At 72.2% G+C, this 90,238-nt stretch carries 94 protein-coding genes, 4 pseudogenes and 2 riboswitches (1 of these 100 running past the window's edge); of the genes and pseudogenes, 49 read left to right on the plus strand and 49 right to left on the minus strand.

Features of this window, described 5'->3' with window-relative positions:
- Positions 1–24, plus strand: partial view of an NAD(P)H-binding protein gene (locus tag FVS66_RS18285; RefSeq protein WP_149182236.1) — the end only. 696 nt of this gene lie to the left of the window's left edge; 24 of the gene's 720 nt are visible here — the last part of the coding sequence; its start codon lies off the left edge, out of view; it ends in the stop codon at positions 22–24.
- A 97-nt stretch (positions 25–121) separates the two neighbouring features.
- On the opposite strand, the gene FVS66_RS18290 is transcribed toward FVS66_RS18285, so the two are convergent.
- From FVS66_RS18290 to FVS66_RS18305, 4 genes are all read right to left on the minus strand, one after another.
- Positions 122–688 carry a hypothetical protein gene (locus FVS66_RS18290; protein ID WP_262387062.1) on the minus strand — a complete coding sequence of 189 codons (567 nt, stop codon included), beginning with the start codon at positions 686–688 and terminating at the stop codon, positions 122–124.
- Positions 689–693: 5 nt separating this feature from the next.
- Positions 694–1,902 carry an MAB_1171c family putative transporter gene (locus FVS66_RS35510; RefSeq protein ID WP_149182238.1) on the minus strand — a complete coding sequence of 403 codons (1,209 nt, stop codon included), beginning with the start codon at positions 1,900–1,902 and terminating at the stop codon, positions 694–696.
- Between the two features lie 46 nt (positions 1,903–1,948).
- Positions 1,949–2,503, minus strand: coding sequence for a toxin (locus tag FVS66_RS18300; RefSeq protein WP_149182239.1), 555 nt, complete (start codon positions 2,501–2,503; stop codon positions 1,949–1,951).
- 79 nt (positions 2,504–2,582) lie between these two features.
- Positions 2,583–3,053 carry a hypothetical protein gene (locus FVS66_RS18305; RefSeq protein WP_149182322.1) on the minus strand — a complete coding sequence of 157 codons (471 nt, stop codon included), beginning with the start codon at positions 3,051–3,053 and terminating at the stop codon, positions 2,583–2,585.
- A gap of 326 nt (positions 3,054–3,379) precedes the next feature.
- Here FVS66_RS18305 and FVS66_RS18310 point away from each other — a divergent pair, with 326 nt between their 5' ends.
- Together FVS66_RS18310 and FVS66_RS18315 are read left to right on the plus strand one after the other, a co-directional pair.
- A complete protein-coding gene (locus FVS66_RS18310) occupies positions 3,380–3,799 on the plus strand; it encodes a BlaI/MecI/CopY family transcriptional regulator (RefSeq protein WP_149182240.1) in 420 nt (139 codons plus the stop codon).
- Positions 3,800–3,803: 4 nt separating this feature from the next.
- Positions 3,804–4,772, plus strand: coding sequence for a M56 family metallopeptidase (locus FVS66_RS18315; RefSeq protein WP_149182241.1), 969 nt, complete (start codon positions 3,804–3,806; stop codon positions 4,770–4,772).
- A gap of 68 nt (positions 4,773–4,840) precedes the next feature.
- On the opposite strand, the gene FVS66_RS18320 is transcribed toward FVS66_RS18315, so the two are convergent.
- Entirely contained in the window at positions 4,841–5,296 is a 456-nt protein-coding gene (locus tag FVS66_RS18320; RefSeq protein ID WP_149182242.1) for a TerB family tellurite resistance protein, read from the minus strand.
- 211 nt (positions 5,297–5,507) lie between these two features.
- Entirely contained in the window at positions 5,508–5,729 is a 222-nt protein-coding gene (locus FVS66_RS18325; protein ID WP_149182243.1) for a hypothetical protein, read from the minus strand.
- A 192-nt stretch (positions 5,730–5,921) separates the two neighbouring features.
- Between FVS66_RS18325 and htpX the strand changes: the two genes are divergently transcribed.
- The 8 genes from htpX to FVS66_RS18365 all read left to right on the plus strand — a co-directional run bounded on the left by htpX (position 5,922) and on the right by FVS66_RS18365 (position 12,963).
- Positions 5,922–6,839: a zinc metalloprotease HtpX gene (gene htpX / locus FVS66_RS18330; protein WP_149182244.1), complete on the plus strand. Its 918-nt coding sequence runs from the start codon at positions 5,922–5,924 to the stop codon at positions 6,837–6,839.
- Positions 6,840–6,859: 20 nt separating this feature from the next.
- Complete coding sequence (locus FVS66_RS18335) at positions 6,860–7,444, plus strand: PspA-associated protein PspAB (protein ID WP_149182245.1); 585 nt, start codon at positions 6,860–6,862, stop codon at positions 7,442–7,444.
- A gap of 182 nt (positions 7,445–7,626) precedes the next feature.
- Positions 7,627–9,000, plus strand: coding sequence for a potassium transporter TrkG (locus tag FVS66_RS18340; protein ID WP_149182246.1), 1,374 nt, complete (start codon positions 7,627–7,629; stop codon positions 8,998–9,000).
- Complete coding sequence (locus tag FVS66_RS18345) at positions 8,993–9,706, plus strand: TrkA family potassium uptake protein (protein WP_149182247.1); 714 nt, start codon at positions 8,993–8,995, stop codon at positions 9,704–9,706. Before FVS66_RS18340 ends, FVS66_RS18345 begins: the two co-directional genes overlap by 8 nt.
- 128 nt (positions 9,707–9,834) lie before the next feature.
- On the plus strand, positions 9,835–10,641 hold the full coding sequence (locus FVS66_RS18350; RefSeq protein ID WP_149182248.1) for a VOC family protein: 807 nt from the start codon (positions 9,835–9,837) through the stop codon (positions 10,639–10,641).
- A 69-nt stretch (positions 10,642–10,710) separates the two neighbouring features.
- Positions 10,711–11,406, plus strand: a complete 696-nt coding sequence (locus tag FVS66_RS18355) for an ester cyclase (RefSeq protein WP_149182249.1) — start codon at positions 10,711–10,713, stop codon at positions 11,404–11,406.
- Between the two features lie 274 nt (positions 11,407–11,680).
- Positions 11,681–12,208, plus strand: coding sequence for a flavodoxin domain-containing protein (locus FVS66_RS18360; RefSeq protein ID WP_262387063.1), 528 nt, complete (start codon positions 11,681–11,683; stop codon positions 12,206–12,208).
- Positions 12,209–12,360: 152 nt separating this feature from the next.
- On the plus strand, positions 12,361–12,963 hold the full coding sequence (locus tag FVS66_RS18365) for a hypothetical protein (RefSeq protein WP_149182250.1): 603 nt from the start codon (positions 12,361–12,363) through the stop codon (positions 12,961–12,963).
- Between the two features lie 29 nt (positions 12,964–12,992).
- Here FVS66_RS18365 and FVS66_RS18370 read toward each other — a convergent pair whose 3' ends face one another.
- The 5 genes from FVS66_RS18370 to FVS66_RS18390 form a co-directional block, all read right to left on the minus strand.
- Positions 12,993–13,439, minus strand: coding sequence for a MerR family transcriptional regulator (locus FVS66_RS18370; RefSeq protein ID WP_149182251.1), 447 nt, complete (start codon positions 13,437–13,439; stop codon positions 12,993–12,995).
- 170 nt (positions 13,440–13,609) lie between these two features.
- Entirely contained in the window at positions 13,610–14,053 is a 444-nt protein-coding gene (locus tag FVS66_RS18375; protein ID WP_149182252.1) for an archease, read from the minus strand.
- Positions 14,054–14,064: 11 nt separating this feature from the next.
- Positions 14,065–14,517, minus strand: coding sequence for a YbhB/YbcL family Raf kinase inhibitor-like protein (locus FVS66_RS18380; protein WP_149182253.1), 453 nt, complete (start codon positions 14,515–14,517; stop codon positions 14,065–14,067).
- Between the two features lie 110 nt (positions 14,518–14,627).
- Positions 14,628–14,804: riboswitch (TPP riboswitch) on the plus strand.
- A 111-nt stretch (positions 14,805–14,915) separates the two neighbouring features.
- Positions 14,916–15,638, minus strand: coding sequence for a CmcI family methyltransferase (locus FVS66_RS18385; RefSeq protein ID WP_149182254.1), 723 nt, complete (start codon positions 15,636–15,638; stop codon positions 14,916–14,918).
- 33 nt (positions 15,639–15,671) lie between these two features.
- Positions 15,672–16,496 (minus strand): RICIN domain-containing protein, encoded by an 825-nt coding sequence (locus tag FVS66_RS18390; protein WP_149182255.1) that lies wholly within the window; start codon positions 16,494–16,496, stop codon positions 15,672–15,674.
- 88 nt (positions 16,497–16,584) lie between these two features.
- Between FVS66_RS18390 and FVS66_RS18395 the strand changes: the two genes are divergently transcribed.
- Entirely contained in the window at positions 16,585–16,950 is a 366-nt protein-coding gene (locus FVS66_RS18395) for a PH domain-containing protein (RefSeq protein WP_149182256.1), read from the plus strand.
- A gap of 103 nt (positions 16,951–17,053) precedes the next feature.
- Here FVS66_RS18395 and FVS66_RS18400 read toward each other — a convergent pair whose 3' ends face one another.
- The 4 genes and pseudogenes from FVS66_RS18400 to FVS66_RS18415 all read right to left on the minus strand — a co-directional run bounded on the left by FVS66_RS18400 (position 17,054) and on the right by FVS66_RS18415 (position 21,817).
- The gene (locus FVS66_RS18400; RefSeq protein ID WP_399225803.1) at positions 17,054–18,481 is read right to left on the minus strand and encodes an RtcB family protein; all 1,428 of its coding nucleotides are present in this window, start codon (positions 18,479–18,481) and stop codon (positions 17,054–17,056) included.
- Positions 18,482–18,540: 59 nt separating this feature from the next.
- On the minus strand, positions 18,541–19,665 hold the full coding sequence (locus FVS66_RS18405; RefSeq protein ID WP_262387064.1) for a polyprenyl synthetase family protein: 1,125 nt from the start codon (positions 19,663–19,665) through the stop codon (positions 18,541–18,543).
- Positions 19,662–20,774 (minus strand): tetratricopeptide repeat protein, encoded by a 1,113-nt coding sequence (locus tag FVS66_RS18410; RefSeq protein WP_149182326.1) that lies wholly within the window; start codon positions 20,772–20,774, stop codon positions 19,662–19,664. The genes FVS66_RS18405 and FVS66_RS18410 overlap by 4 nt, the downstream gene beginning before the upstream one ends.
- 190 nt (positions 20,775–20,964) lie before the next feature.
- Positions 20,965–21,817 (minus strand): annotated as a pseudogene (locus tag FVS66_RS18415) ((2Fe-2S)-binding protein).
- 200 nt (positions 21,818–22,017) lie between these two features.
- Here FVS66_RS18415 and FVS66_RS18420 point away from each other — a divergent pair.
- From FVS66_RS18420 to FVS66_RS18435, 4 genes are all read left to right on the plus strand, one after another.
- Complete coding sequence (locus FVS66_RS18420; RefSeq protein WP_149182257.1) at positions 22,018–23,247, plus strand: ATP-grasp domain-containing protein; 1,230 nt, start codon at positions 22,018–22,020, stop codon at positions 23,245–23,247.
- The gene (locus tag FVS66_RS18425) at positions 23,247–25,130 is read left to right on the plus strand and encodes an IucA/IucC family protein (RefSeq protein ID WP_149182258.1); all 1,884 of its coding nucleotides are present in this window, start codon (positions 23,247–23,249) and stop codon (positions 25,128–25,130) included. Before FVS66_RS18420 ends, FVS66_RS18425 begins: the two co-directional genes overlap by 1 nt.
- 187 nt (positions 25,131–25,317) lie before the next feature.
- Positions 25,318–27,138 carry an IucA/IucC family protein gene (locus FVS66_RS18430; RefSeq protein WP_149182259.1) on the plus strand — a complete coding sequence of 607 codons (1,821 nt, stop codon included), beginning with the start codon at positions 25,318–25,320 and terminating at the stop codon, positions 27,136–27,138.
- Complete coding sequence (locus tag FVS66_RS18435) at positions 27,135–28,352, plus strand: type III PLP-dependent enzyme (protein ID WP_262387065.1); 1,218 nt, start codon at positions 27,135–27,137, stop codon at positions 28,350–28,352. The genes FVS66_RS18430 and FVS66_RS18435 overlap by 4 nt, the downstream gene beginning before the upstream one ends.
- 104 nt (positions 28,353–28,456) lie before the next feature.
- Here FVS66_RS18435 and FVS66_RS18440 read toward each other — a convergent pair whose 3' ends face one another.
- Positions 28,457–29,200 carry a response regulator gene (locus FVS66_RS18440; RefSeq protein WP_149182261.1) on the minus strand — a complete coding sequence of 248 codons (744 nt, stop codon included), beginning with the start codon at positions 29,198–29,200 and terminating at the stop codon, positions 28,457–28,459.
- Positions 29,201–29,448: 248 nt separating this feature from the next.
- On the opposite strand from FVS66_RS18440, the gene FVS66_RS18445 reads away from it, so the two are divergent.
- Genes FVS66_RS18445 through FVS66_RS18455 form a run of 3 tightly spaced genes read left to right on the plus strand, consistent with a single transcriptional unit; the run spans position 29,449 to position 32,611 of the window.
- Entirely contained in the window at positions 29,449–30,468 is a 1,020-nt protein-coding gene (locus FVS66_RS18445; protein WP_222946950.1) for a tripartite tricarboxylate transporter substrate binding protein, read from the plus strand.
- A 19-nt stretch (positions 30,469–30,487) separates the two neighbouring features.
- Positions 30,488–31,048 (plus strand): tripartite tricarboxylate transporter TctB family protein, encoded by a 561-nt coding sequence (locus FVS66_RS18450; RefSeq protein ID WP_149182262.1) that lies wholly within the window; start codon positions 30,488–30,490, stop codon positions 31,046–31,048.
- A 12-nt stretch (positions 31,049–31,060) separates the two neighbouring features.
- Complete coding sequence (locus FVS66_RS18455; protein WP_149182263.1) at positions 31,061–32,611, plus strand: tripartite tricarboxylate transporter permease; 1,551 nt, start codon at positions 31,061–31,063, stop codon at positions 32,609–32,611.
- A 138-nt stretch (positions 32,612–32,749) separates the two neighbouring features.
- On the opposite strand, the gene FVS66_RS18460 is transcribed toward FVS66_RS18455, so the two are convergent.
- On the minus strand, positions 32,750–34,255 hold the full coding sequence (locus tag FVS66_RS18460) for a SulP family inorganic anion transporter (RefSeq protein WP_149182264.1): 1,506 nt from the start codon (positions 34,253–34,255) through the stop codon (positions 32,750–32,752).
- A gap of 319 nt (positions 34,256–34,574) precedes the next feature.
- On the opposite strand from FVS66_RS18460, the gene FVS66_RS18465 reads away from it, so the two are divergent.
- Positions 34,575–34,982 (plus strand): MerR family transcriptional regulator, encoded by a 408-nt coding sequence (locus FVS66_RS18465; protein WP_149182265.1) that lies wholly within the window; start codon positions 34,575–34,577, stop codon positions 34,980–34,982.
- Positions 34,983–35,128: 146 nt separating this feature from the next.
- Here the strand turns inward: FVS66_RS18465 and FVS66_RS18470 are convergent, their stop codons facing one another.
- Positions 35,129–35,443: a hypothetical protein gene (locus FVS66_RS18470; RefSeq protein ID WP_149182266.1), complete on the minus strand. Its 315-nt coding sequence runs from the start codon at positions 35,441–35,443 to the stop codon at positions 35,129–35,131.
- A gap of 181 nt (positions 35,444–35,624) precedes the next feature.
- On the opposite strand from FVS66_RS18470, the gene FVS66_RS18475 reads away from it, so the two are divergent.
- Positions 35,625–35,999, plus strand: a complete 375-nt coding sequence (locus FVS66_RS18475; RefSeq protein WP_149182267.1) for a hypothetical protein — start codon at positions 35,625–35,627, stop codon at positions 35,997–35,999.
- Between the two features lie 59 nt (positions 36,000–36,058).
- On the opposite strand, the gene FVS66_RS18480 is transcribed toward FVS66_RS18475, so the two are convergent.
- Positions 36,059–36,409 (minus strand): MerR family transcriptional regulator, encoded by a 351-nt coding sequence (locus FVS66_RS18480; RefSeq protein ID WP_149182268.1) that lies wholly within the window; start codon positions 36,407–36,409, stop codon positions 36,059–36,061.
- Positions 36,410–36,843: 434 nt separating this feature from the next.
- On the opposite strand from FVS66_RS18480, the gene FVS66_RS18485 reads away from it, so the two are divergent.
- From FVS66_RS18485 to FVS66_RS18495, 3 genes are all read left to right on the plus strand, one after another.
- Positions 36,844–37,047 (plus strand): cold-shock protein, encoded by a 204-nt coding sequence (locus tag FVS66_RS18485; protein ID WP_010468045.1) that lies wholly within the window; start codon positions 36,844–36,846, stop codon positions 37,045–37,047.
- A 183-nt stretch (positions 37,048–37,230) separates the two neighbouring features.
- Positions 37,231–38,709: a DEAD/DEAH box helicase gene (locus FVS66_RS18490; RefSeq protein ID WP_149182269.1), complete on the plus strand. Its 1,479-nt coding sequence runs from the start codon at positions 37,231–37,233 to the stop codon at positions 38,707–38,709.
- Positions 38,710–38,769: 60 nt separating this feature from the next.
- Positions 38,770–39,033, plus strand: coding sequence for an SCO5918 family protein (locus FVS66_RS18495; protein ID WP_149182270.1), 264 nt, complete (start codon positions 38,770–38,772; stop codon positions 39,031–39,033).
- Between the two features lie 127 nt (positions 39,034–39,160).
- Here the strand turns inward: FVS66_RS18495 and FVS66_RS18500 are convergent, their stop codons facing one another.
- From FVS66_RS18500 to FVS66_RS18520, 5 genes are all read right to left on the minus strand, one after another.
- Entirely contained in the window at positions 39,161–39,535 is a 375-nt protein-coding gene (locus tag FVS66_RS18500; protein ID WP_149182271.1) for a hypothetical protein, read from the minus strand.
- Positions 39,536–39,625: 90 nt separating this feature from the next.
- Positions 39,626–41,800, minus strand: a complete 2,175-nt coding sequence (locus tag FVS66_RS18505; protein WP_149182272.1) for a serine/threonine-protein kinase — start codon at positions 41,798–41,800, stop codon at positions 39,626–39,628.
- A 62-nt stretch (positions 41,801–41,862) separates the two neighbouring features.
- Complete coding sequence (locus FVS66_RS18510; RefSeq protein ID WP_149182273.1) at positions 41,863–44,139, minus strand: protein kinase domain-containing protein; 2,277 nt, start codon at positions 44,137–44,139, stop codon at positions 41,863–41,865.
- A 4-nt stretch (positions 44,140–44,143) separates the two neighbouring features.
- Complete coding sequence (locus FVS66_RS18515) at positions 44,144–45,133, minus strand: serine/threonine protein kinase (RefSeq protein ID WP_149182274.1); 990 nt, start codon at positions 45,131–45,133, stop codon at positions 44,144–44,146.
- A gap of 260 nt (positions 45,134–45,393) precedes the next feature.
- On the minus strand, positions 45,394–45,801 hold the full coding sequence (locus tag FVS66_RS18520) for a RidA family protein (RefSeq protein WP_149182275.1): 408 nt from the start codon (positions 45,799–45,801) through the stop codon (positions 45,394–45,396).
- Positions 45,802–45,937: 136 nt separating this feature from the next.
- Between FVS66_RS18520 and FVS66_RS18525 the strand changes: the two genes are divergently transcribed.
- A complete protein-coding gene (locus tag FVS66_RS18525) occupies positions 45,938–46,318 on the plus strand; it encodes a helix-turn-helix domain-containing protein (RefSeq protein WP_149182276.1) in 381 nt (126 codons plus the stop codon).
- A 64-nt stretch (positions 46,319–46,382) separates the two neighbouring features.
- Here FVS66_RS18525 and FVS66_RS18530 read toward each other — a convergent pair whose 3' ends face one another.
- Positions 46,383–46,586 carry a cold-shock protein gene (locus tag FVS66_RS18530; protein ID WP_149182277.1) on the minus strand — a complete coding sequence of 68 codons (204 nt, stop codon included), beginning with the start codon at positions 46,584–46,586 and terminating at the stop codon, positions 46,383–46,385.
- Between the two features lie 210 nt (positions 46,587–46,796).
- Positions 46,797–49,619 (minus strand): LuxR family transcriptional regulator, encoded by a 2,823-nt coding sequence (locus FVS66_RS18535; protein WP_149182278.1) that lies wholly within the window; start codon positions 49,617–49,619, stop codon positions 46,797–46,799.
- A gap of 177 nt (positions 49,620–49,796) precedes the next feature.
- Between FVS66_RS18535 and FVS66_RS18540 the strand changes: the two genes are divergently transcribed.
- On the plus strand, positions 49,797–50,492 hold the full coding sequence (locus tag FVS66_RS18540) for a response regulator transcription factor (protein ID WP_149182279.1): 696 nt from the start codon (positions 49,797–49,799) through the stop codon (positions 50,490–50,492).
- Between the two features lie 172 nt (positions 50,493–50,664).
- On the opposite strand, the gene FVS66_RS18545 is transcribed toward FVS66_RS18540, so the two are convergent.
- Positions 50,665–51,111, minus strand: coding sequence for an alpha/beta fold hydrolase (locus FVS66_RS18545; protein WP_399225811.1), 447 nt, complete (start codon positions 51,109–51,111; stop codon positions 50,665–50,667).
- A gap of 32 nt (positions 51,112–51,143) precedes the next feature.
- Here FVS66_RS18545 and FVS66_RS18550 point away from each other — a divergent pair.
- Positions 51,144–51,323: pseudogene (locus tag FVS66_RS18550) on the plus strand (sigma factor-like helix-turn-helix DNA-binding protein); the annotation flags it as partial.
- The gene (locus FVS66_RS18555) at positions 51,320–52,060 is read left to right on the plus strand and encodes an anti-sigma factor (RefSeq protein WP_149182281.1); all 741 of its coding nucleotides are present in this window, start codon (positions 51,320–51,322) and stop codon (positions 52,058–52,060) included. The pseudogene FVS66_RS18550 and the gene FVS66_RS18555, both read left to right, overlap by 4 nt.
- A gap of 181 nt (positions 52,061–52,241) precedes the next feature.
- Here FVS66_RS18555 and FVS66_RS18560 read toward each other — a convergent pair whose 3' ends face one another.
- A complete protein-coding gene (locus tag FVS66_RS18560) occupies positions 52,242–52,955 on the minus strand; it encodes a DUF4389 domain-containing protein (RefSeq protein WP_399225814.1) in 714 nt (237 codons plus the stop codon).
- A gap of 322 nt (positions 52,956–53,277) precedes the next feature.
- Between FVS66_RS18560 and FVS66_RS18565 the strand changes: the two genes are divergently transcribed.
- The 5 genes from FVS66_RS18565 (at position 53,278) to FVS66_RS18585 (ending at position 58,171) form a co-directional block, all read left to right on the plus strand.
- Complete coding sequence (locus FVS66_RS18565) at positions 53,278–54,222, plus strand: F510_1955 family glycosylhydrolase (RefSeq protein WP_262387066.1); 945 nt, start codon at positions 53,278–53,280, stop codon at positions 54,220–54,222.
- 207 nt (positions 54,223–54,429) lie between these two features.
- Entirely contained in the window at positions 54,430–55,794 is a 1,365-nt protein-coding gene (locus FVS66_RS18570) for an NAD(P)-binding domain-containing protein (RefSeq protein ID WP_149182282.1), read from the plus strand.
- 5 nt (positions 55,795–55,799) lie between these two features.
- Positions 55,800–57,092 (plus strand): MFS transporter, encoded by a 1,293-nt coding sequence (locus FVS66_RS18575; protein ID WP_149182283.1) that lies wholly within the window; start codon positions 55,800–55,802, stop codon positions 57,090–57,092.
- Between the two features lie 28 nt (positions 57,093–57,120).
- Complete coding sequence (locus tag FVS66_RS18580; RefSeq protein ID WP_149182284.1) at positions 57,121–57,456, plus strand: metalloregulator ArsR/SmtB family transcription factor; 336 nt, start codon at positions 57,121–57,123, stop codon at positions 57,454–57,456.
- A 1-nt stretch (position 57,457) separates the two neighbouring features.
- A complete protein-coding gene (locus FVS66_RS18585; protein WP_149182285.1) occupies positions 57,458–58,171 on the plus strand; it encodes a cation transporter in 714 nt (237 codons plus the stop codon).
- A gap of 46 nt (positions 58,172–58,217) precedes the next feature.
- Here the strand turns inward: FVS66_RS18585 and FVS66_RS18590 are convergent, their stop codons facing one another.
- Together FVS66_RS18590 and FVS66_RS18595 are read right to left on the minus strand one after the other, a co-directional pair.
- Complete coding sequence (locus FVS66_RS18590; RefSeq protein WP_262387067.1) at positions 58,218–58,844, minus strand: TetR family transcriptional regulator; 627 nt, start codon at positions 58,842–58,844, stop codon at positions 58,218–58,220.
- Positions 58,841–59,164, minus strand: a complete 324-nt coding sequence (locus FVS66_RS18595; protein WP_149182287.1) for a multidrug efflux SMR transporter — start codon at positions 59,162–59,164, stop codon at positions 58,841–58,843. Before FVS66_RS18595 ends, FVS66_RS18590 begins: the two co-directional genes overlap by 4 nt.
- 432 nt (positions 59,165–59,596) lie before the next feature.
- Between FVS66_RS18595 and FVS66_RS18605 the strand changes: the two genes are divergently transcribed.
- The gene (locus FVS66_RS18605) at positions 59,597–60,712 is read left to right on the plus strand and encodes an SMI1/KNR4 family protein (RefSeq protein WP_262387068.1); all 1,116 of its coding nucleotides are present in this window, start codon (positions 59,597–59,599) and stop codon (positions 60,710–60,712) included.
- A 234-nt stretch (positions 60,713–60,946) separates the two neighbouring features.
- On the plus strand, positions 60,947–62,149 hold the full coding sequence (locus tag FVS66_RS18610) for a glycosyltransferase family 2 protein (RefSeq protein WP_149182288.1): 1,203 nt from the start codon (positions 60,947–60,949) through the stop codon (positions 62,147–62,149).
- Between the two features lie 69 nt (positions 62,150–62,218).
- Here the strand turns inward: FVS66_RS18610 and pstS are convergent, their stop codons facing one another.
- Together pstS and FVS66_RS18620 are read right to left on the minus strand one after the other, a co-directional pair.
- Complete coding sequence (pstS, locus tag FVS66_RS18615) at positions 62,219–63,364, minus strand: phosphate ABC transporter substrate-binding protein PstS (RefSeq protein ID WP_149182289.1); 1,146 nt, start codon at positions 63,362–63,364, stop codon at positions 62,219–62,221.
- 220 nt (positions 63,365–63,584) lie between these two features.
- Positions 63,585–63,959 carry a metalloregulator ArsR/SmtB family transcription factor gene (locus FVS66_RS18620; RefSeq protein WP_149182290.1) on the minus strand — a complete coding sequence of 125 codons (375 nt, stop codon included), beginning with the start codon at positions 63,957–63,959 and terminating at the stop codon, positions 63,585–63,587.
- Between the two features lie 224 nt (positions 63,960–64,183).
- Between FVS66_RS18620 and FVS66_RS18625 the strand changes: the two genes are divergently transcribed.
- From FVS66_RS18625 to mgtE, 4 genes are all read left to right on the plus strand, one after another.
- Positions 64,184–64,747 carry a sigma-70 family RNA polymerase sigma factor gene (locus tag FVS66_RS18625; protein ID WP_262387069.1) on the plus strand — a complete coding sequence of 188 codons (564 nt, stop codon included), beginning with the start codon at positions 64,184–64,186 and terminating at the stop codon, positions 64,745–64,747.
- Positions 64,744–65,241: a transmembrane transport protein gene (locus FVS66_RS18630; protein WP_149182292.1), complete on the plus strand. Its 498-nt coding sequence runs from the start codon at positions 64,744–64,746 to the stop codon at positions 65,239–65,241. Before FVS66_RS18625 ends, FVS66_RS18630 begins: the two co-directional genes overlap by 4 nt.
- Before the next feature lie 53 nt (positions 65,242–65,294).
- A complete protein-coding gene (locus FVS66_RS35095; protein ID WP_187645582.1) occupies positions 65,295–65,432 on the plus strand; it encodes a hypothetical protein in 138 nt (45 codons plus the stop codon).
- 98 nt (positions 65,433–65,530) lie between these two features.
- Positions 65,531–66,868 (plus strand): magnesium transporter, encoded by a 1,338-nt coding sequence (gene mgtE / locus FVS66_RS18635; protein ID WP_262387070.1) that lies wholly within the window; start codon positions 65,531–65,533, stop codon positions 66,866–66,868.
- A gap of 162 nt (positions 66,869–67,030) precedes the next feature.
- Here mgtE and FVS66_RS18640 read toward each other — a convergent pair whose 3' ends face one another.
- The 3 genes from FVS66_RS18640 to FVS66_RS18650 all read right to left on the minus strand — a co-directional run bounded on the left by FVS66_RS18640 (position 67,031) and on the right by FVS66_RS18650 (position 69,008).
- Complete coding sequence (locus tag FVS66_RS18640; protein ID WP_149182332.1) at positions 67,031–67,294, minus strand: hypothetical protein; 264 nt, start codon at positions 67,292–67,294, stop codon at positions 67,031–67,033.
- Between the two features lie 122 nt (positions 67,295–67,416).
- Complete coding sequence (locus FVS66_RS18645) at positions 67,417–68,370, minus strand: PaaX family transcriptional regulator C-terminal domain-containing protein (RefSeq protein WP_149182293.1); 954 nt, start codon at positions 68,368–68,370, stop codon at positions 67,417–67,419.
- On the minus strand, positions 68,367–69,008 hold the full coding sequence (locus FVS66_RS18650; protein ID WP_149182294.1) for a GNAT family N-acetyltransferase: 642 nt from the start codon (positions 69,006–69,008) through the stop codon (positions 68,367–68,369). Before FVS66_RS18650 ends, FVS66_RS18645 begins: the two co-directional genes overlap by 4 nt.
- A gap of 155 nt (positions 69,009–69,163) precedes the next feature.
- On the opposite strand from FVS66_RS18650, the gene FVS66_RS18655 reads away from it, so the two are divergent.
- Both FVS66_RS18655 and FVS66_RS18660 read left to right on the plus strand, forming a co-directional pair.
- On the plus strand, positions 69,164–70,180 hold the full coding sequence (locus FVS66_RS18655) for a CocE/NonD family hydrolase (protein WP_149182295.1): 1,017 nt from the start codon (positions 69,164–69,166) through the stop codon (positions 70,178–70,180).
- A complete protein-coding gene (locus FVS66_RS18660; protein ID WP_149182296.1) occupies positions 70,177–71,451 on the plus strand; it encodes a DUF418 domain-containing protein in 1,275 nt (424 codons plus the stop codon). The genes FVS66_RS18655 and FVS66_RS18660 overlap by 4 nt, the downstream gene beginning before the upstream one ends.
- 242 nt (positions 71,452–71,693) lie before the next feature.
- On the opposite strand, the gene FVS66_RS18665 is transcribed toward FVS66_RS18660, so the two are convergent.
- The 12 genes and pseudogenes from FVS66_RS18665 to FVS66_RS18715 all read right to left on the minus strand — a co-directional run bounded on the left by FVS66_RS18665 (position 71,694) and on the right by FVS66_RS18715 (position 80,729).
- Positions 71,694–72,923, minus strand: coding sequence for a SpoIIE family protein phosphatase (locus tag FVS66_RS18665; protein ID WP_149182297.1), 1,230 nt, complete (start codon positions 72,921–72,923; stop codon positions 71,694–71,696).
- Positions 72,924–73,084: 161 nt separating this feature from the next.
- Positions 73,085–73,165: pseudogene (locus FVS66_RS36075) on the minus strand (glyoxalase); the annotation flags it as partial.
- 134 nt (positions 73,166–73,299) lie between these two features.
- Positions 73,300–73,584, minus strand: coding sequence for a DUF1540 domain-containing protein (locus FVS66_RS18675; RefSeq protein ID WP_149182298.1), 285 nt, complete (start codon positions 73,582–73,584; stop codon positions 73,300–73,302).
- A 244-nt stretch (positions 73,585–73,828) separates the two neighbouring features.
- A pseudogene (locus tag FVS66_RS18680) lies at positions 73,829–73,951 on the minus strand (universal stress protein); the annotation flags it as partial.
- Between the two features lie 21 nt (positions 73,952–73,972).
- The gene (locus tag FVS66_RS18685) at positions 73,973–74,533 is read right to left on the minus strand and encodes a hypothetical protein (RefSeq protein WP_149182299.1); all 561 of its coding nucleotides are present in this window, start codon (positions 74,531–74,533) and stop codon (positions 73,973–73,975) included.
- Positions 74,530–75,279 carry a (2Fe-2S)-binding protein gene (locus FVS66_RS18690; RefSeq protein WP_149182300.1) on the minus strand — a complete coding sequence of 250 codons (750 nt, stop codon included), beginning with the start codon at positions 75,277–75,279 and terminating at the stop codon, positions 74,530–74,532. Before FVS66_RS18690 ends, FVS66_RS18685 begins: the two co-directional genes overlap by 4 nt.
- Positions 75,273–76,379 carry an ABC transporter ATP-binding protein gene (locus FVS66_RS18695; RefSeq protein ID WP_222946952.1) on the minus strand — a complete coding sequence of 369 codons (1,107 nt, stop codon included), beginning with the start codon at positions 76,377–76,379 and terminating at the stop codon, positions 75,273–75,275. The genes FVS66_RS18690 and FVS66_RS18695 overlap by 7 nt, the downstream gene beginning before the upstream one ends.
- Positions 76,376–77,467, minus strand: a complete 1,092-nt coding sequence (locus FVS66_RS18700) for an iron ABC transporter permease (protein WP_149182301.1) — start codon at positions 77,465–77,467, stop codon at positions 76,376–76,378. Before FVS66_RS18700 ends, FVS66_RS18695 begins: the two co-directional genes overlap by 4 nt.
- A gap of 8 nt (positions 77,468–77,475) precedes the next feature.
- On the minus strand, positions 77,476–78,711 hold the full coding sequence (locus tag FVS66_RS18705; protein ID WP_262387071.1) for an ABC transporter substrate-binding protein: 1,236 nt from the start codon (positions 78,709–78,711) through the stop codon (positions 77,476–77,478).
- 226 nt (positions 78,712–78,937) lie between these two features.
- Positions 78,938–79,152, minus strand: a riboswitch (cobalamin riboswitch).
- Positions 79,153–79,556: 404 nt separating this feature from the next.
- Positions 79,557–79,727 (minus strand): hypothetical protein, encoded by a 171-nt coding sequence (locus tag FVS66_RS35100; protein WP_187645583.1) that lies wholly within the window; start codon positions 79,725–79,727, stop codon positions 79,557–79,559.
- A gap of 33 nt (positions 79,728–79,760) precedes the next feature.
- Positions 79,761–80,117 (minus strand): PRC-barrel domain-containing protein, encoded by a 357-nt coding sequence (locus tag FVS66_RS18710; protein ID WP_149182302.1) that lies wholly within the window; start codon positions 80,115–80,117, stop codon positions 79,761–79,763.
- A gap of 333 nt (positions 80,118–80,450) precedes the next feature.
- Positions 80,451–80,729 carry a hypothetical protein gene (locus FVS66_RS18715; RefSeq protein ID WP_149182303.1) on the minus strand — a complete coding sequence of 93 codons (279 nt, stop codon included), beginning with the start codon at positions 80,727–80,729 and terminating at the stop codon, positions 80,451–80,453.
- A gap of 606 nt (positions 80,730–81,335) precedes the next feature.
- Between FVS66_RS18715 and FVS66_RS18720 the strand changes: the two genes are divergently transcribed.
- The 8 genes from FVS66_RS18720 to FVS66_RS18745 all read left to right on the plus strand — a co-directional run bounded on the left by FVS66_RS18720 (position 81,336) and on the right by FVS66_RS18745 (position 88,094).
- Entirely contained in the window at positions 81,336–81,821 is a 486-nt protein-coding gene (locus tag FVS66_RS18720; RefSeq protein WP_149182304.1) for a DUF5994 family protein, read from the plus strand.
- Between the two features lie 194 nt (positions 81,822–82,015).
- Positions 82,016–82,150, plus strand: a complete 135-nt coding sequence (locus tag FVS66_RS36080) for a hypothetical protein (RefSeq protein WP_262387072.1) — start codon at positions 82,016–82,018, stop codon at positions 82,148–82,150.
- Positions 82,151–82,452: 302 nt separating this feature from the next.
- The gene (locus FVS66_RS18725) at positions 82,453–82,668 is read left to right on the plus strand and encodes a hypothetical protein (protein ID WP_149182305.1); all 216 of its coding nucleotides are present in this window, start codon (positions 82,453–82,455) and stop codon (positions 82,666–82,668) included.
- Positions 82,669–83,070: 402 nt separating this feature from the next.
- Positions 83,071–83,796 (plus strand): DUF6333 family protein, encoded by a 726-nt coding sequence (locus tag FVS66_RS18730; protein ID WP_149182306.1) that lies wholly within the window; start codon positions 83,071–83,073, stop codon positions 83,794–83,796.
- A 66-nt stretch (positions 83,797–83,862) separates the two neighbouring features.
- Positions 83,863–84,900 (plus strand): LAETG motif-containing sortase-dependent surface protein, encoded by a 1,038-nt coding sequence (locus tag FVS66_RS18735; protein ID WP_149182307.1) that lies wholly within the window; start codon positions 83,863–83,865, stop codon positions 84,898–84,900.
- A gap of 198 nt (positions 84,901–85,098) precedes the next feature.
- Positions 85,099–85,275 carry a hypothetical protein gene (locus tag FVS66_RS35105; protein WP_187645586.1) on the plus strand — a complete coding sequence of 59 codons (177 nt, stop codon included), beginning with the start codon at positions 85,099–85,101 and terminating at the stop codon, positions 85,273–85,275.
- Between the two features lie 868 nt (positions 85,276–86,143).
- The gene (locus tag FVS66_RS18740; RefSeq protein ID WP_149182308.1) at positions 86,144–86,938 is read left to right on the plus strand and encodes a hypothetical protein; all 795 of its coding nucleotides are present in this window, start codon (positions 86,144–86,146) and stop codon (positions 86,936–86,938) included.
- Positions 86,928–88,094 (plus strand): XRE family transcriptional regulator, encoded by a 1,167-nt coding sequence (locus FVS66_RS18745; protein ID WP_149182309.1) that lies wholly within the window; start codon positions 86,928–86,930, stop codon positions 88,092–88,094. Before FVS66_RS18740 ends, FVS66_RS18745 begins: the two co-directional genes overlap by 11 nt.
- A gap of 173 nt (positions 88,095–88,267) precedes the next feature.
- Here FVS66_RS18745 and FVS66_RS18750 read toward each other — a convergent pair whose 3' ends face one another.
- Entirely contained in the window at positions 88,268–88,813 is a 546-nt protein-coding gene (locus FVS66_RS18750; RefSeq protein WP_149182310.1) for a hypothetical protein, read from the minus strand.
- 93 nt (positions 88,814–88,906) lie between these two features.
- Positions 88,907–90,130: an ISAs1 family transposase gene (locus FVS66_RS18755; protein WP_149181103.1), complete on the minus strand. Its 1,224-nt coding sequence runs from the start codon at positions 90,128–90,130 to the stop codon at positions 88,907–88,909.
- Positions 90,131–90,238: the final 108 nt, after the last annotated feature.

A 90,238-nucleotide genomic window follows, 5' to 3' on the forward strand; every position in this document is an offset into this window, starting at 1 on the left:
GGCGCCGCCGGCTCGGATCACTGACGCTCGGTCCGCCGGAGGAGCTTCGGGAGGCCGAGGTTGTTGATCAGTGGCCCCTCGACGGTGACGCCCTCGGCGTGCGAGGGGCGCTGCCCGGTCCTCAGACGAACAGGTACGCCGTCGCCGTCGCCGCCCCCAGGCACGCGCCCGCGACCGTCTGGGCCGTCGTGTGGTAGCGGAGTGCCACGCGGGACCAGCAGACGGCGAGGGTCATCGCGTACGCCAGGAGCCACCACGCCGAGTGGACGCAGGCGAGGAGGGCCACGACCGAGGACGCCACCGCCGAGTCGACCGAGATCTTCCACACCGTGTTGACGGCCAGCAGGCCGACCGTCATCACCCACAGCGCCAGCATCGCGGCCAGGATGCCCCCAGGGGCATCCCCCAGGACCATCAGCAGCGAGCCCGTACCGATCGAGCCCAGGATCACGAAGAAGATCGGTGCGCGTTTCGTGCGGTCCACGACATGGCGGTCGCCCCACTTGCCGCGGCCGCGCTCCCACTCGATGTACGCCGCCGGGACGATGCCCGCGCACAGGGCGCCCAGGAGGCCCCACAGCAGGCCCGTCCAGTGGCCCGACGCCGCCAGGCCGATGGACAGCATGCCGACCAGGAGGACGTTGCGGGGCTGGAGGGTGTCGGTGACCCTGCGGGCGGTCGCGGCCATGTCCGTCATGACAGGAGCTGCCTCGCGTTCTCCTGACGGATCGATCTGTACGCCGCCGCCACCCGCACGAGCCACGCCACCTCGTCGTCCTGGTCCGTCGCCTGACGGGTCTCGAAGGTCGCCGCGTCGCCCGCCTCCGCGCCCGCCGCCTTCGCCGCCAGCGCGGCCTTGATCCAGTACGCGTCCGCCAGCGGGCCCGCAGAACCCGCCACGTCCCGCGCCGCCGGCAGCAGCGCGTCCGGTACGTAGTGGCGGAGTTTCTCCACCGCGTCCGCTATGTCCGCCGCCCACCGGTCCACCCGCAGGTCCGCGGGGGTGTCGAACCGGGTCAGCTCACGTGCCAGCGACGCCGGCGGGGCGAACGGCTGGTCCGGGAACGCCGTCATCAGCTCCCGCCACATCGGGTGCAGCGCCACCTGGGCCCGCCACAGCCGCACCCGCCGCCAGCCCTTGCTGAACGCCGGGATCGACGCCCCGAGCGCGAAGAAGGCGAAGAGGATGATCTGGGCTGTCTCGGTCGTCTTGTCGAAGGTCTTCGCGAACTGCGCCGACGGCTGTTCCACCACGCTGATCCACAGGAACAGCGTCCGGCTCACCGTGTACCCCACCCCGATGAACATCGCGAACGTCATCATCCCGAGGCCCACCCGCAGATGGCGCAGCCGCGCGTTCGCCGTCGCCAGCGCCCACTGGTACGCGCACACCGCCGACGCCGCGCCCAAGTACAGGTAGAACACGGTCATGTAGAGCGACGCGCCCCACTGGCCCGCGTGGTCCGACACGAAGCGGTCCGACGGGACCGAGCGGTCCACCACCGTGAAGAACAGGACCGTGAGGAGGATCAGGGTGGCCGCCGAGGCCTTCGCCGCCACCTGCTGGATCAGGCGCGCGAAGCGCACATGGCGCGGCACCGCCCCGTCCGCCGGGTACGAGCCGTAGATGGCCACGATGTAGCTGAGGATCGCCAGGATCGCGATGGTCGCCGTGTAGTGCTTGATGAGCACCGCCAGGTCGACGACCGGGCTGTTGTTGAGGCTTGTCCGTACGAACCGGGTCTTCGTCCACAGGGCGGCGGCGAAGCCCGCGTAACAGCCCCACAGGGCCCGGCGGCGTCTGTCCTCCTCGTCGCCCCACAGCGCCGCCGGCATCCGCCACAGCGCCACGGCCGTCATCAGGGCGGCTATGAGGTAGCCGGCCAGGTCCAGGGGGGTCAATGGAATCCGTCCTCGGGGGGTGGGGGTGAGGGAGGGGAGATCCGGGTCAGCGGGGGCGGAAGATGCCCTTGCGTCTGTGTGCCACAGGTCTCGACAGCGAGTTGGCCAGTCGCCCCACCATGTCGTCGCTCGACACGTCCCGCGCCAGCCTCGGGATCAGCGACGCGCCGAACTCCGCCACCCGCTCGTCGTGCGTCTCGTACTGCGCGCGCGCCTGGATCGTCGTACCCGACTCCATCACGCGGTTGATCAGCGATGTGTCGAAGACCGGGAGGAGGCGGCGGAGTTGCTCCGCGTCGAGGGACGTGCCGTGGTCGAACCACTCGTGGCACAGCTCGTGCAGGATGACGTGCTGAGTCTGGTACGTGGTCGGGCGCCGGCGGTACAGGACGAAGCTGGTGTCGCCGGACTTGAGGCGCAGGCCGCAGGCGGCGTTGACGCGGGCCAGCCGGTCCGGGAGCTCCTGGAGGACGATCCTGCGTCCCCGGGCGGCCTCCATGTTGGCGACCAGCTCCGGGATGCTGAACGGTGCGGGGATGGGGAGGTCGGCAAGCCCGGCCTCGCACTCTTTCCGCAGTTCGCGCATGGACCGCTTGGACATGGAGACCTCTTGATCGGAGTCACGCGTGTGAGTGACTTGCGATCGGCGAGTTTAGCCAACCGGTGCGGACGCGTGTTCGTCAGTGGTTCTTGCCTTCGGGGGCCGGGTGTTCGTCCTGGGGCGGTCTGTCGCCTTTGGTCTGCTCCAGGAGCGACATCGCGAACTCCAGGAGTTCCGGGGGCAGTCCCGCCTCGTCGACGCCCCGGCCGGCCAGTCCGCTGATCTCGCCCGTACGGCGCTTCGCGAGGAACTGCAGGCCCGCGACGACGTCGTCGACGACCTCCGACTCCTCCTTGAAGAACCGCCAGTCCACGCCGAAGCCCAGGCCCAGCGCCTTGAGGATCTCCTCCGACGGCTGGGTGACCTTGCCCGCGAGGATGTTGGAGAAGTAGCTGTGCGAGAGGGAGCCGCCGCGCTCCCTGACCAGTTCGGCGAAGGCCCGGCCCGAGACCTTCTGGCCCGGGAAGGTCTTCTCCACCATGTACTCGACCTTCTGCTGCAGCGTTCTCAGCTCGGATGCGGTGCGCTCGCCGCCGTTGCCGTCGTCCATCCCGGTCCCCACGTTCGCGTCCGCCGCTTCTGCGCGGTACAAGTCAACGGGCCCGTACTGTACCGACTCCGTCCCGGGCGGTTCCGGGTCGGAGCGGGCTTGCGTAAACACTCTACGCCACTGTTAACTCGAAAAAACACGGACAGGGGGCCACGAGGGGAGTCCCTTGTCCGTGCGGGAATTCCGTGTGCCCAGTGGCGCCCGGAACGGGGTGTAGCCCTTCGCGACGGGGGATGCGCGAAGGGCTACCTCGGCAGTATGGCACCTTGGCGGTACGGGGGTGCGGCAGTGGCTCCGTGCGGGTCGAGGGCGGAAGGACGAGCGGGATGACCGACCGGGCAGGCTCCTCGGGTGGCCGCAGGCGCGCCCAGGGCCAGTTGGAGGCGCAGGTGCTGGCCGCGCTGCGGGAGGCACCGGGGCCGGTGAACGCGGCGTGGGTGCAGGAGCGGCTCGGCGGCGGGCTCGCGTACACCACCGTGATCACGATCCTGACCAGGCTGCACGGCAAGGGCGCCGTCGCCCGGGAGCGCGCCGGGCGGTCCTTCCAGTGGATCCCGACGGCGGACGAGGCCGGGCTCGCGGCGCTGCGCATGCGGCGCGTCCTGGACGCCGAGGCCGACCGGGAGGCCGTGCTGGCGAGCTTCGTGACCGTCCTGTCGCCCGGCGACGAGCGGCTGTTGCGCGAACTCCTCGGGGAGGACGCCGACAGAGCGGAGGACCGGGGAGGGGACGACGGGGAAGGGTGACGTCGTGGGGTTCTTCGTCTTCCTGCCGCTCGTACTGCCCCTGACCGCGTGGCCGATCGCCCGCCTCGCCGAACAGCATCTGCACCCGCGTACCGCGACGCGGCTGCTGTCGGGCGTCGCCGGGGTGTTCGCGCTGTGCAGCACACTGTGCCTGGGTCTGCTGATGGTCGTCGGCACCGCGCAACTGCCCGGCAATCCGCTGCCGGACGGCTGGTCGGACCCCGAGGTGCGGGCGGCGCTGCCCTACGACGAGGTCGCCGGCCGACTGGCCATACCGGCGCTGTTCGCCGTCGTGGTGGCCTGCACACGCACGCTGTGGCGCCACGCCGCCCGGCACCGGCACGCCCATCAGGCGCTGTCCGGCCTCCGCCCGACCCTCGTCGCCGTACTCCCGGACCCGGACCCGTACGCCTACGCCCTGCCGGGACGGCGCGGCGGCCGCCTGCGGCGCACGGGCCGGCGGCCGGCCTGGCCCGGGCGGGTCGTCGTGTCGGCCGGGATGCTCGACCGGCTCGCCTCCAGGGAGCGGCGGGCTCTGTTCGCACACGAGCGGGCGCATCTCGACGGCGCCCATCACCGGTACCTGCTGGCCGTACGGCTCGCCGCGCGGGCCAACCCGTTCCTGCGGCCGCTGTGCACCGCCGTCGCCTACACCGCCGAGCGATGGGCCGACGAGGACGCCGCCGACGCGCTGGGTGACCGGCGGGTGGTCGCGCGGGCGATCGGGAGGGCGGCGCTCGTGTCGCGGGGAACGCGCGTGGGGCTGCCGGGGTTCGCGGTGGGCGGGCCCGTGCCGCGCAGGGTCGCCGCGCTGCTCGGGCCCGCTCCGGCCGCTCGGGTGTGGCCGCCCGCGTTCACGTCGGTCGGGCTCGCCGTGTGGAGCGCGGCGGCCGGTACGGCGGTCTCCGCGCTCTCCTCCGCCAACTCGGCCGTCGCCCTCTTCACCGTCCTGCGGGCCGCCACCGCCGTATAGGCGCCCGTCGCCCTGTACGGGCCGTCGCCCTGTACGGGCCGCCCCCAGGGACCGGCGAGGGCGTGTGTCTACAGGTCGAACTCGTGCGGCGGCAGGTCCAGCGTGAAGCACGCCTCCCGTACGACCGCCTGCTCCGTCTTGTCGAAGTCGCCGTCGGCGCCGCCGATGACGATGCCGATCTGGATGACAGCCCGCGCCTCCGCCGCGTTCTTCCTCGCCTTGGCGATCTCCTGCAGCACGCTCACCTTGCCGAACGCGAAGTCGGCCGTCAGCTTGTCGAGGTTCTCCTCGAAGCGGCGGCGCAGATCGTCCGCCGGGAAGTTCCGCAGGACGTCGTTGGTGGCGATCAGCTGGGCGACGCGCTGCCGCTCGGACGGGTCGATGGTGCCGTCGGCGGCGGCGACCAGCGCGCACATCGCCATGCTCGCGTCCCTGAACGCACCGCTCTTCAGGTCGTTCTTCTTCGCCGTGAGCTGCGTCTGCATCGTCGACGCGGACTCCTTGATGCGGTCCCACAGGGCCATTCGAGCGCTCCATCCGTGCGGTGGGGGTGTCTGCCGGGGGACGGTCGGGCCGAAGGGGGGCCCGATCGTCCCGGCAACTTCTACAGGTATGTAGAAGTTATCAGGGTGCCTGTCTCACCCCTCCTTCTCCGAGCCCTCCTCGCCTCGGAGAAGTCGCCGATCTCGGCCACGGCCTCGGCGGCGACCGGGTGTGCGAAAGGCCCTCGGACCCCTACTTGGCGGACGTGTCCAGCGCCGCCAGAGCCTGGGCCCGACGTACGTACTTGAGATCGGCCAGGTCGGCGACCGTCTTGACCCCGAACGCCTCCTGGAGCAGCTCGCCGTCCCGGTCCGAGACGCCCTTCAGGGCGGAGACGGGGGCGGCGAGTATCTCGGACAGGGTCTTGTCCGCGAACGCCTTGTCCAGCACCTTGTCCAGGTCGATCGAAGCCATGGCGGCCCTCCTGCGGGTCAGTGGTCATCTACATGCGTGTAGAAGCCTAGGGTGGCGGCCTGCTCCATGGGGGAAGTCGGCGGGAACCTGTGGAAAACCGGCCGGAAACGTATGTGTGAACGCCCAATGGTGGACAATCGGGGCATAAGACCCTCCATGGTGGAAGGTGTCGGCGTAGGAGAAAGGCGTGTCATGTCAGCGTCGCGGACCCACTCGCGCTACGTCCCCGACAGGGGTCTCACCACCCGCATGGTGACGACCATGTTCCTGATCGGGCTGCTGTACGTCGTCTTCGTCGGCGTCCTCATGGCCTTCCTGCGGGGCTCGTGGCCCCTGATCCTGCTGATCGCCGGCGCGCTGTTCATCGCGCAGTTCTGGTTCAGCGACCGGATCGCGGCGTACAGCATGGGCGCACGGGAGGTCACCCCGGAGCAGGCGCCCGAGCTGCACGGCGCCGTCGACCGGATCTGCGCCCTCGCCGACATGCCGAAGCCCCGCGTGGCGATCGCCGACACCGACGTACCCAACGCCTTCGCGACCGGGCGCAGCCAGAACACCGCGCTCGTCTGCGCCACGACAGGGCTGCTGCGGCGGCTGGAGCCCGACGAACTGGAGGGCGTGCTGGCCCACGAGCTGTCGCACGTCGCGCACCGGGACGTCGTCGTGATGACCATCGCGGCGTTTCTGGGCGTCCTGGCGGGCGCCATGGCGCGCGTGGCGCTGTGGGGCGGCTTCGGGCGGGCCGGGCACAGCCGGGACGGGGGCGCGGCGGTGGCGGTGCTGCTGATCCCGGTGATCAGCGCGGTCGTGTACATCATCGGCTTCCTGCTGACCAGGCTGCTGGCCCGGTACCGCGAGCTGTCCGCCGACCGCGCGGCAGCCCTGCTGACCGGGCGCCCCTCGTCGCTGGCCTCCGCCCTGACGAAGGTCACCGGGCAGATGGGGCAGATCCCCACGCGGGACCTGCGGAAGGCGGAGCCGTACAACGCCTTCTGGTTCGCGCCGGCGTTCTCCTCCAAGGAGAGCCTGGGGCGGCTGCTCTCCTCGCACCCGCCGCTCGAGCGGCGGCTCGACCAGCTGGCGCGGATCTCGTCCCAGCTGGGGCGGTAGGAAGGGGCGGGTGGTCGGCCGTGGGGTTCCTCGATGTGCTGCTGGGGCGCAGCAAGCCGGTACGTCCCGACCTGGACCAGCTGTTCGGCGTGCCGGGTGCGGCGCTGACTCTGGAGGCGGCGACGGGGTTCATGCCGACGGGAGCCGGGTCGGTGTGTTTCGCGGGGGTCGAGGGCGGGGCCTTCGCGCGCGTACGGGACGAGGTGCGGGACCTGCTGGACGCGGACACCGGGCGGGGCGGGGTGCCGGTGGAGTTCAGCCGTGACGCGTACGGGTACAGCTGGCTGCTGGCGCGGCACGCGGGGGACGACGTGGTGTCGGTCGTCAATGACCTGCACGCGGTCAACACGCTGCTGCAGGACGGGGGGTTCGGGCCGCATCTGCTGTGCTCGCTGACCGGCTTCCGGCACCCGGACGATCAGCGGGTGCTGGCGCTCGTGTACCTCTACAAGCGGGGCTCCTTCTATCCGTTCGCGCCGGTCACGGGGGTGGAGCGGCGGGACAACGCCCTGGAGTTGCAGGTGCGGGCGCTGCTGGCGGACGAACTGCGGATGGAGCCGGACCTGAGCCGGTGGTTCCCGGTGTGGGGCGCACCGGGGCTCTGACGGCCGGCCCGGCGGCGCTTCGGCCGCCGCGCCCCGAGCCGACCGGGGATCCGTGCAGCTGTACCGGCGGGGCGTGGGGAGGCCGGCGGGGGTAGGGTGACCACCCGCCGGGCCGTTGACCTGCTGTCGACGCGGACAGGACCGGACAGACCGAGACACGTACGGGAAGGCCCGGAGCAGCAGTGGCAGGACGCGCGACATGGGTGTGGCAGAAGCTGTTCACCACACACCCGGCCCGCACGGTCGTCATGGCCTTCGCCGCCGTGATCCTCGGCGGTACGGCCGTGCTGACGCTGCCCCTCGCCTCCGAGGACGGCGGCGCCACCGGCTTCGTCACCGCGCTCTTCACCGCCACGTCCGCCGTGTGCGTCACCGGCCTGGTCGTCGTCGACACCGGTACGTACTGGAGCGGCTTCGGCGAGGGCGTCATCCTGGCGCTCATCCAGGTCGGCGGCTTCGGCATCATGACCCTGGCCTCGCTGCTCGGCATCCTCGTCTCCGGCAAGCTGCGGCTCCGCATGCAGCTCACCGCGCAGGCCGAGACCAAGAGCCTCGGCATCGGCGACGTACGCAGGGTGCTGATCGGCGTCGGCAAGACGACCGCCGCCGTCGAGCTCGCCGTGGGCGCGTGGCTCGCGCTGCGCTTCCGCCTCGGCTACGGCATGCCGATCGGCGAATCCGTCTACCACGGGGCCTTCCACGCCGTCTCGGCCTTCAACAACGCCGGGTTCGGACTGCGCCCCGACAGCCTCACCATGTTCGCCTCCGACCCGTTGGTGACGCTGCCCGTGTCGGTCGCCGTGATCCTGGGCGGTCTCGGCTTCCCCGTCCTGCTGGAGCTGCTCCGGCACCGCGACCGGCGGCGTACGACCGGTCGGCGCGGCTGGTCGCTGCACACCAAGCTGACCCTGGTCACGACGGCCGGGCTGCTGCTCACCGGCACCGTGCTGACCTGCCTGCTCGAATGGGGCAACCCGGGCACGCTCGGCCCGCTCCACTGGGGCGAGAAGCTGCTGAACGGCTTCTTCCACTCCACGATGAGCCGTACCGCCGGCTTCAACGCCATCGACATCGGCGCCATGGAGGCGTCGACGCTGCTGATGACCTGCACGCTGATGTTCGTCGGCGGCGGCAGCGCCGGTACGGCGGGCGGCATCAAGGTGACCACGTTCGCGGTGCTGGCCGCCGCGATGGTCGCCGAGGCGCGCGGCGAACCGCACTCGATGGTCATGGGTCGCCGCATCGCCCCGCACGCCCTGCGCCAGGCCCTGACCGTCGCCCTGCTCGGCGTGGGCTTCGTGACAGCCGCCACGCTCGCGCTCCTCACGGTGGTCGAGGCACCCTTGCAGGCGGTGCTGTTCGAAGCCGTGTCGGCGTTCGGCACGGTCGGTCTGTCCACCGGTATCACCGGTGACCTCCCGGTCTCCGGAGAGCTCATCGTGATTCTGCTGATGTTCGTCGGCCGGCTCGGACCGGTCACACTCGTCTCGGCGCTCGCACTCCGCGAGCGGACCCGCCGGTACGAGCTACCCGAGGAGCGACCTGTCATTGGGTAACTACCTGCACAACCTGCGCCGCAGGCGCCGTAAGCGCCTCGCCGAACTCGAACCGAGCGACCAGCGCGTCGCCGTCATCGGCCTCGGCCGCTTCGGCAGCTCGCTGGCCTACGAGCTGACCCGGCGCGGCTGGGACGTCCTCGGCATCGACACCAGCCACCAGCTGGTCCAGCGGGTCAGCGACGTCCTCACCCACTCGGCCGTCGCCGACTGCACCGACCCCGAGGTCCTGCAGCAACTCGGCGTGCACGAGTTCACCAGCGCGGTCGTCGGCATCGGTTCGGACATCGAGGCGAGCATCCTCATCGCGTCGAATCTGCTGGAGGCCGGCGTGCCCAACATCTGGGCGAAGGCCATCAGCCGCCAGCACGGCCAGATCCTGGAGCGGCTCGGCGTCCACCACGTGGTGCTGCCCGAGCACGAGATGGGCGAGCGCGTCGCACACCTGGTGACGGGCCGGATGCTCGACTTCATCGAGTTCGACGACGACTACGCCCTGGTGAAGACCGTCGCCCCGGAGATCGCTACCGGCGTCCCACTGGGGGAGAGCGCGGTGCGCAGCAAGTACGGCGTGACGGTCGTCGGCATCAAGCGGCCGGGGCAGGACTTCACGTACGCGACGGCCGAGACGGTGATCGAGAAGGGTGACGTCGTCATCGTCACCGGCAAGACGCACGCGGTGGAGTCGTTCGCCGAGCTGAGCTGAGCCGAGCTTAGACGAGCTGAGCCGGGCCGGGCCCGGCCTGGCGGACTCCTGGCGCGCGTGGTGCCCGTCGGGTGGATAGCGTGGCAAACCGGACAGGAAATCACTCATGAACCATTGAGGGGATCGTCATGGCCGGACAACCCGAGGGCATGCCCTGCTGGGTGGACGCGATGTTCACCGACATCGAGGGCGCCAAGAGTTTCTACGGGGACGTGCTGGGCTGGACCTTCGGCGAGGCGCAGACGGAGTACGGCAACTACACGCAGGCGTACGCGGACGGCAAGGCGGTCGCCGCCGTCGTACCGCCGATGCCGGGCCAGGAGGGCCAGGCGCCGCAGTCCGCCTGGTGCCTGTACTTCGCGTCGCCCGACGTGGAGGCCACCGCGCGCAAGATCCGCGACAACGGCGGCCAGGTGCTGATGGAGCCCATGCAGGTGGGCGACTTCGGATCGATGCTGCTCGCCCGCGAGCCCGGCGGCACGACCTTCGGCGTCTGGCAGGCCGGCGTCCACGAGGGCTTCGAGGTGCGGGCCGTGCCGGGGGCGTACTGCTGGGCCGAGGTCTACACGCGGGAGCCGGGGAAGGCGGACGCGTTCTTCCGCGCGGTCTTCCCTTACAGGGCGCAGCGCATGGAGGACGCGAACATCGACTTCAAGGTCTTCAACCTCGGCGACGCGCCGGTCCTCGGCCGGATGACGATGGACGAGAACTTCCCGCCCGACGTGCCGCCGTACATCAACGTCTACTTCACCGTCGACGACGTCGACGCGGCGATGGGGCGGGCGACGGCCCGCGGCGCGAAGGTGCTCTTCGGACCCATGGACAGCCCCTTCGGCCGGTTCGCGGCGCTCCTGGACCCGCAGGGCGCGCCGTTCTCGCTGATCGACGTCAACAGGACCGAGGGCGAGATGCCCGCCATGACGGAAGAGCCCTGAGCGGCGGTCCCGGCGAACCCGGCCTACCGTGAAAGTATCCGAAGGCTCCGACCACAGGAGGCGGACGTCATGACGTTTGTGCAGGTCATCGACTGCCGGACACAGCAGGCCGATGCGCTCAACAAGCTGATGGACAACTGGGTCGAGGCGACCCGGGGCAAGAGGACCGCGACTCACTCGATCGTCGCGAAGGACCGCTCGGACTCCGCGCACGTCGTCGAGATCGTGGAGTTCCCGTCGTACGAGGAGGCGATGCGGAACTCGAATCTGCCCGAGACCGACCGGATCTACCAGCAGATGGTCGAGCTCTGCGACGGAGAGCCGTCGTTCACCGACCTCGACGTCATCCGCGACGAGCAGCTCAACAAGGCACTGGCCCGGGACTTCCTGGAGACCATGGTCAACCGGGGCGACCTGGAAGCGGCGTACCAGTTGTGTACCGCGGACTACCGGGAGCACGATCCGTCGCTGTCCTCGTACGACCTGAGCGTCGACGAGGTCAAGCCGGAGAACAAGGAGATCCTGGACGCGTTCCAGCCGCAGATGACGCTGCACAGCCTGATCGCCGAGGGTGACGAGGTGTGTGTGCGCTTCTCCTTCCGCGGCCGGCACGTCGCGGCGTACCAGGGACTCGAGGCCACCGGCCGGGATGTCGCCGGCACGGGCCACGCGACCTTCCGCTGCTCGGGCGGCAGGCTCGCGGAGAGCTGGTGGAACGTCGACGACCTCGGCCTCATGAAGCAGCTGGGCGCCGTCGAGGCGTGAGGGCGGGCACCGGCCCCAGGGGGTGTACGCCACACGGCGGCGCCCCCTTCGCCGTGCCCGCCCGGGTGGCGGCCCGGCGCGCGTCGTCGTGGGGGCCGATCGGCATGCTCCAGGGGCCCGAAGGGCCTGTCCGCGACCCACGGCACGGGCTTCGCTGGAGGTGCGGGCCCGTACACCTGGGCGCGCGAGCTGCGGAAGCGGAACGCGAGGAGATGAGCCCCATGCGCACACCCAGGACAGTCTGCCGCGACGTCGGCGAGGGCGGTGCGTCGCGATGATCCGCGTGCTCGTCGGATACGCGACGGCACACGGCTCCACACTCAGCGTCGCCGAGCGCGTCGCCACCCGTCTGGCGGAGGCCGGGGCGGAGGTGGAGACCAAGGAGCTGACCGCCGTGTCGGCCGGGGACCTGGCCGCCAACGACGCGTATGTGATCGGCAGCGCAGTGCACGACATGGCCTGGCTGCCCGAGGCACGGGACTTCGTCGACGCCCACACGGACGCGCTCACCGGCCGTGCCCTGTGGATCTTCAGCGTCGGCATGCCGGACGCCCTGCCGGGCCCGCGCAGGACCCTCGCCGGAATGGAGGAGAAGAAGATCGTCGGGGCCCTGCGGGAGCGGCTGCGCCCGCGCGGTCACCGTCTGTTCTCCGGTGTCATCCGCCCGGAACACCTCTCCGGGCCGGCCCGCCTGAAGATGAGGGCCATGGGCGTGCGGTACGGCGACTACCGTGACTGGGCCGCCGTCGACGGTTTCGCCCACGAGATCGCCGAGGCCCTCCACACGGTGGACTCGTCCTAGGCTAGGCCGGGGCCCGCGGCGGGGTGCCGCTCGGCGGACTCACCGCGTCCGACGCTTCGGTGAGCGCGTCATGTGCGATGACGCCGCACCGACCGGGGCGCTGGCGTGTGCGCGCCGGAGTGCGCGATCGGGCGATCAGGGGGAGGGCGGCGATGCGGACGGTGCGGAGTGTGCGGAGGGTGCGGGACGTGGCGGGCGGGTGGCTGGTCACGGCGGTGATGATCACGGTGGCGCTGCCCCTCGCCGGTGCGTCGTGGGGGCAGGCCGTCGTCGTCGCGCTGCCCGTGGCCACCGGCATGGCGGTGGTGTGGGCGGTGGTGGACGCGCTCCGCGAGCGGCGACGCCCGGCGGACCCGGACGGCGCCGCCGAGGCGGTGCCCGCGCCATGGGCCCGGGACCTGCCGCCCGCCGGGCCCCCGCCGCCCCTCGACGTGACCGGCAGCCTCGGCGGGACCGGCTTCCGCGTCCGCAGGGCGGACGGGCGGACGGTGCTGGACATCGGAGGGCGGGAGTTCGCCGTCGGACCGGACATCCGGCTGCGGTACCGGCAGCGGGTGCTGCGGAGGTCGGTGCTGACCGTCGAGCGGCCCGGGGAGCCACCGTTCGTCCACCGCTACCGGCTGCCCCGGGCCGCCCGCACGGGCCTGTTGTTCGACTTGACGTACGACGTGTTCACGGCCGAGGAAGACGACGACGGCCTGTGGCTGGTCCACACCCTCGGCGGTACGTCGAACTGGTGCGACACCGAGGACTGACCCGCAGCCGCAGGACCGCCGCGCCCCGGTCAGACCGCCGGGCCGAGGCCGCGCCGCAGGGCCGTGGCGAAGTCCTCGGCCGTCTCCAGGTGGACGCGCAGCGTCTCGCAGCGGGCCTCGACGACCTTCCGGTACGTGTCCAGGCGCTCGCGCAGCCGCCGCCGCTCCTCGTCCTCCGGCGGGTCTTCGGTCGCGGCGAGCCGGTCGGTGATCGCCAGCAGGTCCCGCATCTCGTCCAGCGAGAAGTCGAGCGGCCTCATACGTCGGATGACCATGAGCCGCTCGACGTCGGCGGCGGTGTACAGCCGGAAGCCGCCCTTGCTGCGGGCGGACGGCGCGGCGAGGCCCATGACCTCGTAATGGCGGATGGTGCGCAGCGAGAGACCGGTCCGCGCGGCCACCTCGCCGATCCGCATGTGCCGCCACCGGTCGTCCGCCGTCGCCCGGTCCTCCGCCGTCGCCTGGTCGTCCGCCATCGCCGCGCCCGCCTGCTCTCTCCGCCGTTCACGCGTCCGTGCTGAGGCTCCTCACCTTACGTACGCACATGGCCTGCTTCGCGGCGTTCACCGCCCGCGTGCCGTCCGCGCCGCTCAGCGGTGCGTCCGGCATCCGGTTGCGAACGTAGTTCGAAGAGCGGCAGCGCTCGTCATACGTCCACGGTCACGGCGCACGACCATCCGTAGGGGTCCGGCGCCATGTGCAGCTCGTTCCAGGAGACGGCCTTCGGTACGGACCCGGTGATCCGCACCCGCGCGAGCCGGGCGACCGCGAGGCGTACGTCGAGGTCCCCGTCGGTGGTCTCGACCTCGACGTCCACGGGCACCTCGCCGTGGACGTCGAGCCGGAACACGACCTCCTCCAGGAGATCGGCGAGGAGGTCGTCGTCGCTGACCTCGGCGAGGCGAAGCCGCCATACGGCGTCCGCGTGCGCGGCCGACACGTCGGCGAAGCACTCCACGAGCCCGAGCACCGCCTCGCCGAGACACTGCTCCCGGCTGCCGCCCCACGCCTCGATGCGCACGTCGGCGGTGTGCGGCACCGACCGGTGTCCGCCCTCGCCCGGGAGCCGTACGGGAGTCTCACCGCCCATGGCGACGCACGTCAGCGCTGGTACATGCCCACGAGGGTGCCGCTGGCGAGCTCCCGCCGCTCGACGGCCTCGTGCACCTGGTCCGCGGTGGGCGCGTCGGGCAGTACGACGGGCTCCCGGAGGGCGTAGAGCCGGAAGAAGTACCGGTGTGCCTCGTCCCCGGGCGGCGGGTGCGGCCCGCCCCAGCCGCGCTGGTGGAACCCGTTGACCAGCTCGGTCCCGCCCTCCGGGACATGCCCCTGGTCCATGCCGTCGGTGTGCGGGTCGATGCCGACCATCACCCAGTGGACGAAGGTGCCCGACGGGGCGTCGGGGTCCTCGCAGAGAAGCACCAGCTCGCTGGCGTCGTCCGGCACTCCGGACCAGGTCAGCGGAGGGTGCTCGTTCTCGCCCTCGAACGCGTAACGGCGCGGGATGGGCGTGTGGTCGCCGAACGCGGAACTCATCAGATCGATACCGGCCATGTCGCCCGCAGTACCCGCCACATGGACCGGTATGCGCGGAGATTCTCCAAAAAATCATGATTCGACATGGTTCGTATCACTCTGACGGAGGTAGCCTACTTATAGACCTACGGGATGAGCGAGGGAGTTCAACCGGAGTAGCCGACTTTGGCAGGAAGCCTCGGTTTCCGCTGGGGCCGACGTCGACGGTTGGGCTGAGAGGCCCGAAGGCCGGGAGACCGGCTGGAAGGCGACCCCCAGAACCTGATCCGGACAATACCGGCGCAGGGAGCCCGTCTCGTAGGTCGCCTCATGCCTTATGGCTCATCACTCGCGCCACCGCCGTGCCCTCCTGGCCGACGGTGGCGTTGTCGTCGGCGACGTATCGCAAACGCGGGCCGCACTGCCGCTGCCCGCAGTTACTGCCGCACCCGCTCCAGCCATCCGCCCGGGTGGCACGTCAGCCCGTACCGCTCCAGATCGCGCCGCTGCCGGAAACCGGCCCCCTCGGGCGTGCCGAGCCAGTTCCGTACGGCGGGCTGGACACCGCCCGGCATGTCCGGCGGCCGCAGCTCCGGTACGTCCACGATGCCGTCCTCGACCACGAAGAACCCGCCGACCGGCACCAGAGGCGCGAAGTGCCGCAGTGCCGCCGTCGTCGTGTCGTACGTGTGCAGGGTGTCCTCCACGACCAGGCACCGCGCCCCGGCCGGGACCGCCGCACCCGCGCGCCGGGCCGTGCCCGGGTCCGTGATGTCGCCCTCCAGCAGTGTGATGTCCCGCTCGTACGCCGGGTCGGCGCCGGCCAGGGCCTCGCGCGCCTTGTCCTGGCGCAGGTCGAGCGTGACGACCCGGACGTCCTCCGGGACCCGGCCGTACCCGGCGAGGGCGCGCAGCCGGTCGCGGAACCACAGGGCGGACCCGCCGAAGTGCGTACCCAGCTCCACGACCACCTGGCTGCGCGACAGCCACATCAGGTGCTCCATGAGGCGCAGGTCCTCGGGGAACTTCTTGATCCGCACCCCGGCGTAGACGTCGCGGACGTGTTGCCGCTCCCTCGCCCTCCAGTACGCGCCGACGCTGTCGTCCAACGCCGCCGCCACGCGTGGCGGCAGCGCTTCACTCTCATGGGCGTCCTCCACGCAGACGAGCGAACCACGCTCCGGAAGAGGTGTCTACGGGACCGGCTGGAGGGTCCACCCCCGTGGGTTCGCCGGGTCCGGCGCCTGGAGCTGCAGGGGCGCGCCGTTCTCCGGCCCTGCCGTACCGAGGACCAGCCCGTGGTCCTTCAGCGCGAAAGTGTGGCCGGCGGCGTCGGCGGAGGCGGTGGGCTGCCAGCGCTGCGCGTCGGTGCCTGTGCAGGGCCGCTGGACCACCACGGCGCCCGGGCCCAGCGGGTCGGTGCCCTGGAGACACAGGCCCGAGTGGGCGGCCTTGATCTGCACGTGGCCGTCGCCGAGGTCGTCCAGAAACCACTGCTGGTTGGGCTGACCGTGGCGCTCCCAGGCGATGACGGGCGCTGCGTCGTTCACCGAGGCGGCCTCCACGTCGGCGGCCCTGCCGGTGGCGGGGTCGAGGAGGACGTACTGCCCGGTGGGGACGGGCGGCGGCTCGGTCGCGCCGGTGGACGGCGTGGGGCTCGGGGGCGGCTCCGCCGGGGCCGGGGTGGCGACGGCGGTGCTCTGCCGGGCGGCCACCACGTCGCCCCTACGGTCGCCGTCGCCACCCCGGTCGCCGTCACCGCCGCCCAGGAGGGCGCCGATCCCCAGGCCCGCCGCGGCGCACGCGGCGATGGCCACCGCGACGAGCACCCCCTTGGGCGGCCCGCCCCGCTTCTGCCCGCGCGTGGCGGGACGCCCGGGCGGCGGCGCGTCCTCGATCCGCGGCAGCGTCCTGGTCGGCTCCAGTGGCGGCGGGTACGCGTCCGGGGTGGGCGGGAGGACCTCCGTCGCATCCGGGTCCCACATCCGCGGGTCGCCGCTGTGCCCTTGGTGATTCACCCCTGCTGCTCCTCACGACCATGCCGTCACGCCGTCCGGCGACGGTACAGTGCGACGATCGTAGGAATCGATGCACGGGGGGACTCTCATGGCACTGTTCGGCAACGCGCACACCGTCGACCCGGCGAGCGCGCAGCAGGAGTACGCACGGCTCCTCGGCCCCGGTGAGCGGGTGCACGCCGCGTATCTGCTGATCCGCGACACGATCCTGTTCACCGACCGCCGCCTGATCCTCGTCGACAAGCAGGGGATCACCGGCAAGAAGACCGAGTACCACTCCATCCCGTACCGCAGCATCACGCACTTCGCGGTCGAGACGGCGGGCACGTTCGACCTCGACGCCGAGCTGAAGATCTGGATCTCCGGCAACCCCGCCCCGGTCCAGAAGACCTTCACGAAGGGCGTCGACATCTACGAAGTGCAGGCGATCCTCACGCAGTTCGTGGCGCGCTAGACGGCGGGAACCGGGAACCCCGGGCGGAAGCCCGGAGCGGGAGCCCGCCGGGAGCCCGCCGGGAGCCCGCCGGGTGCAGACGCGGAAGCCCGGCGGGGCACTACTAGCCCTTCACCACGCCCAGCGGCTCCAGCCGTGCCACCTTCCGGCACAGCCCCGCGCCCTCGCTCGCCGCCACCACCTCCGCGACGTCCTTGTACGCCTCGGGGGTCTCCTCCGCCAGGCTCCGCAGCGACAGCGGGCGTACGGCGATGCCCGCCGCCTCCAGCCGCGCCCGCAGCTCCCCGCCGGTGACCGTGCGGGCGGCCTGGTGGCGGCTCATGACGCGGCCGGCGCCGTGGCAGGTGGAGTGGAAGGCGTCACCGCCCGGGACGCCGGTCAGCACATAGGAGGCCGTGCCCATCGTGCCGGGGATGAGCACCGGCTGGCCCGCGTCCCGCAGGTCCGGCGGCAGCTCCGGATGGCCGGGCGGGAACGCGCGCGTGGCGCCCTTGCGGTGGACGCACAGACGGCGCGGCCCGCCGCCGTCCACCGGGTGCGTCTCGATCTTGGCGAGGTTGTGCGACACGTCGTACACGAGACTCAGCCGTACGCCCGCCCGCCGGCGGAAGATCCCGCGGGTCGCCTGAGAGAGCAGCTGGCGGTTGGCGCGGCCGTAGTTCGCGGCGGCGGCCATCGCGCCCAGGTAGTCGCGGCCCTCCGGCGAGTCGACCGGGGTACAGGCCAGTTGCCGGTCCGGGACCTCGATGCCGTACCGGGCCATCGCGCGGTCCATCGCCCGTACGTGGTCCGAGCAGATCTGGTGCCCCAGCCCCCGCGAACCGCAGTGGATCATCACGCACACCTGCCCTACGGCGATCCCGAACGCGGCGGCGACCGCACCGTCGTAGACCTCCTTGACCTCCTGAACCTCCAGGAAGTGGTTGGCCGAGCCGAGGCTCCCCACCTGGCCCAGCCCGCGCTGCCGGGCCCGATCGCCGACCTGCTCCACGTCCGCGTCGTCGACCGCGCCGCCGTCCTCGCAGCGCCACAGGTCGCGCTCCTCGCCCTGCCCCTGCTCGACCGCGTACCGGGAACCGCCCCGCAGCACCCGCTCCAGCTGCCCGACGCCGCTCAGCCGCCACACGCCCCCCGGCCCGGCGCCGCGCGGAATCACCCGTCCCAGGCCGTCCATCACCGCGCGCAGTGTCTCCGGGTGCAGCGCGCGGCGGTCGCAGTCGGCGGCCAGCAGCCGCACCCCGCAGGAGATGTCGAAGCCGACGCCGCCGGGTGAGATCACCCCGCCCGCTGCGATGTCGGTCGCGGCGACGCCGCCGATGGGGAAGCCGTACCCCCAGTGGATGTCCGGCATGGCGTACGAGGCGCCGACGATGCCCGGCAGCGTCGCGACGTTCCCGACCTGCTGGAGCGACTGTTCCGCGTCCCGCAGCAGCGCGCGGGACGCGAAGACCACGCCGGGGACGCGCATGCCGGGACCCGGCTCGATACGGAACCGGTACCGGCCTTCCTCCACGACGTCCATGACCACCATGGCTGCCTCCCGTTCCCGCCCCGCTCCGTCCCGTCGCCCGGTACCCGCGGGGCGGCGGGTCACACCGCCCGGTGCAGGAGGAACACGGCCAGCGCGTCGAGGTCGCGGGCCGCGACCTGGGCGAGCGGTACGGAGCGGAGGCGGGCGCGGGCGGTGGCGAGCTGTCGGCGGGCCTCCTCCAGGGTCGCGGCGCGCCCGCCGGCCCGGTCGACGAGCGCGGCGGCGCGGGCGGCCGTGCGGCCGTCGGTCCCGCCGGGTGCCTCCAGGAGCGCGGCCAGCTCGCGCGCCGCGGGTCCTTCGGAGGCCAGGGCGGCGAGCACCGGGTACGTCTTCTTCCGCTGCCGCAGGTCGCCGTGGACGGGCTTGCCGGTCACCGCGGGGTCGCCCCAGATGCCCAGCAGGTCGTCGACCGCCTGGAACGCCACGCCCAGGTGCCGTCCCGCCAGGTCGAGCGCGGTGACCGTTCCGTCGGGCGCCCCGCCCAGCAGCCCGCCGAGCGCGGCCGCGCAGCCGAGGAGGGCGCCGGTCTTGTGCTCGGCCATGGCCCGGTACTCGTCGGGCCGCACCGCGCCGGGTCCCGTCCAGGGCCGGTCCTCGAAGCACAGGTCCTCCGCCTGGCCCCGCACCAGGGCGCTGAGCGCGTCGCACAGGCGCCGTACGGCGGGCCCGGTGTGGACGTCCGGCGCCTCGGCGAGCGTCTGCACGGCCAGCGCGAACAGGGCGTCGCCGGCCAGGACGGCGGGCCCGGTGCCGTACGCCTTCCACACCGTCTCGCGCTGCCTGCGCATGGCGTCGCCGTCCATGATGTCGTCGTGCAGCAGGGAGAACGCGTGCACCAGCTCCACGGCGACCGCCCCCGCCACGGCCACCCTGCCCTCCGCCCCGGCGGCCTCGGCCCCCAGCACGGCGAGTGCCTGCCGCACCCCCTTCCCCTCGGACGCACCCGGGTCGGGCGTACCGCCCGCGTCCCGCCAGCCGAGCGAGAACGCCGCCATCTCGCCCGTCCAGGGGTGGAGCTGCCCGACGGCTTCCGCGAGCGCGGGCCGTACGAGCGTCCGGCAGCGGAGGAGGACCCCGGAGGCGTCCGGACCGGCCACCGTCGCGGGGTCCGGGGCGGGGGCCGTCGGGGCGGCGGCAACGGGGTCGGACGTCAGGGAGCCGGAGGCCATCGGGGCGGAGGTCATCGCCGTACCCCCTCCTCGCCCGTCGGCAGTGGTCCGACGCCCAGCTCCGCGGCGGCCTTCTCGGTCATGTCGCGCGCGTGCCGCAGCCCGATGCGGTCGAGGGTGTCGCGCAGCTCGCCCAGTTCGGCCGCGGTCTCCTCGGGGTCCCGCCCGAGCCGGGCGAGGGCCTTGGCGAGGCCCAGCCGGGACAGGGCCGTACCCCGGGGCTCGTCCATGGCGCGGAACTCCTCCAGCGCCCCCGCGTACGTGTCCCGGGCCTCCTCGTACCGGCCCGCCCGGTACAGGACGTTGCCGCGCATCTTGTGGTTGTACGCCAGCGCGCTGGACAGCTCCATCTCCCGGCAGGCCACCTCGGCCTCGGACAGCAGGGCCAGCGCCCGCTCCACGTCCCCGTCCCGTACGGACAGGACATCGGCTATCCCGCGCAGCGCCCACGCCCGCCCGCGCCGGTCCTCGGCCCGTGCGGCGGTCTCGGCGGCCTCCTCGAAGAGCGCGAGGGCCTTGTCGTACGAGCCGGTGTTCCGGTGCATCTGGGCGATGCCCTCCAGCGCCCACACCGTGTGCCGCGCCTCACCGCGCCGACGGGCCTCGGCCAGCAGCTGTTCGTGGAGCTCGCCGACGGCCTGGTAGTCGCCCTGAATCCGCCCGGTCTCGGCGAGTCCCGCGAGCGAGTACCCGCGTACGACGATGTCCCCGCCCCGCTTGCCGAGCTCGGCGGCCAGCCCCAGCAGCCGGTACGCGAGCGCCAGCGCGCCGCGCTGCCGGGCGAGCGTCCCCCCGCTCCACATGGCCCACGCCATCGCCCCGACGTCCCCGGCGTCACGCGCCGCCCGGTAGCTCGCCTTCCACGCCCGGTCGGCCTCGTCGATCCGCCCCAGCCGCCGGCACGCCTCCGCCACCGCGAGCCCGCACCGCGCCACCTCCCGCCGCTCCCCGGCCGCTTCGGCGGCGCGCAGCTCCTCTACGCCTCTCTCCAGGACATCGGTCAGCGACGAGTTCACCGACAGCGAGCCGAGAGGCCCCTGGTACTCGGGAGCGAACGCCTTCCCGCGCGGCCCGCCCCCGCCCCCGTCCTCGACGTGGCCGGGTTCCTGCCGCACCTCCGACATCGTCCGTGCCGCCGCGCGCATCGCCGTCTGACTCACTGTCACACCCGTTTCCGTATCCGTTCGTTACCGATCAAGACGGTATGAGCGGAAGGAGGTTCCACGAGTCCCTCTGCGTGCTGGTCGTGTGTCCTACCTGAGTGCTACGGAGACGGCCGGCGGTCGTCGGCTGGACGTACGGGGAGCCGGCCGGCTACTCGGCGTCCAGCCGCCGTACGCGTTCCGCGTCGGGGGTGCGGGGGCAGGTGACGCAGGCCGCGTCGGGCCGCAGGGTGTAGTACAGGCAGCAGGACACCCGGGTGCGCGTCGGGTACCGGCGGCCCTCGTGGCCGACGAGGCGGCGGAAGTCCGCGCCGCCGGGGAACGGCGGGACGGCCGTCGGCAGCAGGTCCTCCGCCGCGCGTACCGCCCGTTCCTCCTGGCCGAGGACGCGGCCGAGGTACCAGATACCGGAGACCAGGTCGTCGCCCACCATCCCCCACAGCGCGCGCGGCCCGCGCCGCAGCCGCGGGCCGATCGCCGTCAGCAGGGGGCGTACATGGTCGGCGACGGCTGCCCGCAGCTCCGCGCGGAGCGCCTCCTCGTGGCCCAGGGCCCGTACGCCGGGGGCGTCGGCCGCCGCGGCGGGGTCGTGCGGGAGGCATGCGAAGCCCGTGCCCGGGACGACCTCGAAGGTGCCCGTCGCCAGGTCGACGCGGATGTCGCGCGGCCGGATGCGCGGTACGCGGCGCTCCAGGTACCAGGAGCCGCTCATCAGGAGGCTGACGGACCAGAGATAGTCGTGCAGGGCGCGGGAGGCGGCGACGTCCGGGCGCGGGGTCGTGCCGTGGCGTTCCCGCGCGGGCGGACTCGGCCTCCACGAAGGCGTCGAGGGCGTCCTGGTCCTCCGTCAGCTCGGCGCCGTCGACGTGGTGTGCCGTCGGGGAGGGCGTGACCCGCACGTTCAGCGCCTCGCAGGAGGCCACGACCCGGCGGTACGTGTCGGCGAGCGCCGGCGCCCTACGCAGGCCGGCGCGGGCCCGCGCGGTGTCCGGGGCCAGGGTCATGGCGCTCCTTCGGCGAGATCGAAAAAGGTTAGGCTTACCTTAATCACATCTGGTCGGGGTGTGCGGTGCGGGGCCATGGGCGTGTCATAAGGCGGCAGTTGAGAAGTAAGGATTGCCTAACTTAGGCTTCGACGCGCTGGTGTGGCCAAAAGCGTTCGGCGGCACTCACCTGCCGTCTCCTCGACTCGGAAGGCAGCCCCATGCGGTTGTACCTGCTCGCACTCAACCCCACGGACTCGGTCACCGAAGGCTTCCTCCCCGCCGCGGCCCGGCTCGGCCTCGACGTCACCGTGCTGACCGACCAGCCGGACGCGCACCGGGGCGCATACGCCCCGGACGTCGAGATACTGAAGTGCGACGTACGTGACTTCCGCGCCGTCATCAGCCGTGTCGCCGCCCACCACACCCCCGACGCGATCTTCACCAACAGCGACCACCTCCAGACCCAGGCCGCCCTCGCCGCCGACTACTTCGGCCTCCCCGGCAAGGACTGGCGGGCCGCCCTGCGCACCAAGGACAAGGCCCAGCTGCGGCGCCACCTCGCCGCGACCGGCGTCGACACGGTCTGGGCCGCCGAGCTTCCGAGCGGCCACGACCCGGCCACGCTCATCGGTCCCGAGCCGGGGGCCGGGTCCGGTCCCGGCGCCGGCCGCGGTGTGCCGTACCCCTGCGTCGTGAAGCCCCGCGAGGGCGTGGCCAGCGAGGACGTGGTCCTGGTGGACGGACCCGAGCAACTCCTGCTGCGCTGCGCGGAGATCCAGGCGCGGCGGCCCGAGGCCGCACTGGTCGTCGAGGAGTTCCTCGCCGGCGAGCTGTACACGCTGGAGACGCTCGGCGACGGGCGGGTCCGGCACGTCCTCGGCGGCTTCCACACCGAGATCTCCCCGCCGCCGTACTTCATCGAGGAGCGGCTCACCTTCGTCCCCGCCCACCCGGAGCCGGTCGTCGCGCGGATACTCGCCCAGCTCGACGCGCTCGGCGTCGGGTTCGGGGCCTGCCACACCGAGTTCGTCGTCCACGAGGGCCGCGCCCGCATCATCGAGGTCAACTACCGGGCCGTCGGGGACCAGTGCGACCTGCTCCTGGCGCAGCTCCTCGACGTGCCGCTCTTCGAGCACATCCTGCGCACGCACCTGGGCGAGCCGCTGCCCGCCGACCTCGGCGCCCGTACGGACGGCGCGGCCCGCCTGGAGTACCCGTGCGCCGACCGCGCCGGTACGCTCACGGCCGCACCCGAGGCCGCCGACCTCACCGTGGACGGCGTCCGGCTCACGTACCGGCCGCTGCGTGCCGTGGGCGAGCGGCACGAGCTGCACCACACCAACCGCGACTTCCTCGGAGTGCTGCGCGCCACGGGAACCGGCCAGGAGACCGTCGACCGTGTCGTCGCGGACTTCCTCGCCGCCCAGCGCTGGGAGATCATCCCGTGATGAGCGCGACGGACACGGGCACGGATGCGGGCACGGGCACGGATGCGGGCACGGCCGAGGGCGAGTTGCTGCTGCGGGTCCTCGGGGCCCTGCTGCGCGAGGACGTCGTCGGGCTGCGGACCCGTTCCACAGCTGTGGACAAGGAGGACGGCCGCTGGCTGCGGCTCTCCACCGGCGACGGTGACGCGCTGCTGCTGCCGGTCGCCGACGACGGGTTCCAGGGCGCGTACGCCGCCCGTGAGCCCTTCCTCGTACGGGAGTCGGACGGCACCCGGCTCGCCACGTACGAGGCGGTCGTCGGCACCCTCGCCGCGCTCGCGGACCCGGTCGACCGGGACGGCTTCGACGCGTTCGCCGAGGAGTGCCGGCAGACCCTCGCCACCATACGGCTGCACGACGCCACACGCGCGGAGACCGTCGGTCGGCTCACCGAGCGGTACGGTCCCGACCCCGCCTACTGGACCGGACCGGCCGCCGGCCTCGCCCACGACACGCTCGCCGCCCGCCACGACCACCCGGTCTACCCGACCGCACGCGGCCGCGCCGGGCTCGATGAGGCGGAACTGCGCGCGTACGCACCCGAGTTCCATCCGCGGCTCGCGCTCCGCTGGCTGGCCGTGCCCAGGGAGGCCGTCACCCTCGCGGGCGGCCCCGACCGGCTGCCCACCCGCTGGCCGACCCCCGCCGTCCTGGGCCTGCCCGAGCGGTTCCACGGCCACCTCGCCCTGCCCGTCCACCCCCTGACCGTCGGTGCCCCGCTGCGGGCCGCCCTGCGCGCGACCGGCCTGGAAGGCGAGGCGGTACTCGCCGAGCGCGCACACCTCCGAGCCGTACCGACCCTGTCCATGCGTACGGTCGCCCTCGCCGCCGAGCCGGACCTCCATCTGAAACTGCCGCTCGCCACCGCGACGCTCGGGCTCCGCAACCGCCGCACCATCAAACCCGGCACCCTCGTGGACGGCGCCGCGGGGCAGCGGCTGCTCGAGACCGTGATCGCCCGCGAGCCGCGCTTCCGGGACACCGTCCTGCACGCCGACGAGACCGTGTACGCCCACGTCGGCCACGAACTGCTCGCCGTACTGTGCCGCCGCCTCCCCGCCGGGCTCGACGGCGCCGTCGTCGTCCCCATGGCCGCGCTCCTGAGCGAGGCGCCCGGCGGCGGCCTGGTCGTCGACCGACTCGCCGACCGCTTCTACGGCGGCGACCCGGTCGCGCTGCTCGACGCCTGCCTGACACTCCTCCTCGACTGGCAGACCACGCTCTTCGGCTACGGCATCGCCCTGGAGTCCCACCAGCAGAACGTCTCGCTGGTCCTCGACCGGCGGGTGGCGTCCGGCGGCGGCGGCGGCGGCGGCGGTGGCGACGGCGGTGGCGGCGGCGCGACGCGGCTGCGGCTGCTGCTCAAGGACAACGACGCGCCGCGTATCAACACCGCGCGCCTGCGGGAGACCCTGGGGACCGACGCGCCGGACCCGTCCGCGTTCGAGGACACCCGGATCTTCGGCGTGGGCGTGGGCGTGGGCGACGGCTGCGGCGACGGTGACAGCGACGGCGACCGGCCGTTGACGGACCTGTTCACCACCATCACCGTCCACCTCTGCGCGGGCGCCTACGCGTTCGGCCTCGCCCGCCACGGCCGTGCCCCCCTCGACACGCTGATCGGCCTCGTGCGCGACCGCCTCGCCGAGGCCGCCGAGCGCCTCGGCACGGCCCCGGGGGAACCGGGCGCGACCCTGCGCGCCCATGTCCTGGACGCGCCGGAGCTGCCGGTCAAGGCGATGGTCACCGCCGGGACCCTGCTCTCGAAGGCCCGTTCGGGCGCCGCCGACATCAACAAGCACTACACCAGAGGGCCCAACTACCTGCTGGACAGCCCTCGATGACGACCGCCACGGCGACGCGGACGGGGCCCGGCGGCACCGCCGGTACCGTCGCGGGGCGCGCCACCGACCCGCGGTCCGGTGCGGCGCCCGGCCGGGGGCCCGCCGCTCCCGGAGGCCCGCGCCGCGCTCCTTCCCCTGATCACCGCTCGCCCTCTCCACTCTCTCTCCGCACCCGCTGGAGCCGTTGATGCCCCCGCTGAACAAGTCGCTCGCCCAGCCGCTCGACCCGTCGCCCTGCACCGCCGCGACGGCCGGCCTTCCCACCGCCGACGCGGTCGTCGCCCATACCCTCCTCAACTGCCTCCTGCGCGAGGTGTCGGGCCCCGAGCACGAGACCGCCGTCAGCGAGGGCCGGCTCCTGCTGCGTCTGCCCCGCCGCGGCGTCCGGCTGCGGATCGCGCTGCGCCGTACGTCGCTGCTGGGCGCGCACCGGTTCGCGGGCCCCGTGCTGGAGGACGCCGGTGGCGGCACCTGGCAGCCGGTCGGCTGGCGGCGGCTGGCCGAGTACGTACGGGACGAGCTGTCGCTCCGTACGGGGGTGCGCAACGACGAGTTCCTGGACCAGGTCGCCTCCAGCCACCAGGCCGTCTCCGCCGCGCTGGCCGTACGCGCCGAGGCACCGGGGCCGCAGACCACGACGGGCGACGGGCTCGCCACGTATCTCGCCTCCGAACAGTCCCTGCTGTTCGGGCACCGCTTCCACCCGACGCCGAAGGCCCGTGGCGGGGACGCCGCGTCCTGGCTGTCGTACGCGCCGGAGGCCGGGGCGTCGTTCCCGCTGCGGCACCTCGCGGTCCGGTCGCATCTGATCGCCGAGGAGGCGGCGGAAGCGGGGGCGTTCGACGCCCTGGACGGGCTGCGGGCCGACCTCCCGGGCGGCTACCGACTGCTGCCCGCGCACCCGTGGCAGTACGCCATGCTGCGCGACCACCCCCGGTTCCGCGCCGCCGTCGACCGGGGAGACGTCGTCGACCTGGGGCCCTGCGGGAAGCCGTTCGCGGCCACCGCGTCGGTCCGGACGCTGTACGACGGGGAGACGTTCCTGAAGTTCAGCCTGAACGTCCGCATCACCAACTGTCTTCGCAAGAACGCCGGTTACGAACTGTCCGGTGCGGTCGCCCTGACCCGGGTGCTGGAGCCCGTACTCGCGGACCTGGCCGCTCGCTTCCCCGGCAGCGCGATGCTGCGCGAGCCGGCGTACCGGAGCCTCGCGCTGCCGCCGCCCGGCACCGATGGCGCGCCGGGCGGCTCCCACGACGGCGGCCCGGCCGGCACCCCCGACCGGGCCCTGCTCGAAGGCTTCGGCGTGATCGTCCGCGAGGGCCTGTCCCGGCGGCTGCTGCCCGGTACGACCCCGCTGCTCGCGGCTGCCGTCGCCGACGAGTACCCCACGGGCCCCGGTCACATCTCCCGTCTCCTCCACGGCACCGGCCCGCGGACCGCGCTCGACTGGTGGGCCGCGTACCTCAAGCTGCTCGTCCCGCCCGTGCTGGCCGCCTACTTCGACCACGGCGTGGTCCTGGAGCCGCACCTCCAGAACGTCGTCGTCTGTGTCGACGACGAGGGCCTGCCCGCGCAGGTCCTCTTCCGCGACCTTGAGGGCACCAAGCTGGTACCGGAGCACCACGCCGACGCCCTGGCGGCGCTGCCCGCCGAGGTGGCCGGGCCCATGACGTACGACGCCCGGCGAGGCTGGGACCGGGTCGTCTACTGCCTGCTGGTCAACCACGTCGCCGAGGTCCTCGCCGCGCTCGCCGACCTGCACCCCGGGACCGAGCCCGCTCTGTGGGCCCGGGTCCACGCGACGCTCCGCGCGTACGCCGACCGGCACGGCTGCCCGCCCCGGCTGGCCGCGCTCCTCGCCGGGGTGCCGCTGCCCGCCAAGGCCAACCTGCTCACGCGCTGGGCGCGCAGGGCCGACCGCGAGGCCGGCTACGTCCGCCTGCCCTCCCCGCTGGCCGAGGACTTCCTGTCCACCGCGACCCCCGCATGGAGCGAGACCCGATGACCCACCCCACCCCGGAGGCGAGGAACCACATCCTCACCCTCCCCCCGACGGAGCTCCCGGCCTATGTCTACGACCTGACAGCCCTGCGCGAACACGCCGCGGCGGTACGAGCCGCCCTGCCGGAGCGCGTCGAGCTGTACTACGCCGCGAAGGCGAACCCGGAGCCGGAGATCCTCAGGGCCCTCGCCCCGTACTCCGACGGGTACGAGGTCTCGTCGGGCGGCGAGCTCGCCCACGTGGGCCGCGCGGTCCCCGGCCACCCGCTGGCCTTCGGCGGCCCCGGCAAGACGCCCATGGAGATCAGCACGGCCCTGGAGCTGGGCGTGGAGCGCTTCCATGTGGAGAGCCTCCACGACCTGCGCATGCTGGGGGAACTGGCCGCCCAAACGGACTCGGAGGAGCGGGTGGGCGTCCTCCTCCGCTTCAACCTCCCGCTCGCGGCGGCTTCCCTGGAGGGCAGCTCGCTGGCGATGGGCGGCCGCCCGACCCCGTTCGGCCTGGACCCGGCAGAGGCCGACGAGGCGGTCCGCCCGCTGACGGACGGCACATACCCGAGCCTGGAACTCCTCGGCGTCCACGCCCATCTGGCGAGCGGCCTGGACGCGGAGGAGCAACTGGCGGTGGCGGCGTCGATCGTGACGTGGTCGACGGATCTGGCCGCCCGCCACGGCGTCCACCTCCGCGAGGTGAACGTGGGCGGCGGTATGACGGTCGACTACGCCGCCCCGGAGTCCCGCTTCGACTGGACGTCCTACGGCAAGGGCCTGTCCGCCCTGCTGGCCGCCCACCCGGACCTGACCCTGCGCATCGAGCCGGGCCGCGCCCTGACGGCGTACTGCGGCTGGTACGCGACGGAGGTCCTGGACGTGAAGCCCAGCCACGGCGAGGAGTTCGCGGTGGTCCGCGGCGGCACCCACCACCTCCGGACCCCCGCGACCAAGGGCCACGACCAGCCCTGCTCGGTCCTGCCCGTCGCCGCCTGGCCCCACCCCTGGCCCCGCCCCGCGGCCACCGGGGGCGAGGTCACGCTGACCGGCCAGCTGTGCACCCCGAAGGACCTTCTCGCCCGGCACGTACCGGCCCCGGGCCTGCGGGCGGGCGACCGGGTGGCGTTCGCCCTGGCCGGGGCGTACGCGTGGAACATCTCGCACCACGACTTCCTCATGCACCCGAGGCCGGGCTTCCACTTCCTGGACGGTGGTGGCCGGGCCTGAGGGTCAGTCGCTCTCGCAGCCGATGCCGATGCCGATGCCGATGCCGTCGCCGTCGCCGTCGAGGCCGTGCGGGTCGGCGAAGGCCGACGGCCACCGGGTTCGGCTCAGCCGTTCTCGGCCTCCGCCGTGGCGGGGGCGTCCGCCAGCCAGTGGTAGCGGCGTTCCGGGCGGCCAGTGGTGCCGTAGCGGAGGGTGACCTGGGCCTGGCCGGTGGAGACGAAGAACTCCAGGTAGCGGCGGGCGCTGACGCGGGAGAGGCCGGTCGCGGTGGCGCACTCCGAGGCGGAGAGACCCTCGGGGCGGCCGCGGAGGTTGGTGCGGACCAGGCCGGCGGTCTGTTCCGTGACGCCCTTGGGGAGACGGACCGCCTCGGCGGGTTCCGGGGGCTGCGGGGGCGTGGGGCCCGGGTCGGGGGTGGCGAAGACCCGGTCCACGTCGGCCTGGGCAGGGATCGCGATGGCGGCCAGTTCGCGGCGGCGGTGCGCGTACTGCTGGAGGCGTTCATGGAGGACGGAGCTGTCGAAGGGCTTGATCACGTAGTGGACGGCGCCGCCCCGCAGCGCGCCCCGCACCGTCCCGGCGTCGCGGGCCGCCGTCACCACCAGGACGTCGACCTCCGACCCGCCGGCCGTACCGGCGCGCAGCTCGCGCAGCACGTCGAGGCCGCCGATGTCGGGCAGGTACATGTCCAGCAGAACGAGGTCGGGACTGAGCTCGCGCACCGCGCGCAGGGCCTCGGCGCCCGTACGGGCCTCGCCGACCACCGTGAAGCCGTCGAGCCGCTCCACGAGCTTGCGGTGCAGCCGGGCGACCATGAAGTCGTCGTCGACGACCAGCACTCTGATCACGGTGGTTCCTTCCGCACCCTCGCCTTGCCCGCATCCCTCCTGGCGCGAAGTGTGCATGAGCGGGACCGTCCAGTCACCCGCATCGGCGGAAGTGATGCCGCACCGATGCCTGGCCATGAACAGAATGAACAGAAGATTCGTTACAGCCAATAGCTGCACAACGCTCCCATCCCTTTCCGGCCGTCTCTCGCGCTGTTTGCATAACGCCGCATCGACGCAGCACCCCCGAGAGCACAGCTGGAGGAAGCGTGTACCGCTCAGCCCCCCGAGCAGTCATGGCGGCCCTCGCCGCCGGTTCGGCCACACTGCTGCTCGCCGCGTGCGGCGGTCAGCAGACCACCGGCGCAGGCGACAGCGGCGGCGACTGGAAGCCGACCAAGCCCATCGAGTACATCGCCCCCGCCGGCACCGGCGGCGGCTGGGACACCCTGGCCCGTACCAGCGCCCGCGTCCTCGACGAGGCGAAGATCATCGACAGGCCCATGCGCGTGGTGAACAAGCCCGGCGGTGGCGGCGCCATCGGCTGGTCGTACATCTCGCAGTACCCGGCCGACGCGCACAAGCTCTTCGTGACCAGCCCGCCCATCCTGCTTGTGCCGCTCGCCGGGAAGTCCCAGCAGACGTACGACGACTTCACGCCCATCGCCCGGCTCAACACCGAGCCCCTCGCGTACGTGGTGAAGGCGTCCTCGCCCTTCAAGACCTTCGGCGACCTGGCGGCCAAGCTCAAGTCCGACCCGAAGAGCATCAGCATCGCGGGCGGCTCCGGCCCGGGCAGCCTCGACCACGTCGGCCTCGCCGGCGCGGTGAAGGCGGCCGGCGCGGACGCCTCCGAGGTGAAGTACGTGCCGTTCGACGGCGGCGGCGAGGCGCTGACCGCCCTCCTCGGCGGCCACGCCGAAGCGGCCGTCGCCGGTGCCTCCGAGGTGACGGGCCTGGTCAAGTCCGGCGACCTGCGGGTCCTGGCCGTCTCCACGAAGGAGCGGTCCGAGATCCTGCCGGACGCGCCCACCCTCACCGAGTCCGGCGTGAAGTACGTCTTCGACATCTGGCGCGGCGTGATGGGACCCAAGGGCCTCAGCCAGGCGCAGATCGCCTACTACGAGAAGGCGTACAAGGAGATGACCGAGCACGAGGCGTGGAAGAAGGAGAGCGAGAAGCTCGGCTGGACGAACGCGTACCTCGGCAGCAAGGACTTCGGCAGTTTCCTGCACGAGCAGAACAAGGACCTGAGCAGCATCCTCGCCGACGTCGGTCTGAAGAAGTAGCGGGCCCGGGAGCAGGACGATGCATCACTTCCGTTTCTCGCAGCGCACGCTCGCCGTCGTGCTCGGCCTCGTCGCGGTGGCGTACACCGTGCAGGCGTACCGCATCCCCGAGTTCACCGCGGTGCAGGTGCCGGTCCAGCCCGGCACCCTGCCCCGCGGGCTGGGGCTGCTGCTGATCGTGCTGTCGGTGGCGCTCTTCTTCCAGAAGCCCAAGCGGCAGGAGAAGGAGCAGGACGAGCGGCAGGGGCAGGAGCAGCAGGGGCAGGGGCAGGGGCAGGTGCAGGGGCCGGAGCGGCAGTCGGCGCCCGCGGCCGCGCGAGGCGGCACCAGCGGCCGGTTCCGCGACACGCGTCTCGAGCCCGCCGTCCTGCTCCTCGCCATCTGCCTCTACGTGGCGCTCTTCGTGCCGCTCGGCTTCGTCATCTCGACCACCCTCTTCGTGGTCGGCACCGCCTGGTTCCTGGGCTTCACCCGGCACTGGGTGAGTGCGCTGGTGGGCGGTGGCGTGGCCCTGGCGCTGTACCTCGCCATGTCCGAGGGGCTCGACGTGGCCCTGCCGACCGGGCCGCTGCCCTTCTGACCTGGAGACGGCATGGACGCTCTCAACGGACTCATCGACGGCTTCGGGGTGGCCTTCACCCCGGCCAACCTCCTCTACGTCTTCCTCGGCGTGCTCATGGGCACCGTGATCGGCATGCTGCCGGGCCTCGGCCCGATCAGCGCGATCTCGCTCATGATCCCGATCGCGTTCACCATGGACCCGGTGTCGGCGATCATCATGCTCGCCGGTGTCTACTACGGCGCGATCTTCGGCGGCTCGACCTCGTCGATCCTGCTCAACGCCCCCGGCGTGGCCGGTACGGTCGCCACGTCCTTCGACGGCTATCCCATGGCCCGCCAGGGCAAGGCCGGCAAGGCGCTGGCGGTCGCCGCGATCGCCTCGTTCGTGGGCGGCACGGCCGGCGTGATCGGGCTGATGCTCATCGCGCCCTCGCTCTCCGCGGTCGCGGTCAGCTTCGGCCCGGCCGAGTACTTCTCGCTGATGGTCCTCGGACTCACCGCCGTGGTCTCCCTCTCCGGGAACAACCTCACCAAGGGCCTCATCTCGGGCACCGTCGGCGTGATGATCGCTCTGATCGGCATCGACTCGCAGACCTCGACGCAGCGCTTCACCTTCGGGCAGATCGAGCTGTTCGAGGGCGTGGAGTTCCTGATCGTGGCGCTGGGTGTGTTCGCGCTCGCCGAGGTGTTCGTCATGCTGGTGAACGGCGGCAAGGGCAGCGGCAGGGAAGGCACGATCACCACGCTCCGGCTGAACCGCCGCGAGCTCAAGGACATGAGCGGCCCGACCGGGCGCGGCTCGGTCCTGGGCTTCTTCATCGGCGTGCTGCCGGGCGCGGGCGCGACGGTCGCGTCGTTCCTCTCGTACTCGTTCGAGAAGCGGCTGGCCAAGGACGGCAAGACCTTCGGCAAGGGCAACATCAAGGGCGTCGCCGCCCCCGAGTCCGCCAACAACGCGGCGGCGGTGGGCTCCTTCGTGCCGCTGCTGACGCTGGGCGTGCCGGGGTCGGGTACGACGGCGGTGCTGCTGGGCGCGCTGCTGGTGCTGGGTGTGCAGCCGGGTCCGCTGCTGATGACCGAGAACCCGGACATGTTCTGGGGTGTCGTCGCCAGCATGTACATCGGCAACATCGTGCTGCTGATCCTGAACCTGCCGCTGATCCCGCTCTTCGCGAAGGTCCTCAAGACCCCGCAGAAGCTGTTGCTCCCGCTGGTCGTGGTGTTCTGTGTGGTCGGCGTGTACGGCCAGTCGTTCAGCGTCTTCGACCTGTGGCTGCTCGTCGCGTTCGGCGTCGTGGGCTTCCTGATGCGGGCCAACGACTTCCCCGCGGCGCCGCTCATCCTGGGGCTCATCCTGGGCGGTCTGATGGAGAAGTCGATGCGGCAGGCGCTGCTGATCTCCTCCGGTGACTTCAGCGCCTTCGTCACCAAGCCGATCTCCGCGGCTCTGCTGGCCGTGGCCGTGCTCTCGATGACGGCCCCGCTCTTCGGGGCCTGGCGCCGACGCCGCAAGGCCGGCCGGGCCGCGACGACCCCGACTCCGGCACCGGCCCAGGCGCCGGACGAGCGGATCGACGCCTGACGGGGGGACACCACGAGGGACACCATGCGGAAAGGGCGGCGGTGCCGGGACGACCCGGCACCGCCGCCCTTTCGCCGTCGCCGGGCCGCCCGTGTCCCGGCCCCACCCGTGCCGGCCCTTGGCCGGGCGGCCCCTGGCTCAGTGGCCTGCGGTGAGCTGTCCCGCGAGCTTGTCGTGCATCTCGGCGCTCGGCTTGTTGAGGCCGATGATGGTGACCTTCTTGCCTCGCTGGGCGTACTTGTTCTCGATCGCGTCGAGGGCCGCGACGGAGGAGGCGTCCCAGATGTGGGCGTCGGACAGGTCGATGACGACGTCGTCCGGGTCGTCCTTGTAGTCGAACTGGTAGACGAGGTCGTTGGACGAGGCGAAGAACAGCTCGCCGGTGACCGCGTAGACGACCTGGTTGCCGTCCGGGTCGACGACCCCGGTGACCTCGGCGAGGTGCGCGACCCGCTTCGCGAAGATCACCATCGCGGTGACGGAGCCGACGATCACACCGATGGCCAGGTTGTGCGTGGCGACGACGACCGCGACGGTCACGGCCATCACGAGGGTCTCGCCGAGCGGCAGCCGCTTCAGGGTCTTCGGCTGGATGGAGTGCCAGTCGAAGGTGGCGGCCGACACCATGATCATCACAGCGACCAGGGCGGCCATCGGGATGTCGGAGACGACGGGTCCGAAGGCGATGCACAGCACCATCAGGAAGGCACCGGCCAGGAACGTCGACAGCCGCGTCCGGGCACCCGACACCTTCACGTTGATCATGGTCTGGCCGATCATGGCGCAGCCGCCCATGCCGCCGAAGAAACCGGTGACGACATTGGCGATGCCCTGGCCGACCGACTCGCGGGTCTTGTTGGAGTGCGTGTCGGTGATGTCGTCCACCAGCTTGGCCGTCATCAGCGACTCCATCAGACCGACCAGCGCGAACGCGAAGGCGTACGGGGCGATGGTGGTCAGCGTGTCCACCGTGAACGGCACGTCGGGCAGGCCCGGGACCGGCAGCGAGGACGGCAGGTCACCCTTGTCGCCGACGGTCGGCACGGCGATACCGGCACCGATGGTGATGACGGTGAGGATGACGATGGAGACCAGCGGCGCGGGCACGACGCTGGTCAGCTTCGGGAAGAAGACCATCATCAGCAGCCCGCCGATGATCAGCGGGTAGACCACCCACGGCACGTCCCGCATCTCCGGCACCTGCGCCATGAAGATCAGGATCGCGAGGGCGTTGACGAAGCCCACCATCACGCTGCGCGGGATGAACCGCATGAGCTTGGCCACCCCGAGCGCCCCGAGGGCGATCTGCATCAGACCGCCGAGGATGACGGCGGCGATCAGATAGCCGAGGCCGTACTGGTGGTTCAGCGGGGCGATCACCAGGGCGATGGCGCCGGTCGCGGCGGAGATCATCGCCTTGCGGCCGCCGACGACCGCGATGACGACCGCCATCGTGAACGATGCGAACAGACCGATGGCCGGGTCGACACCCGCGATGATCGAGAACGAGATCGCCTCGGGGATCAGCGCCAGGGCCACCACCAGGCCGGCCAGCACCTCGGTCCGGAAGACCTTGGGGGAGGCGAGCCAGTCGGGCTTGGACAGCTTGATCTGCTTGGGCGCAGCGGACAGCGGAGAGGACATACGACCGTTTCTCGTTCCGGAGATTCCCCGGCGGCCCGGCCACGACGGGGGCCCTGCCGGTGGGAGGTGGCGGCCCTGTCGGACCGCCGGTCGGGCATCATTGCCCGGAAGCCATGGGGCGCCGCCCGGCAGACCGTGTGGGGTCCGTTCCGGGGGCGAACGCATCCGACTCTACCCTGACGTGAGGGCAGAGTGTGACGTGCGGCTTGTGAAATGCAGGTGAACCGGCGCCCGGGACCTGTGATTCAAGCCACGTATCCTGGGCGGCTTCGAACCTTCGGATCTCTGATGGCGGACGCGGAATGGAGCAGGCGGGGCGATGACGGACCAGCGGCGGCAGATGCAGATCGGCGAGGTGGCCGAGCGGACCGGGCTGTCGCTGCGCACGATCCGCCACTACGAGGACGTGGGTCTCGTCATGCCGTCCGCACGCAGCAAGGGCGGCTTCCGGCTCTACACCGAGCTCGACGTCGAGCGGCTCATGGTCATCCGCCGGATGAAGCCGCTGGACTTCTCGCTGGACGAGATGCGTGAACTGCTGGAGATCACCGACCGGCTCGCGGCGACGGAAGAGCCGCCGACGGGCGAGGAGCGGGAACGGCTGCGGGAGCGCCTGGACGCGTACCGGATGGTTGCCGACGCGCGCTGCGAGAAGCTGCGCGCGCAGCTCATGGCCGCCGAGGACTTCGCGACGACACTGCACCGGAAGCTGGACGCGGCACGCTGAGGGCTCCCGCCACCCCGGGCGCGGGGCGCGGGGTTGGCGCGGGGTTGGCGCGGCGGTGGGCTCGGCCGAGTGCGGGCTTGTCGCCGGACTCCACGGCGAATTCCCGGCCCCGGTCCGTCACCTCCCCGTAAGACCGGTCCTGCCGCTCAGAGGAGCCCGCGCCCCCCACTCGTCGGCCGGGGCCCGTGGTACACGAGGACCGCGCCCCCTCCCGCCCGTACCGCCTCCACGGCGACCTGGTGCAGGGCACGGCTCTCGGCCTCCGACCGGCAGGGGACGGGGCTCCCCGTGAGGGTGAACCAGTCCGAGCCGCCGCTGTACTGGACCGCGACGTCCGCCTCGGTGTCGTGCCAGGTGGTGTGCACGGTCAGGTCGCCGGTCACGATGCCCACCTCGTCGGTGCGGACGCCGCCCGCGCCCGCGAAGACTTCCACCGTCGTCCAAGAAGCCCATGCGGTCATGGCCGCACCTCTTTCCGCTGCGGAGAGTGCTCGTTCGTCCTTGGATCAACCATGCGCCCGGTCATCGCGCCACGTCGAGCCGTGTGACGTGCGGGGCGTGCATAGCCCTGGGTATCGAGGGAACCCGTCACGGCTACGGGCACGAGGAGGAGGACGGGGTGTGCACATGACGACCCGTCACATGACACCAGCGGAAGACGCCAGGATCGGTGTCCGCGCGGTGTCGGAGGTCGAGTCGGCGTACCGAAGTCTCACGGCGGAGGACGTCGCGGACCACAGGTCAGGCAGCACGGCCAGGCCCGGCCGGTCCTTGCCGACCGAGCTGTCCCAGGGGGCGGCGGACGCCTACGAGTGGGCACTGGGCCGCAGTCGCCACGGGCCGGTCACGGGAGCGCCGTCGCGCGAGGTGCCCGCTCTGTGGGCCCTGACCGCCGAGGTGGACGCGGCGGCGGTCCTGCTGGACGATCCGGTCTGCTCCGGCGACACCTGGCAGTACGCGCGGGGCGCGCATGACGCCCTGGCCTGGATCTGCGGGCACAGCGACCGGCACGTGTGACCACCCCCGGTCGGCGGGCCGGTGTCCCCGCCTCAGCCGGGCGGAACCCTGTCCCCGGCTCAGCCTGGCGGGACCGCGTCCCCGGGGTGCTCCCGCCGCTGCCGCAGCTGCTCGTTGAGGCGCTGGGCCTCCTCCAGCTGGTCCTCGAGGATGATGATGCGGCAGGCCGCCTCGATGGGAGTGCCCTGGTCGACGAGTTCGCGCGCCCTCGCGGCGATTCGCAGCTGGTAGCGCGAGTACCGTCGGTGACCCCCCTCGGACCTCAGCGGGGTGATGAGCCTCGCCTCGCCGAGCGCCCGCAGGAAGGCGGGCGTGGTGCCGATCAGCTCCGCGGCCCGCCCCATCGTGTACGCGGGGTAGTCGTCGTCGTCGAGATGGTCGGCGGGGGTATGTCGCGCTCCGGGAGCCATGCGCGCCTTTCGTCCTGGGCGTCGGAGGAACGGTAGCCGCCGCCGGTGACGCATGTCTATTCCGGCCGATGCAGATTCAGGGGGGCCACCCGCCCCGTGCACAGGGCCTAGCCGCCCTCCGTCCCGGTGCGTGCCCGTAGGAATGAGCAGAGAAAACCTGAAGTCGCCGATGGAGAAATGCCCGCATGTCGCGTGGGCCGCTTTTCCCCCGTAGGTGTGAAGGTGGCGCGGAAAATTCTGTACCAATGCGAAATCGGCGTGGTACTGTCGGTGTCAGTTGCAGTTGTGGTTCCCAGAGCTTTATGTGCTCCCATCGCCGTACGAGCGGTGGAGCACTTTTGTGTGGCCGGGTTTTTCCGGACGGGGCATCATCGCGGCGACGCGAGGCTCGCGCAGTGCGGGTCCGAGAAATTCCCCGTGAGGAGAAAAAAATTATGGCTACTGGCGTAGTGAAGTGGTTCAACGCTGAAAAGGGCTTCGGCTTCATCCAGCAGGACGGTGGCGGCGCCGACGTGTTCGCCCACTACTCCAACATCGCGACCTCCGGCTTCCGTGAGCTCCAGGAAGGCCAGAAGGTCACCTTCGACGTGACGCAGGGCCAGAAGGGCCCGCAGGCGGAGAACATCCTCCCCGCCTGACGTCAAGGCGTTCCGACGCTTGCCGGGGCCCGCACCTTGGGGTGCGGGCCCCGGCGTCGTGCTACGGCGCAGGCCGTACGCCGGCACCGTCCTGCGGTGCCACTTCTCGCGAGGCGCACGATCGCCCGCCCGGCTGAATCGAGGGCCGTGAATTCCTCGATCTTTTGATTGAGGAATATTCTCTTGGCTCGTACGTCCCGCTCCCGGGGCCACTACTCGCGGACGCGTTCGGCTGCCGCTGAGCCGGCCCGGCGCCCGAAATCCACGAAGAACGGGAAGTCCGCCGAAACGCCCAGGCGCCGTGGCTCCGGCCAGTCCGCGCACCGCGATTTCGCCCTCCCCGTCACCCACACCCCGCCGCTGCCGCCCGTCGAGGCCTTCGCGGACCTCGACCTGCCCGCCGCCATGCTGGAGGCGCTCGCCGCCGAAGGGGTGACGGTGCCGTTCCCCATCCAGGGGGCGACCCTGCCGAACTCCCTGGCTGGCCGTGACGTCCTCGGCCGTGGCCGCACCGGCTCCGGCAAGACCCTCGCCTTCGGGCTGGCCGTGCTGGCCCGACTCGCGGCCGGCAGGCGTGCCGAGCCCCGCCGTCCGCTGGCCCTGGTCCTCGTCCCCACCCGGGAGCTGGCCCAGCAGGTCACCGACGCCCTCACCCCGTACGCGCGCGCCCTCGGGCTGCGGCAGGCCACGGTGGTCGGTGGCATGTCGATCGGCCGCCAGTCCGCCGCCCTGCGCGACGGCACCGACCTCGTGGTCGCCACCCCCGGCCGGCTGCGCGACCTCGTCGACCGCGGCGACTGCCGCCTGGACGACGTCGCCGTCACCGTCCTCGACGAGGCCGACCAGATGACCGACATGGGGTTCCTGCCGCAGATCACCGGGCTGCTCGACCTGACCTCGGCCGACACACAGCGGCTGCTCTTCTCGGCCACCCTCGACCGGAACGTCGACGCCCTCGTCCGGCGCTATCTGCACGACCCGGTCGTCCACTCCGTCGACCCGCCGGCCGCGGCCGTCACCTCGATGGAGCACCACGTCCTGCACGTCCACGACGCGGACAAGAACGCCACGACGACGGAGATCGCCGCCCGTGACGGGCGCGTGATCATGTTCCTGGACACCAAGCACGGCGTGGACCGGCTCACCAAGCACCTGCTGAAGAGCGGTGTACGGGCCTCAGCACTGCACGGCGGCAAGAGCCAGCCGCAGCGGACCCGGACCCTCGCGCAGTTCAAGGAAGGCCACGTCAACGTCCTGGTCGCGACGAACGTGGCGGCCCGCGGCATCCACGTCGACGACCTCGACCTCGTCGTGAACGTCGACCCGCCCGGCGACCACAAGGACTATCTGCACCGCGGCGGCCGCACCGCCCGCGCGGGCGAGTCCGGCAGTGTCGTCACGATCGTCCTGCCGCATCAGCGGCGTGAGGTCGACAGCCTGATGGCGACCGCCGGGATCAAGCCCCGGACCACCGCCGTCCGCTCCGGCGACGCCGAGCTGACCCGCATCACCGGTGCCCGGACCCCCTCCGGCATACCGGTCGTCATCACGGCCCCCGTCCCCGCACAGGGCGCGAAGGCGGCTCCTGGACGCCGTCGACGCGGCGGCGCCGCACGACGGCCCCGACGTCCCGCCCGCGGCGGAGCGGCCCGCCAGCAGTAACCGCGCCCCGGCGGGCCGTACTCCTTCCTCCCCACCGCTCCGACGACCCTGTGAGGCACCATGCGCTGTGTGATCGCCCGCTTCCCCTTCGACTTCGTCATGAGCGAGGTGGAGGGCCTGATGTCCGGCGTCCGACCGGAGCCGGCCGTCGGCCCGTGCGCGGTCATCGGCCGCCGCACCTACCCCGTCAAGCAGGTCGGAGAGATCATCACCAAGCAGGACCGGCGCGACTTCACCGCGCTTGAGGTGACCCGCGCCCTGCGACGCCTCGGCTTCACCTGTGTCACCAACGTGGCCGAACCGACGACGGAACCGCACGCCTGACGCGTACGGCACGCGCGACGCAGCACACGCGCTTCGCGCGGGGCACACCGATGCCCGTGGCACCCCGGGACGCGGCCCCGCCCCACGCCGGCGGCCGCCGCCCCGTACGGTCGGCGGCCCGGATGTCTCAGCCGTCCGTGTAACTGAAGTCGCCCACCGTCCAGCCGCTCACGTCCTCGATGGCCACCCGGTACATCCCGCCGGTCTCGGGGATCCCCACCGTGCCCTGCAGGATCCTGGCGACATGGAAGTGCAGGTGTGTGGGGGCCGCGTCCCGCCCGGGGTGCGTGCCCGCGTCCGGCGCCGCGAACACCTTCGCGAACGCGCCGAGCCGCTCCGAGTCCCGGAGGACCTCCGCCACCCGCTCCCGCCACACGGACTCGGGTGCGAGCCGCCCGGTGATGACGGCACCGTCGACCACGACGGTGAGCGACATCTGATTGGACTGCTCCGACTCCACGGTCGCCGCGACATTCACGAGCAGGGCATCAGGCTTCGTCATGCCCCGAACTTACAAGCCCTCGCGCCGAACCGGGGCCCTTCCTGCCCGAACCGCGTTCAGGCGGTGTCCGAAACCGTGCCAAGGGGCCCGTCAGAACACCGGCATGGCCACGACGGTGCCCTTGTTCAGCAGGAACACCCGGTTGCCCGCCCCCGCCAGGTGCCAGGGGCCGTCCGACTCGGGTTCGTAGGTCCACATCAGGCGGCCGTCCGACTCGCCGCTCGTGACGTTCCCGAAGGCGGACACGCCCGACGAGTCGCCGCCCTCGACGGCCCAGATGGTGTTGCCCTGGATGAGGGGAGGGGGCCCGGGCGGGAGGGTGTCCTCCGGCCACGAGACGCCGATCACCTCGCCGGTGTTCCGGTCGGCCCGGTAGAGGCGGCCGTCGTCCGCGGCGACCAGGCGGTCGTTGTCCACGGTGGGGGCGCCCCAGCCGTTCTGCCGGGGCGTCAGGGACTCCGACGCCGTGGTCCATGCCTCCTCGCCGCTGCGCAGGTCCAGGGCCACGAGCTGGGACCCGCCGAGGTAGACGAACCCCTCCTCGATCGCGGGGGGCAGGGCCGTCATGGCATGGCCGGTCAGCTGCCACACGTTCTCGCCGTCGTCGGAGGCCAGGGCGAAGTACTGGCCCTGGGCGGTGCTGACGACCAGTCGGCCGGGTCCGGCCGCGGCCGTGGCCGCCGGGTCGACGGGGAGTCCCCTGGGGGCGTCCCTGGTCCAGGCGACCTCACGGGCCCCGGTGTCGACCGCGGCCAGCTCGCCGTCCTTCGTCACCACGTACACCAGCCCCCCGTCGGGCGAGGCCGCCAGCAGCCTGTCGGCCTTCGCCGGGACGCTCCACCGCTGCTCGCTGGTGGACGCGTCGAAGGCGAGGACGTTCCCGTCCGCGTCCGCCGCGGCGAAGTCACGGGCCGTGAGGCGTACGAAGCCGGCGGCCGGCGCGACCCGCGGCAGCGCCCACTTCCGGCGGCCGTCGGTCACCTTGTGCGCCACGAGCCCACCCGACAGGCCCGCGAACAGGACGACGTCCCGCATCGGGAGTAGCAGGGACGCGCCCTGGGCGGCCGCCTTCACCGGCCCCCACAAGGGCTTGGGCGGGCTGTCGCGTTCGTACTCGGCCGGCGTCAGCAGCTTCGCCGGCGGGGCGTCCGCGGCCGCGGGCAGGGCTGGCCCCCTGGACAGCCACCAGGCCGTGGTGCCTCCTCCCGTGGCCAGTACGGCTCCGCCGGCGGCGAGCGCGGCGAGGAGGCGGCGCCGCGACGGCCTGGCCTCCGGGACGACGGCGGCGGTGTCGGCGGTGTGAGCCGCGTCGGCGGTGTGAGCCGTGTTCGCGGTGTTCGCGGTGTTCGCGGCGTTCGCGGCGTCGGCGGTGAAGGTGGGCGGTGACGTGAAACGCTCCGCCTTCGCCTCGTGTTCCTTGATCCGGCTTCCCAGCGCGCCCTGACTCCACAGGCTGTGCGCACCGCGCGGCGGCGCCGACGCCTCGACGACCCGGGCGGGGAGAGGACGCTGCGCCGGGTTCTTCGCCAGACACGGCGCGACGAGCGGACGGAGCGCCTCCGGTACGGCGTCGAGCGCCGGGCTCCCGTGCACCACCTCGTACTGCACCGCCGCGACATGCGCGCCCTCGTACGCCTGCCTGCCGCTCGCCGCGTACACGAGTACGGCGCCGAGCGAGAACACGTCCGCCGCCGGGCCGACCCGCTTCCCCAGGACCTGTTCGGGCGCACCGTACCCGGGGGTGGCCGGGGCCTGGCCCGTGGTGGTGAGGGTGAGGCCGTGCTCGGGGCGGGCGATGCCGAAGTCGATGACGCGCGGGCCGGTGGACGTGAGGACGATGTTGTCCGGCTTGAGGTCGCGGTGGACCAGGCCCGCCCCGTGGATGTCCCGCAGCGCCGACGCCAGATCGCGGGCCAGCGCGCGGACCCCCGCCTCGTCCAGGGGGCCGTGGTCCCTGACCGCCTCGGTCAGGGTCGGGCCGGCCAGGTACTCGGTGGCGATCCAGGGCCGCCCGCCCTCCGTACGCGACGCGACCACACGGGCCACGCCGGGGCTCGTCACCGCCTGTGCGGTCCGGGCCTCGCGGACGAACCGCTGGGCGAGGTGGTCGTCGTGCGCGAGTTCGGGCCGGAGGACCTTGACGGCCGCGAGGTGACCGGAGGCGTCATGGCCTACGTACACCTTGCCCATGCCGCCCTCGCCGAGCACTCCGGTGATTCGGTACGGCCCCAGCCGGATCGGGTCGCCGGGACTGAGAGGTCGCATGGTGTGAGCCGTGCCTTTCGGAGCTGAGGGGCTGGTTGGGGTGGTTGCTCGAGGGAGCCGGTTCAGGGCCGGTCGGCAGGGTGGTCGAGCGGGAGCGCCGCCATGGTTCCCTCACCGACGCCGATGAGCAGCCCCTCCGTCGTCAGCGCGGTGAACCGGTCGAGGCTCTCCGTATGGCGCCAGGCGGTCTCATGGGTCCGCCGGTCGATCGCGCTCAGCCCCGCCGCGCCGTGCTTGTAGACGTACGCGCCGTCGACCGTGGGGGCCACCTTCAGCTCGTGTCCCGACGCCGCGGGGTCCTTCTCCCGCCACCGGAGGGTGCCGCTGTCGGCGGCGAGGGCGACGAGGGCGCGCGCTCCCGTCCCCTCCACGGCGTAGACGGCGCCGTCCTCGACCGCGGGCGCGCCGTACGAGGTCCCGTCCGTGCCCCGGTGCGTCCACGCCTCCTCGCCGTCGGACAGGCGCAGCGCCCGTACCGCGTCCGAGGAGACGTAGAGGTGGTCGTCGTCCACGGCCATGGGGCTGCGGGCGGCGTCGTCGGGGTTGAAGCCGAGGGGGGTCCGCCAGAGGGCGCGCCCCGTGCCCGTGTCGTAGGCGACCGCGTCGGCCCCGCCGGAACCCGTGCGGAAACACAGGACGAGCCGGGAGCCCCTGGTGCACGCCCCGGTCACCCACGGGTACTCCTCGGGCGTGGCCTCGTCCAGGGCGACCTCGGTGCGACGCCTGCCCGTCGAGAGCGAGTACGAGGCGATGAGCCAGCCGCGTTCGGGGCCGATACCGCTCGACTCGTCCGTGTCCTCCTTCCGCACCCGCGCCGTCAGCAGCCATGCGACGTCGCCGTCGACGGCGAGCAGCTGGTTCCGCAGCAGCTTGCCGTTGTACGTCTTGTCGGTGACGGCCGGGTCCCGCAGAGAGCCGTCGGCGAGGTCCATCTCGGCGATCCGCAGGCCCTCGCTGGGGAGGGTGTAGTCCACGGCGTAGAGCTTCTCGCCGTCCGTGGCCAGGTCCCAGGGGCTCAGCACCTTGTTGCCGGACCAGAGGGTCCGCCCGGTCGACGGTTCGACGGCGCTCACCCCGCCGTCGCCGGTCACGATCAGCTTGCCGCCGACCAGCAGCGGGCGCCCCAGCTTCTCGGGCGGTGCCGTATCGATGCGCCTCCGCCACAGGGGCGTGGGCCCGCCGCCGGGCCCGGCGGATTGCGGGGCGTCACCGCCGCCCGAGCCCTGCCGCCAGGCCCACACACCCGCGCCGGCTCCGGCGACCGCCAGCAGGGAACCGCCGCCCAGGGCGAGCAGCTTGCGGCGGCTCATGCGGGAGGGCGGCGCGGAGGCGGACGCGACGGTGCGGGCGGCCGCGGCGGCCGCAGCGTTTCCGGCGGTCGCCGGGGCCCCGGCGGTCTCGGCGGTCTCGGCGGTCTCGGCGGTCAGGTGTCCGGCCGGGGCGGGTAGCCGCTCGGGCTCGTACCGCCAGACCTCCGACGCCCGCCGGGCGATGTCCGCGAGGAGCACGTCGGGCAGGTGGTCGGCGAAGTGGCCGTGGCCCGCGTGGAACCGGGCGACCAGCTGCCCGGTGGTGGGGCGCAGCGCCGGGTCCTTCGCCAGGCAGGGGCCGAGAATCCGGGCCAGGGCCTCGGGGAGGCCGGTGAGGTCCGGGTCGGCGTAGCGGACGCGGTAGAGGAGGTCGGCCGGCCGCCCGGTGCCGAAGGGCCCGTGGCCGGTCGCGGCGAAGACGAGGACCCCGGCGAGCGCGAACACATCGCCCGCGGGCGTGTGTTCCTGGCCCGTGGCCTGCTCGGGCGACATGAAGGCGGGGGTGCCCGCGGCCGTGCCGGTACGGGTGAGGCGGTCGCCGCCCGCGGCGTGCGCGATACCGAAGTCGATGATCTTCGGGCCGTACGCGGTGACCATCACGTTGGACGGCTTCAGGTCACGGTGGACGACATCGGAGCTGTGCAGCTGCCCGAGGGCACCGGCGAGGGCGGCGCCCAGGGCTCGTACGGACTCCTCGGGCAGGGGGCCGCCGAGGCCCACGGCGGCGTCGAGGGTCGGCCCGAGTACGTACTCGGTGGCCAGCCACGGGGTGGGTGCCAGGGGGTCGGCGTCGACGACGACGGCGCCGTGGTGGCCGCCGATGATGCGGGCCGCGTCCGTCTCCAGGCGGAACCGGGTGCGGGCCGCGGCGTCGGCCGCGATGGACGCGTGCATGGTCTTCAGCGCGACGGTACGGCCGCCCGCGGACCGCGCCAGGTAGACGGTTCCCATGCCGCCCTGGCCCAGACGGGCGAGCAGCCGGAAGTCCGCGATGCGGGCGGGGTCGTCGTGGATGAGGGGGGAGAGCATCGCGTCAGGACCTGGCCGTCGGTGAGGTGGGCGTACGGGCGTCGCCCCCGGCGGGGGCCTGGGCGTCGAACCCGGCGGCGGTCCCTGAGGGCACCTCGACCGCCAGGACCTCCGCCGACTGGCGTGCCAGGGCGGCCACCACCCGGTTCGGCAGCCAGCCGGGGCCCAGCAGCGCGCCGGCCGAGTCGATGACCGTCGCCACCGGGGTGGAGGGCTCCACGGGCAGTGCGCCCAGCACCTCGGCGGCGGTGGGGCGCGCGGCGGCGTCGCGCGTCAGACAGCGCGCGACCAGCGGCCGCAGCGACTCGGGCAGTTCCGTGGAGTCGGGCACCGAGTGTCCGGTCGCCGCGTAGGCCAGCACCGCCCCCAGGCCGTAGACGTCGCCGGGCGGCCGGGGCCGGCCGCCCGTGGCCTGTTCGGGCGCCAGGCTGCCGGGCTCCAGACCGGGCAGTCCGGTGCGGGGCACGCCGTCCTGGGCGGCCGCGCGGGCCGTGCCGAAGCAGGTCAGGCGCGGCCCGTCCCAGGCGAGGAGTACGGAGGCGGGGGACAGGCCCGCGTGCGTGACACCCTCGGCGTGGGCGCCCGCCAGCGTCTCCGCCAGGGCCGCGCCCAGTGCCCGTACCGTACGCAAGGGCAGCGGACCGCCGTGCACGGCGAGCGCCACCGGGAGGGGCAGCACGGGCAGGTACGGCGAGGCGTACCAGGGAGTCTCGGACGGGGCGGCCAGCTCGGTGACGGGCAGCACCCACGGGCCGCCGAACCGCCGCGCCGCCTCCGCTTCGACCCGGAAGCGCCCCGCGTCGGCGCCGTCGAGCGGCGCGCCGACCAGCACCGTACGGTCACCGTCCGCGCTGCGCGCGATGAACCGGCGTACGGGCACGGGTGGTTGGCCGGGCCCGGCCGGGTCGAGCCGGGTGATGAGGTGGTACGGGCCGATCCGCCGCGCAGCCCCGTCCGAACGCCGCCGCGGGCGCTCCCCCTGTACCCGTTCCATCCGCGAATCCCCCCGGCCACGTCAACAGCCACGTCAGCAGCCAGATGAGCGTACCGGCGCCCGGGCGCGGGCCGACGGCAAGGTCGCCCGTCCGCGCAGACCCGCTACCAGAGCTGGAGCTACGGGCCCACTGCCGCGCCCAGCCATCGCCCGCTGCCCCTCCTCGGCATCATGGTCCGGCCCCGCGCCGCAGGGGGTGACACACGCGGCGTTGGTCGTGGGCCGCGCGGTCGCGCCACCCGCGCCGGCCGCCCCCCGGTTCAGTCGATGACCGCGGTGGCTTCGATCTCGACCAGATGGTCGGGTACGTCCAGGGCCGCGACGCCCAGCAGTGTGGCCGGCGGGACCGGGGTGGTTCCCAGCTTCGCGGCCGCGCGCGTGATGCCCTCCATGAGCAGGGGCATCTTGTCGGGGGTCCAGTCGACGACGTAGACGGTCAGTTTCGCCACGTCGTCGAAGGAGGCACCGGCCTCGGCCAGGGCGGTGCCGATGTTGAGGTAGCACTGCTCGACCTGAGCGGCGAGGTCGCCTTCGCCGACCGTGGCTCCGTCGGCATCCCAGGCGACCTGCCCGGCGATGAAGACCAGCTTCGACCCGGTCGCTGTCGAGACCTGCCGGTAGGCATCGATCTCCGGCAGTCCCCTGGGGTTCATCAGGGTGATGGTCATGCTGCCCGCCTTCTTCTCCGTGTCATGAGAGCCAGGAGAGCCATGGGCTCCCTTGGGTCTCTTGTGGTTACTGAAGAACCGTAGGAGAGTGAGCGCTGACGTGGAAGAACGCACTTTTCAGTGACTGGGGAACCTGATGGTGACCAAGCAGGTCGGGGACTCGCCCGAGGAATCGGACCTCAGGCGCGCGGACTCTCTGGCGCGGGAGATCTTCTCGGACGTCGCCAACAAGTGGGCGCTCCTGATCATCGGCGCTCTGGGGGAACGCACGCTGCGGTTCAGCGAGTTGCGGGACGAGGTCGAGGGCATCAGCCACAAGATGCTCACCCAGAACCTGCGCATGCTGGAGCGCAACGGCCTGGTCGAGCGGAAGGTGCACCCCACCGTGCCGCCGCGGGTGGAGTACACGCTCACCGAGCCGTGCCAGGCCCTGCTGGAGACGGTCCACAGAATGTGCGACTGGACCAGCCGGTACCTCGGTCACATCGAGGCTTCCCGCCGCCGCTTCGACGCCTGACGGGTGGAGCGTACGGCGCACGGCGCGTCGGCGCCCCCACGTGGGGGCGCCGACGGACTGCGGGTCAGGCGGGGGTGACGTTCTCCGCCTGGGGGCCCTTCGGGCCCTGGACCACGTCGAACTGGACCTTCTGGTTCTCCTGGAGTTCGCGGAAGCCGCTGCCTGAGATGGCCGAGTAGTGCACGAACACGTCAGGGCCGCCGCTGTCCTGGGCGATGAAGCCGAAGCCCTTCTCCGCGTTGAACCACTTCACCGTGCCGGTAGCCATGTCGATCTCCTTCTGGGGCGCGTCGAGTCCCCCTGCGGTTGCGTTGAGATCGTCACGGCTGACGGGCCCTTTGGGACGAAGACACGCCCATGGCGTGGCCCGCAAGCGTTCGACAGCCCGTCACGGGACGCCCTTGATCACCTGTATGGGTGATACGGCGTATGGGTGTGCAGAGGGTGTCCGTACGACGCGTACGGCCCCTCGTCGATGTCACGGCCGCCTGCCCAGGGCCGCGGTGAGTGCCGTCCTGCCGCGGATGCCGAGCTTGCGGTACGTGCTGGTCAGGTGGGTCTCGACGGTGCGTCTGGCGAGATGCAGCAGTTCCGCGATCTCCGTGTTCGTGAGGCCGTCGGCGGCGAGCGCGGCTATCCGGTGCTCGCTGCCGGTGAGCGCCCCGGTGCCCGTGAGCGTCGTCCCGGAGCGGCGGGCGCCGCTCTCGCGCAGGGCGTCCTCGGCCATGGCGCGCAGACGTACCCAGCCCAGCCGTTCGGCGCGTTCGGCCGCCTCCCGCAGGGAGTCGCGGGCCCGCGCCCGTTCCCCGGCGGCGGTGAGCTGCCGGCCGTGTGCGACGAGGGCCGGGACCAGCTCGGTGTCGACGGACGCGTCCCGGAGCGTCCGTACGGCCCGTTCGGCGAGGTCCAGGCCGGGCCGTCCGCCGGTCGCCGAGCCCAGCACCCGCAGGGCGCGGCCCACCACCCGGGGTGTGTTCCACACCGTGCCGAGGCGGAGTTCCTCCTGGGTGGCGGCGAGGGCCTCCCGCGGCCGGTCGAGCAGCAGACGGCATACGGCGGCGGCGGTCCGCCACGGGGTGACGACGGGGCTCACCACTTCGCGTGCAGACTGACGGCGTCCGCACTCCAGGAAGTCGTCGAGCGCACCGGCCGGGTCGTCGCTCGCGGCACGCAGGACGCCGCGCGCGTACAGGAACCGGTTCAGCTCCCACGAGTCGTGCGAGTCGCGGACGTCGAAGCTGTCCGCCAGCAGGCGGGCCTCGCCCGTGCGGCCCGTCTCGACGAGTGCGACGACGGCGTGGGCGTGCGCGTTGGAGGGATCGGTACGGACCGCCCCCGCTTCGGGGACCTTCCACACGTCCGGGTCGGCGAGCAGTTCCGCGTAGGCGCCGCGGGCGGCGGCGATGTCCAGGCGCACGTTCAGCAGCGCCTTGTGCATCGGATGCAGCAGTGACGGGCTCTGCCGGGCAAGGCCGCGGCGGACGAGCCGCTCGGCCTCGTCCAGTTCGTCGGCCCACGTCGCGACGGCGGCCGCCGTGCCCAGCAGGAACGGTTCCCCGAGGGCGTCGCCCGGTTCCTCCAGCAGGGCCCGGATCTGCCCCATGGCGGCGTCCGCGGAGGTCAGCCCGGCTGTCGACGCGTACCGCACCAGCAGGGCCTGGCCGGCCGTGCCGACCAGGTGCGGTGACCGCCGGGCGGTCTCACGGAACCAGTGGTACACCTCCTGCCGGACCCCGCGGTCGTGGTCCGACAGCAGCGCCGAGGCGGACCGGGCCGTACGGATCAGGTCCTGGTCGCCGGCGAGGTGCTCGTCGAGGTCGCGGAGCACGTCGATCGCGGCCCGCGCCTCGCCCCGGGAGGCGAGCGCGGTGCTCAGCGCCACCGACGCGCGCATCCGGTCCTGCGGCGTCTCCGAAAGCCGTACCGCCTCCGCGAGCCGCGGAATCCCGGCGGTCGGCCGTACGACGGCGAACTCGAGGGAGCCCAGCTCGACGAGGACGGCCGCCCGCCGGGCCGACGGCATCGGCTCGTCGAGCGCCCGGTGCAGGAAGCCCATTGCCTCCTCGGCCCGGCCGTCGCGGAGGGCGACCGCGGCGGCGTCCAGCAGCACGTCGGTGGCCCACACGGCGCCTACCGCCGGAGTGCGCAGCAGCTGCCCCGCCACCGTCTCGGCGCGTTGGCCCCGCCGCAGCAGCACCTCGGCCGCCGCGCGGTGCGCCGCCTGCCGCCGGTCGCTGGACCAGCCGTTCAGCACCGCGTCACGCAGCAGCGGATGGGCGTAGCGGGGCCGCCCGTCCGGGTCCTGGACCAGCAGCCCCAGGCGGGTCATCGCGGTGAGCCAGCCGGGCACCCTGGCGGCGTCGGCGCCCGCCATCTCGGCGAGCAGCTCGGCGTACTCCGCCCGCCCGTCGCACCACGGGTCGCCGTCCACGGCGGCGAGCGCCCGGGCGACGGCCGCGGTGGCGGGACCGGCGCTGTCCAGCCACCAGGAGACGGCGGCCGGGTAGGCGCCCGGGTACAGGGCGGCGCAGGTGTCCGGCACGGTCGGGGGAGCGCCATCGGCCGGCTCCCACGCCCGCAGGTCGTCGAGCAGGTCCTCCAGCAGCGCGCCCAGCAGCAGCGGGCTGCTCGCCCCCGCCCGTACGCAGCCGTGGACCCACTCCCGCGGGGCGGAGCGGCCGGGGCCGGTGGCGGCGCGCACCAGGTCAGCGGCGGCGTCCGGGCTCAGCGGGGCGAGGGTGTGGGAGCGTACGAGGGCGGGCGAGAGCGTGTGGGCCAGGCCGGGCGGCGGCAGATCGATGTCGTACTGGCTGCGCTCCGTCACGACGAGCAGCACCGGTAGCCGGTCGATCCGCCGGGCCGCCTCGGAGAGCCAGCGGTGCGAGGCCGCGTCGGCGAGATGGACGTCGTCCACGGCCAGCAGCAGCGGCGATCCGGCCGCGTACGAGCGGGCCAGATCCCACAGCCGGGCGGCGTACTCCCGTTTGCGCGGCGTGCACGGCGGGCCCGGGAGTTCGTCGGTGAGCCGGCTTAACTCCGGCCCTGGATCGATGAGTTTGAGTACGGCGGCGAAGGGCGTGGCGTGGTCCTCGGGGGAGCAGCGGGCCCGGCGCACCCGCATGCCACGCGCCGACGCTTGCTCGGTGACGGCTTCCAGGAGGGCGGTGCGGCCGGTGCCGGTGGCGCCTCTGAGCAGGACCAGGCGGCCTCCACCGGTCCTGGCGGCGCGTTCCGCTTCGGCGGCCACCAGTTCCAGGGCTTCCCGGCGTTCTCGAAGCGGTCCGGTTCCGGTTCCGGGCATCACCGTCTCCTGTCGTGGGTGTGCGGGGCAGGGCGGGGTCGCGTGGTCGATTTCGTGGTGTGTCTCGTGGTTCTCCGCGATTGCGTACGGCGCCCGTGGCGCCGGAGGGTGGGGGGAGTGTGCCCGCCGGTTGCGGTCACGACAGGAGTGGCGGGCACATGACCGGGGGGAGGGCACTTGCTCGGTTCACACCGGACCACGAACACCGGGCCGGGCCCCGGCCCGGGCCCCGGTCCGGCGGAGTCCACACCTCGCCGCGTACCGGTGGTGGTCCATACGCCGGACCCGATCTCCCGCGCGGGCGCGGTCAGCCAGCTGCGGCAGCACCCGGTGATCGAACTCGTCGACGAGGCGTGCGGCGGGCCCGGAACGGTCGCCGTCCTGATCATCGACACGCTCGACGAGACCGCGCTGTCCTGGCTGCGCAGGCTGGCCAGGAGCGACGGCACCCAGGCCGTACTCGTCGCGAACGCGATCCGTGAGGCCGAGCTGCTCGATGTCATCGAGTGCGGCGTCGCGGCCATCGTCTGGCGCCACGAGGCCACCGCCCACCGCCTGGTGCAGGCCGTGCTGGCGGTCTCGCGGGGCGACGGCGACCTCCCCGCCGACCTGATCGGCCGGCTCATCACGCAGGTGGGCATTCTGCGGCGCGGCGCGGCCGACCATCCCGGGGCTCCGTCGAGCGGGCTGACGCGGCGCGAGGTCGACGTACTGCGGCTGGTCGCCGAGGGAATGGACACCGGGGAGATCGCGGGCAAGCTGTCGTACTCCGAACGGACCGTCAAGAACGTCGTCCACGGCCTCACCACCCGGCTTCACCTCCGCAACCGGGCGCACGCAGTGGCCTATGCCCTTCGGGAAGGTTACCTCTGACCGCACGGGCATTCGAAGGAGCCACGCGGGCAACGACGTTGCCCCCGCCCGGTCTCCGCCGTGCCCGCGGCACCGGCCACAAGGCGGACATCGGCGGTACGGAGCAGCGGCGCGCCGGCGCTCCCAGGCACGTCAGCGGCGGGGCAGGAGAACGACTCTGATCCACGAGGTGTCAGCCCGGCGGTGGTCCGGTGCCCAGGAGGCCCGCCGTGAGGGCGGCGGTGGTCCGGTGCCAGACGGCCGCTCCGCGCAGCATGCCGTGGCCGCCCCTGGGCATGGGCAGGCTGTGCGCCTCGGCTCCGGCGGCCGTGGCCCGCCGCGCGAGGTCCCAGGTGGCGCGGGCGTCGGTGACCCCGTCGGCCTCGTCGTGCAGCAGGAACACCGCCCTGCCCGCCAAGTGCGTCACGGGCTCGCCGGGCGGGCACCACGGGGCGAGCGCCACCACGCCCCTGACCTGTGGGTGCCCGGCCGCACGCAGGGCCGCCCGGCCGCCCATGGAGTGGCCCACCAGCACCACGGGCACGGGCCCGGCGAGCCGTTCGAGTTCCGCGAGCGCCCGCTCGGCGTCGCGTGCGGCGTCGGCACGGTCACCGTTCCAGCCCCGGTGGCGGTAGCGCACGGTGCCGACCAGGACGCCGTTGCCCCCGGTCGGTACGCCGGTGCCTGCGGTCGCTGACCGATCTGCAGCGCCAGGCCGTGACGCTCGCCTACTACCGGGGCTACACCTACCGGGAGGTCGCCGCTTCCCTCGCGGCGCCGCTCGGCACGGTCAAGACGCGGCTGCGGGACGGGCTGATCCGGCTCCGGGACTGCATGGGAGTGACCGCGTGATCGAGGACCACCTGCACGCGCCCACGGGCGCCTACGCGCTGAACGCGCTCCCGGAGGACGAGAGGGAGGCGTTCGAACGGCATCTGCGGGACTGCCCGGCCTGCGCCCAGGAGGTCGGGGAGCTGGCCGCCACCGCCGCCCGGCTCGGCCTGGCCGTCGGGGCCGTACCCCCGCCCGCCATGAGGGCGCAGGTCCTGGACCGCGTCCGGACCGTGCGCCAACTGCCCCCGCGCGTACCGTCCGACGCGCCCGCCCGGGTGTCGCGCCGGACGCGGGCCGTACCCCGTCTCGTCCTGGCCGCCTGCCTGGCGGCGGTCACCGCGCTCGGGGGCGTGGCCGTCCGGCAGTACCAGGACGCGCGGCAGGCGGAGCACCGCGCCGAGCAGGCGCGACGGCAGGCCGACGACATGGCCCGGGTGCTGGCCGCGCCCGACGCGCGTACGGCGACGGGCACCGTGGACGGCGGTGCCCGGGCCACCGTGGTCGTCTCCCGCGCCGAGGACCGTGCCGTCTTCCTGGCGTCCGGGCTGCCGGAGCTGCCCAGCGGCAGGACGTACCAGCTCTGGTTCGCGGACGGTTCCGCGATGCGGCCCGCCGGACTGGTCCACGACGACGGCGCCGTCCTCATGGACGGCAAGGTGGGCAGGGCCACCGGCATGGGCATCACGGTGGAACCGTCAGGCGGCTCGGCGCAGCCGACCACCACACCGCTCGCGGTGATGGAACTGCCGTCCTGACGACCGTCACATGATCCGGCGTCACTCGATCGGGAGAGCGACCGAGCCGTCCCGCCAACGGTGCCGCATACGGGGTGTGAGCAACCTTCGACGGAGCCCCGGCCGCGGAGCCCCGGCCGCGGAGCCCCGGCCGCGGAGCCCCGGCCGCGGCGCACTCGGTGCGGACAGGCCGCGGCGGCGCTCAGGCCGACGGGGCGCCCGGCGGGTCGGACATCACCGTGGGGCCGGGGCGCGGCGCCGGATCGTCGCCGCCCAGGTCCAGCCGGAACGGTGGATACCTGTCGGTCATCAGTGCCGCGTAGGCGGTCACCCGGAGCACCCACCGGTTCAGACCGAGCACGAAGTCGAACACATCGCGCGGGTACCTGCCGGTGAAGGCCAGGACGACGGCGGCCACCAGCACCAGGAAGGCGATCAGCCCCGGATACCACCAGCCCCCCTCGGAGTCGCCACCGCCGCCGCCCGTGAAGATGCCCACCACGATGTAGTGGGGGATGGCCAGCAGCCACCACTTCACCAGTACGAGCCCCCGGGACAGCCGCTCCGGACGCTCGACGTCCAGGCGCGCCGGGTAGTCGGGCTGCTCGCCGAGGCTGAAGGGCGGGTAACGGTCCGTGCCCAGCGCGCTGTACCCGTAGTACGACACGCGCCAGGTCCAGCGCAGTACACCCAGGTTGTAGTCGAACAGCGCACGTGGATACCGCGCGGTGAACAGGATCGCGAAGAACGCGACCAACCAGGCGATGACGAAGCCGATCCAGAGGAAGGCCAGCACGATGTAGTGGGGAATCAGCAGGAGCCACTTGACCAGCCACAGCCAGCGCGACAGCCGGGTGTCGAGGGCCGCGACGACGCGGACCGGCATGGAGGGGCGCATCTCGGGCGCCATGTTCATCGGTTCTTTCCTTCCTGCCGTCCCGCTTGCGATCCGGACGCTCTCAGGGTGACGCGAGGGCCCGCGCTTCTCCTGTTGGGGGTGGCAGTCGTGTGTACTCCGGCCCGCACCGCACGCCACCCGGGTGATGACCTCATGAAGCGCGACGAGTTCCCGCAGGTCGTTCCCGGCGGAAGACACCGGGCACCCGCCACGGCAGGTGCGAGGCGCTCCCGAGGCGGGCGGACTCGGCCGGCTCGCTCCCGCCCTTTCTCCCCCTCCCGGGCGCCCGACCGGGGCTTGGTAGTGTCCCGGCACCACCGACGACATGAGGTGCACCACCATGGCCGCCTTCAGGAACCCGCGCACGGCCGCCTTCACGACCCCGCGCCGCCGCCCGCGCCGCCGCCCTCTCGCGGCCATGGGCGCCCTCGCCGCCGGGGCCCTGCTCCTCACCGCGTGCGGCGAAGGCTCCACCGGCGGCACCTCCGCGGCGGGCCACGGCGCGGAGCACGCCCCCGCCGTACACAGCCATATCCATGGCGTGGGCATCGACCCCGCCGACGGGCGGCTCTACGTGGGCACCCATGAAGGGATCTTCACGGTGGACGAGTCCGGGACGCCGCAGCTCGTCGGCGACCGCGAGGACGACTTCCTGGGCTTCACCGTGGCGGATGCCGGGACGTTCCTGGCCAGCGGCCACCCGGCCCCGGCACCCGGCGGTGACCTGCCCGCCGACCACGGCCTGGTCAGGAGCACCGACGCCGGGAAGTCCTGGCAGACGGCCTCGCTCCAGGGCGAGGCCGTCTTCCACGCCCTGGACCAGGCCGAGGGCACCATCTACGGCTACGACAGCACGGGCGGCCTGCTGCGCGTCAGCGAGGACGGTGCGACCTGGCAGGACCGGGCGCGGCTGCGGGCCCTGGACATCGCCGTCAATCCCGCCGACCCGGACCGGGTCGTCGCCACCACGGCGGACGGCGTCGCGCGCAGCACGGACGGGGGCGCGACCTTCGCCCCCGGCGAGGAGCCGGCGATGGAGTTCGTGTCCTGGGCGTCGCCGGGCGCCCTGTTCGGCGTCGACTTCACCGGGACCCTGAGCGTCAGCCCGGACGGCGGAGCCACCTGGCGGCGGCTGGCCACCGTGCCCGGGGGCCAGCCGCAGGCCCTGACGGCCGTCGACGAGCGGCACGTCCTCGCGGCCACCCAGGACGGCGTCTACGAGTCGAAGGACGCCGGAAAGACCTTCACGAAGCGTCTCGCCGTAGCGGCCGGCGACCACCACTGACACCCGTGGGGGTCGACCCGGCGGCACCCCGTCGCGGAGGGGCGCCGGTCCCGACGCGGTAGTACGCCGGAAATTTCGCACACGCACCCTCGCCGCCGTCGGTCGCGCTCTTAGATTCGATGAGTGTCTATGTTGACCCCTGTCGAATCAGCTGTCATGCTGGCGGCACAGTCCATCGACGGATGTCGAAACAAGCAAGGAGTCGCCGTGAACGCGCCCGCCGCCGAGCTGCCCGTCGTCGTGATCGGAGCCGGACCCGTCGGTCTGGCCGCCGCCGCCCATCTGATCGACCGGGGCATCGAGCCCCTGGTCCTGGAATCCGGGCGGGCGGCCGGAGCCGCCGTGCGTGAGTGGTCGCACGTGCGGCTGTTCTCCACCTGGGGCGAGGTCACCGACCCCATGGCCGAGAAGCTGCTCGCCCCGACCGGCTGGACCAGGCCCGACGCGGCCACCTACCCGTCCGGCGGCGACTGGGCCGAGCGGTATCTCCAGCCGCTGGCCGACGTCCTCGGGGACAAGGTGCGCTTCGCCACCACCGTCACCGGTGTCTCCCGCGCGGGCCGCGACCGCGTCGTCGACGCCGACCGCGAGGCACAGCCCTTCGTCGTACACCTCACCACCGCCGACGGCGGTGAGGAGCGCGTCCTCGCCCGCGCGGTGCTCGACGCCTCCGGCACCTGGACCACGCCGGCGCCGCTCGGCGGCAGCGGTCTGCCCGCCCTCGGCGAGAAGTCCGCGGCGGACCGGATCTCGTACCGCGTCCCCGACCTCAAGGACCCCGCCGTACGGGCCCGTTACGCGGGCAGGCGCACCGCCGTCATCGGCTCCGGCGCCTCCGCCTTCACCGCCCTCGCGTACCTGGCCGACCTCGCCAAGGCCGACGACGGCACCGGTACGCACGCGGTGTGGGTGCTGCGCCGCGGCATCTCCGGCGCCACGTTCGGCGGCGGCGAGGCGGACCAGCTGCCCGCCCGCGGCGCGCTCGGCCTGGCGGCGAAGAAGGCCGTCGAGGACGGCTACGCCGACGCGGTCACCGGTTTCCGTACGGAGGGGGTCGAGCGCGCCCCCGACGGACGCCTGGTCCTGGTCGGTGCGGACGGCCGACGCCTCGACGCGGTCGACGAGGTCGTCGTCCTCACCGGCCTCCGCCCCGACCTGTCGTACCTCTCCGAACTCCGCCTCGCCCTCGACGAGCGCCTTCAGGCCCCGGTCGGACTCGCCCCGCTCATCGACCCCAACCAGCACTCCTGCGGCACCGTCTACCCGCACGGCCACCGCGAGCTGTCCCACCCCGAACAGGGCGTCTACCTCGTCGGCATGAAGTCCTACGGCCGCGCCCCCACCTTCCTGGCCATGACCGGGTACGAGCAGGTCCGCTCCGTCGCCGCCGCCATCGCCGGCGACACCGTGTCCGCCGACCGCGTCGAACTCACCCTCCCCGAGACCGGCGTGTGCGGCGGCGCCGGCCTCTTCGACCAGCCGGAGGCCACCCCGGAGCAGGAGGGCGGCGGCTGCTGCGCCGCCCCGGACACGCTCCGGATCGGCGCCCCCGCACGGTCCGGTGGCTGCTGACCGGCGTGACCGAGCTGCACGCGGGCACGGCCTCGACCGGAACGGGGGACCGGTCGGGGCCGCGCGCCGCACTTCCCGCGCTCTGCCTGACACAGATCACGAGTTGGGGGGTGCTCTACTACGCCTTCCCCGTCCTCAATCCGACGATCACCGTCGACACCGGCTGGTCGCCCACCGCCACGACAGCGGCCTTCTCGGCGGCCCTTCTCGTCTCCGCCCTCGCGGGAATCCCCATCGGCCGGGTCCTCGACGCCCGAGGGCCCCGCAGGGTGATGACGGCCGGCTCGGTCCTCGCCGTCATCTCCCTCCTCGTGATCGCCTCCGCGCCCGACCCCGCCGTCTTCACCGGCGGTTGGCTGCTGGCCGGGGTGGCCATGGCGGCCACCTTCTACCAGCCGGCCTTCGCCGCACTGACCCGCTGGTGGGGCGAGCGCCGGGTCCGTGCCCTGACGATCGTGACCTTGGCCGGCGGCCTGGCCTCCACGGCCTTCGCCCCGCTCACGGCCACCCTCGCCGACCACCTCTCGTGGCGCGCCACGTATGTCGCGCTCGCCGCGATCCTGGCCGTCGTCACCATCCCCGCCCACGCCCTCGCTCTACGCGGCCCCTGGCCACCGGCGCCCGCCGCCACCGGCGCCCGGACCGCCACCGGCGCCCGGACCGCCACCGGACGGACCGCCACCGGGCGGGGCACCACCGGGCGGGGCACGCCCGTGGCGCGCAGCCGCCCGTTCCTGCTGCTCGCCGCCGCCTTCACCCTGTCCGGTTTCGCGATGTACGGCGTCGTCGTCACCCTCGTACCCCTGCTGATCGAGCGGGGCGCCTCCACCACCGCGGCCGCCTGGGCCCTCGGCCTCGGCGGCGTCGGCCAGACCCTCGGCCGGACCCTCTACGCCACCCTCGCCGGCCGCACCGGCACCACGGTCCTGACGGCCGCGCTCATCGCCGCGGGCGCGGCCACCACCGCGGCGCTGGCCGTCGTACCCGGCCCGTTTCCGCTGCTCGTGGTCATCGCCGTGGTCGCGGGCACGGTCCGCGGCAACCTGACGCTCCTCCACGCCACCGCCGTCACCGATCGCTGGGGCACCGCGCACTACGGCCGCCTCTCGGCGCTCCTCGCCCTCCCCGTGGCGGTCGCTGCGGCGCTCGCACCCTTCGCCGGTACCGCCCTCGCCGCCCTCCTCGGCGGCTACCCGGGCCTGTTCGCGCTGCTGGCCCTGACGTCCCTCTGCGCGGCGGCTCTGGCGCTGGGCACGGCCCCGCGCGACGCCGTGGAGCGAGGATCCAGGATTTCCTGAATTCAGGAAATCCTGTACTGTCAGTCCCGTGCTCACTCTCGCCACCGACATCGAGGTGCTGGCCCGCTTCGGGCGCGCGCTCGCCGATCCGATCCGCTGCCGTCTGCTGCTCGCGCTCCGCGAGGCGCCGGCTCACCCCTCCGATCTGGCGGAGGCGCTCGGCGTCTCCCGTACACGGCTCTCGAACCACCTGGCGTGCCTGCGGGACTGCGGCCTGGTCGTCGCCGTACCCGTCGGGCGGCGGACCCGCTACGAGCTGGCCGACCCGCGGTTCGGACACGCGCTCGACGACCTCCGTGTGGCCGTCGTGGCCGTCGAGACCGACCGCGCGTGCGCGGAGGCCGCCGAGAAGGGCTGCTGCTGAGATGGCCGCCCTGTCCCCGGGGCCGTCGGCGGCTCGCCGCGACGCGCTCACCACGCGTATACGGCTGCTGGTGGCGGCCACCATCGCCTACAACGTCGTCGAGGCCGCCGTCGCGATCACCGCCGGGACGGTCGCCTCCTCCGCGGCGCTGATCGGCTTCGGGCTCGACTCCGTCGTCGAGGTGTCCTCCGCCGCCGCGGTGGCGTGGCAGTTCTCCGCCCGCGACCACGCGGCGCGCGAGGCCCGTGAGAGGACCACGCTGCGGATCATCGCTGTCTCCTTCTTCGCGCTCGCCGTATACGTGACGGCCGACGCCGCCCGCGCGCTGGCCGGTACCGGCGAGGCCGAGCGTTCCATCCCGGGCATCGCCCTGGCCGCCGTCTCGCTGGCCGTGATGCCGTTCCTGTCCGCGGCCCAGCGCGGGGCGGGTCGCGAACTCGGCTCCGCCAGCGCCGTCGCCGACTCCAAGCAGACGCTGCTGTGCACCTACCTCTCCGCGGTGCTGCTGGTCGGACTGATCCTCAACGCCACCCTGGGATGGTCCTGGGCCGACCCCGCGGCCGCCCTCGTCATCGCGGCCGTGGCCGTGAAGGAGGGCCGCGACGCCTGGAAGGGCAAGGGCTGCTGTGCCGCCCCGCCCGCACCCGTCCTCGGCTCCGGTGAAGCCTCCGGCTGCTGCACGGGACGTGACCGCCCTTGCCCGGGCTGCAGCTGAGGTCGGCTGTACGCGCGGAACGCCCCGCGCGTACTCGACGCCTTGATCACGCCCTCCGGGGCCGGTCGAGCAGGTGGTCGAGCACCGCCTCGATCTCCCGGGCGTCCGGCGTCGCGCCGGTGACCAGGGCCTGCACCAGCAGGCCGTCGACGCCGGCGCGGAACGCCCGGATCGCGACGGGATCGTCGGTACGGCCGCGGGCGAGCGCCGCCAGGTCGTCCACGCACCGCTGCGCCACGGGCCGCAGGGCCGGTTGCCGCGCGGCCAGCAGGTACAGCTCGTACTCGGCGATGAACGGCAGGCGGCCCTCGGCGAGTTCGGCGGCGAGACGCCTCGCCAGGGCGGCGACGGGGTCCGGCGCCGCGGCCGCTTCGCGCAGCAGCGCGGAATAGCGGTCGGCGGACCGGGCGAGGGCCGCCACCAGCAGCTCGTCGACGGTGGCGAAGTAGTAGGTGGCCGAGGAGGGCGGGAGCCCGGCCTCCTTCGCCACCGAACGGTGCGTCACACCGGTCACGCCGTCGCGTTCGACGATCCGCAGGGCGGCCTCCAGCAGCTGCCGCCGCCGCCGCTCACCTTTGAGGCGCCGCCCGTCGGTCGGCCCGTCGGCCGGCCCGTCCGTGGGCCCGCCGACCGGCCCGCTCGACGGCTCCGCCGTCCCTCCCGCCCGGTTCAATGCGACGCCCCCGTCTCGAGCACGAACACGCCGGCCGCCACGAGTCCTATGCCCCCGACCTGGGCCCATGTCAGCCGGTCCTCGAAAAGGACCGCGCCCAGGACGGCCACCAGCGTCACGCCGACCCCTGACCAGATGCCGTAGGCCACGCCCAGGGGCAGTCCCCGGCCGAGCACCTTCGAAAGCAGGTAGAACGACAGCGCGTACCCGGCGACGACGAGCAGGGACGGCCCGACACGGCTGAAGCCCTCCGCCCAGCGCAGCGCCAGGGTCGCGCTCACCTCAGCGGTGATCGCGCCTGCCAGCAGCAGCCACACCATGCCGCCTCCCGGAGGCCGGAACAGAACAACGAACAAGAACCCGGACGAAAAACCTGAACATCTGCTCCAGATTCTCCAGGCCCCGAGGCCCCGCAGTCAAGGCGCCTCCGTCGAAGCAGGCGCCCGTGTGCCGACGGGTCTTCCACCGCCCGTCGGATCGCCTCCGCGAGGCGGCCGTAGGCGAGAGCGGCCACGGGTACGGCTTCGGCTCCGGCGCCGCGGGCGGTGAGGTGCCGGGCCCGGAACGGCCGGTCCGCGGTGAACGGCACCGGAGCGGACGGCACCGCTGGCCGCCGTCGTCGTACCCGCACCGGCGTGGTGGACCACCGCGGCCGTACGGCGAAGGAGCAGAGCATGCGGAGCAGCGCATGGCGACGGGGCTGGAAGCCTGGAACGTACAACCCTCCGCTCGGCCGGAAGGTCCGTATACGCATGAGCGCCACGGACCTGTATGTCACCGCCTTCGCGGACCTCTTCGGCCCACCCCCGGCGGACGCCGCCGTCCCCGTCGACTGGGAAGCGGTCGAATCCTGGCTGGGGCTGCCCCTGCCCGCCGACTACAAGGCCATCGCCTCCGCGTACGGCCCGCTGGACGTCGGCGAGCATCTGTGGCTGCACACCCCCTGCGCCAACAGGGGCTGGTTCGACTACGGAACCTGGGTCCGGGAAGGCCGGCGGGCCGCCCCCGGCGTCATCCCCTTCGGCGCCACGCGCACCTCCGACACCCTGTACTGGGACACCACCGCGTCCGACGACCCCGACCAGTGGCCGGTCGTGATGCACCACCAGGCCGCCGAGAACGCGGGCCGTGACCCCTGGCTCAGGTTCGGCACGCCGCTGCTGCCCACCCTGGCCCGTCTCGTGGCGGACGGCCTCCGGCCCACCCTCGCCCGGAGTGGCATGCTCACCGACCTGGAGCCCTGCGCGTGGACCCCACCGCCCCGGCGACCGGAGCCGACCCCGCGGCAGCGCGCGGCTCTCGCCGAAGGCAGCGGCCTGGACACCCTGACCGCCCTCGTACCGCCGCCCGCCGCCCCGTTCCTGGGGACACACACCTGGGAGTGGCTGTACGAACGGCTCGGCACCCGGCTGCCCACGGAGTACGTGCGCCTGATGGAGACGTACGGGTCCGGCTGCTGGACAGGCTGGCTCCGCTGCGGTGCCCCGCTCGGCGCGGACACCTACGCGGTCGCGCCCTGGGCCGAGTGGTACGGCGACACCTACCGGGGGCATCGCGCACGGTTCCCGGAGTACAACCCGCTGGCAGCCTGGCCCGAGCCGGGCGGCTTCCTGCCGTTCGCCGACTCCATCGACGGCGACCAGCTGTGCTGGCTCACCGAGGGCGACACGCCGGACGACTGGCCGCTGATCGTCGTACCGCGCCACGCCCCACAGGGCCCGCCGCTGACGGGCACGCTCACCGAGATCCTGCTGGAGTGGCTGCGCGGCCGGTTCGACGCGGAGGGCCTGCCACGGCTCGGGCGACCGGACGAGGACCCGCTGGACTACATCGGCTTCGAGCCGTTCGGCGACGAGCCCGGTACGTAGTCGAACGCGGTCATGGACGCGGTGGCCGAGGCGACGCGTACGGGCGGTGTCCGAGGTTCCGCGCACTGGCCGGGGGCCGGGGGCCGGGGGGCGACGCCCGCGGCCCGGCCTGTCAGGCGGAAGGGGGAACTTCCGGCCCGTTGTGCGCGCCGTCGCACCGGTGAGGGGCATCGGCGGGACGATGGCGGGCGACCCTCGTCCGTTACCGACGTACTACCGCCGCTGTGGGTGCCGATGCCTCAGAACACTCCCGATGTCACTGTCGTCATCGGGGCCTACGACGCCATGCCGTACCTGGTGAAGTGTCTGGAGTCGGCGGAGGCCCAGACGATCGGCCGCGAGCGTATGGAGATCGTCGCCGTGGACGACGGGTCGACGGACGGCACGGGGGAGTATCTGGAGAAGTTCGCCGCCCGCACCCACGTGCCCATGCGCGTCGTACGACAGGCCAACTCCGGTGGCCCCGGCGGCCCGCGCAACACCGGGCTCAGGCTGGCCCGGGGCCGGTATGTCTTCTTTCTCGACGCGGACGACTACCTGGGCGAGCAGGCCCTGCAGCGCCTGGTCGCGATGGCGGACAGGGCGGGTACGGACGTGGTGCTCGGCAGGACCGTGGGCGTCAACCGCAATGCCGCCACCTCGATGTGGGGCCGTACCGTCGAGCGCGCCGACATCTTCACCTCCAACGTGAAGTACACGCTCAGCGCGCAGAAGCTGTTCCGGCGCGAGCTGCTCGTGCGCTACGGCATGCGGTTCGACGAGTCGCTGCGTACGGGCGAGGACGCGCTGTTCACGCTGGAGGCGTATCTGCGCGGCAGCGGCGTATCGGTCGTCGCGGACTACGTCTGCTACTACCTCGTGGGCCGCGAGGACGGCAAGCACGTGACGAGGACCGGGGGTTACGCGCCACGCTTCGACTCGGCGAAGGCCCTGATGGAGCTGATCGCCCGGCATGTGCCGAAGGGCAGGAGACGCGACCTGCTGATACTGCGGCCGTTCGCCGTCACACTGCTGCCGCAGTTCGGGTCCGTCCTGCTCCGCCAGTCCGACCAGGTCCTGCGCCACAAGATGGAGCTGGCGGCACCGCTGATGGCCGCCTACTGGACGCCCGGCGTCGCACGCCGCCTGAAGCCCGAGGCCCGTCTGCGCCTCACCTGCGTGGCCCTGAACAAGCCGGACGTGCTGCGGGACGTGGTCGCCTTCCTCAAGGCCGGCACCCCACCGCGACATACCCGCCGCCTTGGCCGCCGCTACGCGGCCTACCCCCACTTCCGCGACCCGTCGACGGGCATCCCGGACACCGCCTACGAACTCCGCGAGCAGGCCTGGCCCCGCACCCTCCCGCGCCGCGCGGCCCGCCGCCTGCTGCGCGCGGCCCGCCACACGAGGGACCGGACCCTCCGACGCCTCAGCCCTCTGATCCCCAGGAGAGGCTAGGACCCGTCCTCCCCGCCCGAACGCCCCCTGGTCCGAACCGGCCGCGGAAGCGGTCCGGATGGCCGCCGCTCAGGACAGCGAGCTGACGACCTGCTGCACCGCGGCGGCCAGTTCGGCGGGCAGCGGCGCGTAGTGGATGCCCCTCAGGCCGTTCTGCCCCTCCGCCCCCGCCATGTAGGTCAGGAACGACTTGAGGGCGGGCAGGGAGTCCGGAGGGTTGCCCCGGTCGCACACGATCTCGTATGTGACGAGGACGATGGGCCAGGCCCCGGCCGCCTGATTCCGGTAGTCGAACCGGAGCGTCATGTCGTTCCCGTCACCGGCGACGCCGGCCGCGGCGATACCGAGCGACGCGGACTCGGCCGAGACCTGGACCGGCTCCGGCCCGCCCGTGTCCAGCCGTACGGTGGGGATCTCGGCTCGCTTCGCGAAGGACAGCTCGAAGTAGCCGATCGCGCCGCTCGTCGTCCGGACGTGCGCCGCCAGTCCGTCGGACCCGGCCGCGGAGACGCCGCCCTTGGCCCGCCACGCCTTGTCCTCCTCGTACGGCCAGTGCCGGGGCGCTGCGCCCGCGAGGTAGGCGTTGAAGTTCTGCGTCGTACCGGATCCGTCGGAGCGGTGTACCGCGCTGATCGGAGTGGGCGGCAGCTTGACGCCGGGGTTCAGCCGCCGGATCGCCGGGTCGTTCCACACCGTGATCTCGGAGTCGAAGATCCGGGCGAGCGCGGCGGCGTCGAGGACGAGGCCGTCGACGCCGTCGAGGTTGTAGCCGATGGCGATGGGCCCGCCCACCATGGGCAGGTCGATGGCACGTCCGCCCGGGCACACCTCCGTGGAACGTGCGACCTCGTCCGGAGTCAGAGCACCGTCCGTGCCGCCCAGCTGGGTCGCACCGCGCAGGAACTGCGCGACGCCCGCGCCGGAGCCGTTGGGCGTATAGCGGATCTTCACGCCCGGGCAGGCCGACTGGTACTCCTCCGTCCAGTGTGCCATGGCGTTCTGCTGCGCCGTCGACCCCGACGCGGCCAGATATCCCCGATCGGCGCACACGATGGAACGGGACGCGGCACGGCTGTCCGGAGCGGTCTCCACACCGTCCGCGACGTCCGTGCGGAGCCCGCACGCGGACAGCGAGAGCAGCAGGGTGGCGACGCCGGCGGGCCGTACGACTCCCCCCGCGAAACGCCTGCCACGACCGCGTCGTCGATGCTGCATCTGTCGCCCTCCCCGCTCGCTCACGCCCCCGCTGGGGAGATGCTCGGCCATGCGGCCGGACCGGCGGTGAAGCCGGGGCGAACATCGGGGGACGCCGCGCGGTCGGGGAGGCGTACGGCGCGGCGCCTCCGCTGAGCCGGGTGGCCGGTACGCTGCCGGAACCGCGGGCCAGGGCCTCGCGCCGGTACCGCGCCGCGACTACTCCGCGACTACTCCGCGACTACGCCGCCACCGCGCCGGTGAGGAGCTTGCCCATCGCGGCGAGTACCGACGGCTCGACCCGGTAGTAGACCCATGTGCCGCGCCGCTCCGAGGTGAGCAGTCCGGCCTCCTTGAGCTTCTTCAGGTGGTGGGAGACGGTCGGCTGGGACACGCCCACGTCGGAGATGTCGCACACGCACGCCTCCCCGCCCGCGTGCGAGGCGACCGCCGAGAACAGCCGCAGCCGCACCGGATCACCCAGCGCCTTGAACATTCGCGCGGCCGTCTCGGCCTCGTCGGCGGTCATCGGGCGCTCGGTCAGCGGCGGGCAGCACGGGGCCACGGTCGCACCCGGGCCGGATTCCAGCAGCGGCAGCACCTTGGCATTTGACATACATCTATGTTGACACATGTCGAACCAGTGGGAGGTGGGCGGTCATGGCGTCGTCCATCTCGTCGGGCGGCAGACAGCCGGTGCCCTCGTCGAGTGACTCTGTGAACCTTTCCGCCTCGAACCCCGACTGTCTCGATGACGTAAGCCGGAACGCCGGAATGCCGGAACGAAGACGACGGACGACGGACGACGCATGGCGCATGGCGCGGGACAGGGAGGTGCGAGTGAGCGCCGACGGGCGTGACGGGCGTGACGGGCTGCTGGTGGTGCGCTGCCAGCTCGGGGAGCGAGAGGCGTTCCGTGAGCTGGTGGGCGTCTGGCATGTCCCTCTGTGGCGCTATGTGCGCGGCATGGTCGACTCGCCGCACCTCGCGGACGATCTCGCCCAGGAGGCGTGGGTCGCGGTGATGCGCGGACTGCCGTGTCTGCGGGAGCCCGAGCGGTTCGCCCCGTGGCTGTTCACCATCGCCCGGCGCACGGTCGCCGACCACCTGCGGCAGAGGTACCGGGCTTCGGAGACGCCCGTGGAGGAGGTGGAGGAGGCGGACGCCGTCGTCGTCGCCGACGACGGGCTCGGCGGCGTCCTGACCACCATGGAGATCGAAGCCGGCCTCAGCGGGCTGCCGCCCCTGGAACGCGAGGTGCTGATCCTGTTCCACCTGCAGGACCTGCCCCTGGCGTCGTGCGCGGAGGTGCTCGGCGTACCGCCCGGCACGGTCAAGAGCAGGCTGCACCGCGCGCGACGCATGCTGCGGGACATCCTTGACGAGAGGGGATACGAGGCATGAGCGAGCAGAACCCCGCGGCTCGGCGGGATGTGCCCGAGGAGTTGGAGCGCGCCCTGGCCCAGGAGGTCTCGCTGCGCTCCCGGATGCGCTACGTGGCCGTGGGGCTGGCGGGCGGGTGCGCGGCGGCACTGATCGGAGTGCTGTGGGCGACCGAGCCGCGCTCCCTTCCCGTACGCACCCAGGCCGCCTTCGCCGGACTGATCGCCATCGGGCTGGCCTGGACCGCCGTCGCCGGTTGGGTGCTGACCAGGCGCCGACCGCTGTTCGCCCGGGACCGGGTCCTGGGGGCCGGGCTCGCCCTCGTGGCCGGTGTGGTCACCGGCGTCGCCGGGACGGCGCTGGCAGCGGCGCGCGGCACCCCGGCCGAGGCCCTGGCCACGGCCCTGGCCGGTGCCGTACTCAGCACCGCCGCGGGACTCGTCCTGGTGCGCGCACGGGCCCGCCGACGCGAACTGCTCCGGCTGCGGGACACCCTGCGGCGGGAGAACTCCTGAAGGCCCGCCTACGTACCGTCCAACCCATCCACATCACCAGAAGGAGATTCGCCATGAAAAACAAGATCCTTCCCATCGGCCCTCTCGCCCTTGCTCTCCGCCTCCACGACGCGGGCAGGCGCACGGTCCTCCTCGTCGCGGCGCTGGTCGGCGCGGCGCTGCTGGCAGGGGTCGGCCTGCTCCTGACCTGAGCCGTCGGCTCCGGAGCGCGCCGACGACGCCTTCGTCGTGCGGTGACCATGGCTCGTAGGGTGGCCGGGACACCGCATCCGATGAAGGGAAGCGCGCCGTGGGCTGGGACACCGGACTGTTGCAGCAGCTCAGTGCCCATGACGACCTGCCGGGAATGCAGCGGTGGCTCGCCGAGCGTCAGCCGTACGAGATCGCCGACGAACTGGCCCGTATGGATGCCGCCTTCGCCGTGGTGCCCTTCCGGCTGCTGGACAAGGACCGGGCGCTGGCGGTGTTCGAGGAGCTGGAGCCGGTCGACCAGCAGCAGCTGTTGCTCGGGCTGCGGGACCACACGTTCCGGGACCTCGTGGAGGCGATGGACCCGGACGACCGGGCCCGCATGCTGGGAGAGGCGCCGGCGAAGGTCGCCAAGCGGGTGCTGGCGGGCCTGAGTCCGCACGAGCGGCGGATGACGGCGGCGCTCCTCGGCTATCCCGAAGGGTCGGTCGGCCGCGTCATGTCACCGGAGACGGTGGCGCTCCCGCAGGGCCTGACGGCGCAGCAGGCGTTGGACACCGTACGGGAGAAGGGGGAGGCGGCCGAGACCGTGTACACCCTTCCGGTGGTCGACGCGGGCCGGAAGCTCGTCGGGGTCGCCACCCTGCGGGACATCATCCTGAGCCCGCGGGACCGGCCGCTGGCCGAGCTCGTGGACCGCGAGACACCGCGCGTCCATGCGACCGAGCCGGCCGAGGACGCGGCCCGCCTGATGCGGGAGACCAACATCCTGGGCCTGCCGGTCGTCGACAGCGAGGAGCGGCTGCTGGGCCTGTTGACCATCGACGACGCGGTGGAGGTCATCGAGGCCGCCGACACCGAGGACGCCGCACGCCAGTCCGCCGCCGCTCCCTGGACCGGCCACTACATGGTCGCGAGCGTCTGGCAGCTCGCCCGGGCCCGGGTGGTCTGGCTGCTGCTCCTCATCGTCGCCGCCACGCTCACCGTCAACGTCCTGCAGATCTTCGAGGCCACCCTCGAACAGGTCACCGCGCTCGCCCTGTTCATCCCCCTCCTCGTCGGTACGGGCGGCAACGCCGGCGCACAGGCCGCCACCGCCACCGTCCGCGCGCTGGCGGTCGGTGAGGTCCGCGGCAGCGACCTGCCCAAGGTGGTGTGGCGGGAATGCCGGGTGGGGCTGCTGCTCGGGGTGATGCTGGCTCTGGTCGGCATGGTGGTCGGAGCCCTGCTCGTCGACGCCCGCATCGCCCTCGTCGTAGCCGTCTCGCTCGTACTGATCTGCTCCTGGGCGGCCGGCGTGGGCGCCACGATGCCGCTGCTCGCCAAGCGTCTGCGCATCGACCCCGCGGTCGTGTCCGCCCCCATGGTCACGACGCTCGTGGACGCCACGGGCCTGATCATCTACTTCGTCACCGCGAGGGCCGTTCTCGGCGTCTGAGGGCACCCGGGTGCACCGCAGGGCCGGGCGGCGGACAGTGGCCACCCGTTCCTCGGTGAGGGTGCCGCACAGGGCGGCGAGGGCCCGGCCACCGCGTGACGTCTCAGCGGACGAGGACCCCTTCTACGCCCAGGGGCACTCCGCGGCCGCGTGGCAGGGTTCTCATCGGGGTCGTCGCCGGTGCTCGGCGAGTTTCTTACGGGCCTCGGAGTATGTGTCGGCGTCGATCTCGCCAGAGGCGAAGCGCCGGTCGAGGACGTCTTCCGGGGTCTCCCCCGGAGTCTCATCGCGATAAGTGCCGCCACCGCGAGAAGGGTGGTGCTGCGTGAGACGGACCACCGCCCACACGACCAGGCCGATCACCGCGATCCACAGCAGCGGCATGAAGGCCATCCATGCCCAGCTCCCATTGTCATCCCAGTGCATCCCGTTCACCTCCTCTCACCTCCTCGGATCACCTTCTCGGAGGGTTCTACTCCCAGTGTGTGCCCTCGGCGCGGCAGGCACGATGGGCCGTTCGGCCCGCCGTGCGCTGTGGTGTCCGCGGGTCACATCGGGTCGGGTGCCGCGTGGGGTGGGTGCGGAGGGGCTGTGGCGGGTGTCGGGGTGAGGGCGCCGTCGTAGAGGCGGAACAGGCGCAGGCGGCCGGGGGCCTGGTCGGCCTCGGCCGCGAGGGCCTCCCAACACTGTGCGGCCAGGGCGCGGGCGCGGGTGCCGGCCCAGGGCTGAGGGAGCAGTTCGGGGGGCAGCAGCGGGTCGGGTTCCATGGCGGTGGTGAAGGCAGCCGCCAGCTCGATCGCGTACGTCAGGCGCTCGGTGCCCGTGAGGCGGTCCGGGCCGGACACCCGGGCCAGGCGGGCTGCGGCGAGGGCGGCGAGCGCCTCGTGGCGGTCCGCGATCTGCTGGAGCGGCCAGAGCAACGCGGCCAGCCGGGCCGGGGCGGCCTCGTCACCGACCCTCAGATCGCGGCTGGTGAGGCGGGTGAGGGAGGGCAGGACGCCCAGGTGGCGGGTGTGGGCTTCGACGATGTCGCCGATGGCGTTGGCGCTGACGTAGAGCCCGCCCTGGAGGGGTGCCGCGCCGAGGTGGAGGAGCGTGTCGCGCAGCGTGTCGCGGGCGTGGCGGGCGGTTTCGGGGATGGCGAAGGCGAACAGGTGCCAGGTCCCGTCCCAGGGGGCGAGCCCCCGGTCCTGCCGGTAGGCGTGGCGGACGTACTCCACGTCCGGCGCGATGGCGCCGGTCGCGTCGGCCGTGGCGTGGAGCAGGGCCTTGCGGCCGCGGCCCTCCTGGGTGAACCGGCCCTCGGCGACGAGCCGTTTGAGGCAGAGCCGGACCTGCTGGTCGGTCATGCCGAGGGCTCCGGCGACGGCGTACAGCTCGCCGGCGTCGACGCTGCCGTCCTCGCGGACGAGGGCGAACACCAGGGTCCTGGTGCCGATCCCGGGCGCGGCGGCCTCCGCGGCGGGCTCCGCCGCGGGGGCCGCCGTCGGCCTGCTGGTCATCGCTGCTGCTCCAAGGGGTCGCCGGATACGCCGTCGCCCGGGTGGGCCGGGACGGCGCGATGCATCGTAGTCACCGCACCGAAGCCCATCAGGTGCCTGAGGTACGGGGTCCGCCCGGTGCGTACGGCGGTGAACCCGCGCCGCTCGTAGAGGGCGCGGGCACGCGGGTTGACGTCGATGACGTCCAGCCGGACCCGGGAGCAGCCGTGTTCGGCGGCGACAGCGGCGATCTCCGTGAGCAGCAGGCCGCCGATGCCACCGCCCCGGTGGGCGGGGTCGACGGCGATGCCGTCCATGACGAGTTCCCGCGGCTCGGGAGTGCGCTCGAGCAGCGCCAGCACGGCGAGCCGTGGCAGGCCGCGGAACAGCCCGTAACTGGAGAGCACATCGCGCACCCCACCGCCGGTCAGGCCGCGCCCGCCGAGCTGGTAGCCGGCCACCCCCACGATGTGGCCGCCGGGGGCCAGCGCGACCGCGGCGCGGTCGTGGTGGAGGTGGCGGGCGATGAAGGCGCGGCCGTGCTCGGCCGGGCCCAGGGCAGCCCCGAGCTTGCGGCCGAAGGCTTCCCAGTACAGCTCGGCGACCCTCTCCTCGGCGCCCCGGGGCACACCGCGACGGATGACTGTTGCTGCGTCCATGACTCTCCTCGCGTACTCGCTCGCATCCTACGAACAAACATAATACGGTCGAAATAAGAACGAGCGTTTTTGAGTCGATAGTTTTCCTTGGGGGACGGATGCCGACGAGACCGCGACGCAATGCATCGACGCGCCGCCGCCGGGTGGTGCGAGCCATGCTCGCGACCCTGTCCGCGCTGGTGGTCGTGGCGGCCGGCCTGGGCGGGCTGGTGCTCTGGCAGAACACCTACGAGCTGCGAGAAGAGGCCGTGACCGTGCGGCACGGCGGCCGGACCCTGCACGGGGTACTGGCCCTGCCCGAGCAGGGGAAGGGACCTTTCCCCCTGGTGGTCTTCGTCCACGGGGACGGCCCGGTGGACGCCACGCACGAGACCTTCTACCGGCCTATGTGGGAGGCATTCGCCCGGGCCGGATACGCCTCCCTGTCCTGGAACAAGCCGGGCGTGGGCGGAGCGCCGGGTGACTGGCTCGACCAGACCATGGAGGACCGGGCGCAGGAGGCCGTCGACGCGATCGCCTGGGCCCGGCAGCGGCCGGACGTCGACGGCAGCCGGATCGGCTTGTGGGGTGCCAGCCAGGCCGGCTGGGTGCTGCCCGAGATCGCCGCCCGGGACGGCCGGATCCGGTTCGCCATCGCCGTCTCACCCGCCGTCAACTGGCACCGGCAGGGCCGCTACAACCTCCTCGCCGAGCTGCGTCGCGACGGTGCCTCCGACGCCGAAGTCGCCGCCGCCCTGCGCCGCCGCGCGACCGGGCTGGAGCTGCTCGGGCGGGGCGCCACATACGAGGAGTACGTGCGGGCCGTCGGGGACCCGCAGGGCATGACGGCCGCCCGCTGGCGGTTCGTCTCCAAGAACCACACCGCCGACGCCGGCGCCGACCTGCCGGCCCTGCGCGGCGTTCCCGTCCTGCTGGTGCTCGCCGGACACGACGTGCACGTGGACACGGCGGAAACCGAGGTCGCCTACCGGCGGCTGCTTCCCGGACAGTCGCTGCGCGTCGTCCGCTACCCCGACGCCACCCACAGCCTGGTCAGACACGACCTGGAGACCTCGTCGCTGCGCCTGACCCTGACCGCGCTGTGCGCGCCACGGGCCCTCTTCGCCGAGGGCTTCCTGGCCGACCAGCGGCACTTCCTGTCCGCCCTCGACACCGAAGAAGCGAAGCGATGACCACCAGACCCACGCCCACGAGGGGCGCCACGACAGGCCCCGCGGCCGGCGCCACGACACGCCCCGCGACCGGCCCGGGCACCGGGCCGGCGGCCGCGTCCCGCTTACGCGACATCGACGCCCTGCGCGGCTTCGCGCTCCTGGGCATCCTCCTGGTCAACATCACCTTCATGGCCTCGGCGTACCAGGGCACCGGTGTCGCCGATCCCGCGTTCGGCTCAGCCCCGGACACCGCCGTCCGGTTCCTCACCGAGGTCTTCTTCGAAACCAAGTTCTACCTGCTCCTCTCCTTCCTCTTCGGCTACAGCTTCACCCTCCAGCCGGCCTCCGCCGACCGTGACGGCGCGGCCTTCCTGCCCCGCTTCCTGCGGCGCTGCGCGGGCCTGTTCGTCCTCGGTCTCTGCCACGCCGTCCTGCTCTTCCCCGGCGACATCCTCACCACATACGCCGTGCTGGGGCTGGTCCTGCTCGCCGTGCGCCGGATCCCGCCGCGTACCGCCGTGCGCACCGCCGCCGTCATACTCGCCGTCACCGCCGTCGGGTACCTGCTGCTGGCGCTGGCCCTGGCGGTCGCCGGCACCGGCGGGATCGACACCGCCGCCGTCGCCGAACACGGCCGCGAGGCCACCGAGGCGCTGCGCGGCGACCCCGGTTCGGTAATCGCGGCCCACCTGCGGCAGTTGCCCGACGTGCTGTTCATGCTGGCCTTCTTCCAGGCGCCGGCCGCCTTCGCCGCGTTCCTGCTGGGCCTGGCGGCGGGCAAGCGCGGCATGCTCAGCGATCCGGCCCGCGACGAGCGGTTGCTGCGCCGCCTCCAGTGGATCGGCTTCCCCGTCGGCATCGCCGGCGGTCTGGTCTGGGCGCATGCCGCCGAGGGGTACTCCGGGACGGCCTACCAGCTGGTGGCGGTGGCCGTGGATGTGGTGACCGCGCCGCTGCTGGCCGCCGCGTACGCCGCGACGGTGTTGCGGACACTGGCCGGACCGCGGGGCCGACGGCCGGCGGCGGTCCTGGCCCCGGCGGGCCGCATGACGCTGACCAACTACCTCACCCAGTCCCTGGTACTGGCCTTCGTCTTCACCGGTTTCGGCGCCGCGCTGGTGGGCCGCCTCGCGCCCGCGTATGTCACCCTCACCGCCCTGGCCCTGTTCGCCGCCCAGGTGGTCTTCAGCCGCTGGTGGCTGGCCCGGTACTCCTACGGGCCCGTGGAGTGGGTGCTGCGCGCGGTCACCCTCGCCCGGCGCCCGCGCCGGCGGGAGAAGGCGACATGACGGCGACGCGCCGTGGCCGGCCCCCAGGCCCGCCCCGGCCGATCCGGACGCCAGTACGCTCCGTCCCGCCTGCCTCGAAGGCGCCGGCGCGCGCGACCGGTGCCGGTACGCCCGCCACGGCTTCCGCCGCATCCGCGAGTCGTTCGGCGACTCAAGAGAGGCAGAAGGGACGGCGGTGCGCGAGACGGTGTCCACGCCTGGGGCGGGCTCACCGCCGATCACCGGGACTGCCCTAGTAGACCCTAGAGACGGACGACCAGGACCGCGGTGTCGTCGGTGTTACCGCCGGGAGGCAGCAGCTCGTCCAGGAGGGTGTCCGCGAGGGTGTCGGGGTCGGCCGACGTATGGCGGCCGAGGCAGTCGGCGAGCCTGCGCAGACCTGTGTCGATGTCCTCTCCCCGCCGTTCGACGAGTCCGTCGGTGTAGAGCACCAGGGTGCTTCCGTCCTCGAAGGCGGTCTCGGACTGGGGGCGGGGGACGTGCTCGGGGCGGACGCCGAGCGGCGGGTCCGTGGCCTGGTCGAGGAACGTGACGGTGCCGTCCGGGTGGAGCAGCGCGGGCGGCGGGTGGCCCGCGCTGCTGTAGACCAGACTGTGCGCCGGGCCGTCGACGACGACCTGGGCGGCGGTCGTGGACTCCGCGCCGTCCACCGACCTGGCGTACAGGCCCAGCACATCCAGGGCCTGCGCGGGCCCGGCGGCGACGCGGACGGCGGCTGCCAGTGCGCTGCGCAGCTGGCCCATCACCCCGGCCGCCGCCAGCCCGTGCCCCACGACGTCGCCGACAGCGACCGCGAACCGTTCGCCCGGCAGGTCGGCTATGTCGTACCAGTCGCCGCACACGTTCAGCGCCCCCACGGCCGGACGGTAGCGGACGGCTGCCCGGTGGTCGGAGAGCTGCTGGGGTGCGGGCAGCATGGCCTCCTGCAGGGCGAGGGCGACCTCGCGCTCGCGGGAGTGCGCCTGGCGCAGGCGCTCGTTGAGTTCCTGCAGCTCCCGGGCCCGGGTGTACAGCTCGCTCTCCATGAGGCGCAGACGGTCGCCCCGCCGGGCCTCGGTCCGCGCCCGTATCAGCTCGGTGACCTCCTCGACGCGGTGCACGATAAGCGCCACCCGCCCGTCCTGACCCAGCACGGGCGCGTTGACGGGACTCCAGTACCGCTCTTCGAAGACCCCCGGCCGGTCCGGCGCCTCCACGTCGTAGCGCTGCAGCGCCATGCTGTCCCGCATCCGGTGGTCGACCACCCGCTGGAGCGACGCCCGCAGGTTCCGCATGCCCGAGGCGCGCGGGTCGTTCGGATTGTCCGGGAAGACATCGAACAGATACCGCCCCACGAGTTGGTCACGGCCGCGACCCGACAGCAGCACATACGCCTCGTTGGCGTCCACGATGATCAGGTCGGGCCTCAGCAGCAGCACCGCACCGGGCAGCGCCTGAAAGACGCCCTCGTAGTCGACATCGGATCCGCTCACCACACACCGCCCGCGCGATCCCCCACCGGCCTGCCGTCCCACTGTACGCAGCGTTGTACGTCTGCGCTGGTCGAACGCCTGCCTGCTGCCTGCCCGACCGCAGAGCCGGGAGCTGAGGGCCGGGAGCCGAGGGCCGGGAGTTCAGGGCCGTCGGTCAGGACTCCGAGGACGACGCGGTGCGAGCCGGTGCCGTCGGCGGGGACGCCGAGGTCCTTGGCCAGACCACGGCGCTTGTACAGCGCCGCCGACGTCCGCCTGGAGGGTCGCCGACGGCCTCGGCGGGGGAACGGACCAGAGCGCGGCCCGGTGCCTGGGCGCATGGGCATCCGAAAGGAGGTCGGCTACCCGGGCCCTGCCGATGTGCGGCCGCTGATCTCTAGGCGGGTTCGTAGGTGAGGCAGTCGACCTCACTTTGCACATAGCCGACGGTGATGCCGGGGGCGCGGCATTCGAACTGGGTGTTGTGCCTACAGGTGGACACCTTGCAGGCGCCGACGCGGCCGGTGGTGGCCGGGTCTCCCCCTTTGCGGGCGGAGGTGAAGAAGGTGTCGCAGTGTGCCTTCTGGGTGTCTCCCACGGTGATGGCCAGGGCGTGGCAGGCGCTGTCCCGGTTGTATGCGCAGTCCTCGACCGAGCATTGGTTCACGACGGGCATGTCCATGGTGGAGCTCTCCTCGTACGGGGGTCCGCCGCGTCGTCCGACGAGCGGTCGCAAGGCCCGAGCATGGGGCCGCGAGGCCGAGTGAAACCCCCGACGGGGCCGACGGCGAGTGGACCTCCGCCGATCGGAGCACCGCTGCGGAGCGGTTCACCCGTGGATGCCGAGGAGGGTGGTGAAGGCCGCCTCCGGTCCGGCGGGGCTCGTCAGGCAGACGCGCCGTACCGGTACGCGACCGCACGATCGCGACGGGGCAGGCGGAGAGGTGAAGCAGGTGGTGGCCGGCGGAGCCGAGGGCCAGGCCGTGGAAGCCCCCACGCCCGCGCGAGCCCAGGACCAGCAGGTCGGCCCGGTCGGAGGCCCTGGTCAGGGCCGGGGCGGCACTCGTACCTCAGCCGCTGTGCCGAAAGCCCTTGCCCGTGCGGTCGAGGGGGTCGGGCGACAGGCCGAGGAAGCGGTCGCGGAGGGAGTCCCAGGCGCTGAGGCGGGTGAAGTCGGGGGTGTCGAGGACCTCCTGGCGGTCGGTGAGGAAGGGGTTGGGCAGCAGGACGGTCATCATCTGTTCGTCGCGGCCGTTGAACAGGCGGACTCCCCAGCTGACAGGAGCTCCGTCGGAGCCGAGGCCGCGGTAGAGCTCGACGCGGGAGCAGCGGCGGATCCGGCCGAGCTCGGGGCCTGATGCGGTGTGCTCGCCGATGCAGAGGTGGAAGTGCCAGGCGCCGAAGTCGACGGTGACGTAACCGTCGTTCATGGTGATGGCCGTGGGGGCGCCCGGGGCGCCGACCTCCCAGGCGGCGCCTTCGATGATGGGCCCGAAGTGGATGTGCTGCCAGTGGTCGGTGAAGACGGTGGTGACGAGGTCGAGGAGGGTGGCTTCGTCGGCCGGGATGGGCCAGACGTGCTGAGTGCCGCCGCCGGGGGTATCGATGACGGTCGGCTCGGTGGTGGTCATGAGGTCTTCTCCTTGGGATCGAGGACGCAGTCGCCGCAGATGCCCGCGCCGGGCACGCGGTAGTACAGGCAGCAGCTGCGGCGCCGGAAGGCGAGCGGCCCGTCGGGGACGGTGCGGCAGGTGCCGGCGCCTGCCAAAGGCGGACGGTCCAGCAGTCCGCGGACGAGGGGTACTACGGGGTACGGGGCGTGCGGTTCCCTGGCGAGCAGTACGCGGTGGGCTCCGATGAGCGCGGAGGCGGCGTTGCCGCGCAGAGTGTGCGGGGAGACCCCGGAGACGCGCCGGACGGCGTCGGCCCATGGGGTCAGGTTCTGGACGGCGACGGTGTGGTGCAAGGCCGGGAGCGGCTCCTGATCCACCTCCCGCAGGTCGGGCAGCCACAGGTCGAGGGGGCCGGAGACGGGCAGGCGCCACCACAGCCGGTCGGGTCCCAGATCGGGTACCCGGCCGGTGAGCGTGGCGCAGGCCAGGGCGATGGACCAGAGCCGGGAGGCGGTTCCCAGGTGCAGGGTGGACGCGCCCACCCTGGACGCGCCCGCCCTGGACGCGCCCGCCCCGGGCAGGCCGGTGCCCAGCCGCCCGGAGACGGCCCGTACGGAGTCCTCCAGCGCGCCAGGGTCGGCGTACAGATCGGTCAGCGGCCGGAAGCCGTCGGCCTCGGGGCGGGGGCCGGTGGCCACCGCGAAGTACGGTCCGACAGCGGAGATCCGCGCCAGGGCGTCGGGGGTGATGGCCGCGTTCACCATGTCCGTACCGTCCGCGTCAGCTCGTGGAAGCCGTGGGTGCGGACGACCTGCCCGTCCGGTCCGGTGAGGGTGAGCCGATCCGCTCCGTCGCAGCTCACCTGTGTGGTGGCGTCCGGGTCGCCCGGGGCCGTGACGGCCAGCCCTTCGCGGGCGAGAGCGCGTTCGAGCAGCGGGAGCACATCGGCCGGCGCGTCCACCGTTACGTCGGCGCGCGCGGCGCGGCGCAGACCGAAGGTGCCGGAGACCGGGTCGAAGGCGAGGTTGTCGGCGTCGAAGGCGCCCGCGACGGCACCGCTGCGGATCAGGTCCTCGGGCGCCCCGGAGTGGACGTGGGAGTCGCGGTCGACGAGCCAGACGGCGTCTGCCACACGCAGGGCAAGCTCCAGGTCGTGGGTGCTGACCACGACGGTGAGGCCCTTGTCCCGGGCGAGGTCGCGCAGCAGCACGGTGAGCGCCACCCGCGAGGGGACATCGAGGAAGGCGGTCGGCTCGTCGAGCAGGACGACCTCGGGCTCCTGGGCGAGGGCGCGGGCGGTCAGGACGCGCTGGCGTTCGCCGTCGGAGAGCTCGGCGGCCGGCCGGTCCGCCAGATGCCCCGCGCCCACCGCCTTCAGCGACCACTCGACCGCCGCGTGGTCCGCGGCCGTGAGGCGGCCGGTGAACCCGGTGTGCGGGTGGCGGCCGAGCCCGGCCAGCTCCCGTACGGACAGCAGCCCCGGGTCCACCCGGTCGGTCAGGACAACGGCCAGGCGGCGGGCGAGAGCGCCCGGCGGCTGGTGCGCGAGGTCGGCCCCGCCGATCCGGATCCCGCCGTCGAGCGGTGGCAGAAGCCCGCACAGGGTGCGCAGCAGCGTGGACTTGCCCGCGCCGTTGGGGCCGAGGAGTACGGTCAGTTCGCCGGCCCGCGCCTGAAGGTCGAGCCCCGACAGCACGGCCCGCCCTCCTCCGCGCCCTCCTCCGCGCCCTCCTCCGCGCCCGCGCCCGCGCCAGCGCAGCGGGCGGGTGCGGTAGCCGACGGCGAGCCCCTGGGTGGCCAGTCCGCCGGGGCGGTCCGGTCCGTCGGCCGTGTCCTGGACGGGTTCGGTCATCGTGTCGGTCACGAGGCCACTCCTTGTACGCCGCGACGGCTGCGGATCAGGAACGCGATGACGACGGGGGCACCGAACAGCGAGGTGATGGCGCTGAGCGGCAGCACGGAGTCCGTGCCGGGCGGCTGGCTCAGCAGGGCGCACGCCAGCGCGAGGAACGCCCCCGCGAGCATCGACGCAGGGATCAGCGCCCGGTGGTCCGAGGTCCCCAGCGCCACCCGCGTCAGGTGCGGGACGGCCAGGCCCAGGAAGGCGACGGGGCCGCAGAACGCGGTCGCCGCGCCCGCCAGCAGCGAGGTGCCGACCAGCGCCAGATTACGGCTGCCCCGTACGTTCAGGCCCATGGTGCGGGCGTAGTCCTCGCCGAGCAACAGGGCGTTGAGTCGTTTCGCGGTCAGCAGCGCCGCCAGCAGGCCCGCGCCGATCACGGGCAGCATGACCTGGATGTCGGGCCAGGTCGTGGCGCTGAAGCTGCCCAGGCTCCACATCACGAACTGCTGGGCGCGCTCGGGCCGCGCGTACACGAGCATCACGCCGACCACCGCGGTGACCGCCGAGCCGATCATGACACCGATGACGAGCAGGGTGACGGCCGACTTCACCCATTGCGAGAGGAGCAGGACGAGGGCCAGCACGGCGCCCGCGCCGAACGAGGCGGCCAGGACGACGCCCAGGCGCCCCAGCCCGGCCAGGTTTCCGGTGAAGCTTCCGGCGAACCCGCCGGTGCCCACCACCACGGCGGCGACGCCCAATCCGGCGCCCGAACTCAGCCCGAGGGAGAACGGGTCGGCCAGCGCGTTGCGGAACAGGGTCTGCATCTGTACGCCCGCCACGGCGAGGGCGGCGCCGACGGCGGTGGCGGTCAGCGCGCGCGGCAGCCGTACCTGCTCGACGATCACGGACCATCTCGGGTCGGCGCCGTCGCCGCCGAACAGGATCCGCACCACCTCCGCGACCGGCACCCGGTGGGAGCCGGTCGCGATGGTGAGGACGAACAGCGCCGCGGTACCGGCCGCGAGGGCCACGACGACGGCGAGGCGCCGCCGCCCCGGCCGCACCTTCGGCGGGGTGTCCGGGGCAGCGGACGGCGCGATTGCCATGGGCGCTGTCACGCCTTGGGCACCGGCTGGTAGAAGGTGAAGGTGTGGTCCTTCGCCCAGTCCGGGTGGATCAGCGCGAAGAGGTCGGCGAGCACCAGGTCCGGGCGCAGCACACCGCGCTCGAAGTAGTCGTTGCCACCGCCGGGGCCGAGCGCCTTCGTGTTCGTCCAGACCGCACCGTCGGAGAGGGCCTTCAGCTGCCCGTACCGGCTGTCGGCCTTGACGGCGTCGGCGGTGGACCGCCACTGCTGGTCGGCGATCCAGACGGGCGCCTGGCCGCCCTTCGCGTACACGGCCTCGAAGTTCAGCCGGAGGCCACCGGTGCCCGGCTCGCCGGCCCAGGGGTAGGTGCCGCCCGCGTCCTTGATCAGCTGGGCGGCGTAGCTGCCGCCGGCGGGCATGGACCAGGTGCCCTGGTACATCGTGCCGGGCAGCACCTCGACGGGCCTGCCCGCCTTGACCGCCTGCGCGCCCTTCTCGGCGACCTTCCGGTAGTCGCCCTCGATGGTGTCGAACACCTCGCCCGCACGCTTCTCCGCTCCGGTGAGCGCGGCCATCGCCTTGACCCACTCGGCGCGGCCGAGCGGGCTGGACTCCAGCCACTCGGCGTTGGCGACGACGGCGATGCCCGCCTGACGGAGCTTGGGATACTGCGGGTCGTCGGTGCCCTGGGTCATCAGCACGTCCGGCTTGGCGCCGATGACCGTCTCGGCGTTGAGAGTGCGGTCCTTGGCGTACTCGGTGACCTTGCCGGCCTTCACCCGCTCGATCACCTGGGCGGAGGAGACGCTCGCGGCGCTCGCGACACCCGTCAGCACGTCCAGGGTGCCGGTCTCGGTGAGCAGCGGCAGATGGGTGGTGGAGGCGGAGTACAGGCTCTTGACGGGGACGGTGACCTGCTGCGCGGACGCCAGCCCACCGGACAGCTCCGGTTTCGGCGCACCACACTTGACCAGCACGTACGACTCCGGCTTGCCCTTGGGGAAGGGCTCGTTGACGGTGAGGACCTGGTAGCTCTTCTCGTACCGGAGCGTGAAGTTCTCGGCATACTTCACCGTCGACTTGACCGGGAAGTAGTCCTTGGCCGGGTCGAAGTCCTCGATGCAGCCCTCCCCGGCGGCCCGGGCCTTGGCATCGGTGGGCGGGCCGGTGTCGCCGCCGCACGCGGTGAGCGTGAGAGCGGCGGCGAGGAAGGCCGCCGCGGCGGCCTGACGACGGCCGGTCATGACGGATCGTACGGTCAAGGTGACTCCTGGTGGCATGCGTGGGCAGCGCGCACCGGCACTCCGGGGCGCGTGATGCGGCGTACGGGAGGGAAGCCGCTGAGGGAGAAGGCCGTCAGAACCTGAGGGAACGGGCCCGTGCGTCAAGCCGGGCAGGTCGGCCCCGCAGGGCCATGGGCAGCGCAGAGCGGCCGCCGTACATACGCAGGCACACGGGTGCCACCGCCTCTCCTGGGGAAATCCGCCCCATACATCGAGGTGCGACGGCGTGAGTCTCCTGACTCGGGATCAACGCTTCTCCGGCCTTCCCGCCCCCGGATGGGGCGGTGGCCATGGCGGAGTCGCTCCCCCTACACAGTGGCGGTACCGTGCCGGAATCTCACCGGCTTCCTCGTTCCGCCGTCGCTTGTCGGACGGAAGCATCGCAGAACCGGCCACGGCACCGCCAGACCCACAAATGTGCGAACAGCCACAGACGGCGGGCGCCTTGAGGCGACGCCGGACGGCCGGTGCGCGGTGTGCCGAGTCCGACGGGCGACGGGTCAGGTCAGGTCAGGTACGTACGCTCCCGGCCGGTGAGGTGGCGGGACGCCCCGGTGCTCCCGTCCGTCCAGGGTCCCGAGCACCGTCCGGCCCGCGGGCAGGGGCGTCGGTGCACCGTCGCGGGCATCCTGGGCGTCTCAGGCCCGCGAACTCCACCCCGACGGGACTGCGCGGCAGATCGAGGATGCCGTCAAGTCTCCGCGAAGGCGCACTTCACGAAGCCGGCGCTCCTGTCCCGCTGTCGAACCGTCACCTTCTCCGAAGCCGCTCTGGACGCCATCCGACCGCGCCGTCGTAGGCCGTCGTGGGCACTGCGGGTCGCGTCAGCGGAGAGGTCGCCGACCGGAGCGTCGGGACCAGCGGACGGCGGCGAGGATCACGTCGACCACGAGGACCGCGATGCCGATGATCAGCAGGTAGCCCAGTCCTTCCGCGACTACGCCGATGATCCCCAGTACGACGGCCACCAGAGCCAGAAAGAAGAAGACTGCCATCGTGTGAACGCCTCTCCGGTCGAGGTCCTGCGGTCAGCGGCGTGCGAGCTGGCGTTCGCCGCCTGTGCCCGGCTGGTACGGCATGCCGTAGTGCTGGAAGATCGACTCTTCCTGCTCGATCGGCAATACGTCGTCCGTGCCGACCCATGGGGCCTTCCGCACCAGGCTCTTGGCGTAGGCGGTCTTGACGTAGCCCGGCCCGAGGATCGCGTCGTCGAGGGGGACGAAGACCAGACGCTGCCGGGTGGGCAGCCCGGTCCGGACGGTGGCCATGGCCGGTTCATCGGTTGTGGTGTCCACGTAGACCGCTTCCAGTCGGCCGATCTTGTGTCCCTTCGGGTCCACGACGTCGCGATTGCGCCACTCACGGATATCGGCTGAACGGATCATGTCCTCTCCCTCCTTGACGGGGCACCGGCCGGTGCCGTCCGCTCACCGGGGATCGTTTCGTCGCGGGAATCCGGAGACCCTCAGTCCTCAGCCTGCCCCCGTTCACCCGCTGTCGCCACTTGTCACCGTTTGTGCGCCGCGCTGCGCCGCTCCGACCGCGCCGCGCACAACGGCCCCGGCGTATACACACCGGGGCCGCCCTTCCGGGCGGTCGCACGTGAGAGTGCGCCAACCCATTTGCCATAATATGCCCGTTTCCCTCTTCTGGCTCACAGTGATTCGAGTCGGTGGGTGACGCGGCCTCCGGGCCCCGGAACCGGCCCGCAGGGCGTGTCAGCCGCGCTCCTCGTCCTCGGATTCCTCGGACTCCATGAGCCGGATCCCCTGATGTGTCAGCGTGACCGCCGCGGGCGTGCTGTGAGTTGTCCAGTCGACGAGGATCAGACCCTCGGCGGCCAGGTAGGTGCAGGCAGCGGCCATGTCCTGATCGGGCAGGTGCAGGTCGTCACGGAGCTTGGCCCCGGTGACACCCGGACGATTGCCTTCCATGGCGTCGTACAGGGCCTTCATGATCGCCATACGGTAGTTCTGTCGCTCGTGCAGTGTTGCCATGACTGCCGCTCTCTCGTTCCGGCACCGATGCGGTGCGAAGTGTCGGTAAGGCCGCCACGCTGTCCCGGCCGCTGTCAGACCGCCGGCGGTGAGGCCACCGCAGGTGGCAGCGACGGACATCAGCCGAGCGGTGGGAGGCCGCTCCGGTCTCCGGCGGGATCACGGGCCGGCACGCAGGGCTGAGGTCGGGGAGTTCGCGGGAAAGGTCGCGGGAGCGAGCCCGCCATGCGTCATCCAGGAGGCCGGGTCGGGTGTCCACGGGGGGCACCGGCAGCCGGGCCGGTGGCGTGAGGACGCGCTGACCGGCGGTCGTACGTTCCGTGGTCGCGGTCATGGCACGGACCTGTCCCCGGGGCTTCTCCTCGGCCCCCGGCGTCGTTGCTCGCCGAGAACGGCACCGGCGGCGTGAGCCGGTGTGCGCAGGGTTTCCGGTGCTTTCAGCCTACTCCGGTCCGAGCGCCGGGAAAGGTCTGTGACCAGGCATTTTCCGATACGGAACCGCGGGCGCGGGCGCTCGCGGGCGCGGCATGCGGAGTGCGGAGTACAGTGGCATGGCGAGGCTGCTTCACAGTATGGAACGCACTGCCTCGCGGATGGGCGTGCACCATGGCCGACTCCGACCCCCTCAGCACTCCCCGGCCCCTGCCGGATGCCACCCACCATTCCGTGAGACCCGGGACGGCTCTCCTGAGGCTGGAAACGACACATGCCCGTGAGGGAATCCTGGACGGCGCGTGGTGGCCGCGGTCCAGGGACATAGGCGCCGAGCTTCCCTCACTGATCAGCGCGTTGACCGAGTACCTGGGACCCGTCACCCGCGTCGGTCTGGACGCCGGTGCCTGGGCGGAACTGCCGACACGGTTGACGGTCGACGACCGGGTCGTGCATGTCGACTCCTTCCCGGTCGGTGACGACACCGTCCTGATCACCCGAGGCGATCGGGACCACTTCGCCCTGCTGGTGGTCCCGCCCGACACGACTCCTGACGCGGCACGCGCCGCCATGGCCAGAGCCGTCCGGGCGGACAACGTCACCCAGGCCGGGCAGATCCTCATCGAAACCGGCGCCGACACGGCACCTCCCCCGACGTGACTTCTGGATCGGGCACGCGAAGCCTGATCCGGTCGAGACAGCAAAGAAGCCCCGGGCCGCCGACCTGGGGCTTCACTGCTGTGGGCGCTGCTCTGCTGTCAATGACCGGTTTGCCGGACGGGGCAATGGGACCGGCCATCGCGGCGCCGGCACCGTGCGCCGTGGCACTGGTCCACCGGCGACGCGCTCTGAGGATGCTCGAGATCCTCCCTGTTCCGTTCGACGAGACCGTCGACACCGCCCGGTTCTGGGAACGGCACCTCGCCTGGTGGACGAATGACGCCGACCGACGCGGATACACTCCGCGGCCACCCGAGGACGGCCGCTGAGGCGGACGGCAGGGGAATTGACTGCAGCGCCGCGGAGATGGCCCGCGACCCCACGGTGCCAACCCATGCGCAGGGCTGGACGCAGGTCCTGGCCGCGTACGTCGGACGGGCCGCAGACGAGCAGGTCCCCTACAGCGCGGGGCACCTCGTGTTCCATCAGGAGCACATGATGTGCAACCGACTGGGCGTACTGCCACGGGAGGAAGCCCTCCTCGGAGTCATGGCTGCCGACAACCCAGGCCATTGGAGGCCTAATTGGGCACTGATCAGGAGCTGCCTACCGACTCTGGCACAATGCGTGTATGGCACATAATGAGGCATCCGGGACGCGACCCATAGGCATCGGACTGGCGGCAGGCATGGCGCTCGGGGTCGTCATCGGACTCTTGCTCGGGCTTTACGTCCTCGACAACGTCGGCCTCGGCGTGGGCCTGGGCATCGGTATCGGCAGCTCCGTCGGTATCGGTATTGCCACGGCGCGCCGCTCTCGCCGCGTGCCCTCGTCAGGGGTCGGCTGACCCGAGACTCGATCGGTCACCGCGGAGAGTGGCACGGTGAGACCGGAGCGTCGGGCGGCACTAAGGCCCAGGTCCATGGCCTGGGCCTTCCGCGTGGGGCGGGTGACGGGAATCGAACCCGCGCTTTGAGCTTGGGAATCACTGATCGTTCAGATCATGGACTGGTCTGAGCTGGGAATATGCGCGATACGGAAGTGAGAACACGGGGGACGGTGTGGCCCGCGCTGACCGTTGGTTGACCGTCGCGTCCGGTGCACTTCTGGTGCGGTGTGGTGCTACGAACCAGATCTCGACCGGCCGGATTCAAGGCCGGCGAAAGTCTCCCATTGGAGGCGCAGTTCGCCTCCCAGTGCATGACCACAACCACCCCGAGGAGATAAGGAACCCGTTACGGTGACGGGCATGCCTGGCACCGACTTCTGGACCTTTCCACCCGACCGCATAACCCATGGCAGCGGCAACCGCTACGAACTGACCGTCCTGCACCCGCCATTCACCGTGGACGCGGCCGACCTTCCTCCCAATGACCCCGAACGGGCCGCGGAGTTCGCTCGCTGCCTGGACACGATCGACGACGTGATCGAGGACCTCAGCCCCCGTAAGCAGAGCGACGCGATCACGGTCGCCACGAGAGCCGATCTGGACCTCGTGCAGGCGGGGGCATGGGGAAACCTCATGTCGATCTCCGATCCGGCGTTCGCGGACGACGGCAACGACATGCCGCTGCTGGCGGAGGCCACTCGGCTGCGGAAGCGCTTCCCCGACGCACGGATCGTGGGCCGGGTAGAGGTGCACTGCGGCGCCGAGCACACCGAAGACCTCGTGTGGCTGCCGGACGGCACCATGTTCCATGCCTGCGGCTGGCCCGGTGACGAACCGTTCGTCGTGACCGGCGACCCGCAGGCGGTGATGTCCGCCCTCGGGATCACGACGGAGTTTCTCGAAGACATCGACGTGTACTTCGACCTCGACGACGAACCGAACCAGAACGACTGGGGCGCCCTCGCCACGGCCTGCCTCGGCGGCGCGGACCTGTGGGGGAGGGCCGACCTGGACGCCTCCTCGCTGCGGGTGCGGCACAGTGAGCACGCCACCAGCCACATGGAAGCCCTGTACTTCAACGGCTGACGGTAGCTCAACTCCCCTGTGGTCAAGTCGGGTTGACACGCCGGCATTCTCGACGCGCCCCCGAAGGTGTCTGCTGAGTGGCTCGACATCGAGTGGGAGGCGCCCGGCAGCACTGAGTGCAAGGGCCTGACCGACGCGGAGAAGAAGTCGATGGAAGCGAGCGTTCGCGTCAACATCGTTCCCCTCATGGAGGAGAGGGTCGACAACGACAAGCGCTACGCCGATCTGCGTCGCGCCGTCTACACCGCGCGTGTCGCGGCCGAATACATCCGCCAGCAGGATGCCAAGGCGCCGACCGACTTCCGCGAGATCATCGACTCCAGCGACGTCGCCGCGTGGCCGCTGCGCGCCCCGCACGACAAGTGGACCCGCGAAGACGTGTACCAGAAGTACATGAAGTCGCCGCGTGAGGGCATCGAGTGGTTCGAGCTGGAGTACGGCGGCCAGGTCTTCAACCAGGGCGTTGGCGGTGTGGACTTCTCCAAGCAGCCGAAGCGGAACATCACCCGGACCCGGTTCAACGTAGAACACCGCACCCTGGACACCACGACGAAGACGTCTCTCCAATCGGATGACGTGTCCGACCGGGACACCGACACCCTCTACCTCGGCGGCAGCGGCAACATCGAGGCCGACGGCGAGGACCCGGGCCCGGGCCCGAACCTGGGTCCCACTCCGACCCCGACGGACGACCCGAAGCCGACCGCCCCGCCGTCGACCCCTGCCCCGGACCCGTCCACCCCGGGCGACGACGGGAAGCCGACCCCGTCGGCAAACAGGCCGGACCCGGACGGCGACCTCGCCGACACCGGCTCCAACACCCCGATCGGGCTGATCTCCGGCATCGCCGCGGCGGTCGTCGCCGCCGGTGCGGCCCTGGTGTGGTGGATGCGCCGCAGGCGACAGGACGCCACCGGCCAGGCCGACCGGCGGCGATTCGCACGCGGAGCACGAAAGGGCCCCCGCCCCGGGGGCCCTGGGTTCCATTGGGCGTCGCAACTCCCCGGTTCAAGGGGTGCGACGGACTTCGAGACCCGACCGGAAAGCTGTTCCGGGAGCGGGAGGCTACTCCCGGCTCGTGCAGGCAGGGATCGTCGGCGTTGATCACCGGACGGGCAACAAGTGGCGCAACGGCCGCTCCGGAGAACGGAACCGGAAGCCGGTACCACCACCGATCCATGTGGTGGTACCGGCTTCCCGGCCCGTCCCGGTACCTGCGCGAAGGCGAGCGCATCCACGCCAAGGCGTACCGGCTACCGAAAGCCATCATGGAGACCGCCGAGGAGCGTCCGAACCGCGACCGTGGCCCAGGTCGACGCGCGCCGCCGCCCTCGGTCCCCGATGGTCCGCGCGGGGCAGTCCTCCGAGCGGGCCGCGCCGGTCTATCGGCACTCGAACTTGGAACGGCAGCGGGAGGTGGCCGACGGGATCGACGCCCGTGTCCGCGCCGAGCGCGAGAAGGCTGCCGATGCCTGCTGATCAGGGATCGAGCACGGACCGGGCACGCGAAGCCTGATCCGGTCTGGACAACAAAGCAGCCCCGGGCCGCTGGCCTGGGGCTTTTGCTTGGAGCGGGTGACGGGAATCGAACCCGCGCTCTGAGCTTGGGAATCACCCGGCACTTGGCTCAGGACATGAGCCTTGACCTGCGAAAACGTCCGCCAGTCGGGATGTGACGGTCGGCCTCTGCGACCCTGTGTTGACCGCTGTTCACCGCCCCTACTGGCACGTTGTGGCACGGCAGTCGACGGCGAAGGGGGGCACGAGACTCCGGAGGTCATGCCGGTCGGCTCGCGACTCCCGCGAGGGTGGCCGACGGAGGGGCGCACCCGCGAGTCCTTGGTGGGTTTACCGCCGACAACTGGTTCGGGCGGGGAGATCGTGCTTGGGCAGGTGAACCCGTCAGGACCTTCACCTCGCCAGTGTCCAGTGAGTAATAGGCGCCGACTGGCCAAGACGGCCCCTCTTCGCGGGGGAGCCCATGTCGGCGTTGGCCCTCAGGCCGCCCCCAGTGACCTTGATCTGGTTGCGGGTCCCGGTGCCAATGGCCCCGGCCGGGTTCGGCCGGCAGTCCGTAAGCGGCTTCACGGCCGCCCCGGCGATCGCCTAGAGGTGCCGGGCAAGGGAAGCCGCCTTGCCCAGAGACCCGCACTGGGCGCACCGCTGGCGTGAGGTTTGTTCTTAACTCAGTCGCCGGCCGCCGGATGGTGGTCACTGGGCGCTGCGATCCGGCAGCGCCCGCGCTTGGCGGCTCATGAACTAAACCCCCAATGCAAGAAATGCAAGATCAACTAAAGTCTGAGGTGTATGGTATCGGGCAGACCGCAAGTTCTGATGGGAGTGGTAGGTGGACAGCTCGACCCCCCAGTGGGCACTCAGGCAGTATGGCGATGACGCTGACGCGATCGGCGTTGCCGCCTGGAAGGCTCTGGAAGACACCGAAGAAGCCGTGCTCGACGTACGCGCTGTGGCGCGATCAAAGCACGGCTTCGCGTCCGGTGGCGCTCGCATGACCAATCAGTACGAGCGGCTCATCGAGCACATCCTCGACCTGGGGATCGAGGGCACCGAGATCGTAAAGACGGGCTCGTGGTACCGGCTTCCGCTGGTTCACGACACCGTCTTGTTTCCTGTTTGTGCCGAGGTGGACGGCACAGAGCCGCCCAGTCACTGGCCTCGCGGTCGGGACCTGTCGAAGCTCGTGCAGGAGATCTTCGCCGCCACGAGCCCTGAGGCGAAGTTCTGGATCTCCGACCCCATTCCCGGGCTGGACGTCGCGGAGCTGGTGCTGCGCCCGTCCCTGGCCGAGCTCGCGGCCCGGGACCCGCGGCCGGAGCTGGTCCTCGTCTGGTACGAGATGAACCGTTCCGGCCTCAAGCGTGCCTGGTGGGGCAAGGCCGAGCTCCTCGACGAGTCTGGGAACCTGAGGTGGCTCACCGAGCGTTCGCTGCTGACTGCGCCGGAACGCACCCCCCTGTTCGCTATCCCTGACCGGGACGCGGATGATCGCTTCGACTCCGGTGACCTGCCGGAGGTGCCGATGACTGGTCGTAGCGACGAAGAGCGGAAGCTTGGGACTCCGCCGACGACTGAAGTGGCCGAAGCGACTGAGGAAGACTCTGCTGAGAGCGATGAGGGCTGATCATCCAACACTCCCCGGACTGGGCCTGGACGACGCGAAGCTGAAAGCCGTATGGGACGGCTTTCATCCGCCCAGGCTCACTCAAGCGCGTCATCTTGCAGGCATGACAAAGAAGGAGGTGGCGGAGGGGATTGGGGTGTCGCCTGCGGCCATTGGGCAGTACGAGACAGGTAGCAGCAAGCCGCGCGTGGGGTTGATTCCCAGCCTTGCGGAGGTTCTCGGCGTTCCTGTCCAGTTCTTCCTTGCTGGCCGCCCGATGGGCAAGCTAGATACCTCTATGGCCCATTTCCGTGCGTTGCGCTCGACGAGTGGAGCGCAACGCAATAGAGCTCTGGGATTTGCTGGTCAGACTTGGGAACTCGCCTACGCGCTCGAGAAGCGCGTGCAGCTTCCGCTCGTTGACCTACCAGGGTTCGCCGGCGGCGAGATTCACCCTGGGACCGACCTCTCCTCGGACCCTGCCGAGGCGGCGCGTGAGCTGCGGAAGCGATGGCAGTTGGGCAGGGGCCCGCTTCGCCACCTCGTCCGGCAGATGGAGGCGCACGGCATCGTCGTCGTGCTCCCCTCAGAGGCGGATCAAGCTACGGCGAAAATCGATGCTTTCGCGAGTGGAGGGCTTCCACGCCCCCTGGTGGTGTTGACGCCGAATCGAGCGGACGACGTGTATCGGCATCGGTTCAGCGCCGCGCATGAACTGGGGCATTTGGTGCTGCATTCGGCGTCTACCGGCGACATTCGCCAAGAGCGGGAAGCCGATGCGTTCGCAGCCGAATTCTTGACCCCTCGAACCAGCATTCTCCCACTTTTGCCAAAGCGTATGGATTTGGGCCAGCTTGCTGATATTTCGCGCACGTGGGGGGTGTCAGTAAAATCCTTGATCTACCGATGCCGGGAATTGGGGCTGGTATCTGAGGCCACGGCTAGTCGGGCCTATCAGCGGTTGCATGCCCTAGCCTCACAGCCCGGTTTCTCGACGGAACCTGTGACGGGCTTCCCGGGGGAGCAACCTGTGATGCTGCGTCAAGCTTTTGAGTTGGCGGAGCGAGACCAAGGGTTGACGATGCATGAACTAGCGCGCGAGCTCGCCTGGACGCAAAGCCGTGTAAGCGAACTTCTTGGCGTTCGTGATCGACGTCCGGTTCTGCGTCTGGTATGACGCTTGCTGCGAGGGGTGGCCGGAGCGCCGGCCCCCCTCGCAGAGGCGCCCTGCACTTCCGTCCGCTCCTTTTAGCTCCGCCTCTCGCCGGGATTATCGGTTTACCAGGTGATGGCAGCCGAATAGGCCCCGTAGATCTCACTAGGCCCGGAACTGTGCGGGACGAGGGCACCTCAGATTCCGCGCTCTCCCATCGCCTTCCACTTCCGCTTAATGGGGAGCAAGGTGTTAGCTGCACCTGCATCAAGGTCGAACGGTTCGCCGCAAATCGTCTCTCCGGTAGGGGTTCGCTCCACGAAGCACACCAGGTTGGCCTGACGGCCATCGCGGGTCATCGCATAAACGGTGAGAGCTTCCCGCTTGTCGACTCGATCCCGAGGAGGGAGAAGGATAGTTCCAATCTTCTTCTCAATCTCCGTCGGGGATCCCATCCAGGTTTCGCCGATAATCAGTACGCCGTCTGCGCGGTGTGATTCGACCAAATCCGCCAACCGCTCGAAACTGAGCATTTTGGTTCGCTGGTCTGGAAACTCCATTCCCTGGATGCTGACGATGGCATCGCCCTTAAAGCACATGGCCATCGTGGCGTGAGCCCCGTCCTTCTGCATGAGCTTGCGGGCGACGGCCATAAGGCCAGGAACGCGAGCTACGGCATCACCTTCTGGGAACTCAGAAATACCGTACCCCTCGAAGGCTGCCCTTCCCTTTTCTTCGTCCACTTCGTACTCTTCAGAGAGCTCTTTGAAGATCGTTCCGTCGCTTACAGAGAAGTGCCCTGAAAGCTCAGAGCGCGCAGCAGGTGTGATGCGTGCTCAGCCCGTGAGACCGAGTTCGCGTAGAGCGTCGGCCGGGTGGTTGCGGTAGTGGTCGTGTGCGGCGGCGTTGTTCTTCCATCCGGCGAGGTGGGCGAGGCTGATCGCCAGGCTGCGGAAGGTGGCGAGGGCTCGGGGCAGACTGCCGGTGCGGGCCCGACAGGCGTCCTCTCCGAAGGTCACGTCTCTGATGAAGTGCTGGGATTCGATGGCCCATTGGTCTCTCACGCAGCGGGCGAGGATGGCCGCGTCGGCGGTCTGGACAGGTGCGGTGGTGATGCCGAGTTCGGCGTCCGCGTGGGTCTTTCCGTCGCCCCGGCCGGTGGTGTACCGCTCCACCAGCAGGGCATGGGTGGCGTGCGGGAAGTTGACCTGGCCGTCTTCCAGTGCCTGGACGCGGACGATGCGGGTCTCGTGGCGGCCGCTGTTGGTCTCCTCGGTACGGACCATGCTGATCTGCGGGTTCGTGGTCTCGTCCCAGTCGAGCGCGTCGAGCCGGGCGAACAGGGCGGCGCGGTTCTCCTTGACCGGGAAGAGTCCGAAGGCGCCGCGTCGGTGCAGGTAGCGGGCGTGATCGGCCACCGTGTGCAGGGCGTCGGCGGTCACGATCGCCCCGGTGATGTCGGCGATCAGGTCGAGGGCGGCGGTGAAGTGCACGGTCTCGTGGGGCTTGTGGCGCATCTCGCGCTGGGCGAGCATCACGCCGGGATCGACCTGGTAGACGCCGAGCAGGTGAAGCTGCAGGCCGTCGGCGTCGCGGGCGCCGCGAACCGTCTTGCCGTCCGCGGCCAGCTGCAGCAGGGGCGGATCTCCCGCGATTCCGGCCAGCGGGTCGGCGGCGTGGGTCTGTACGAAGGTGCCGACGGCCGCATCGAGTGCGTCGGCGTCGATCCGGGCAAGGGTGCGGGTGAGCGTGGTGGCCACCGGCAACTGCGCCGGATCACCGTCGGGGACTTCGAGTGCGGCCAGGATGCCGGCGCCCTGACCGTTCGCCCAGCGGATCACACCGCGCACCGAGCGCGCCCCGCACAGCAGGGCGCAGGCCACCAGGCCGAGCAGCATCGGGAGGGGGTGCGTGACCAGGTGCACAGAACGCGGGTCGGGCACGGCGTCGACCGCCTCCAGGAGCGAGGGGAGTTTCGCGGGCGTGCACAACTCCCCGACCCCGACGCCGAGTTGATCGGCGAGTTGACGAGAGGTGGGCAGGGTCGGGCAGGATGGCATACGGGCGCGGCCTTCACGATCTTGCGAGTGGAATCACATGATCATGACGGGCCGCGCCCTTCGACGTTCCCCTGCCCCCGTCCAAGATCCGAGCACGCATCACGCCTG

It is taken from the genome of Streptomyces sp. TRM49041 (assembly GCF_008271805.1).
Classification (GTDB): Bacteria; Actinomycetota; Actinomycetes; order Streptomycetales; family Streptomycetaceae; genus Streptomyces.

What these genes read in the sequence shown, in the direction of transcription:
- FVS66_RS18410 (WP_149182326.1), bottom strand. Translation starts at nt 20,774, where the DNA reads ATGTCGGAGGTGCGGCAGGAACCCGGCCACGTCGAGGACGGGGGCGGG.
- FVS66_RS18460 (WP_149182264.1), bottom strand. Translation starts at nt 34,255, where the DNA reads ATGTCCTCTCCGCTGTCCGCTGCGCCCAAGCAGATCAAGCTGTCCAAG.
- FVS66_RS18585 (WP_149182285.1), top strand. Translation starts at nt 57,458, where the DNA reads ATGGCCGCCCTGTCCCCGGGGCCGTCGGCGGCTCGCCGCGACGCGCTC.
- pstS (WP_149182289.1), bottom strand. Translation starts at nt 63,364, where the DNA reads ATGCAGCATCGACGACGCGGTCGTGGCAGGCGTTTCGCGGGGGGAGTC.
- FVS66_RS18395 (WP_149182256.1), top strand. Translation starts at nt 16,585, where the DNA reads ATGGCACTGTTCGGCAACGCGCACACCGTCGACCCGGCGAGCGCGCAG.
- FVS66_RS18465 (WP_149182265.1), top strand. Translation starts at nt 34,575, where the DNA reads ATGACGGACCAGCGGCGGCAGATGCAGATCGGCGAGGTGGCCGAGCGG.
- FVS66_RS18360 (WP_262387063.1), top strand. Translation starts at nt 11,681, where the DNA reads ATGATCCGCGTGCTCGTCGGATACGCGACGGCACACGGCTCCACACTC.
- FVS66_RS18745 (WP_149182309.1), top strand. Translation starts at nt 86,928, where the DNA reads ATGAGGGCTGATCATCCAACACTCCCCGGACTGGGCCTGGACGACGCG.
- FVS66_RS18485 (WP_010468045.1), top strand. Translation starts at nt 36,844, where the DNA reads ATGGCTACTGGCGTAGTGAAGTGGTTCAACGCTGAAAAGGGCTTCGGC.
- FVS66_RS18715 (WP_149182303.1), bottom strand. Translation starts at nt 80,729, where the DNA reads ATGGCAACACTGCACGAGCGACAGAACTACCGTATGGCGATCATGAAG.
- FVS66_RS18725 (WP_149182305.1), top strand. Translation starts at nt 82,453, where the DNA reads ATGGCACATAATGAGGCATCCGGGACGCGACCCATAGGCATCGGACTG.
- FVS66_RS18500 (WP_149182271.1), bottom strand. Translation starts at nt 39,535, where the DNA reads ATGACGAAGCCTGATGCCCTGCTCGTGAATGTCGCGGCGACCGTGGAG.
- FVS66_RS18290 (WP_262387062.1), bottom strand. Translation starts at nt 688, where the DNA reads ATGGCCGCGACCGCCCGCAGGGTCACCGACACCCTCCAGCCCCGCAAC.
- FVS66_RS18560 (WP_399225814.1), bottom strand. Translation starts at nt 52,955, where the DNA reads ATGAACATGGCGCCCGAGATGCGCCCCTCCATGCCGGTCCGCGTCGTC.
- FVS66_RS18710 (WP_149182302.1), bottom strand. Translation starts at nt 80,117, where the DNA reads ATGATCCGTTCAGCCGATATCCGTGAGTGGCGCAATCGCGACGTCGTG.
- FVS66_RS18605 (WP_262387068.1), top strand. Translation starts at nt 59,597, where the DNA reads ATGAGCGCCACGGACCTGTATGTCACCGCCTTCGCGGACCTCTTCGGC.
- FVS66_RS18620 (WP_149182290.1), bottom strand. Translation starts at nt 63,959, where the DNA reads ATGTCAAATGCCAAGGTGCTGCCGCTGCTGGAATCCGGCCCGGGTGCG.
- FVS66_RS18510 (WP_149182273.1), bottom strand. Translation starts at nt 44,139, where the DNA reads ATGCTCTCCCCCCTCATCCACGACGACCCCGCCCGCATCGCGGACTTC.
- FVS66_RS18380 (WP_149182253.1), bottom strand. Translation starts at nt 14,517, where the DNA reads ATGGCCGGTATCGATCTGATGAGTTCCGCGTTCGGCGACCACACGCCC.
- FVS66_RS18755 (WP_149181103.1), bottom strand. Translation starts at nt 90,130, where the DNA reads ATGCCATCCTGCCCGACCCTGCCCACCTCTCGTCAACTCGCCGATCAA.
- FVS66_RS18685 (WP_149182299.1), bottom strand. Translation starts at nt 74,533, where the DNA reads ATGACCACCACCGAGCCGACCGTCATCGATACCCCCGGCGGCGGCACT.
- FVS66_RS18535 (WP_149182278.1), bottom strand. Translation starts at nt 49,619, where the DNA reads ATGCCCGGAACCGGAACCGGACCGCTTCGAGAACGCCGGGAAGCCCTG.
- FVS66_RS18400 (WP_399225803.1), bottom strand. Translation starts at nt 18,481, where the DNA reads ATGGTGGTCATGGACGTCGTGGAGGAAGGCCGGTACCGGTTCCGTATC.
- FVS66_RS35100 (WP_187645583.1), bottom strand. Translation starts at nt 79,727, where the DNA reads ATGGCAGTCTTCTTCTTTCTGGCTCTGGTGGCCGTCGTACTGGGGATC.
- FVS66_RS18320 (WP_149182242.1), bottom strand. Translation starts at nt 5,296, where the DNA reads ATGGCCCTGTGGGACCGCATCAAGGAGTCCGCGTCGACGATGCAGACG.
- FVS66_RS18700 (WP_149182301.1), bottom strand. Translation starts at nt 77,467, where the DNA reads ATGGCAATCGCGCCGTCCGCTGCCCCGGACACCCCGCCGAAGGTGCGG.
- FVS66_RS18660 (WP_149182296.1), top strand. Translation starts at nt 70,177, where the DNA reads ATGACCACCAGACCCACGCCCACGAGGGGCGCCACGACAGGCCCCGCG.
- FVS66_RS18450 (WP_149182262.1), top strand. Translation starts at nt 30,488, where the DNA reads ATGCATCACTTCCGTTTCTCGCAGCGCACGCTCGCCGTCGTGCTCGGC.
- FVS66_RS18350 (WP_149182248.1), top strand. Translation starts at nt 9,835, where the DNA reads ATGGCCGGACAACCCGAGGGCATGCCCTGCTGGGTGGACGCGATGTTC.
- FVS66_RS18525 (WP_149182276.1), top strand. Translation starts at nt 45,938, where the DNA reads ATGGTGACCAAGCAGGTCGGGGACTCGCCCGAGGAATCGGACCTCAGG.
- FVS66_RS36080 (WP_262387072.1), top strand. Translation starts at nt 82,016, where the DNA reads ATGCTCGAGATCCTCCCTGTTCCGTTCGACGAGACCGTCGACACCGCC.
- FVS66_RS18435 (WP_262387065.1), top strand. Translation starts at nt 27,135, where the DNA reads ATGACCCACCCCACCCCGGAGGCGAGGAACCACATCCTCACCCTCCCC.
- FVS66_RS18530 (WP_149182277.1), bottom strand. Translation starts at nt 46,586, where the DNA reads ATGGCTACCGGCACGGTGAAGTGGTTCAACGCGGAGAAGGGCTTCGGC.
- FVS66_RS18505 (WP_149182272.1), bottom strand. Translation starts at nt 41,800, where the DNA reads ATGCGACCTCTCAGTCCCGGCGACCCGATCCGGCTGGGGCCGTACCGA.
- FVS66_RS18405 (WP_262387064.1), bottom strand. Translation starts at nt 19,665, where the DNA reads ATGACCTCCGCCCCGATGGCCTCCGGCTCCCTGACGTCCGACCCCGTT.
- FVS66_RS18655 (WP_149182295.1), top strand. Translation starts at nt 69,164, where the DNA reads ATGCTCGCGACCCTGTCCGCGCTGGTGGTCGTGGCGGCCGGCCTGGGC.
- FVS66_RS18470 (WP_149182266.1), bottom strand. Translation starts at nt 35,443, where the DNA reads ATGACCGCATGGGCTTCTTGGACGACGGTGGAAGTCTTCGCGGGCGCG.
- FVS66_RS18690 (WP_149182300.1), bottom strand. Translation starts at nt 75,279, where the DNA reads ATGGTGAACGCGGCCATCACCCCCGACGCCCTGGCGCGGATCTCCGCT.
- FVS66_RS18430 (WP_149182259.1), top strand. Translation starts at nt 25,318, where the DNA reads ATGCCCCCGCTGAACAAGTCGCTCGCCCAGCCGCTCGACCCGTCGCCC.
- FVS66_RS18370 (WP_149182251.1), bottom strand. Translation starts at nt 13,439, where the DNA reads ATGGCGGACGACCAGGCGACGGCGGAGGACCGGGCGACGGCGGACGAC.
- FVS66_RS18650 (WP_149182294.1), bottom strand. Translation starts at nt 69,008, where the DNA reads ATGGACGCAGCAACAGTCATCCGTCGCGGTGTGCCCCGGGGCGCCGAG.
- FVS66_RS18480 (WP_149182268.1), bottom strand. Translation starts at nt 36,409, where the DNA reads ATGGCTCCCGGAGCGCGACATACCCCCGCCGACCATCTCGACGACGAC.
- FVS66_RS18640 (WP_149182332.1), bottom strand. Translation starts at nt 67,294, where the DNA reads ATGCACTGGGATGACAATGGGAGCTGGGCATGGATGGCCTTCATGCCG.
- FVS66_RS18515 (WP_149182274.1), bottom strand. Translation starts at nt 45,133, where the DNA reads ATGGAACGGGTACAGGGGGAGCGCCCGCGGCGGCGTTCGGACGGGGCT.
- FVS66_RS18455 (WP_149182263.1), top strand. Translation starts at nt 31,061, where the DNA reads ATGGACGCTCTCAACGGACTCATCGACGGCTTCGGGGTGGCCTTCACC.
- FVS66_RS18520 (WP_149182275.1), bottom strand. Translation starts at nt 45,801, where the DNA reads ATGACCATCACCCTGATGAACCCCAGGGGACTGCCGGAGATCGATGCC.
- FVS66_RS18645 (WP_149182293.1), bottom strand. Translation starts at nt 68,370, where the DNA reads ATGACCAGCAGGCCGACGGCGGCCCCCGCGGCGGAGCCCGCCGCGGAG.
- FVS66_RS18630 (WP_149182292.1), top strand. Translation starts at nt 64,744, where the DNA reads ATGAGCGAGCAGAACCCCGCGGCTCGGCGGGATGTGCCCGAGGAGTTG.
- FVS66_RS18300 (WP_149182239.1), bottom strand. Translation starts at nt 2,503, where the DNA reads ATGTCCAAGCGGTCCATGCGCGAACTGCGGAAAGAGTGCGAGGCCGGG.
- FVS66_RS18610 (WP_149182288.1), top strand. Translation starts at nt 60,947, where the DNA reads ATGCCTCAGAACACTCCCGATGTCACTGTCGTCATCGGGGCCTACGAC.
- FVS66_RS18475 (WP_149182267.1), top strand. Translation starts at nt 35,625, where the DNA reads ATGACACCAGCGGAAGACGCCAGGATCGGTGTCCGCGCGGTGTCGGAG.
- FVS66_RS18375 (WP_149182252.1), bottom strand. Translation starts at nt 14,053, where the DNA reads ATGGGCGGTGAGACTCCCGTACGGCTCCCGGGCGAGGGCGGACACCGG.
- FVS66_RS18720 (WP_149182304.1), top strand. Translation starts at nt 81,336, where the DNA reads ATGGCCGACTCCGACCCCCTCAGCACTCCCCGGCCCCTGCCGGATGCC.
- FVS66_RS18730 (WP_149182306.1), top strand. Translation starts at nt 83,071, where the DNA reads ATGCCTGGCACCGACTTCTGGACCTTTCCACCCGACCGCATAACCCAT.
- FVS66_RS18495 (WP_149182270.1), top strand. Translation starts at nt 38,770, where the DNA reads ATGCGCTGTGTGATCGCCCGCTTCCCCTTCGACTTCGTCATGAGCGAG.
- FVS66_RS18425 (WP_149182258.1), top strand. Translation starts at nt 23,247, where the DNA reads ATGAGCGCGACGGACACGGGCACGGATGCGGGCACGGGCACGGATGCG.
- FVS66_RS18420 (WP_149182257.1), top strand. Translation starts at nt 22,018, where the DNA reads ATGCGGTTGTACCTGCTCGCACTCAACCCCACGGACTCGGTCACCGAA.
- FVS66_RS18365 (WP_149182250.1), top strand. Translation starts at nt 12,361, where the DNA reads ATGCGGACGGTGCGGAGTGTGCGGAGGGTGCGGGACGTGGCGGGCGGG.
- htpX (WP_149182244.1), top strand. Translation starts at nt 5,922, where the DNA reads ATGTCAGCGTCGCGGACCCACTCGCGCTACGTCCCCGACAGGGGTCTC.
- FVS66_RS18595 (WP_149182287.1), bottom strand. Translation starts at nt 59,164, where the DNA reads ATGGTGTGGCTGCTGCTGGCAGGCGCGATCACCGCTGAGGTGAGCGCG.
- FVS66_RS18310 (WP_149182240.1), top strand. Translation starts at nt 3,380, where the DNA reads ATGACCGACCGGGCAGGCTCCTCGGGTGGCCGCAGGCGCGCCCAGGGC.
- FVS66_RS18565 (WP_262387066.1), top strand. Translation starts at nt 53,278, where the DNA reads ATGGCCGCCTTCAGGAACCCGCGCACGGCCGCCTTCACGACCCCGCGC.
- FVS66_RS35095 (WP_187645582.1), top strand. Translation starts at nt 65,295, where the DNA reads ATGAAAAACAAGATCCTTCCCATCGGCCCTCTCGCCCTTGCTCTCCGC.
- FVS66_RS18675 (WP_149182298.1), bottom strand. Translation starts at nt 73,584, where the DNA reads ATGGACATGCCCGTCGTGAACCAATGCTCGGTCGAGGACTGCGCATAC.
- FVS66_RS18305 (WP_149182322.1), bottom strand. Translation starts at nt 3,053, where the DNA reads ATGGACGACGGCAACGGCGGCGAGCGCACCGCATCCGAGCTGAGAACG.
- FVS66_RS18355 (WP_149182249.1), top strand. Translation starts at nt 10,711, where the DNA reads ATGACGTTTGTGCAGGTCATCGACTGCCGGACACAGCAGGCCGATGCG.
- FVS66_RS18325 (WP_149182243.1), bottom strand. Translation starts at nt 5,729, where the DNA reads ATGGCTTCGATCGACCTGGACAAGGTGCTGGACAAGGCGTTCGCGGAC.